Raw genomic sequence first — 112,683 nt, 5'->3', positions numbered from 1 at the left:
GCGGTCGCGGATCGGCTTGACGGTGAAGAAGATCGAGACGCCGGCAAACCAGGCAACGAGTGCAGATGCCATGCCGATGCCGTAGCTGAACTGGATCAGCGCCGGCGTGTCGTGATGCACCAGCGTCGAGAACAGCGACAGGAAGAAGAGCACTGGCTTTGGATTAAGGGCATTGGTGATGAAGCCCGTGCCGAGGCACTTGACCGCCGAAACGGCCTCGCGATCGGCTTCCGTGACTTCGATTTCCCTGACATTGAATCCGGGTTCGCGGAAGGATTTGATACCGAGGTAGACCAGATAGGCGACACCTGCCCATTTGATCATCGCAAACAGCATCAGCGACTTGGACACGACCAGACCGAGGCCGAAGATCGTGTAGCTGATGTGGAAGAGCAGCGAGAGGCCCATGCCGAGACCGGTCATCATCGCGGCGCGGCGGCCATGCACGATGCTCTGGCGAAGGATCACGGCAAAGTCGGCGCCCGGAACGACGATGAAGATAGAAAAGACGGCCATCAGGCCCAGGAATTCGAGAAGATATTGCATCGTTTCCCCTTTTGCGACCTACCGCCCACCGCTGACGTTGAGGATTGCACCCGTGACATAGGAGGCCGCAGGAGAAAGAAGATAGAGGACGGCATCGGCCACCTCCTCCGCCGTTCCCGGCCGCTGCATCGGAATGCTCGGCGCCATGTCGCGCGCACGGTCTGGCAGTCCGCCGGAGGCGTGAATATCGGTGTCGATAATTCCCGGGCGGACCGCATTTACCCGGATGCCATCCGCGGCGACTTCGCGGGCGAGCCCGATCGTGAAGGTATCGATCGCCGCCTTCGAAGCGGCGTAATCCACATATTGCGACGGTGATCCGATGATCGCCGCCATCGACGAGATGTTGACGATCGCTCCGCCCGTGCCACCATGCTTGCTCGACATGCGGCGAACGGCCTCCGCCGCGCAGAGAATGGAGCCGGTGACATTGACCCGCATCATCCGCTCGATCCGCTCGACGCTCATTTCGTCGACGCGCTGAGCCGCATCGATGATACCGGCATTGTTCACCAGCCCGTCAAGCCGCCCGAAATGGCGATCAACGGTTTCGAACATCGAGTTGATATCAGCGGCGTTGCCGACATCGCCTTTGACGGCAATCGCCTCGCCGCCATGCGCCGTGATAGCTTCAATGACGGCATCCGCGGCTGCCCTGTTCGAGACATAATTCACAGCAACCCGCCAGCCTTGTTTGGCAGCCAGCCTTGAGACGGCAGCACCGATGCCGCGGCTTGCGCCGGTCACGAGCAGAACAGGCGCATCGCTCATTTCGCGCATTCCTTGAACGTCAGGACATCCCAGGGCGCGACCGTTGCCTTGCCTTCGCCCCAAATCGAGGACTCGCGGATCGCCGGACCGAGACCAGGCAGCACGATCCTGTCAGCAGCGCCCGCCGCCTCCGCCTGAAGATTATCCACTTCGCCCGCGGCACCGACGCTGTAGACCGGCCCCTGCCATATCGTGCAGGCATCGAGATCCGCACCCGTCACATCGCCATCCGGGCAGTTGAACATGACGATGCCGATTGCGCGATCAGGCTCCTCCGACGGCATTACATAGCCGTCCAGAACGATCGAGGTCTTCAAGACATTGATCTTGAACTGATTGCTTGCCGCAGCGGCTTCGGAACCAAGCGGCGAAAAGCGGAGTTCATAAGCGCCGTCGCGATCGGCATAGACGGCATCCGACTGCTTGCACTCGGCCGAAAGCGCAGCTCCCGTCATCGCGCACAGGAAAAGTGGCGCCGCCAAGACAGCCGCCCATTTCAGCCTAACGATTAGAAGCGGACTGCCGTCCGCTGCCGGAACTCCACGCGCCATAAGGCACTCCTTGCCGCGAAAAACAGGGCCGCTCGCGCGGCCCCATCATTCTCTTAGAGATCGAGAACCAGACGCTCCGGATCTTCCAGGCTTTCCTTGACGCGGACGAGGAAGGTCACGGCTTCCTTACCGTCGACGATGCGGTGATCGTAGGAGAGTGCCAGATACATCATCGGACGGATGACGATCTGGCCGCCGACGACGACCGGACGCTCCTGGATCTTGTGCATGCCGAGAATGCCCGACTGCGGCGCATTGAGGATCGGCGAGGACATCAGCGAGCCATAGACGCCACCATTGGTGATCGTGAAGGTGCCGCCCTGCATATCGGCCATCGAGAGCGTGCCGTCGCGCGCGGCCTTGGCAAGACGGCCAAGGTCTTTCTCGATCTCGGCAATCGACATCTGGTCGGCATCGCGGATGATCGGAACGACCAGGCCCTTGTCTGTGCCGACAGCCATGCCGATGTGGCAGTAGTTCTTGTAGATGATGTCGGTGCCATCGATCTCGGCGTTGACGGCCGGCAGTTCCTTCAGGGCATGCGTCACAGCCTTGGTGAAGAAGCCCATGAAGCCGAGCTTCACGCCATGCTTCTTTTCGAAGACGTCTTTGTACTTGGCGCGCAGGTCCATGACTGCCTTCATGTCCACCTCGTTGTACGTGGTGAGCATGGCTGCGGTGTTCTGCGCATCCTTGAGGCGCTTGGCAATCGTCTGGCGCAGGCGCGTCATCTTCACGCGCTCCTCGCGGCCGGCGTCCTCGACCGTCGATGGGCCACGGACTGCAGCGGGAGCGGCAGGCGCAGCAGCCGGGGCGGAAAGGCCCTTGGCGACGGCAGCGATCACATCGCCCTTCAGCACCTGGCCGCGCTTGCCACTGCCTTCGACCTGATCGGCGGAGAGATTGCTCTCAGCGAGCATCTTGGCGGCAGCCGGCGCCGCCGGCATGGTGGAAGCCGGGGCCGGGGCGGAAGCAACCGGTGCCGCAGCGGCAGCCGCCGGAGCAGCAGGCGTTGCCTGGGCTGGAGCAGCGATAGCCGGCTCGGCAGCCTTTGCGGGGGCTGCAGCCGGGGCTGCAGCGCCTGCGGCGATCTGGCCGAGCAGAGCGCCGAGGCCCACGGTTTCGCCGGCCTGGGCAACGATTTCGGACAGCGTGCCGGAGGTCGGTGCCGGTACTTCGATGGTCACCTTGTCGGTTTCAAGCTCGAGAATCGGCTCATCGGCCTTGATGGCGTCGCCAACCTTCTTGAACCAGGTGCCGACGGTTGCCTCGCTGACGGATTCACCGAGAGTTGGAACGCGGATTTCTGTGGCCATTGTTCAAATCCTGATTTGCTTGTTTTCGTTTATTCGTTTCCGGCAGCAGACGGCCGGAGAATGATCGAGGGCATTGGCAAAATTTCGAAGTGGAAACCGAAACTGGAGCGGACGATCGGATCTGCATCGGCGAGCGCCTTCGCGGCCTCCCGATCCTCGACTGAGACGACCGCCATACCCCAGGCGCCTTCGCCCTCGAAGACGGGGCCGACAGCAATTGCCGATCCCGCTTCTGCGTTATGGCGCCAATATTCGGCATGCCGTTCCATCGCAGCCATTTCCTCCCCGGTCGCGTCGTTCGGAAAGCGGGAACGAGGCGGCACAAGTCTCAAGAAGAAATATGCCATCGCCCCAACTCCTCAGCCGCCCAGCGCATCCTCAAGGAATGCAGCGAGCTGCGACAGATGCTTGGACATCAGGCCCGTTGCCGGCGAAGCGGCAGCCGGACGTCCGGTGTAGCGGACGCGCTGATACTTTGCATCGATATGGGCAAGAACCCATTCGAGGTACGGATCGATGAACGACCATGCCCCCATGTTCTTCGGCTCTTCCTGGCACCAGACCATTTCCGCATTGCGGAAGCGGGAGAGCTCGTTGATGAGCGCCTTGGCCGGGAATGGGTAGAGCTGTTCGACGCGCAGCAGGTAGACATCGTCGATACCGCGCTTTTCGCGCTCCTCCAGCAGATCATAATAAACCTTGCCGGAGCACATGACGACGCGGCGGATCTTGTTGTCTTTCTGCAGCTTGATCGGTCCGTCCTTGATGACCTCTGCATCATCCCACAGAAGGCGGTGGAAAGAGGATTCGCCGGCCATCTCTGCGAGGCTCGAAACCGCCCGCTTGTGGCGCAGCAACGACTTCGGGGTCATCAGGATCAGCGGCTTGCGAAAGTCGCGCTTCAACTGACGGCGCAGGATATGGAAGTAGTTCGCCGGGGTCGTGACGTTGGCAACCTGCATGTTGTCTTCCGCACAAAGCTGCAGGAAGCGTTCCAGGCGGGCCGAAGAGTGTTCCGGACCCTGACCTTCGTAACCATGCGGCAGCAGGCAGACGAGACCCGACATGCGCAGCCACTTGCGTTCGCCCGACGAAACGAACTGGTCGAAGACGACCTGCGCACCGTTTGCAAAGTCGCCGAACTGCGCTTCCCAGAGCGTGAGCGCGTTCGGGCGCGCCAGCGAATAGCCGTATTCGAAGCCGAGAACGGCCTCTTCGGAGAGCATCGAGTTGATGACCTCGTAGCGGGCCTGCGTGGGCGACAGGTTGGCGAGCGGGATATAACGCGCTTCGGTCTCCTGATCGTAAAGGACCGAATGGCGCTGCGAGAAAGTGCCGCGTTCGCAATCCTGACCCGAAAGGCGGATCTTATGGCCTTCGAGGCAAAGTGCGCCAAAAGCGAGCGCCTCGCCCATTGCCCAGTCGATGCCTTCGCCCGTCTGGATCATGTTGGCCCGGTTTTCCATGAAGCGCTGGATCGTGCGGTGCGCGTTGAAGCCGGCCGGCACTTCCGAGAGCTTGCGGCCGATCTCCTTCAATTGTTTCATCGGGACGGCGGTCTTGCCACGGCGCTGCTCATCGGCGTTGTCGGCCGTGCGCAGACCAGACCATTCGCCGTCCAGCCAGTCGGCCTTGTTCGGCTTGTAGGACTGCCCGGCCTCGAACTCCTGTTCGAGATGAGCGCGCCAGTCGGCCTTCATCTTCTCGACTTCGCCTTCGGTCAGCAAGCCCTGCGCAACAAGACGCTCGGCGTAAAGCTGGAACACCGTCTTGTGGCCGCGGATAACCTTGTACATCTTCGGCTGGGTGAAGGACGGTTCGTCGCCTTCGTTGTGGCCGTAGCGGCGGTAGCAGAACATGTCGATCACGACCGGCTTGTGGAACTTCATGCGGAACTCGGTCGCGATTTTCGCGGCGTAGACCACAGCTTCCGGATCGTCGCCATTGACGTGGAAGATCGGCGCCTCGATCATCTTCGCAACGTCGGACGGATAGGGCGACGAACGGGAGAAGGCCGGGTTCGTCGTAAAGCCGATCTGGTTGTTGATGATGACATGCATCGTGCCGGCGACACGGTGGCCGCGAAGACCCGAAAGGCCGAGAATTTCAGCGATGACGCCCTGGCCCGCGAAAGCCGCATCGCCGTGGATCAGTAGCGGCAGAATCTTGGCGCGCTCGGAGAGCGGAATGACATCGCCTTCCCAGACGGTAGCACTCATGTCCTGCTTGGCGCGCGCCTTGCCCATGACGACGGGGTCGACAATTTCAAGGTGCGACGGGTTTGCCGTCAGTGAAACGTGAACCTTGTTGCCGTCGAATTCGCGGTCGGAAGATGCACCGAGATGGTACTTCACGTCGCCTGAACCTTCGACTTCGTCGGGCGCATAGGAACCACCCTTGAACTCATGGAAGATGGCGCGATGCGGCTTTCCCATGACTTGGCTAAGCACGTTCAAGCGGCCGCGATGCGCCATGCCGAACACGGCTTCCTTCAAGCCGAGGTGGCCGCCGCGCTTCAGGATCTGCTCAAGTGCGGGGATCAGTGATTCACCGCCATCGAGGCCGAAGCGCTTGGTGCCCTTGAACTTGACGTCGAGGAACTGCTCATAACCTTCCGCTTCGACGAGCTTGGCAAGGATCGCCTTCTTGCCTTCCGGCGTGAATGCAACGCCCTTGTCCGGCCCTTCGATGCGTTCCTGAACCCAGGCCTTCTCTTCCGGATTGGACATGTGCATGAACTCGACGCCGAGGGTCGAGCAATAGGTTCGCTCGAGGATCTCGATCATCTGCGGGATGGTCGCGTATTCGAGACCGAGCACGTTGTCGATGAAGATCTTGCGATCGTAGTCGGCCGGGCTGAAGCCGTAAGCTTCCGGCGACAGTTCCTTGTAGTCCTCGACCGGTGCTGCGATGCCAAGCGGATCGAGCTTGGCATGCAGATGGCCGCGCATGCGATAAGCGCGGATCATCATGATGGCACGCACGGAATCGCGCGTCGCCTGGAGGATGTCAGCGCCGTCGGTCGGCTGGCCGGCAGCTTCGGCCTTTGCCTTCACCTTGGTTTCGATGACCTTCTCGACCGTGCCCCAATCACCGTCGAGCGCAGATACAAGATCGCCGCCGGCCTGAATCGGCCAATTCTTCTTGCGCCAAGAAGCGCCCTTGGCCGCCTTCTTCACATCCTTCGGATCGTCTTCCAGCGCCTTGAAGAAAGTCCGCCACTGATCGTCGACCGATGACGGATCCTCTTCGTAGCGCGCATAGAGCTGCTCGATATAGGCAGCATTGGCGCCATCCAGAAACGAGGTGATCTGAAACTGCTCGTTGGCTTCTTGCCGTGCCATGGTTTTACGCGGACGCTTTCCGCCCGCCTCCTGACTTTTGATGAATTTGCCGGCTCTACCCGGCTGCCGCATTCGAATTTGCCGCCTGTCCGCGGCACACCTGCTGTCGAAAACCTGGGGCCGGGCGGAAGCGCAGGTGCCTTCTTCCGCCCGGTTATATAAGTTGGCTTAGCCCTTGAGGACTTCAACCAGCGTCTTGCCGAGACGAGCCGGAGACGGCGACACCGTAATACCGGCCGCTTCCATAGCTGCGATCTTGTCTTCCGCACCGCCCTTGCCGCCGGAAATCACTGCGCCGGCATGACCCATGGTGCGGCCGGGAGGTGCCGTACGCCCGGCGATGAAGCCGACCATCGGCTTCTTGCGTCCACGCTTGGCTTCGTCCTTGAGGAACTGAGCCGCGTCTTCTTCAGCCGATCCGCCGATTTCGCCGATCATGATGATCGACTTGGTTTCGTCGTCGGCAAGGAACATCTCGAGTACGTCGATGAACTCGGTGCCCTTGACGGGGTCGCCGCCGATGCCGACTGCCGTCGTTTGGCCGAGACCTTCATTCGAGGTCTGAAAGACGGCTTCATAGGTCAGCGTGCCGGAGCGCGAGAGAACGCCGACCGAACCCTTTTTGAAGATGGAGCCCGGCATGATGCCGATCTTGCATTCCTCAGGCGTCAGGACACCCGGGCAGTTCGGACCGATCAGGCGCGACTTCGACTTGTCGAGCTTGGACTTGACCTTGATCATGTCCTCGACCGGAATGCCTTCCGTGATGCAGATGATGAGCGAAATTTCCGCCTCGATAGCCTCGATGATCGCCTCGGCGGCGCCGGCCGGCGGCACATAGATCACCGATGCGTCGGCACCGGTCCTTTCCTTGCCCTCGGCGACGGACGCGAAGATCGGCAGATGCGCTTCGCTTTCGAGCGACCCCCAGGTCTCGCCACCCTTTTTCGGATGGATGCCGCCGACCATCTTGGTGCCGTAATAGGCAAGCGCCTGCTCGGTGTGGAAAGTGCCGGTCTTGCCGGTCAGCCCCTGGACCAGGACCTTGGTGTCTTTGTTGACGAGAATGGACATGCCTTAGTTCCCTTTCACAGCAGCGACGATCTTCTTCGCCGCGTCGTCAAGATCGTCGGCAGGGATCACGTTCAGCCCGCTCTCTCGTATGATTTTCTTGCCGAGTTCTACATTGGTGCCTTCGAGACGGACGACGAGCGGCACCTGGAGGCCTACTTCCTTCACCGCCGCGATCACGCCTTCGGCGATGACGTCGCAGCGCATGATGCCGCCGAAGATATTGACCAGGATGCCCTTTACGGCCGGATCGGCGGTGATGATCTTGAAAGCCGCGGTGACCTTTTCCTTCGAAGCACCGCCGCCGACATCGAGGAAGTTCGCAGGCTCGGCGCCGTAGAGCTTGATGATGTCCATGGTCGCCATGGCAAGGCCCGCACCATTGACCATGCAGCCGATATTGCCGTCGAGGGCAACGTAGGCAAGGTCGTATTTGGAAGCTTCGATTTCCTTCTCGTCTTCTTCCGTTTTGTCGCGCAGAGCGACGATGTCTTCGTGACGGAAGAGCGCATTGCCGTCGAAGGATACCTTGGCGTCGAGGACGCGCAGGCGACCGTTCTTCATGACGATCAGCGGATTGACTTCGAGCAGGCTCATGTCCTTTTCGACGAAAGCCTTGTAGAGGATCGGGAACAGCGTGTCGCCATCCTTGCGAGCTTCGCCTTGGAGATTGAGCGCATCCGCAAGCTTCTTGCTGTCTTCAGCCGTCACGCCCTTTGCGGGGTCGATAGCGACGGTGATGATCTTCTCGGGCGTGTCGTGGGCAACGGTCTCAATGTCCATGCCGCCTTCCGTCGAAACGACGAAGGCAACCTGACCGACGGAGCGATCGACGAGAATTGAGAGATAGAGTTCGCGGTCGATATCGGCACCGTCTTCGATGTAGAGGCGGTTGACCTGCTTGCCGGCCGGGCCGGTCTGCTTGGTGACCAGCGTATTGCCGAGCATTTCCTTGGCATTGGCGACGACTTCGTCGATCGACTTCGCAAGGCGAACGCCACCTTTGGCTTCCGGCGAGAGTTCCTTGAATTTACCCTTGCCGCGGCCGCCAGCGTGGATCTGGCTTTTCACGACGTAGAGCGGACCCGGCAATTCTCTTGCCGCAGCCTCGGCTTCGTCGGCCTTGAAGATGGCCACACCTTCAGCGACCGGTGCGCCATAGCTCTTCAAAAGAGCCTTGGCCTGATATTCATGAATGTTCATGGGTTTATTCCTGTTTTGATTACTTCAGCGCGGGCGCGATGTTGATGCAGGCTTCGCACAGGCCGGCGACAGCGCCGACGGACTTGTCGAAGGCTTCCTTCTCGGCCTTGTTGAGGTCGATCTCGATGACGCGCTCGACGCCGCCGGCACCGATAACGGTCGGAACGCCGACATACATGTCCTTGACGCCGTACTGGCCAGAGAGATGCGCCGCGCAGGGCAGAACGCGCTTCTTGTCCTTGAGGTAGGCCTCGGCCATCTCGATTGCCGAGGCTGCCGGAGCGTAGTAGGCCGAACCGGTCTTCAGGAGGCCGACGATTTCGGCACCGCCGTCACGGGTGCGCTGGATGATTTCCTCGAGCCGTTCCTTGGTGACCCAACCCATGGTGATGAGATCGGTGAGCGGAATGCCGGCAACGGTGGAGTAACGAGCAAGCGGCACCATCGTGTCGCCGTGGCCGCCGAGAACGAAAGCAGTGACGTCCTGAACGGAAACGTTGAATTCCTTGGCGAGGAAGAGGCGAAAGCGCGAGCTATCGAGAACGCCCGCCATGCCGACGACCTTGTTGGCCGGAAGGCCGGAAAACTTCTGCAGCGCCCAAACCATGGCGTCGAGCGGATTGGTGATGCAGATGACGAAAGCGTTCGGGGCATATTTCTTGATGCCGGCGCCGACCTGCTCCATGACCTTGAGGTTGATGCCGAGAAGATCGTCGCGGCTCATGCCCGGCTTGCGCGGAACGCCGGCGGTGACGATACAGACGTCTGCGCCTTCGATCGCGGAATAGTCGCTGGCACCCGTCAGATTGGCATCGAAGCCTTCGACCGGGGACGACTGGGCGATATCCAGGCCCTTGCCCTGTGGAATGCCGTCGGCAATGTCGAAGAGGACGATGTCGCCGAGCTCTTTCAGGCCGGCGAGATGCGCCAGCGTGCCACCAATCATGCCAGAACCGATAAGTGCGATCTTGTTACGCGCCATTTCGCTGTTTCCTTTGCGATCAAAATCAGTCGGGCGGCGCGTCCAGGGCGTCGTCCAATGACGCAATCGCATAGCCCTAAAGCCAAAAAATGGCAACGTGTTATTTTTGGATCAGCAATTTCAATCGTTTAGATACAAAATAACTTACGTAAACGTAAGATATTTTGTTGCGAAACTGTTACTCGGCGGCATGCTTTTTATGGTGCATCGCGAGATATTCTGCGCTGCGCATCTCAAAAAGGCGCGATGCGGTCCGATCGAATTCAAAGCCTTCCGTCCCGCGCCGTTCGATCAGCAAATCTTCCGGCATTGCCGCAGCCGACGCATGAAGCCGAACGCCGTGGTCGTAGAGCGTGTCGACAAGAATGATGAAACGCTTCGCCTGGTTCCGCTTGTCCGGGCCGAGCATCGGGACGCGATCGACAAAGATCGTATCGAAACGTTTGGCGATTGCGAGAAAATCCGCAGCACCGAGCGGCTTCTCGCAAAGATCGGCAAAGGAAAAGCGCGCCATACGATCGACGGCGAGCGGCACATGGATCGACCGACCTTTCATCGGAATATCGAAAGGCTGCGCCTTGCGTCCATCCAGCGCCTGCGCCCAGGACGCATCCATGGCCATATCCGTCCGCTCGTCGATCGGCGTCAGATAGACCGGCTGGCTGTTCAGCTTCTCCATCCGGTAATCCGTCGGGGAGTCGAGAGTCACGACCTCGACATTCTTCTTGAGGAGACCGATGAAAGGCAGGAAGAGACCGCGATTGAGGCCGTCCTTGTAGAGATTGTCGGGCGCGACATTCGAGGTCGCGATGAGCACGCAGCCACGCGCAAAAAGCTCTGAGAACAGCCGCGAGAGGATCATCGCATCAGCGATGTCCGTCACCGTAAACTCATCGAAGCAGAGAAGTTCGGCCTCCTGGTAAAGTGCGGCCGCCACGGGTGGCACGGGATCGGCCTGCTTTGTCTCGCCGTTCTTCAGCTTGAGCCGGTGCGCGGCGATGCGGTTGTGGACATCGGCCATGAATTCGTGGAAGTGCGCGCGGCGTTTCTTCGAACAGGGCGCCATGCGGTAGAAGATATCCATCAGCATCGTCTTGCCGCGCCCGACGCTGCCGTGAATATAGAGTCCCTTGATGCCTTCGCTCGCCTTTTTCTTCGAAGCGAAGAGCCAGCCGAGCGAGCTGGATTTAGCAGCCGGGCGGCGGCGCTTCAGTTCAAAAAGCACCCGATCGAGGCTTTTTGCCACATCCATCTGTGCGGAATCGATCTGGAGAGAGCCGGAGGCCGTCAGCGATTTCAAGTGCTCGCTGACGCTTAAAGTGTAGTCGGGGATAGGCTGCATGAGGAGGAGTCCGCCTACGCGTCGTCGGCGGGGTGGCCGCCGGTTGTCTTACCGGCTGAGGGTGATCGGTTGGCCGGTGCTCGTCTGGCCACTGAAGCTGTTGTCGGCTGTCTTATAGACGCTGCCGATCTGGTTGCCGCTGCGATCCTTGAGAAGAACCTGCTTGCCGGAGACTTCCCAGGAGCCCATCGCCGTCAGCTCGCCGACGCAGCCGCGCGTGCCGCCGCGTGAGCCGCTGCCGAGATTGGTGAGCGTCAGGAACATGTCGCACCTGCCGTTGACGCGCCAGCTGCCGACCATGGATTCCTTGGAGACGTCAAGTGCATTGGACGCCACGGCACCCGGCTGGCCCGGAACCGCAGGCGCCGCCGTCGGAGCGGCGGGGAACTGCGAGGCGCCTGCCGGTGGCGGAAGCTGTCCGCCCTGGACGGAAGGAACAGGCTGCGCGGTTAGCGGTGCCGGCGAGCTGTAACTCGCATTGTCATATGCCGTGCGCTGGCAGCCCGCCAATGACAGAACAACCGCCACACCCGTCATCGCATATCGCAACTGCATCATCATGCTCCCGATTGTCCGCTCTTGCAGCACAGAATTGGTCATCAGACTGATTTTCGAATTAGCGTATTTCACTTTGGTTAATCAAGTCGGCACAGCCATAAATTGCTCGCGACAATGCTTATGCCAGAAATGGAGCAATTCAACTTGCCTGTCGGAGAACTTCCTGCAGATAGAATTTGTCAGCAAGGTGATGATCTGCACAAATCCTTTGCCGGATTCAGACCGATGCGTGCAAAAATTCGGAAGAACCCGGCGCAGTCTGGTCAGCGCCGGGCATTTGGCGAGCATCGGCTGTCAGACCCGGCGTTCCACCATCATCTTCTTGATCTCGGCAATGGCCTTTGCCGGATTGAGACCCTTAGGGCAGGTCTGCGCGCAGTTCATGATCGTGTGGCAGCGGTAAAGCCGGAACGGATCTTCGAGGTCGTCAAGGCGCTCGCCGGTCGCCTCGTCTCTGGAGTCGATCAGCCAGCGATAGGCCTGCAGCAGGACGGCCGGGCCGAGATAGCGGTCGCCGTTCCACCAGTAGCTCGGACAGGAGGTCGAGCAGCAGGCGCAAAGAATGCACTCGTAAAGGCCGTCGAGCTTCTGGCGATCCTCGTGGCTCTGCTTCCATTCCTTGGCAGGTGCTGGAGATACGGTCTTCAGCCAGGGTTCGATCGAGCGGTGCTGCGCATAGAAATTCGTCAGGTCCGGAACGAGATCCTTCACCACCGGCAAATGCGGCAGCGGATAGATCTTAACCGTACCCTTGATGTCATCCATGCCCTTGGTGCAGGCCAGCGTGTTCGTGCCGTCGATATTCATCGCGCAGGAACCGCAGATGCCTTCGCGACAGGAACGGCGCAGCGTCAACGTCGGATCGATGTTGTTCTTGATGTAGAGCAGGCCGTCGAGAACCATCGGGCCACAGTCGTCGACATCGATATAGAAGGTGTCGATCGACGGGTTCTGGTCATCATCCGGGCTCCAGCGGTAGACGCGAAATTCACGGGTGTTCTTCGCACCCGCCGGCTTCGGCCAGACCTTGCCTTCGCGCATCTGAGAGTTCTTGGGGAGAGCGAGTTCAACCATGATAAAATCCTAGTTTGCCGACAGGAGTTCCGTTTTCACGCAACCCCTACAACCACCGAAAGCAGCGTTGCCGGCTGCGAGCGAGGAACGAGCACGCTGCGCGCCATTCCCTGTCTTCCACACACCGACCTCGTTGCTGACCGCGGCAGCCAAGCCGCCGGGAGCACGCAAATTGTAGCGCTCCGCCGCCATGACGGGCGAGACGGCCCGCACCGCGGCAACAATCGAAGCTAATCCGAGGTACTTTCCCATCGTCAATACACACGAGCCTTCGGCGCGATCTTCTTGGGATCGATGCCTTCTGAGATGAGCTCGGTGTGAACCGGACGGTAGTCGAGCTTGACCTCGCCGGCATTGCTGACCCAGGCAAGCGTGTGCTTGCGCCAGTTGACGTCGTCGCGGCCGGCGTATGCGCCTTCGGTGTAATCCTCGCGGGCATGCGAACCACGGCTTTCCTTGCGCGCCTCGGCGCCGTAGATCGTTGTGATCGCATTCGCCATCAGGTTTTGCAGCTCGAGCGTCTCGACGAGATCGGAATTCCAGATCATCGAACGGTCGGTGACCTTGATGTCCGACATTTCCTGCCAGATCGCGGAAATGCGCTTGCAGCCGGATTCCAGCGACTCCTGGGTGCGGAACACGGCGGCGTCTTCCTGCATGGCGCGTTGCATCTTCTCGCGCAGATGCGCCGTCGGCGTTGCGCCATTGGCGTGGCGAAGACCATCGAAGCGATCCATGATCTTGTCACAGGCAGCGATGTTCAGATGCGGGGTCGGCGCAGCGCGGTCAATGACCTCGCTGGCACGGATTGCCGCAGCACGGCCGAAAACGACGAGGTCGATCAGTGAATTCGAGCCGAGGCGGTTCGCGCCATGCACCGAAGCACAGCCCGCTTCGCCGACGGCCATCAACCCTGGGATAACGCGTTCCGGATTGGCGCTGTCGGCGTTGAGCACCTCACCCCAATAGTTCGTCGGAATGCCGCCCATGTTGTAATGGACGGTCGGCAGCACCGGGATCGGCTCGCGCGTCACATCGACGCCAGCAAAAATCTTCGCGCTCTCGGAAATGCCCGGCAGGCGTTCATGCAAAACGGCCGGGTCGAGATGGTCTAGATGCAGGAAAATATGATCCTTGTTCTTGCCGACGCCGCGGCCTTCGCGGATTTCCAACGTCATGCAGCGCGAAACGACGTCGCGCGAGGCAAGATCCTTGGCCGACGGCGCGTAGCGTTCCATGAAGCGCTCACCCTCGGAGTTGACGAGATAGCCGCCCTCCCCGCGCGCACCTTCGGTAATCAGACAGCCGGAGCCGTAGATACCGGTGGGATGGAACTGCACAAACTCCATGTCCTGCAGCGGAAGCCCTGCGCGCGCCACCATGCCGCCGCCGTCACCAGTGCAGGTATGGGCGGAGGTCGCGGAGAAATAGGCGCGGCCGTAGCCGCCGGTCGCCAGCACCACCATTTTGGCGGCGAAGCGATGGATCGAGCCGTCATCGAGGCACCAGGCAACAACGCCGGTACAACGGCTGCCGTCTTCCGACATGATGAGGTCGAGCGCGAAATATTCGACGAAGAACTCGGCGTTGTAGCGCAGCGACTGGCCGTAAAGCGTGTGCAGGATGGCGTGGCCGGTGCGGTCGGCAACCGCGCAGGTGCGCTGCACCGGCGGGCCTTCGCCGTAGTTCTGCATATGGCCGCCGAATGGGCGCTGATAGATCTTGCCTTCCTCATTACGCGAGAAGGGCACGCCGTAGTGCTCGAGCTCATAGACCGCCTTCGGCGCTTCCATGGCGAGATACTGCATGGCATCGACGTCGCCCAGCCAGTCGGACCCCTTGACCGTGTCGTAGAGGTGCCATTGCCAGCTGTCCGGCGTCATGTTCTGCAGCGAGGCGGCGATGCCGCCCTGGGCTGCGACCGTATGCGAGCGGGTCGGGAATACTTTGGTGATGCAGGCCGTACGGAAACCCTGTTCGGCCATGCCGAGCGTTGCGCGAAGACCGGCGCCGCCGGCGCCGACGACGATCACATCATAGGAGTGATCGACATATTTGTAGGCTTTCCCATTCTGAGCGGGTGAAGTCGGTGCCATGATACGGTTATCCTACGAAAGCGATTTTCAGAATGGCAAAGAGACAGAGCCCTGCGACCGCGATCGCGAAAAACGTGTTCAGCATCAGCAAGACGAGTTTGCCGATTTCGCTATGCACGTAGTCCTCGATGATGGCCTGCATGCCAAGACGCATATGAATGATGCCGGAAATCACCATCAGTCCCATGATGACTGCCACGAAGGGGTTCGACAACGCATGGACGACATCCGCATAAGGGGCGCCGGCATAAACGATCATGAAGATGACGAAGAAGACGATGAGCGGGAGGTTGGCGACAGCCGTCAGGCGCTGACGCCAGAAGTGTTCAGTGCCTTCCTTGGCCGAGCCAAGGCCGCGAACTTTACCCAGAGGGGTACGCATATCCATGTGAGCGACCTCAGAAGCGAATGATAAAGCCGATCACCCAAACCAGCACGGTAAGACAGAGCGATCCGATGATGTTGGCGATGGCGAGCTTGGTGGAGAATTCCTTCTCGAAACCATGGCCGAGGTCCCACAGCAGGTGGCGCAGGCCGCCGAGCATGTGATGAAGCAGTGCCCAGGTGTAACCAAGCAGCACGACCTTGCCGATGATGCTGCCGAGCACCCAATTCACCCAGTCGTAATAAGCCTGACCGGTCGCAGCCGCGATCAGCCACCAGGCGATCAGCAGCGTGCCGAAATAAAGAGCAGCCCCTGTGATACGATGGACGATCGACATGACCATGGTCGGAATTAGTTTATAAACTTGCAAATGCGGCGACAGAGGCCGGTTATTTGTCACATTCGCCATCAGAACCTCGCGGCGTCTTGCGCTCCCGGATTTCGGAGCATTTCGAGGCAACCACAGGAATGACAAATTTGTCTGTGTGCATTGCATCACCGGCGACGTTTAATCACCGAAGCCCCCGACGACAAGCACAATTGCTGTCTGTTTTTAATTTAATCGATTCGCGTTACCGGGAAGTTGCCGGAAATCGAAACTGGGTTTTGCGGATCAAATTTTATGCTGATTTTTCATCGCTCAAGTGGACACATAGGTAGTTTTGACGCAAGCTGGCGTTAACGATTTGTTAACGATCGGATTTCCGGAGGTTGCGTCTGATGTTCCAGCGTATGTCGAAAGTCTTTCCGCTGGTGTTGTGTGCCCTGATTGCGCTTCCTGCCACGGCGGGCGAGCGTGCTGGGCATCATCGTGGCGTGACTCATTGGGCAAACAACGCCAAGTGGGTAAACAACGCCAAGTGGGCAAACACCATCAAACCCTGGTTCGGCGGTCATCATCGCCCTCATGGCCACGGCCATAGCCGTTATGTTCGCCTCAAGGATTTCTCCCCGTCATCGAACGGCTACCGCATCCGCAGCGCTATCGCCGGATCGCCACGGCCTCTCCCCTATGATTACAATGGCACCTACGCTGGCTCCTATGCTTACCAAACGGAAGGCGGCACCTATTTCGGGGCGAACGGTTATGCACTTTACGGTGCGCCGCAGGTCGATCCGCTCGCACCCAGGTCCAAAGTGATCGACGTTGCCGTGCAGGCCGATCCTTGCAGCTACGAGGCCGGCGTCTGCGTCATCAGGCCTTGAACCGCCAGACTGTCGTCTTTTTGTTCTCGCTGTCTTCGAGCGCCCGCGTTACCGGCACTTCGTAGATGGCGCAAAACTCCAGCCGCTCCTTGGGCAAATAGGCCCGTCCCGGATCGCCGACCAGAACCTCCTTGCCTTCGCTGGCCAGCCGGTCGAACCACGGAACGAGGGCGTCCGCAAAGACGCGGTCATAGAACACGTCGCCCGCCAGGACGATATCGGCATGGACGGGCTTGCCGACGAAATCGGCGCCGCTGAAATCGACCGAGACCCCATTGGCAGCAGCATTAAGCCGCACGGCCGTTTCAGCCCATGGATCGATATCAGCCGCCTTTACCGCCACCGCACCCGCCATCTTCGCCGCGATCGCGACGATCCCCGAACCTGTTGCGAAGTCGAAAACGCGCTTAGTCCGCACCTTCTCCGGATGATCGAGAATATATCGCGCAAGTCCCTGTCCACCCGCCCAGGCAAAGGCCCAGAACGGCGGCGGCAGGCCGATCTCCGCCAGTTCCTCCTCCGTCTTAAGCCAAAGCTCATGCGCTTCGTTCGCCAGGTGCAACCGGATTTCCGGCACGTGCGGCGGCGTGATCAGTTTCGTATTGGCGCGGATGAAGATTTCCGGGTCGGTCTTCAATGCGGTCAGCGCGGCAGATTGTCGAGGCCACCCATGCGGCAGACTTCGAGCCACTCGTCATCTGTCACCGGCTGGACCGAAAGGCGCATCGAGGTCACAAGCGCCATCTTCGAAAGTTTCTCATTCGCCTTGACATCCTTCAGCGTCACGGGCTTGGGCATATCGCACACAGCGCGGATATCGACGCAATCCCAGCGATCGTCACCCTTCGCCGTCGAATCGGGATGCGACAACGTGCAGACCTCGACGATGCCGACGATCTCCAGGCCGTCATTCGAGTGGTAGAAGAAGCCTTTGTCGCCGATCTGCATGGCGCGCATGTTGTTGCGAGCGAGATAATTGCGGACGCCCGTCCACTCCGTACCTTTTTCGCCTGCGGCCTTCTGCTGCTCCCAGGACCAGGAGGAAGGTTCGGATTTATAGAGCCAATGGGCCATCCTTATGCCTCCGGATTGTTGAAGACCCAGTTGAAGGGCTTGATCTCGACACTCTCGAAAAGTCCTGCCTTCGCATAGGGATCGGCATCGGCGAATGCCTTGGCTGCTTCCGCCGTATCGGCCTTTACCATGACCAAGCTGCCGCAGGGCTTGCCTTCACCGTCGAGGAACGGTCCGGCCATGGTGAGCGCGCCTTCGGCATTCAGCTTGTTCAGATATTCCAAATGCGCCGCGCGCGTTTCCATGCGTGTGTTGAGGTGCCCCGGCTTGTCCTTGCAGAGAAGGGCAAATAGCATGTCTGTCTCCTATTCGGTCGTAATCGGACGTGTCATCAATTGGTCGATTGCCTCGGTGATGCTGAGTTTACCTTCGATGATCGCCGAGACGGCGTCCGTGATCGGCATCCCGATGCCGAGCTCTTCCGCCAGCCGCGAGGCGACGGCCGCCGCAAAGGCACCTTCCACCAATTCGCCTTGCAAAGGATCGGCCTTTTCGCCGCGGCCAAGCGCAATGCCGAAGCGCAAGTTGCGCGACTGATGGCTCGTCGCCGTCAGGACAAGATCGCCCAGCCCGGAAAGCCCGCGCACCGTATCTGCCTGCCCGCCCTTGGCAACGACGAGGCGCGACATTTCCGCCAGCCCGCGCGCGATCAGCGCTGCGCGCGCAGAATCGCCGATGCCGCAGCCTTCGACGATACCACAGGCGATCGCCAATACATTCTTCAGCGCACCACCAAGCTGCACGCCGATACGGTCGGACGACGGATAGAGCCGGAAGGTCCTGCCCGAAATCGCCTGCGCCAGCCGCTCGGCAACAGCCACGTCCGATGCCGCAATTACCATAGCGGTCGGCAGTCCTTTGGCGATGTCGGATGCAAAACCCGGCCCCGAAAGCACCGCGACGCGATGCTGCGGCAATTCGCGCTCCAGCATGTCTGTCAACAAATTGCCGGTCGCCCGCTCGATGCCCTTGGCACAGGTTACGACGATCGCGTCCCTGGCGAGGTAAGGGCCATACTGCCGGGCCGCATCCGCCTGCGCCTGCGACGGCATGGCGAAAAGCACGACATCGGCATCGTCGATCGAATCGGCTTCTGCCGAGAATTCCAGTGCTTCCGGCAGCTCAATGCCGGGAAGAACCGCATCATGCAGCCGTTCGGCCTTCAGATCGGCCATCAGCGCAGGGTCGCGGCCGACGAGAGTGACCCGGCTGCGGCCGGTGAGCGCAATGACTGCGGCAAGCGCCGTTCCGAAAGCGCCCGCGCCAACGATGGCAATCCGTTCGCTCATGCCTTTGCTCCCCGCTTTCCGTAGCTGATCAGCGCTTCCGCATTCGAATCCAACGGCCAGCGCGAGCGCGGCTGCACATCGAGATCATCCGGCGCAACGCCTGTCGCCATGCGCTCGAGGCCAGCCCAGGCGATCATCACTGCATTGTCGGTGCACAATCTCAGCGGCGGCGCGATGAAGCGGAAGGCGTATTTATCACAGAGCGCCTGTAGCGTGGCGCGTACTTCGAGGTTGGCGGCGACGCCGCCCGCGACCACCAGGGCCGGCTGCTCGTTTAGATGCGGAAACTCCGCCGTGAAGCGCTGTAATCCACGGCCGATGCGATCCTTCAGAGTCCTCGAAATCGCCCTCTGAAATGAAGCGCAGATATCGGCGACATCTTGCTCCGTCAGCGGTGCGATATCCGTCGCGGTCTGCCGGACCGCCGTCTTCAAGCCCGAAAAGGAGAAATCGAGCCGCGCTTCACCGACGAGCGGCCGCGGGAAATCGAAGCGGTCCGGGTTACCCGTCTTCGCTACCTCCTCCACCTGGGGTCCGCCGGGATAAGGCAGCCCGAGCAGCTTCGCCGTCTTGTCGAAGGCCTCGCCAAGCGCATCGTCGATCGTCGTTCCCCAGCGTTCGTATTGGCCAATGCCGCGCACGAGGATGAGCTGCGTATGACCACCCGACACAAGCAGCATCAGGTAGGGAAAGGAAAGCCCGTCCGTTAGCCGCGCCGTCAGCGCATGGCCTTCGAGATGGTTTACGGCATAAAGCGGCTTGCCGGCGGCCTTGGCGATCGCCTTGCCGGTCATCAGGCCGACGAGCAACCCGCCGATCAATCCCGGTCCGGAGGTCGCAGCAATCGCATCGACTTCGCAGAGCGACACATTGGCGCGCTGCAACGCCTCGTCGATCAGCGTATCGAGTGCCTCGACATGGGCACGCGCGGCTATCTCTGGCACCACGCCACCATAGGCGCTATGCTCGTCCAATTGGCTCAAGACGACGTCGGAAAGCACCTTCGAACGCCCGTCCGCATCGCGTTCGACGACAGCCGCGGCAGTCTCGTCGCAGCTTGTTTCGATGCCGAGGATGCGTAGAAAGGGAGCCATGAAGCCTGTCGTTGATTGCGATGGGTGTAAAACCCGGTTACGAGAACTTCCGGTAACAACGGATCGAAGCGGATGCAAACAAAACCTTTCCGGATCGGAACACGGGGCAGCCCGCTGGCCCTTGCTCAGGCTCACGAAGCGCGCGATCGGCTGATGGCAGCGCACGGAATGCCGGAGGAAATGTTCGAGATCGTTGTGCTGACGACGAAAGGCGACCGCATTACCGACCGTCCGCTTGCCGAGATCGGCGGTAAGGGTCTTTTCACCCAGGAACTGGAAGAAAAGCTTGCAAGCGGCGACCTCGATTTCGCCGTCCATTCCGCCAAGGACATGCCGACGGTTTTGCCGGAAGGGCTTCATCTCTCCGCCTATCTGCCGCGCGAAGACATCCGCGATGCGGTAATCGGCCGCACGGCGCCAAAACTGATCGAGCTGCCGCATGGCGCAACGGTCGGGTCGGCATCGCTGCGCCGCCAGGCTCTGATCCGCCGCATGCGGCCGGATATCAAAGTGATAACCTTCCGGGGGGCTGTGGAAACCCGCCTGCGCAAGCTGGATGAAGGCCAGGTCGATGCGACGCTGTTGGCGCTCGCGGGCCTGAAGCGTCTTGGCAAGGTCGAGGTGATTACCGACATTCTCGATCCCGACACCTTCCCGCCGGCTCCCGCGCAAGGCGCGATCTGCATCGAAAGCCGTATTGGCGATCAGCGCACCGATGATCTGTTGGCCGCCATCAACGACCCGGCGACCCACGACGCCGTCTCGTGTGAGCGCGCTTTCCTTGCGGCGCTCGACGGCTCCTGCCGCACGCCGATCGGCGGATATGCGATTTGCGAAGGCGATCGGCTCAAATTCTCAGGCCTGATCATCACGCCGGATGGTCGCAACCAGCACTCGGTCACCATCGATGGCAATCGGCGCGATGCCGCAGCGCTCGGCACCCGCGCCGGACAAGACATCCGCGCCCGCGCCGGCAGCAGCTTCTTCGACGACTGGAGCTGACGCACGATGCGTGTGCTCGTCACCCGTCCGCTGCGTTCGGGGGAGCGAACCGCCAAAAGGTTACGCGGCATGGGGCATGAGCCGGTATTGCTGCCGCTCTCGCAGCCCATGCATGATGGCCAGACCGCTATGGATGCGTTGGCAAGGAGCCACGGCCCTATCGCCATTACAAGCGCGGAAGCTGTCCGTGCGCTGGCCTCGTCAGGAACAGACCTCAAGCCTTATCGCCGCCGGCCGGTGTTCGCCGTTGGCAAAGCGAGCGCAAACGAAGCCAAAGGGGTGGGATTTGCTTCGGTCTTAGCCTCGGCGGGCGACGGTGCGCAACTGGCGGAGCTGATCGCGCAGCAGACGCAGGAATCTGTCACCTATCTCGCCGGTTCGCCCCGCGCAGAGACGTTCGAGCGCAGCGCACAGGCGCTGGGACTGAAGGTCGATGTCGTCCAGTGTTATCGGATGCAGCCAAGAGAACCTGAGCCGGAGGCCCTGCGAGAAGCATTGATCCCGCCGCCGGGGGCCATTCTCCTTTACTCCCGCCAGACCGCAGCCCGTTTTTTCCGTCTCGTCGAGGCCCAATCGGAGCCCGGCTGGCTCAATCAGGCCCTCATCCTTTGCCTCAGCACATCCGTTGCCGCGGCAGTCCCGGCTTCACTTTGCAGAAATCTTCGCATCGCAGCATTGCCGGATGAGGGAAGCCTTCTGTCGCTTCTTTGAAGGCCTTACGCGCCCAAATTTGATCTAACCTCTTTCCATAACTGGCATCACTGACTAGTTTCGTTGCGATGCAGGAAAATGAGGTACGCATGGTATCGGGAAATCCGCCACGTCATTCGAAAAACGCCGACGAGCCGGTCACGATCGATCTGGAAGCGCAGAAAATTGCGGCAGCAGCCGATACCGTGAAGACATCCGAAGCAAGCGCCCCTGACGCCGGCGCTCCCGACGCAGACAAAGCGACAGCGGACCTAGAGGCATCCATCGATCCGGAAAAAGAACCATTGGCTGAGGAGACGGCCGGGCACGCCGCCATCTCGGGGGAGCCCAGTCAGCCGGAAATGGCAACGGACCCCGAGCCCGTCCGGCAAAAGCCGCGCGGCGGAACGACGTCGGGTCTGATTGCCGCCGGTATTTTCGGCGGCCTCGTTGCCCTGCTAGGTGCTGGCGTGATCCAATATGCCGGCTACCTTCCGACGTCTTCCCCACCCCAGACCGCGCTGGATGAAACCGCCAGGCTTTCGGCTGAAATCGACGGCCTCAAGCAATCCATCGCCAGCCTCGCCGCAGCGCCGAACACCAGCGACGATGCGCTCGACAAGCGTGTCTCAGCTCTCGAAACGGCGGCAAAGACGCCTGCCGCGACGGGGCAAGTAGACACCCCGCAAGTCGACGCGCTGAACCAGAAGGTCGCGGACATGGCCACTCAGCTAGAACAGTTGCGCACATCCCTTTCTCAAACCTCCGAAGAGCGGGCGTCGAGCGGCGCCGACATTATCAAGCGCCTGGAGGAAGCCGAAAAGAAGCTCAACGAACCACGCCAGGATGTTGCCGTTGCGCAGGCGATCGCCGCTGCGGCCCTCAAGGCAGCGATCGACCGCGGCGGACCTTTTATGGCCGAGCTCGATACTTTCGCCGGCGTTTCGCCAGACGACCCCGCCGTCGCCGACCTCCGTAATTTCGCCGAAACCGGCGTACCCTCGCGCGCCGAACTGATCCGCCAGGTTCCCGACGTCGCGACCGCCATCGTTCAATCCGTCAACCAAGCGGATCCGAACCAGAGCTGGTCGGACCGGCTGATGGCGAGTGCCAAGTCGCTCGTCACCGTGCGCCCTGTCGGCAACATCGAGGGCGAAAATGTCGAGGCCATTGCGGCGCGTATGGAAGACAAGGTGAAGAACGGCGACCTGCCGGGCGCTGCCAACGAATGGAACGACTTGCCCTCGAACGCAAAGCAGGCTTCCGCCGCCTTCAAACAATCATTGGAAGCCCGCATCCGCGTCGAGGAACTGGTGGGTGGTGCGCTCTCCAAGGCCATTTCCGGCGCCGGCAAGGAGGGTTGATCGATGATCCGTCTCGTCGTCTTCGTCGTCCTCGTCGTCGTTCTCGGCTACGGCTTCTCCTGGCTTGCCGATCGCCCCGGCGATCTCTCGCTGGTGTGGGAAGGCCAGCTTTATCAGGCAAAGCTCATCGTCGCGGCAAGCGGCCTTATCGCACTGATTGCCGTTGTCATGATCGCCTGGTGGCTTGTTCGCACGGTCTGGACGTCGCCCCATTCCGTGACGCGCTATTTTCGCGCCCGCAAGCGTGATCGCGGCTATCAGGCCCTCTCGACCGGCCTTATCGCCGCCGGCGCCGGCAATGCCCTGCTTGCCCGCAAGATGGCAGCCCGGTCCCGCGGCCTCATCCGCGCCGATCAGGAGCCGCTGATCAATCTGCTCGAAGCACAGGCGGCCTTGATCGAAGGCCGGCATGACGAAGCCCGTGCCAAGTTCGAAGCGATGGCCAACGATCCGGAAACGCGTGAACTCGGCCTTCGCGGGCTCTATCTCGAGGCCAAACGCCTCGGCGCCAACGAGGCCGCACGCCAATATGCCGAAAAGGCAGCCGACAACGCGCCCTATCTGCCCTGGGCAGCACAGGCGACGCTCGAATACCGCAGCCAGGCCGGCCGCTGGGACGACGCCATCCTGCTTCTTGAGCGACAGAAGGCCGCGCGTGTCGTCGAAAAGCAGGATGCCGAACGCTTGCGCGGTGTTCTGCTGACGGCTCGCGCCAGTGACAAGCTGGAAGGCGATCCGGCCGGTGCGCGCGACGACGCGATGCATGCGCTGAAGCTCATTGCCGATTTCGAACCGGCTGCGATCATTGCCGCCAAGGCGCTTTTCCGTGAGGACAAGCTGCGCAAGGCCGCCTCGATCCTCGAGCAGGCCTGGAAGGCAGCGCCACATCCCGAGATCGGCCGCACTTACGTGCTTGCCCGAAGCGGCGATTCCACCGTCGATCGCCTGAAGCGAGCCGAACGGCTGGAAGCCCTGCGCCCCAACAATGTCGAATCCCTGCTCGTGGTCGCACAGGCGGCTCTCGATGCGCAGGAGTTCGCCAAGGCCCGGGCCAAGGCCGAAGCGGCAGCGCGCATGCAGCCGCGTGAAGCGGCCTTCCTGCTGCTTGCTGATATCGAGGAAGCAGAGACCGGCGACCAAGGCCGTGTACGCCACTGGCTGGCGCAGGCGCTGAAGGCGCCGCGCGATCCGGCCTGGGTGGCCGACGGCTTCGTTTCCGACAAATGGCTTCCCGTCTCACCCGTCACCGGCCGTCTCGACGCCTTCGAATGGAAGGCGCCCTTCGGTCAGCTTGAGGGACCAATCGAGGACGGCTCCGCCGTGTTGATCGATGCCGCGCTGAAGACCTTGCCGCCGGTTCGCGAGACACGGTCAGAAAGCCCGGCCAACGATCACCGCATCATTGAACTGGAGCGCGCCGCAACGATTGCCGAGGCCGCTCGGCCGGCTCCTGCTTCTGCGCCGAAGCCTGTCCTGCCCGCGACGGCTTCCAAACAGCCAGAGCCGGTTACCGCACAGCCAGAGCCGAAACCCTTTTATGGAATGCCGGACGACCCTGGCGTTCGCAACATGAAGGCGGAACCGGAACCCAAGACACGACTCCGCCTTTTCTGAAATGGAACGAAATCCGCATGTTCGAACGTTTTCAGGCATTCTTCCAAAATCTCACTGCAAACAACCCCAAGAAGGGTTTTAGCCCTGACGATCCCCGCATTGCCGTTGCCGCTCTCTGCATGCAGGTGATGGAAGCGGATGGTAAGATCAAGGACAGCGAAAAGAAGCGGCTCCGCAAACTGCTCAAGGAGCAATACGGCCTTGACGGAAAGCAGCTGGAGGCAGTGATTGCGGCTGGCCAGGAAGCCGAGAGCAGCGCCGTCGACTATTACCGCTTCACCTCCGACCTGAAACGCCATCTCGATACCGAGCAGCGGCTGGAACTCATCGGCATTCTCTGGGACATCGTCTATGCCGACGGCGAACGCAGCGAGATGGAGGACCACGTCATTTGGCGGATCGCCGATCTCTTGGGCGTTTCCTCCCGCGAGCGAATCCAGAAGCGTCAGGAGGCAGCCGCACGCGTGACCGATACGGTGGTGGTTCAAGACGATGTCGATTGACCGCCCCATCAAACGTGACAAGCGCCCCATACTGATCATCCTGCACCAGGAACGCTCCAGCCCCGGCCGCGTCGGCCAGCTCCTGGCCGACAAGGGTTATAGCCTCGACATCCGCCGCCCGGTTCTGGGCGATAAGCTGCCCACTACGCTGGAGAACCATGCCGGATCGGTCGTCTTCGGCGGGCCGATGAGTGCAAACGATCCAGACGAATTCATAAAGAGCGAGATCAACTGGCTGGACATTCCACTCAAGGAAAACCGCCCGTTCCTCGGCATCTGCCTTGGAGCGCAGATGCTGGTGCGCCATCTTGGCGGCAAGGTGCAGTCGAATGCCGACGGCTCGACCGAAATCGGGTGGTATCCGCTCCGTCCGACCGAAAAGGGCCGGTTGCTGATGCACTGGCCTAAGATGGTCTACCATTTCCATCGCGAGGGCTTCGATCTGCCGCACGGCGCCCATTTGCTTGCGGAAGGCGATACCTATCCCAACCAGGCCTTTCGCTACAGCGGCAACGCCTGGGCGCTGCAATTCCACGCAGAGCTCACCCGCGTCATGATGCATCGCTGGGTCGTCCACGGCGCCCACCGCTTCATTCTGCCGAACGCGCAGCAGGGACGGGAACATCTGGAGGGCCGCATGCTCTTCGATGCGCCGCTCAAGGCGTGGTTGACCGAATTTCTCGATATCGTCTTTGAAGGCAAGACGGCAAAGGCCGTACCGGGCTCCATAGCTGCGCTGTCCGCATAGGCGCGCAGCAATCCACTTGAGACCAAGCGCTGCTGCTTCCCCATTGCGCTGCTCGTTATCTGCTGCGAAAAAGCCGGACGCATGTGCGGGCAGGGTTCGCCAAGCATGATTCGCCGCGGGTTTTCACGCGGCACTTGCCCGTTTAGCCGCCAATAGATACATGTCTGTCAGCAACGAACTGGAGACCACGATGATTGCCCTCTTTCAAACCATTGATTTGGCTTTGAATCTTTATACTTGGGTGCTGATTGCGAGTGCCATATTCTCCTGGCTTTACGCCTTCAACGTCATCAATTCCTCGAACCAGTTCGTCAATTCGGTCGGCATGTTCCTCTATAATGTCACCGAGCCGCTGCTGCGGCCGATTCGCCGGCTATTGCCGAATCTCGGCGGTATCGACATTTCGCCGATCATTCTGCTGCTGATTATCTTCTTCCTGCGCTCCCTGATGTGGAACACGATCTTCCCGCTGGTGGCGTGAACTCCGCTTGGAAGATATTCGATGATCATATACGCCTCGCCGTTCGGTTGACCCCGAATGGCGGGCGCGACGCGATCGATGGCATCGAGGCCGATGCTGAAGGCGAGTGCCACATTAAGATCCGTGTCGCAGCGATTCCTGAGAAGGGAAAAGCCAACAAGGCGCTGATCGCGCTTCTGTCCAAGGCGCTCGGCATTCCGAAATCCTCGATCCAATTGATGTCAGGCGATACATCGCGCAAAAAAGTCCTCCGGATCGATGGCGGTCCGGAGGACTTGATGGAAAGGCTCGAAAAGCTTCTGAACTTATAGCGGCTTATTTCGCCTTCTTGGCGCGCTCAACGGCTTCGAGGATCAGCTGACCGGCTTCCTTCGAATCGCCCCAGCCGAAAATCTTCACCCACTTGCCGGGTTCCAGATCCTTGTAGTGCTCGAAGAAGTGTTCGATCTGCTTCAAGGTAATCTCCGGAAGGTCGGTGTAGTCCCTCACCTTCTCGTAGCGCAGCGTAAGCGCCGGCGACGGGACGGCGATGATCTTCTCGTCCTTGCCCGAATTGTCTTCCATCTTCAGAACGCCGATCGGGCGGACATTGATGACGCAGCCCGGAACCAGCGGACGTGTGCTGGCGATTAGGACATCGATCGGATCGCCGTCTTCCGAAAGCGTGTGCGGCACGAAGCCGTAGTTGCCCGGATAGGTCATCGGCGTATAGAGGAAGCGGTCGACGACCAGCGTGCCGGCTTCCTTGTCCATTTCATACTTGATGGGGTGACCGCCGACCGGAACTTCAACGATGACGTTGACATCTTCCGGAGGATTCTTGCCGATGGAAATGGCGTCGATGCGCATACGAAAACTCCCACGAGGTGAATTGTTCGCAGCCAAATAGTCCGTTTCATCCCGCAACGCAACATTGCGTGTTTGGGATGTTCAAGATTCGTCTGCATTATCGAGGAGAGAGCGCCCATTTTCAGCAGCCGCTTCAAAGCGATGCAGCGCTGTTTCAAAAGACGGGGGCTTGGCTTTTCAGTTCCAGATGAAGCCAATCTTCTTCAGCTGCCTGTGGTCGAAGCTTTCCATGCCTTCGCAAAAGTCAATGCCGCCATGGCCGCGATAGAACTGGCTGGCATTCTCGTTCTCCTCCAGACACCAGACCACCAGTCCCTTGCAGCCGAGTGATTTCAGGAGCCGCCGAGCCTCGCCGAACAGCATGCGTCCAAGACCAATGCCCTGATACTCAGGACGAAGATAGAGCTCGTAGATCTCGCCTTCCTGCGGCAGCGCTCGGGCCCGATTGAGGCCAAGTGTGGCATAACCTGCGACCGTGCCGGCGACATCGAGAACGAGGAGGGTTGCCGGGCCGCGGGTCGCCTTGCGCCACCAGTTCTCGCCCCGGCGTTCAATCATCTGCGTCAAAGCGCGATGCGGAATGATCCCGGCATAAGTGTGCTGCCAGGCAAGGCGATGCACCTCGGAGATGGCTTGGGCATCATGCGGTTCTGCCCGCCGGACATCGATCGACAACGTCTTCATAACGCTTACTCTGGTCTTCCAGCAGGCAATTAACCATACGCGATGATGCGTTTCGGCCGTTTGCCCACAGACTTAACATGTGGACGATGAGCAAAATTTAACGCTTTTTTAACGATTGTCACAAGACGGAATCAGCGCGCCGCACAACAAAAAACCCCGGCGCCAGGCCGGGGTTTGAAATGTCAGCAATTAGAATCGCTTAGGCGTAGCGTGCCTTTTCGAAACGCTTACGCTCGTTCGGGTCGAGATACATCTTGCGCAGACGGATCGACTTCGGCGTCACTTCGACCAGTTCGTCATCCTGGATCCAGGACAGCGCGCGGTCGAGCGTCATGCGGATCGGCGGCGTGAGCTTGACGGCTTCGTCCTTGCCGGCGGCGCGTATGTTCGTCAGCTTCTTGCCCTTCAGCACGTTCACTTCGAGGTCGTTGTCTCTGCTGTGAATGCCGATGATCATGCCGGCATAGACCTTTTCGCCGGCGTCGATGATCATCGGACCGCGGTCTTCAAGATTGAAGAGAGCATAGGCCACAGCTTCACCGGAGTCGTTGGCAAGCAGCACGCCGTTGACGCGGCCGCCGATCTCACCCTTGTACGGCTGATAGTCGTGGAAAAGGCGGTTCATCACGGCCGTGCCGCGCGTATCGGTGAGCAGTTCTGACTGGTAGCCGATCAGGCCGCGGGTCGGTGCGAAGAAGACAAGACGGACGCGGTTGCCGCCCGAGGGACGCAGCTCGACCATTTCGGCCTTGCGCTCCGACATCTTCTGCACCACGACGCCCGAATGCTCTTCATCGACGTCGATGACGACTTCTTCGATCGGCTCGAGCATCTCGCCCGTTGCTTCGTCCTTGTGCATGACGACGCGCGGGCGCGAAACGGCCAGCTCGAAGCCTTCGCGGCGCATCGTCTCGATCAGAACCGCAAGCTGCAATTCGCCGCGGCCGGATACGAAGAACGAATCCTTTTCGGAGGATTCTTCGATCTTCAGCGCAACGTTGCCTTCAGCTTCCTTGAACAGACGGTCGCGGATGACGCGCGAGGTGACCTTGTCGCCTTCTGTGCCGGCATAGGGGCTGTCGTTGACGATGAAGGACATGGTGACCGTCGGCGGATCGATCGGCTGGGCCTGCAGCGGCTCGGTGATCGACGGGTCGCAGAAAGTATCGGCAACCGTGCCCTTCGAGAGGCCGGCGATCGCGATGATATCGCCTGCATGCGCCTCTTCGATCGGCTGACGCTCGATACCGCGGAAAGCGAGGATCTTGGAGATACGGCCGGTCTCGATCGTCTTGCCGTCGGCATGCAGAACCTTGACCGGCTGGTTCGGCTTGATCGAACCGGAATTGATGCGGCCGGTGATGATACGGCCGAGAAAGGGGTTGGCTTCGAGGATTGTGCCGATCATCGTGAACGGACCTTCGTGAACGGTCGGCTCCGGAACATGCTCGAGCACGAGGTCGAGAAGCGGTGCCAGACCCTGATCCTTCGGACCTTCCGGGTTGACGTTCATCCAGCCGTCACGGCCAGAACCGTAAAGGATCGGGAAGTCGAGCTGTTCGTCGGTCGCGTCGAGGTTTGCAAACAGGTCGAAAACTTCGTTGATCACTTCCTCGTGGCGGCCGTCCGGACGGTCGATCTTGTTGATCGCGACGATCGGACGAAGACCGACCTTCAGCGCCTTGCCGACAACGAACTTCGTCTGCGGCATCGGACCTTCCGAAGCGTCGACGAGCACGATCGCGCCGTCCACCATCGAGAGAATGCGCTCAACTTCGCCGCCGAAATCGGCGTGGCCCGGGGTGTCGACAATGTTGATGCGGACACCTTTCCATTCGACCGAGGTCGCCTTGGCGAGAATGGTGATGCCGCGCTCCTTTTCAAGGTCGTTGGAATCCATCACGCGTTCTGCAACGCGCTGGTTCTCACGAAACGAGCCGGACTGTTTCAGGAGCTCGTCCACCAAGGTCGTTTTGCCATGGTCAACGTGAGCGATAATCGCGATGTTGCGAAGTGCCATATGTTTCAAATCTCTGAGGCTGAGGCGCTACGTTCAAGGGAAAGCGCCAATTACGTTTGGCGCGCTCATACAGTGTTTTTCGCGTTTGCGAAAGGGGGGAGGGGCGATAGCGGCCATGTAGGCCTAGCTCACATGTTGAGGGTCGATGACCGTCCGCCAGAGTTCGGTATCGTTTCTGTCCATCAGCCGCACGGTCATCTGCTCGGTCTGCCCGTCGATTTCGACCAGTCCGAAGAACTGAAGGCCAGCAGACGGTGGAAGATTGGAGTCCGCACCGCCAGGTGCGGCCTTGATGAATCGCACGTCTGGGCCGAAGGTCATGTCGAGCTCCTGCGCTCCGTAGGTCCCGGAATGCAACGGCCCGGAGACGAATTCCCAGAATGGCAAGAACTCCGGGAATTTCGCTTTGGCCGGATTGTAATAATGCGCCGCAGTGTAGTGGACGTCAGCCGTCAGCCAGACGATGTTCGAAATCGCCGCGTCGCGGATGAAACGCAGCAGATCAGCAAATTCTAACTCTCGCCCGAGCGGCGCTCCATTGTCGCCGTTAGAGAAGGACTCGCTGCCTTGGCGCTTTCCATAATCATCCCAGATGACCAGTCCGACCGGCATATCGCAGGCAATCACCTTCCATGTTGCCGTCGAGCGCACCAGTTCGCGCTTCAGCCATGCTACCTGCCCTTCGCCAAGGATGCGGGACGTCGCCGACAGGACCGGATCCAGGCCATGGTCGTTCGGCCCCCGATAGGATCGCAGATCGACGAAGAAGATATCGAGCAGCGGACCATATGAGACTTTCCGGTAGACGCGCCCTGGTTCGGCGGCAATGTAGCGGATTGGCGTCATTTCATGGAAAGCGCGGCTTGCCCGAGTTGCCAGCGTCGAAACGGACTTTTCCTTGTAGCGTTCATTGCCGCGAAGGTCGGTCGAAGGCGACCAGTTGTTTAAAACCTCGTGGTCGTCCCATTGATAGATGACCGGACAGACTGCATTCAGTTCCTTCACATGTTCGTCGAGCAGATTGTATTTCCACTGTCCGCGAAACTGATCGAGCGTCTGCGCGATGTCGCGCTTCTCCTCGGTCACGATTCTGTTCTTCCAGAGTCCGCCGTCACGTAGCCGGATCTCGTCCGGCATTGGATTGTCGGCATAGATCGTATCGCCGGAATGGATCATGAAATCGGGCCGGTGATAGGCGATGGTTTGATAGGTGCGCATACCCTCGTCATCGATCCCCCATCCCTGCCCCGCCGTATCGCCTGACCATGCGAAGCGGATCGTCCGCCTGTTGGAAGGCGCGGTGCGGAACTGGCCGTGAATTCGTTGGGAGACGCTGTTGATGTCCTGCAGGTCGGCGGCCATAAACCTGTAGAAGATGTCATGGTCCGGCGGCAGATCCCGCAGCAGCAGCTTACCCGCAAGATCGGTCTCCGGTGTGACGTCGATCGGGGCCAACCTGACGGCATTTAAGAATTTGTCGCTGGTCGAATATTCGACGAAGAGCCGCGATGGCCGGTCGACACGCGTCCATATCATGCCCGAGGTTGCGTCTACATCACCGGATTGAACGCCTGACGTGAAGATGGGGCGGCTCGAAGATCCTCGCGCGTAATATGGCATCACGAGGCTAGCTGCCGCAAAGCCGCCGACTGCGCCGATCGAAGAAAGGAAGCGGCGGCGCGTCGTGTCCGTCAGTTTCATGCCATGGCTCATTCGGCTTGCTTCGAGAGCGGGATCGAATCTCTCGTAACAAGCCTAGAGCGGCCGTCATGTCAGTCTCTTGAAGATGACATGACGGTTTTCCGAAACTTCGGCGACAATTTTGTTAAGGACCGCCCTACGCGTCGCTGCCCGAAAGTTCTTCGAATGTGGCAAGGCCTTTCTTGACGAGCATTGCATCCGGGCTCGGCAACTTGCCGCGGAATCCCTTATAGGCGTCTTCCGGATCGATCGAGCCGCCGCTGGAATAGATGTTGTCCTTGAGCTTTTGCGCCATATCACTGTTGAAGGCGTCGCCGGTTTCCTCGAAAGCGGCGAAAGCATCTGCATCGAGCACTTCCGACCACATATAGGAATAGTAGCCTGCCGAATAGCCGCCTGAGAAGATGTGCTGGAAGTGCGGCGAGGCATGGCGCATCACGAGCGACTTCGGCATCCCGAGTTCGGCGAGCACCTGTTTTTGCACCATCATCGGGTCTTCCACCGCGTCGCGCGTGTGAAACTCCATATCGACAATCGCCGAGGAGGTGAACTCGACCGTGTTGAACCCGGCGTTGAAGGTGCGGGCCGCAAGCACCTTGTCGAGCAGTTCCTGCGGCATAGGTTCGCCGGTTTCGAAATGCACGGCATATTGCTTGAGAATTGCGGGAACTGTCAGCCAGTGCTCGTAAAGCTGGGATGGCAGCTCCACGAAGTCGCGCGAAACGGCGGTGCCCGACACAGTCGGATAGGTCACGTTCGAAAGCATGCCATGCAGCGCATGGCCGAATTCGTGGAACAGCGTGCGCGCATCGTCCAGCGAAAGCAGTGCCGGCCTGCCGTCCGCCGGTTTTGCGAAGTTGCACACGTTGTAGATGATCGGCAGTTCGCCCTGACGCCCATTCTTCATCGGGAGTTTATGCTGGGATTGGAACGCGCTCATCCAGGCGCCGGAACGCTTGGAACTGCGGGCAAAATAATCCCCCAGGAAAAGCGCAACCAGCTTATCTTCGCGATCGCGAATTTCGAAGACGCGCACATCGGGGTGATAGGCGGCAATCCCCTTCTTCTCGACGGCACGAATGCCGAAGAGTCGGCCGGCGACATCAAAGCAGGCATCGATGATTTTTTCGAGCTGCAGATAGGGCTTCAGTTCGGTTTCGGAAAAATTGTACCGCTGCGCCCTGATCTTTTCGGCATAGTAGCGCCAATCCCAGGGCATGACCTCATAGTTCTTGCCGTCCTCGGCGATCAGCCTTGCGATATCCGCCTCTTCGTCAAGCGCCCGTTTGACGGCCCGTGACCAGACGGCGCGCAGCAGATCATTTACGGCCGCTGGCGTCTTTGCCATCGTGTTGTCGAGCTTCAGTTCCGCAAAGTTGCCATATCCGAGAAGCTTCGCGACTTCGCCGCGAAGGGTCAGCGTCTCGCGGATGATGCCGCGATTATCCGTCTCGCCCTCGTTCTCGCCGCGTGCGACCCAGGCCTTGAAGGCCTGCTCGCGCAGATCGCGCCGTTCGGAAAAGGTCAGGAACGGTTCGATGATCGAGCGCGACAGCGTGACGGCAAACTTTCCCTCTTCGCCGCGCTCGCGCGCTGCCGCCGACATGGCGTCCTTCAGGAAATCCGGAAGGCCTGCGAGCTCCGGTCCTTCGCAGAGGATCAGCGACCACTTCTTTTCGTCGGCCAGCACGTTCTGTCCGAACTGCGTGCTCAAGCCTGCAAGCTTTTCGTTGATCGCCGCAAGCTTCTCCTGCTCGGCCTTCGCCAGTTTGGCGCCGGATTTTACGAAGCTCTTCCAGTGACGCTCCAGCACACGTGTCTGCTCAAGTGTCAGTCCGAGACTTTCCCTATCCTCCCAGAGCGTATCGATACGTGCAAAAAGCGCAGCGTTCATTCCGATCTTGGAATAGTGGCGCGACATTTTTGGCGATATATCGCGCTCCAGCGCCTGGATTGTATCGTTCGTGTGAGCCCCCGCCCGGTTCCAGAACAGTGCCGATACACGCGAAAGCTCATCGCCTGCAATCTCCAGCGCGACGATCGTATTGTCGAATGTGGGCACTTCCGCGTTTCCGGCGATCGCGTCGATCTCCACTTCATGAGATGCGAGAGCGGCATCGAAGGCAGCGGCGAAATCACCGTCGTTCAGCGCCTCGAAGCGAGGCAGGCCATGAAGCCCGTTCCAGTTGACAAGCGCCGGGTTGAACTCTTGTGTGGAAGGCATGCTGACGTCCTTTATGCAGAGGCTGGAAACGGCAATATAGGCAAGGCATCACGGCATTGGTATGCCGCTGGCGAAATTCGCTTTTTCTTGCCCTCGCAAGATTTGACGGGCAAGAATTGATACATAAAAATTAACCGATCGTTAACGATTGACGCGGCTCGCGCGCTGGCGCTAGTTTCAAGCTACTCTTTCCGTAAGGGGACATGCGCCATGGAAATTTTTTCTGTGCGGTCTTCTCAGAGTTTGCTTTTTAAAAACAGTCAGAACAACGCAAAAAGTTCGAAGACCGAAGATATTGGAATCGACGCCGGAGCGGCCGCTTCAGCGATATTCAAGGTCGAAGACAATCGTGTCGAAGGGCCGGATTTCGCTGCCATAAGCCCGAGCGAGCTCCGCAGCCATGCGCGCCAAAGCTACGACAACGGCGGGATCGACCAGGCCACGTTTGCGGCGATTTCCGAGCCGTTGCCGATGCATGCCATTGACGCGCAGGGCAACGTCATCGATCTGACCGGGATCACCGACGGCACGCTATTCAATTTCAGCGACTATTATGAGAACCAGCTGCAAATCGCCATGTCGATCGGCGATTCCGATAGCGTAAAGACGCTGAAATCGATCGTGAATTTCCTGGACGCGTAAGCCGTGGTCAGGCCTTGCGCCATCCAAGCAGCCCGGGCGTTGCGTGCCAGAGTGCTTGGGCTGCAAATCCCATGAAAAGCACGCCGGAGCAGCGCACGATCAGCCGCTCATGCGCGCGGTAGAAACGCCGCACGGCGCCTGCGCCTATAATGGCGACAAGAATGAGATCGGCAGTGACGAAGCCCAGGAAGGATACGCTGAGAAGCAGCGGCAAAGCCTCGAAATCGAGCGCACCGGCCGAACCGGCAACCAATGCCGTGAAGGTCGCAAGCGCCACCGGGTAGCCTTTCGGATTGGTCACGCCGAAAATCAGCCCGCGGCGAAAGGGCCGCTTGACCGTCACCAGTGCCTGCCCGTCGCCTTTCGGCTTCGCCGTTACCGCACTCCATCCGATCCAAGCGAGATAGAAACCGCACAGCAATCCGAGCAGATCGAAGACGAAGGTGCCTATCGTTCTCGCGCCGACGATCGCAACCAGCGCCAGCGCCGACCAGAGAATATCACCGACAAGATGCCCCATCATGAAGAAGGCGCCAGCCTTTCGCCCCTGTCCGGCGCCGATGCCGAGAAGCTGAAGGAACGCAGGGCCTGGAATAAGCACATAAAAGAGAGCCGCCAGAAAGGCGCCGACGAGCAGGGGTTGCGTCATGGGAGAGCTCCGAAGGATCAAATCTGCAGACTATGCTAACCCGGCAATCCGTCAAGCGTCGCAACAACCCATAAAGAAGGGCCTGCACGGCGTTGCCGGCAGGCCTCTTCTCAAGCGTATCGTGACACGCTCAACTCTTGAGGTTGCGCTTGGCGAGTGTGCGCAGGCGCAGTGCGTTCAGCTTGATGAAGCCCGCCGCGTCCTTCTGGTCGTAGGCACCCTGGTCGTCCTCGAAGGTGACCAGCTTGTCGGAATAGAGCGACTTCGGGCTCTCGCGACCGATGACCATGACATTGCCCTTGTAGAGCTTCAGCGTCACTTCGCCTTCGACATGATCCTGGCTCTTGTCGATCAGCGCCTGTAGCATTTCCCGCTCCGGCGAGAACCAGAAGCCATAGTAGATGAGCTCTGCGTAACGCGGCATCATCTCGTCCTTGAGGTGTGCTGCACCGCGGTCGAGCGTGATCGATTCGATCGCGCGATGCGCCGAAAGCAGGATCGTGCCGCCTGGCGTCTCATAGACGCCGCGCGACTTCATGCCGACGAAACGGTTTTCGACGAGGTCCAGACGGCCGATGCCGTTGTCACGGCCATAGCTGTTGAGCGTGGCGAGCAGTGTCGCCGGGCTCATGCGAACGCCGTTGATCGAAACCGCGTCCCCCTTCTCGAAACCGACCTTGATGACGGTTGCCTTGTCGGGCGCGGTTTCCGGAGAGATCGTGCGCATATGCACGTATTCGGGGGCTTCCTGCGCCGGATCCTCAAGAACCTTGCCCTCGGAGGACGAGTGCAGCAGGTTGGCGTCGACGGAGAACGGCGCTTCGCCCTTCTTGTCCTTGGCAACCGGGATCTGGTGCTGTTCGGCAAATGCCAGCAGCTCGGTGCGGCTCTTGAACGCCCAGTCGCGCCACGGCGCGATGATCTTGATATCCGGGTTCAGCGCGTAGGCGGAAAGCTCGAAGCGGACCTGGTCGTTGCCCTTGCCGGTCGCGCCATGGGCGATCGCGTCGGCTCCCGTCTTGCGGGCGATATCGATCAGGTGCTTGGAAATCAGCGGACGGGCGATCGACGTGCCGAGCAGATAGACGCCCTCATAGACAGCATTGGCGCGGAACATCGGGAAGACGAAGTCCTTTACGAACTCTTCGCGCACGTCCTCGACGTAGATTTCCTTGATGCCGAGCATCTCGGCCTTTTTGCGCGCCGGTTCGAGCTCTTCACCTTGCCCAAGGTCGGCCGTGAAAGTCACGACTTCGGCGCCGAGTTCGGTCTGCAGCCACTTCAGGATGATTGAGGTATCGAGACCGCCGGAATAGGCGAGCACGACTTTTTTCACGTCTTTCTTAGATGCCATGATGATGAGGTCCGTTGCATATGGGCGGCAAAGCCCGGTGTCGCGGGCACTTTTAGCGAGATTGTCGCGTGACGCAAGGGCAAGGATTTCCGGGCAGAGCACGCTTGATGTTTGACAGCGCAAAACGCGCACCCATATCTGGCTGCGTCCGAATAATGATTGAGGAGGCCGGTCCCGTGACGAATATCCAGGAGATTCTCAAGAAGCCCAATGTTGCGGTGATCACCGGCGGCGCATCCGGCATCGGCCTTGCGGCGGCAAAGCGCTTCGCCAAGGCGGGCATGAGCGTCGTCATCGCCGATCTCGGCGGCGACCGGCTGGCAACGGCTCGTGGCGAACTCGAAGCCATGGCCGGCCAGGAGCGTGTGATGGCAGTCGAGACGGACGTTTCCGACAAGTCTTCGCTGGAGGCGTTCGAACGAGCTGTCGTTCAACGCTTCGGGCGCGTCCATGTGCTGATGAACAACGCCGGCATCGGTCCGGAAACTTCGATTTTCAGCGCTGAGGCAGACTGGGACCGCGTCCTCGGCGTCAATCTCCTCGGTGTTATCAACGGCACGCGGGTCTTCGGAGCGAACATGCTGGCACATGGCGAGCCGGGGCTCATCATCAACACCGGCTCCAAGCAGGGCATCACGACGCCTCCGGGCAATCCTGCCTACAATGTGTCGAAAGCAGGCGTGAAGGTTTTCACCGAAGCCCTCGAGCACGAACTCCGCAATACCGAAGGCTCGAAGATGTCAGCCCATCTTCTGATCCCGGGCTTTGTCTTCACCGGCCTCACAAAGGGCGACCGTACCGAAAAACCCGCGGGCGCCTGGACACCGGAACAGACCGTCGATTTCATGATCGAAAGCCTGGAGCGCGGCGATTTCTATATCCTCTGCCCGGACAACGACGTCGCCCGCCCCCTTGACGAGCGCCGCATGGCCTGGGCGATCGGCGACATCATCGAAAACCGCCCGCCGCTTTCGCGCTGGCACAAGGATTATGCCGACAGGTTCAAGGCCTTCCTTGAAGAAAAGCGATAGGCGGATCATCAGGATTGATTGGTAATTTTCTGAAACTTGGATAAGAAAACACTAACTCTTATCAGCTTTCAGAAAGTGCCATGGATTTCCTGCCGAGCATTCCGACGCTTCTCGCCTTCGCCGCGGCCAGCCTGCTTCTTGCGGCCACGCCCGGACCGGACATGACGCTCTCGATCAGTCGCGCTCTGTCTCAGGGCAAGAAGCCGGCACTCTACGTCGTCTTGGGCACCAGCCTCGGCATCGTGGTTCATACCATGCTGGTTGCTTTCGGCATCTCGGCGCTGATCACCGCCTCGCCGACTGCCTTCCTGATCCTCAAAACCGGAGGTGCTGCCTATCTTCTTTGGCTGGCTCTTCAAGCGATCCGTTTCGGTTCGAAGCTTTCCGTCGAGCAGGTCAGCGAAGCCAAGGGAACGCCGCTTTCCAATATTTCCGTCGGCTTTTGGGTCAATCTTCTGAACCCCAAAGTCATCATTTTCTTCATGACCTTCCTGCCGCAATTCGTAAGCGCCGGCGATCCGGCGGTCACGCACAAGCTGCTCTTCCTCGGCTTTTTCTTCATCCTCATCGGCATGCCGGTGAACGCCCTTGTGGTTCTCGCTTCCGACTGGCTTGCGGGCTGGCTGCAGAAGAACAGGAAGATCCTGCGGGGGATGGACTACACTTTCGCGGGGGTCTTCTCGATCTTCGCTGTAAAGATATTTCTCACGCAGGCACGCTGATCGCGCCCGCCTCAGCCGATCAGCAGTGCATCATCGTCCAGTGTCTGTCCGCGCATCTTGCGGAACATCGCGATCAGGTCTTCGACTTGCAGATCCTTGCGACTGTCGCCGCTGACGTCCAGCACGATTTCGCCGCCATGCAGCATGACCGTGCGGTGTCCGTAGTCCAGCGCCTGGCGCATGGAGTGGGTCACCATCAGCGTGGTCAGCTTGCGCTCCGAGACGATCTTGTCCGTGAGGCCCATGACGAATTCCGCCATGCCTGGATCAAGTGCGGCCGTATGTTCGTCGAGCAGCAAGACTTCCGAGCCTGCCAGCGTCGCCATGACCAGGGAAACCGCCTGCCGCTGGCCTCCGGAAAGCAGATCCATGCGATCAGCCATACGATTGTCGAGACCGAGGTTCAGTTCGCTGATCCGGTCGCGGAAATGATCGCGGCGCTTGGGGCCGAGGGCCGCCACCAATCCGCGCCGCTCGCCGCGCCGAGCGGCAAGAGCAAGGTTCTCCTCAATCGAGAGGGAGCCGCAGCTTCCCGTCAGAGGATCCTGAAAGACGCGTGCGACAAGCCCCGCCCGCGCGGCGGTCTGCTTGCGCGTCACGTCGATATCGCCGATCAGCACCTTCCCCTCGCTTGCCAGAACGTCGCCGGCGAGAACGCCGAGCAGCGTCGATTTGCCCGCGCCGTTGGAGCCGATGACGGTCACGAAGGAGCCCTGCTCGATGGTCAGGCTGACGCCGTTTAGCGCCCGCTTCTCCAGCGGCGTGCCCTTCCCGAAAACGACCTTGATATCCTTGACGCTGATCATGATGGGGCTCCTCCGCGGCGAAGACGGGGAAGAATGAGCGCGATGGTCACGAGAACCGCCGTCACGAAATTGAGGTCCGAGGCTTGAAGGCCGATCATGTCGGTGGAAAGCGCCAGTTGAATGGCTATGCGGTAGATGATCGAGCCGAAGACACAGCCGATGAGCGCAATCAACAGCCCGCGGCGGCCCAGCAGCGTTTCACCAATGATCACGGCGGCAAGGCCGACCACGATGGTACCGACACCGGACGTCACATCGGCAAAACCGTTCGTCTGCGCAAAGAGCGCGCCGCCGAGCGCGACAAGAGCATTCGACATCGCCATGCCAAGGTAGATCTGCCTGCTGGTGTCGACGCCTTGCGCCCGCGCCATCCGCGCATTGGCACCTGTTGCCCGCATTGCAAGCCCGGCATCGCTTTCGAGGAAGCGCCAGACCACGATCAACGCGATGGCGACGAGGACGCCGACAAAGAGCGGCCGGACGTAGAAGTCGCGAAGGCCATGACCGAAGAACGGACTGATCATCGTATCGGCATTGATCAACGCGACATTGGGTTTGCCCATGACGCGGAGATTGACCGAAAAGAGCGCAATCATGGTGAGGATCGAGGCAAGCAGGTTGAGAATCCGAAAGCGCACGTTGAGGAGCGCCGTCACTACGCCCGCCGCAGCACCGGCGATCATCGCAACAGCCGCTGCCAGCCAAGGATTGACGCCGGCAATGATCAGGACCGCTGTCACCGCCGCGCCGAGGGGAAAGGAGCCATCCACTGTCAAATCGGGGAAATCGAGGACGCGGAAGGCGAGATAAACGCCAAGAGCAACGAAGGCGTAGACAAGCCCAAGCTCCACGGCACCCCAAAATGCGATCTGACTCAAGGCGGTCGACCCTCTTCGTTTTGCCCGTCAATCGTAAGGGCATGAATATCATCTGCCGCTCCCGTTTAGAAACAGGAGCGGCTGAGCGCAAGATCGATAATAGCGAAAGCTGGTCGTTATTCGATGACGCGATTGGCGCGTTTGAGAACGCTTTCCGGCAGCTTAACGCCCATCTTCTGAGCCGCGGCATTGTTGATGATGAGATCGCTGCCGGCGGCAACCTTGACCGGAATATCACCCGGATTTTCGCCCTTCAGGACACGAACCACGACATCGCCGGTCTGCTTTCCAACGTCGTAATAGTTGAAACCGAGCGCTGCGATCGAGCCGCGTGAGACGGAATCAGTATCCGCCGTAAAGAGCGGCAGCTTGCTTTCTTCGGCGACGGCTACAGCACCCTCCAACGCCGAGATGATCGTGTTGTCGGTCGGGACGTAGATTGCATCGGCACGGCCGACCAGCGCGCGCGCAGCACCCTGGACTTCCGCAGACTTCGTCGCTGCGGACTCAACAACGCTCATACCGGCCTTCTCCGCCTCAGCCTTCAGGACCGCAAGCAACGACACGGAATTGGCTTCCCCGGAGTTATAAAGGTAACCGATCGTCTTGGCGGCAGGCAGGATCTCCTTGATCAGCGCAACATGTTCGGCAACCGGCGACATATCGGAAAGGCCGGTGACGTTGCCGCCGGGCTTGTCCATATCCTTGACGAGCTGGGCGCCGAGCGGATCGGAAACGGCAGTGAAGACCACTGGAATGTCGCGGGTCGCGGAAACCACAGCCTGCGCCGACGGCGTGGAGATCGGCACGATGACGTTCGGATCCTCGCCTGCGAACTGGCGGGCGATCTGCGCTGCGGTGGCAGGATTTCCCTGTGCGGACTCAAAGAGGAACGTGAGATTCTCACCTTCCTTGTAGCCTGCCGCGGCAAGCGTATCCTGGACGCCCTTGCGCACGGCATCGAGCGCCGGGTGCTCGACGATGGCCGTCACAGCGACCGTGACGCCGTCAGCCTTGGCAGGCAAAGTAAGGGCAAGAACCGCCGCGACGGCGAGCGACATCAAACGCATGAGAGTCCTCCATCGGTAATGAGAGGCTTCTAGGAAACCCCGGCGCCGCAATCAATCGCAAAGAACTGCTGCAAGGATCAAACTTGCTGATCAGTCGTCCACGCCGTGATTGGCGATCATCATCGCCTCGAATGCCAGGCGTTCGGTCTTGCGCATGCGCTCGGATTCCGATTTCAGCTGGCCGCAAGCGGCGAGAATGTCACGGCCGCGTGGCGTACGGATTGGCGAGGCGTAACCTGCCGAATTGATGAAATCGGCAAACTTCTCGATCTGCGCCCAGTCAGAACACTGGTAGTTCGTGCCAGGCCAGGGGTTGAACGGGATCAGGTTGATCTTGGCAGGCACGCCTTTGAGGAGCTGGATCAGCCCCTTGGCATCTTCCAGGCTGTCGTTGACGTCCTTCAGCATCACATATTCGAAGGTGATGCGGCGTGCATTCGAAAGCCCTGGATAGGCCCGGCAAGCCTCGATCAGCTCCTTCAGCGGATACTTCTTGTTGATCGGCACGAGAATGTCCCGCAGATCGTCGCGCACGGCATGCAGCGAGATCGCCAGCATGACGCCGATCTCTTCTCCAGTGCGGAATATCTCGGGCACGACGCCGGATGTGGAAAGCGTGACGCGACGCTTCGACAGCGAAAGCCCGTCGCCATCCGTGGCGATCAGCAGTGCCTGCTTGACCGCATCGAAATTGTAGAGCGGCTCGCCCATTCCCATCATGACGATGTTGCTCACCTTGCGGCCTTCCGACGGCACCATTGCGCCGAGCGGAATATCGCGGTCCGGGAAATCGCCAAGCCGGTCGCGGGCAAGCAGGAGCTGCGAGAGGATTTCTTCCGCCGTCAGGTTGCGCACCAGCCGCTGCGTACCGGTATGACAGAAGGAACAGGTGAGCGAACAGCCGACCTGGCTGGAGATGCAGAGCGTGCCACGACCTTCTTCCGGGATATAGACGGTTTCAACTTCGACGGGACGGCCGGCGCCGCGCGGCGGAAAGCGCAGCAGCCACTTGCGGGTGCCGTCATTGGACACTTGCTCTTCGACAATCTCCGGGCGTGCAATGGTGAAATGCTGCTTCAGCATCTCTCGCATGTCCTTGGCGATATTCACCATCTGATCGAAATCGGAGATGCCGCGCACATAAATCCAGTTCCAGAGCTGGCTGACGCGCATCTTCACCTGTTTGTCGGCAACGCCTCTCTCGCGAAGAGCATTGCCCATTTCCTCGCGGCTCAGGCCTATCAGCGAGGGCTTCGGCGAAAGCTCTGTGCGCGGCTGCCCGGCAGGCTTGGTAATGGTCACGGCATCCATGACGGACATGGTCTCTTATCCCGAAATCAAACTGCGCTCATCCCGGTAAGCTTGAAGACTTGGCGGGCGGCATCGGCAGTTGGCAGAAAATTGAATGACGGAGCAGCAGCATATGCCGCGATCTTTCCGCAGTTGCGCGCGGCTTTATCATCATTTTCGCCGCGCGTCACTATAGATGGAAACGGCAAAGGCCGGCGCAAGGCCGGCCTTTGAACTTCAAGACAGAGCAAGGTGGCTTACTTGCAGGTTTCGATCTGCTTCAGCGAAGCGGAGATACCGGAGAGCGAGTAGCTGTAGGATGTGGCAGTGCCTCGGCGAGACGTCGCATTGACCGTCATCGACTTGCCGCCCTTCATGGCTGCCACAAGCGCGGGCTCCTGCGCCGCGTTCTCGACCCAGCCGGCTTTATCCTTGGTGAACATGACAAAGCTCTTGTTGTCGATGACGACTTCGATCTTCGAACCGTCCTTGACCGTGTAGCCCATCATCGCCTGCGGCTCGTAGGAGATGTTCTGGCCAGGACGCTGCGAGACGATGAAGAAGTTGTCGCCGTGGTCAATGCCAGCCGGCTTCTTTTCGGTCGGCACGGACAGCACATAGCAAACATTGCCGTTGCCCTGCTTGTAGGAATAGGCGCCCCAGGCCTGGAATTGCTGGATGCGCGTCGGCGCAGCAGCAGTCTGCTGTGCTCCTGCAGCTCCGGCCGTGATGAGAACGAGTGCGAGAGCGGATACGATACTTTTTACAAACATGGATTTCCTGCCGGTTCTTGCGATTCAGCGCCCTGTCGGAGCGAGCGGCGTCTTCGTCACGATCTGCTTTATTTTGACTTAATTCAGGTTACCAAAGCGTCAACGGAGCCTGCGAATTGTCTCCACGTGTGTCATTCCGGCCTGAGTGTCAACGTATAACGCGATTGCGCCCCGCGACGATATTGTGCCCTGATGGCATGATGCCATCCCTTCGAGGAGATTTAAGACATAAAGATTCAGGCAAGAGTTTGACCTTCCAAAATTCCGTTGCAGGGCCATTAAGACGTTGGAAATCCGTCAAAGAATTGCCTGAGCACAAGCCAAAACGGCCTAGATCGTTTTCATGCCTTCCGGCCGATCGGCAAGCGCGCGATCCGCCGCCTCGTAGTGCTTGGCTTTCATATGGCTGTTGACCATCGCGAAAGCCGCCGAAAGCACCGCAATATCGTCCGAAAAGCCGATCAGCATAAAGATGTCCGGGACCATGTCGAAAGGCAGGATGAAATAGGCAAGAGCCGCAAGCAGGATGCCACGTACGCGCGTCGGCGTTTCCGGATCGAGCGCGCAATAGAAGCCTGCGACAAGATCCCGTGAAAACGGAATCTGCCGCACCGCCCGCTTGAAGGTCGGCCAGAACTTTTTCCGCACAGCCTTCTCCCGCCGGCTCTGGGTATCTTCGTCCCCGGGCAGCAGGATTTCACCGAATTTGACCTCGTCCATTCCCGTTTTCCCTTTGGTGCATGCGAAGATATGGTGATGGCTTTAACAGATTCAATCAATCTGCCCTGCGGCCTTGTCCATCGCCTTGGCAAGCTTGAAGTCGAGTTCGGTCAATCCACCCGCATCATGGGTGTTCAGCTTCACCTCGACCCTGGAATAGACATTGAACCATTCCGGATGGTGGTTGAGCTTTTCTGCCACAAGCGCCGCCTTGGCCATGAAGCCGAAGGCTTCGACGAAGCTTTCGAATTTGAAGGTTTTCGAGATCGATGCCCAACCATCATCCAAAGACCAACCCGCCAATCCGGCAAGCTGGCTGTCGATCGCGCTCCGTTCCAGTTTCTCCTGTTTCATGTCATCGTGCTCCATCTCTTCAGTCAGGTCTCTTCGTGAAACGCGTCAGCATTCTCTTTGTTTGCATGGGCAATATCTGCCGCTCTCCGCTCGCCGAAGGCCTTTTCGCCCATATTGCAAGGGAGAGCGGTCTTGCCGATCGGTTCAAGATTGACTCAGCAGGGACCGGCGCCTGGCATCAAGGCAAACAGCCTGATAGACGCTCGATCGCAATCGCACGAGCCCACGGCATTGACATTACAGGGCAACGTGTCCGCCGTGTCCGCCTTGAGGATTTCGAAGAATTCGATCTTTTCCTCGCAATGGACCGCGCCAATATTGCCGAGCTACGCGCGATGGCGCCGGGCGCAGGCAACATAATGCTTTTCGGCGATGCCGCGCTTCAGACTGGCGAAGATATTCCGGACCCCTATTTTGGTGGCCCGGAAGGCTTCGAACTGATCTATACGAGGCTTTTGACCGGCTGCATTGCACTGGTGCTCGGCGCCGACCAGGCCTCGCTCAGCGGGAACACTTCTTCCGTCAGATAGGGCCCGCCGCCGACCGATTCGCGTGAAGAAAGCAGCACGAAGCGTGGAACGGTGAAGGATGACGTCTGGAAATTGCCTCGACTGGAAAGGTAGTGGACGACGTCATCGACGCGCGAGGACTTCATACGCGCCAGCGTCACATGCGGGGTAAATTTTCGGGGATCCGGCGGCAGGCCGATCCGCTGGCAGATGCGCTCGATTTCAGCCTGTAGCGCATACATTTCCGGCGAGGGCGAAACGCCTGCCCAGACGGAATGCGGCTTCTTCGAGCCGAAAGAGCCGATGCCGTCAAGGCGTATCTGAAATTCGGGCCGATCGATCCGGTCCAGGCGCTCAACGATTTCGTCAGCAGTGCGTCCATCGACATCGCCGATGAAGCGCAGCGTGATGTGGTAATTTTCCACATCGATCCATCTTGCACCGGGAAGACCACCGCGCAGCAATGAAAGGCTCATCGCCGCATTGCGCGGAATTTCGAGGGCGGTAAACAGTCTCGGCATGACGAGCACTCCCCGAATCTTTTGCAGGTGCTCACACGGAATCACGCATTCGAGACCCGCGCAAGCCCCTATTTCTTCACAGTAGAAATCGTCCCGATGAATTCCGTGACAGCCGGTTCCATCTTCTGAACCATGACATCGATGCCCTTCGCGTTCGGATGCATTCCATCGTCCAGCTTCAGACTGGTGTCCATCACGACGCCGTCAAGGAAAAAAGGGTAAAGGGGAACCTGATGTTTTTCCGCTAGTTTTTGGTAGATTGGATTGAAACGCGCGGCATAATCCCCACCCATGTTCGGCGGCGCCATCATGCCCACGAGCAGCACGGCGATGCCGCGACCCTTTAGCCGGGCAATCATCGTGTCCAAGTTCTTTTCGCTCTCTTCCGGGGCAATACCGCGCAACGCGTCGTTGGCGCCAAGCTCCAAGATGACGCCGTTGGTGCCATCGGGGACCGACCAATCGATTCGCGCCAGCCCACCGGTCGTCGTGTCCCCGGAAACGCCGGCATTGGCAATCGAAACATCGACGCCTTTGGCTTTCAAGGCCGCTTGCAGCTTCTCCGGAAAGCCGTCGCCGGGCGGCAATTGGTAGCCTGCCATCAGGCTGTCGCCGAAACCGACAAGGTTGATCGTCGCAGCATTGGCACTCGTCCCGAAAATCAACGAAGCGGCAATGACAGCGATGTGAAGCACGGCAACTTTAAATCTCATGCTGCTTTCCCTAGATTGGCAAAGTCTTTGCAATTCATATAGGGCGATTTTCTGTTGGCAAAAACCATCATCGAGCTCAAGCAGGCAGATTTGACGCTGGGCAACGCGGCAGCCTCCGTTCATGTCTTGAAGGGCATCGATCTTTCGGTCGCCGCCGGAGAGTCGGTCGGCATCGTCGGTCCGTCCGGCTCGGGAAAGTCCACGCTGCTGATGGTCCTCGCCGGCCTTGAGAGGCTCGATAGCGGCGAGATCAATATAAACGACACGCCGTTGCACGCTCTCAGCGAAGATCAGGTCGCCGATTTCCGTGGCCGCAATATCGGCATCGTCTTCCAGTCGTTCCATCTGATTGCCAATATGACGGCACTTGAAAACGTCGCAGTCCCGCTTGAACTCGCAAACGTGCCAAACCCCTTCGACATCGCCCGTCGCGAGTTGAAATCGGTCGGGCTTGGCGAGCGGCTGAGCCACTACCCGGGCCAGCTTTCGGGCGGCGAACAGCAGCGTGTCGCCATCGCGCGCGCTCTTGCGCCATCGCCAGCCCTGCTCATCGCCGACGAACCGACCGGTAATCTCGACACCGATACCGGCCGCCAGATCGCCGATCTGCTCTTTTCCAAGCAGGCCGAACGCGGCATGACACTGCTACTCGTCACGCATGACGTCGCGCTTGCCAATCGCTGCTCGCGGCAGATCAAAGTCCGCTCCGGCAAGATCGAAGGCGATAGCGCGGCGCGCCATTCCGAAGCGGCCATAGCATGAAGCTTGTCGCCCCGCGCACTGCGCTTGCCTTTAGCCTTGCCCTTCGCGAGCTCCGCGGCGGTTTCAGGGGCTTTTACATCTTCCTTGCCTGCATCGCACTCGGCACCGGCGCGATCGCCGCCGTCAATTCCATCTCGCAGTCGATTACCGACTCGATCGCCTCCCAGGGCCAGGAACTGCTCGCCGGTGACGTCCGCTTCGAGCTGAACAACCGTGAAGCAACCCAGCCGGAGATGAATTTCCTGCGGGGCCTCGGCCAGGTTTCCATCTCAGCCGGTCTTCGATCCATGGCACGAAAGCCAGACGGGTCGGATCAAGCGCTCGTTGAGGTCAAGTCGGTGGATGATACCTATCCGCTCTATGGCAAATTCGCGGCCGAACCGGATTACCCCCTTTCGGCTCTGCTTTCCGATCAGAACGGAACCTATGGCGCCGTTGCAGCACCTCTCCTGCTGGAGCGCCTCGGTCTTGCAGTCGGCGACGAGATACTGCTCGGCAATGCCACCCTCAGCATCACAGGTCAGGTGAAGACCGAGCCGGATGCGCTTTCAGAAGGTTTCGGATTTGCGCCGCGGCTGGTCGTCAGCCGCCAGGCCCTGGTTGCTTCCGGACTCATCCAGACCGGCAGCCTAGTCGAGCATGTCTACAAGGTTAAGCTCGATGCCCCCTCCGAGCGCGGGAGCGTGCGCGACCGCGCCACCCGGGAGTTCCCAGCGGCGGGCTGGTCGATCCGAACGAGCGACCGCGCGGCTCCGTCTCTCACCGAAAATATTACCCGCTTCTCGCAATTCCTCACGCTCGTCGGCCTCACCGCACTCATCGTCGGCGGTGTCGGCGTCGCCAACGCCGTAAGGGCGTTTCTGGATGCGAAGCGCACGACGATCGCGACGTTCAAATGCCTGGGGGCGCCTGCAGCCGTCGTCGTCCTCGTTTATCTCTTCCAGATTGCGATCATCGCATCGGCCGGCATCCTGTTCGGCCTCGTCATCGGCGCCTTGTCGCCAATGCAATTCCTGGCACAATTCCTGCCGGTTTCCACCGAACCGACGATCTATCCAGACGCGCTGCTGCTGGCTGCGCTCTTCGGCATCCTGACGACGCTCGCCTTCGCGATCATGCCGCTCGGCCATGCCCGGGAAGTGCCTGCAACTGCGCTCTTCCGCGAACAGGGTTTCGAGGCACGCCGCCTGCCCTCGTTGCCTTATATTTTGCTTGCCGCGCTCTTCATGGCTGGGCTTGCCGGTCTTGCGATCGTGACCGCCTATGACCGATACATCGCCGTCATCTTCGTCGGCGCGATTGTCTTTGCCTTCGTCATCTTGCGCGCCGTTGCAGCACTGATCGCCTGGCTCGCCAAGCGCAGCCCGCGTGTCAATTCACCAGCGCTCAGGCTTGCAATCGGTAATATCCATCGCCCTGGCGCACTGACGCCGTCCGTCGTCCTCTCGCTCGGCCTCGGCCTCGCGCTATTGGTCACCTTGACGCTCATCGACGGCAACCTGCGCCGGCAATTGACCGGCCGCATGGCAAACGGCGCACCGAATTTCTTCTTCGTGGACATTCAGAGCGCCGAGGTCGAAAACTTCCGCAACCTGATCAGCCGGCAGGCGCCGGAAGGCAAGCTGGTGGAAGTGCCGATGCTGCGCGGCCGCATTCTGGCGCTGAATGGCAAGGACGTGACCAAGATCCAGGTGCCGCCCGGCGGCCAATGGGTGCTGCGCGGCGACCGCGGCATCACCTATTCCGAGACGATGCCGGAAAACGCCTCGCTGACAGAGGGAAACTGGTGGCCCCAGGACTACAGCGGCGAACCGCTTGTCTCCTTCTCCTCGGAAGAAGCCAGGGAACTCGGCCTCAAAATCGGCGATACCGTCACCGTAAACGTGCTCGGCCGTAACCTGACGGCGAGGATCGCAAATCTGCGGAAGGTCGAGTGGGAATCGCTATCGATCAATTTCGTCATGGTCTTCTCGCCGAATACCTTCCGCGGCGCTCCGCATGCATGGCTGGCAACGCTTACCGATCCCTCGGCGACGCCAGCCATGGAAGCGGCTATCCTGAAATCCGTGACCAATACGTACCCGACGATCACCAGCGTCCGCGTCAAGGACGCAATCGATATTGTCAACACGCTCGTCGCGCAGCTCGCAACTGCAATCCGTGCTGCCGCCTCCGTTGCGCTCATCTCCTCCGTTCTGGTGCTTGCCGGCGCGCTTGCCGCCGGCAACCGGGCCCGAACGCACGACGCCGTCGTCCTGAAGACGCTTGGCGCGACGCGGGCGATGCTCATCCGCGCCTTCAGCTACGAATATCTGATCCTGGGGGTTGCAACAGCGGTCTTTGCATTGATCGCCGGCGGAGCTGCGGCCTGGTTCATCGTCAGCCGCATCATGCGGATGCCTTCGACCTTCCTGCCGGATGTCGCCGGCCTCACGCTGGTCACCGCCCTTGTCCTGACAGTCGGCATCGGGCTCACCGGCACCTGGCGCATTCTCGGCCAGAAAGCAGCACCCGTTTTGCGCGAACTATGAATCGGCGGCTGATAAAGTCCCTTCACCTTACGGCGATTTAACCCGATCGCGGGTTGCAAGGGCCTTGTTTGCAAAAGGCGAAAGGCTCATATTACCGGTAGGCATGCTGGAGCTCCGCAGCGGCGCCCGGGTCGTATAGCCCGACACCGTATTCCCATCGGAGCTTTTAAGAGGAAACTATGGCTGACCTTCGTAACTACCAAAGCCGCGCACAAACTGGCGAGATGATCGATCAGGGCCTGCGCTCCTATATGCTCAAGGTCTACAACCTGATGGCGCTGGGTCTGGCGATCACGGGTGTAGCGGCATTTCTGTCATTCCAGCTCGCTTTTGCCGATGGTCAATTGACCGCCTTCGGCCAGGCGATCTATGTGAGCCCGCTGAAGTGGGTCGTGATCTTCGCTCCGCTGGCTCTGGTGTTTTTCTTAAGCTTCCGGATCGGCCGCATGAGCGTTTCCGCAGCGCAGACGACCTTCTGGGTCTATGCCGCGCTGGTCGGATTGTCGCTCTCGTCGCTTTTGCTGATCTACACGGGCGAGAGCGTCGTTCAGACGTTCTTCATCACGGCAGCCTCCTTCGGCGCACTGTCGCTCTACGGCTACTCGACAAAACGTGACCTGTCGGCGATGGGCTCGTTCCTGATCATGGGCCTCTTCGGCCTGATCATCGCTTCGCTCGTCAACATTTTCCTGGCCTCCTCCGCGATGCAATTCGCGATCTCGGTGATCGGCGTCCTGATCTTCGCAGGCCTTACCGCCTACGATACGCAGCGAATCAAGGAAATGTACTTCGAAGCCGATGACGTTGCCGTCGCCGGCCGGAAGGCGATCATCGGCGCGCTGACGCTCTATCTCGACTTCATCAACCTCTTCATGTTCCTGTTGCAGTTCCTCGGCAACCGCAGGTAAGTGGACAGCATCACCGAAAAGGCGGCTCCGGCCGCCTTTTTTATTTGCACGTCAAGCGATGGAATGTTTTCTAAAGGCATTCTTCAATGACCGGCCGATCCCATGCCTTTCTCCCTTCGTGACGCCACTCCTTCCGACCTTTCCGCAATCGCGGAAATCTATCGCGAATCAGTCCTCAACGGCGTCGCGAGCTACGAGATCATCCCGCCTTCGGAATCCGAAATGGCCTCTCGCTTCTCCGCGAATACCAGTCTTGGGTATCCCTATATCGCGGCGGTTGACGAGAATGGAGCGCTGCTCGGCTATGCTTATGCTTCCGCCTTCCGCACCCGGCCTGCCTATCGCTGGATCGTGGAGGATTCTATCTATCTCGCGCCTGCAGCACGCGGCCTTGGCATTGGCCGGGCACTGCTAACAGCGCTGATTTCACGCTGCACCGAACTCGGCTTCCGCCAGATGGTAGCCATCGTCGGCGGCGCCCATCCGGCTTCGATCGCGCTTCATCGCGCATTGGGTTTCGAAGAGACCGGCCTGCTGAAGGGTACCGGCTACAAACACGGCCGCTGGCTGGACACGATGATCATGCAGCGTCCGCTCGGCGATGGCAAAGACAGCGATCCTAATCCGTCGGTCTATCCAGGTACGCTGTTTGAGGGCTGACGCCGTCACGTCTCGACGAGTTTGAGCACCTTGTTGAAGATCTTCAGCACCTGCTGCAGGTCATGGCCGCGCTTCAGGATCATGCCGTTTGCATTGATCACGCAATAAGCGCCCTGCTTGGCGGCGAGCCTCGGATCTTTCTCGATGCGGAAAAGCGGCATCTCGCCTGAACGTTTGAACACGGCGAAGACCGCCTTCTCCTTCAGATGGTCGATCGCGTAATCTTTCCACTCGCCTTCGCCAACCATCCTTCCGTAGATCCACAGAATCGCATCCAACTCGCGACGGTGAAAGGTCACCGGCGGCGGGTCCCGGCTTTGCTTGTATTCTTTTAAATCGACGACGACCGAGGAACTACTACTGGCGGAACGGGCGTCGCCATGCCGCAAATCCGGCTGATCTGTCATCAGTCTCCCAAGCCTCCACTTATGACAGGAGAACGACAGTTTGCCCGAGCCACATCAAATTGCAAGTGCAGCTACCATCACATTAAACATATGCTGTGCAATCTCCCAAGTGCCGCATTTCAGTCAAAACAGCGCCTCATTTCCGGAGGAAGTTCGCTCACCGATTTGGCGCCAGCGCGCCAAAGGGCCCGGCTGAGCGTATCGACCTTAACCCCAGCCCCGAATACGATCAGCCGGGCCGCCTCGTTCCATCCGCCTCGAAGCGGTAAACCGATCAGATATTCTTGCCTGCCATGACGATTGTTGCGCCGACAATCGCAGCCGGATCGCCGTCCGCTGTCGTCGCCTGAAGCAGGATGGCGCAACCCTCCAGTCCTGGCTTCTGCAGAACGCTTGCGGGCAGCGTCAGGCTCGCCGCCTTGCCATCCCACATGCCGACTGTCTCGACATCGCTGACGCTGTTAAGATAGGAAATCTTCTTGCCGCTATTTTCGCCCTTTTCGACGTCGATCGTCTTTTCCTTGTCGAAATAGACGAGCACGACATTGGCCTTACCCTCCCCAGCGCCGATCTTGATCTCGAGCTCGTCGCCGCGCAGCTGCGCGTTCACGGGCACGGTCAAGCCTTTGCCTTCCGTCGAAAACGCATCGATCTTGCCATAGATGGCAGAAAGGTCCGAGCCAGTCAGGTGATCGCGGCCGTTCACCACGACCTGCGGCGTGTAGACGTTGCTGCGGCCCATCATCCTCGCATAACCATATTGGCGCTCGGTGCTTTCCTTCGAACTGAGCGTGTCCGTCCACCCAAGGTAATTCCAGTAGTCCACATGATAGGCGAGTGCGATGACATCGCCCTGGCCAACCAGCTTCCGGAAGGCTGCATCGGCCGGAGGACAGGACGAACATCCCTGCGAGGTGAAAAGTTCAACGACGCCTTTCAGTTTGCCATCTTCGGCATGAAGCGGCGCTGTAAGCACCATACCGGCGACCAGCGAAATCAAAAAACGCGGCGACATTCCAACCTCTTTTCCAGAGACACGCAGCAGACCGAAAACCGCAGGCCCTGACTTACGCCCGTAGAGATAATCCTTCCGGCTGCAAACGGGAAGTCACGAAGGGGTGAGACGCCGCCCGTCGGCATCGCTGCTAGAACACATCGGCGTGAGATGGACCCCCCAAAGAAAAACCGCCGGAGATTGCTCTCCGGCGGCCATTATCTGGCATGTTTCTTAACAATCAGGCAGCGAGATCGCGCAGGACCGTCTGCAGGATACCGCCGTTGTTGAGGTAGATCACTTCGTCGAGCGTATCGACGCGCGACAGAAGGGGAACCTCCTTCACCGTGCCGTCGCTGTAGGTGATCTTGGCGATCTTCTTCTCGCGCGGCTTGATGTTTTCCAGGTCCTCGATGGTCACGGTCTCGTCACCCTTGAGGCCAAGGCTTTGCCAGGTCGTGCCATCTTCGAAGACGAAGGGGATGACACCCATGCCGACCAGGTTCGAGCGGTGGATACGCTCGAAGGACTGCGCGATAACGGCCTTGACGCCGAGCAGGTTGGTGCCTTTCGCTGCCCAGTCGCGCGACGAACCGTTGCCGTATTCGACACCGGCGAAGATGACGAGCGGAACGCCCTCTGCCTTGTACTTCATGGCGGCGTCGTAGATCGATTCCTCTTCCTTCGACGGATAGTGGATCGTGTAGCCGCCTTCCTTGCCGTTCGGGCCGAGCATGTGGTTGCGGATGCGGATGTTGGCGAAGGTGCCACGCATCATCACTTCATGGTTACCGCGGCGCGTGCCGTACTGGTTGAAGTCCGCGACCCCGACATTGTGCTCGAGCAGATAAGAACCGGCCGGCGAAGCAGCCTTGATCGAACCGGCCGGAGAAATGTGGTCGGTGGTGATCTTGTCGCCGAACAGGCCTAGGACGCGAGCACCCTTGATGTCCGAGATGCCGCTGCCCTTCTTGCCCATGCCGACGAAGTAAGGCGGGTTCTGGACGTAGGTCGAGCCATCGTCCCAGGCGTAGGTCTGGCCCGGGGGAACCTGGACGGCCTGCCAGTTTTCATCACCCTTGAAGACATCCGCATACTTCGTTTCGTAAAGTTCGCGGGTGACGTACTTGAGGATGAATTCCTGAACTTCCTTCGAGGTCGGCCAGATGTCCTTGAGATAGACCGGCTTGCCGTTCTGGTCTTCGCCGATCGGCTCCTTGGTCAGGTCCTTCTGGACGGTGCCGGCGAGCGCATAGGCAACGACGAGCGGCGGCGATGCCAGATAGTTCGCCTGGACATCCGGCGAGATACGGCCTTCGAAGTTGCGGTTGCCCGAAAGCACGCCCGAAACGATGAGGCCCTTGTCGTTGATCGTCTTCGAGACCGGCGCCGGCAGCGGGCCGGAATTGCCGATGCAGGTCGTGCAGCCGAAGCCGACGAGGTTGAAGCCGAGCTTGTCTAGGTCGGCCTGCAGGCCGGACTTGGCAAGGTATTCGCCGACGACCTGCGATCCAGGCGCCAGCGAAGTCTTGACCCAGGGCTTGGTCTTCAGGCCCTTGGCAACGGCGTTGCGGGCGAGCAGGCCGGCAGCAATCAGAACCGACGGGTTGGAGGTATTGGTGCACGATGTGATGGCGGCAATGGCAACGTCGCCATGGCCGAGATCGAAGTCCGTGCCTTCGACCGCATAACGGTTCGAAAGCTGGCCGGGCTTCTTGTAGTCGGCGTCCATCGACGTGGCGAAACCGGACGCGATGTCTTCGAGCGCGATGCGGCCCTCAGGACGCTTCGGACCTGCCATCGACGGCACGACGTCGCCGAGGTCGAGTTCCAGCGTGTCGGTGAAGACGAGGTCGGAACCATCGCCTTCGCGCCACATGCCTTGCGCCTTCGAATAGGCTTCAACGAGCGCGATCCGGTCATGCGTGCGGCCGGACATGGTGAGGTAGTTGACGGTTTCGCCGTCGACCGGGAAGAAGCCACAGGTCGCGCCGTATTCCGGACCCATGTTGCCGATGGTCGCACGGTCGGCAAGCGGCATGTTGTCCATGCCGGGGCCGAAGAACTCGACGAACTTCGAAACGACGCCTTTCTTGCGCAGCATCTGCACGACGGTCAGAACGAGGTCCGTCGCCGTGACGCCTTCCTTGAGCTTGCCGGTGAGCTTGAAGCCGATGACTTCCGGCAGGAGCATGGAGACCGGCTGGCCGAGCATGGCGGCTTCTGCTTCGATACCGCCGACGCCCCAGCCCAGAACGCCGAGGCCGTTGATCATCGTCGTGTGCGAGTCGGTACCGACGCAGGTGTCCGGATAGGCGATCGTCTCACCGTCCTCATCCTTCGTCCACACCGTCTGGCCGAGATATTCGAGATTGACCTGGTGACAGATGCCGGTGCCGGGAGGAACGACGCGGAAATTCTTGAATGCCTGCTGGCCCCACTTCAGGAAGCGGTAGCGCTCGCCGTTGCGCTGGTATTCAAGTTCGACGTTCTTGGCGAAGGCCTGCGGCGTGCCGAATTCATCGACGATGACGGAATGGTCGATGACGAGGTCGACGGGCACGAGGGGGTTGATCTTTTCAGGATCGCCGCCGAGCGAGACCATTGCGTCGCGCATCGCCGCAAGGTCGACCACCGCCGGAACGCCAGTGAAGTCCTGCATCAGCACGCGCGCCGGGCGATAGGCGATTTCGTTTTCGACGGAGCCCTTGTTGTTCAGCCATTCGGCGACCGCGAGGATGTGCTCCTTGGTGACCGACTGGCCGTCTTCGAAGCGCAGCAGGTTCTCGAGCAGAACCTTCATCGAATAGGGAAGCTTCGACACGCCCTTAAGACCATTCGCTTCAGCCTTCGGTAGGCTGTAATAGACGTAGTCCTTTCCGCTCACGGAAAGCGTGGAGCGACAATTGAAGCTGTCAAGAGATTTAGACACGAGAGACCCCGTTTCTGATAGCCAACACAGTCGTGCGGACGCCTATGCACTAATGCACATCAGGATGCGGGTACGGCCATTTCCGCTGTCCGCACGTGGAGAGGTTTCTCCAAGTTCGGCGCAAGGATGAAATTCACGCCGGCCGCTGGCGTGGTTGCGGGTCTTATAGATAATTTCTAAGAAAGGTGCCAGAGAGGGCTCGGCCCATTTGGGACATTTTTTGCGTCGCGGTGACTAAAAACTTATTGAACGGAAAACCTATGCATCTCGACGCCTCCAATCTCGCTGCCAGGCGGGGCGAAGACCTGATTTTCGCAGACGTATCCTTTCGCCTCGACGCAGGCGAAGCGCTGGTTTTGACTGGGAAAAACGGATCGGGAAAGTCGACTTTGCTGCGCGTCGTGGCCGGTCTTTTGAGGCCCGAAAGGGGCACAGTTGAATTCACTGATTCGCGTGGTCAAACGGACCGGAATACGCGCGAGGTCAGCCACTATCTCGGCCACCGCAACGCGATGAAAAGCGAGCTAACCGTTTCCGAAAATCTGGCCTTCTGGCAAAACTTTCTCGGCGACGTCCTCGGCGCCTCGGAACTGTCGATCGAAGACGCCGCCGAGGCTGTCGGACTTTCGGACATTACGCATCTTCCCTTCGGTTATCTCTCCGCCGGCCAGCAACGCCGCTTTGCCTTCGCCAAGCTGCTCGTTGCCTACCGCCCGGTCTGGATTCTCGACGAACCGACCGCAGCACTCGATGCCAGCGCCGACCGCTTGTTTGCCGATCTCATCGACGACCACCGAAGGAAGGGCGGCATTGTTGTCGCCGCGACCCATCAGCCGCTCGGGCTTCAGAGTGCCCGGGAACTGAAGATGACGGGGTTTGCGGGTGTGGATCGAGGAGTTTGGGGTTGATGAAGCTTGTGGCTTGCGGATCGGATCTTTGTCGGCAGCAAACAGCGCCGCACGTTAGCCACGTCCTCCTGTGGGGAGGGTTTGGGGAGGGGTCCTTAGCCGTCCGCGAAGAAGGACACCTCACATGACCGCCCTCTTCTTCCGCGATCTGAAGCTCTCCATCCGCGCCGGCGGCGGCGCTCTGATCGGCGTGCTGTTTTTCCTCACCGTCGTCGCTGTCATCCCGTTCGGCGTCGGGCCGGACCTGAACCTGCTTTCCAGGATCGGCCCCGCCATCGTCTGGATTGGCGCGCTGCTTGCGGCTTTGCTGGGTCTTGACCGGCTTTTCCAAGCCGAACGCGACGACGGTTCGCTGGACTTGATGCTGATGCAGGAAACGCCGCTCGTGCTGACGGTTCTTGTCAAATGCTCCGCGCATTGGACGGCGACGAGCCTGCCATTGGTGATTGCCTCCCCGTTCCTCGGTCTCTTCATGAACATGGACGAGGTCGCCATCGGCGCGACGATGCTGACGCTCTTGGCCGGCTCGCCCGCCATCACCTTCATCGGCGCCGTCGGCGCGGCTGTCGCCGTCGCCCTTCCGCGCGGCGGGCTGCTGGTCTCGATCCTTGTTCTGCCATTGACCATTCCGGTGCTGATCTTCGGCGTCAGCGCCACCTATGCGGCAGTGGAAGATCCGGCACCTTTCCTGCCGCCCTTCCTCATTCTGATCGCATTGACGATGTTCTTTGCCGTCATCGGTCCGGCAGCCGCAGCACTTGCGCTGCGAAACACGTCGGATTGATTGGCTCTTTGATCACGATCAATTGCGGGAGCACCGCGTTCAAGGTAAAGAACCGTTCATGAACGAAACAAGCCTTGCCATCAGCAAAATCAGCGATCTCGCCAATCCGACGCGGTTTCTGGCGCTGGCGCAGCGCACCATCCCGTGGATGGCGGCGGCAACGGCGCTCTGTCTCATCATCGGATTGTACCTCAGCTTCTCGACGAAAGGCGACTACCAGCAGGGCGAAACCGTCCGCATCATGTATCTCCATGTGCCTTCGGCCTGGCTTTCGATGATGTGCTACACCGTGATGAGCATTTCGGCGATCGGCACGCTCGTCTGGCGCCATCCGCTGGCCGATGTCTCCGCCAAGGCCGCAGCACCACTCGGCGCCTCCTTCACGCTCCTTGCATTGGTCACCGGTTCGCTCTGGGGCAAGCCCATGTGGGGCACCTGGTGGGTCTGGGACGCACGGCTGACGTCCGTCTTCATCCTCTTCCTGATGTATCTCGGCCTGATTGCGCTGAACCGCGCCATCGATGATCCGTCAAGGGCCGCGCGTGTCACCGCGGTTCTGATCCTCGTCGGATTCGTCAATATCCCGATCATCAAGTTCTCGGTCGACTGGTGGAATACGTTGCATCAGCCTGCGAGCGTCATGCGCCTCGCCGGCCCGGCGATCGACCCCGAGTTCCTGCGCCCGCTTTTCGTGATGGCAATCGGCTTCACGCTGCTCTTCTTCACGCTGCACATCACGGCGATGCGCAACGAAATCTGGCGGCGCCGCGTCGCCGCCCAGCGCCGTCTTGCCGCGCGCATGGCAAGCCGTGAGGATTGATGATGACGCACGCCTTTTATGTTTACAGTTCCTATGGGTTCGCCGCTTTCGTCACCATCGCCGTGACGCTGTGGATCTGGGTGGACGGGCGCGCGCGGCAGAAGGAACTGGCGGCCCTGGAAGCTTCCGGTATCCGCCGCCGTTCGGTGCGTTTGAAGGATAGCGAATGAGCGCGCCCCAAGCAGATCGGCCAAAACCACGCGGCTTTGCCCGTTACGCGCTGGCATTGATCCCGCTTGTCGTTTTCGGCGGCATTGCCGCGACGGCAGCAAAGATGCTTTACGATCAGGATTTCCACGGCAAGAACATTTCCGAGATCCCCTCAGCGCTGATCGGCACCAAAGCTCCGGAATTAAACCTGCCATCGCTCGAAGGGTCCAATCTGCCGCCGCTGACGGATAGCGCGATCAAGGGCAAGCTGACGCTGGTCAATGTCTTTGCCTCCTGGTGCCTTCCTTGCCGGGAGGAGCATCCAATCCTGACGGAACTGGCAAAGGACAACCGGCTGAACATCGTCGCGATCAACTACAAGGACAAGAACGACAGCGCGCTGCGTTTCCTTGGCGAGCTCGGAAACCCCTATGCCGCAATCGGCGTCGATCCGAATGGCAAAGCGGCGATCGACTGGGGTGTCTATGGCATTCCGGAGAGTTACCTGGTCGCCGCCGACGGCACGATCCTCTATAAACGCGTCGGCCCCTTCGATGACGTCAGCCTCAAGGAAGGCCTCTATCCTGCAATGGAAAAGGCGCTCGGGAAACCGGTTTCCTAAACCGCACTCTGCCAGGCCTTGACCGCCTCGACCGGCCAGATCAGCATCAGCACGTTGAGCGTCAGGTTGTCACGGATCATGTAACCCGTGAAAATCTCGAAGAAGATCGCGATGGCGACTGTGAGCGCGATCGGAGCGCGGGCAGCGAAGAAGAAGCCGGCGACCATGAAGACGGTGTCCATGGCCGAGTTCAGGATACTATCGCCGTAATAATCGAGGGAGATCGTTGCCGCACGGTAGCGGTCGATGATGATCGGCGAGTTCTCGAGCAGTTCCCAGCCGGATTCGACGACGAGCGCCAGAAGCAGGCGGACGGCGATCGGTCTGTTACGCAGTACGAGATGCGCCAGCCCATAGAACAGGAAGCCGTGAATGATGTGGGACGGCGTGTACCAGTCCGAAAGATGCTGGGAATTGCCGCTCGAGTTGACGACGCCTTCCCACAGCTTGACATAGCCGCAGGCGCAGATCGGCGTGCGGCCCATTAGGTACTCGGCAGCGATCTGGACGATCAAAACCGAAAGGCAGGCTGCGAACCAGAAATTCTGACGTCTCGCTCTTTCCGCCGCACTGAATGCCGTCACTTCTCGGTCTCTCCTGCAGGCGTTATCGAATGCTTCAGGATGAGCGGCATCTGCGCCATCGTAAAGATGATGGTGATCGGCATCGTCCCCCAGACCTTGAAGGTCACCCAGAAGTCATCGGAAAAATTGCGCCAGACGACTTCGTTTAGAACGGCAAGGAACAGGAAGAAAACGCCCCAACGGACCGTCAGCTTGCGCCAGCCTTCAGCATCGAGCTGAAAGGCCGCGTTGAAAACGTAGCCGAGCAGCGACCTGCCAAAGGCAAGCCCGCCCAGCAGCGCGACACCGAACAGCGTATTGACAATCGTCGGCTTCATTTTGATGAATGTTTCGTTCTGCAGGTAGATCGACAGCGAACCGAAGATCAAAACGACGACGCCCGACACGAAGGGCATGATCGGCAGATGGCCAAGGACGAGCTTGGAAACGACGAGCGAGACGATCGTCGCCGCCATGAAAAGCCCCGTCGCCACGAAGAGCGGCCCACCGAGTTCGGACAATGCAGGGAATCTCTCGACCAGCCAGGCGCCGCGCAGATTGGAGAAGAAGAAGATCAGCAGCGGCCCGAGTTCCAGCGCCAGCTTCAGCATCGGATGGTGCCGGTCGGCGGCGCTGGGAGTAATATCGCTTTCAGTGGTCATAGATTCGTCAAACCTGTCGTTCGCGCGGCTTGCGCGCTGTTCCGGCTTATCTGTGGCATCATTGCCCAAGACCGGCAATGGCTTGAGCGAAATCCTCGGCCTCGAAGGGCTCCAGATCGTCTACACCTTCGCCGACGCCGATGAAATAGACCGGTAGTTTGTGCTTGGCGGAGATCGCAACGAGGATGCCGCCCCTTGCCGTACCGTCGAGCTTGGTCATGATCAGGCCGTTGACGCCCGCAACATTGCGGAAGATTTCGACCTGATTGAGAGCGTTCTGGCCGGTGGTCGCATCCAGCGTCTGCAGCACCGTATGCGGCGCGTCGGGATCGAGCTTGCCGAGCACGCGGACGATCTTTTCAAGCTCCGCCATCAGCTCCGCCTTGTTTTGCAAACGGCCGGCGGTATCGATGATCAGCACGTCGCACTTTTTCGCCTTCGCCTGCTCGAAGGCGTCGTAGGCGAGACCTGCGGCATCCGCACCAAGCTTGGTGCCGATGAATTCGGACTTCGTGCGATCGGCCCAGATCTTCAACTGCTCGATCGCCGCGGCGCGGAACGTATCGCCAGCCGCCACCATGACCTTCAATCCGGCACCCGAAAGCTTCGACGCCAGCTTGCCGATCGTCGTCGTCTTGCCGGTGCCGTTGACGCCGACGACGAGAATGACATGCGGCTTGTGGGTGAGATCGAGCTGCAAAGGCTTTGCGACCGGCTTCAACACTTTGGCAATTTCCGACGCCATGATGCGGCTGACATCCTCGCCGGTCACATCCTTGCCATAGCGCTCGGAAGCAAGCGTATCGGTGACACGCATGGCGGTCTCGACGCCGAGGTCGGCTTGTATCAGCAGGTCTTCGAGATCCTGAAGCGTGTCGTCGTCCAGCTTGCGCTTGGTGAAGAGCGCGGAAATCTGGCCCGTGAGTTGCGACGACGTACGCGCGAGACCGGCGCGCAGACGCTGGAACCAACTGAGTTTCGGCGCAGGAGCAATCGGCTCCGGTTCGGTGATTTTCGGAGTGGTTGCAAAGCCCCTGGGAAGGACAGGTTCGGTCCTTGAAGCATGCTCGCCATCCGCTTCAGGGCCAGGAGCATCCCCCTCCACCCTGCCGGGCATCTCGCCCACAACGGGCATCTCCCCCACAAGGAGGGAGACTGGCTGAACCGGAGCGCTTTGCCCTCCCTCAGCCGTCCCGGAAATCTCTTCTGGAAGAATATCCGTGACGTCATCATGAGAAGCATCGGAAAGGGGCGGCTCGTCCGCCAACTGAACTCCCCCCTCGTGGGGGAGATGTTCCGAGGGGACTGAGGGGGGTGTCTCCGCCAAGGGCGCTTCTTGCGCTGACGTCTCTGGCTCGGCTTCAGCCTCGGCCTCCAGCAACGAGAGTGGTATCACTCCAAGATCGCCGATCTGGTAGGAGGCCGGAAGGATCGCCGGTTCTTCGGCGTCTTCGGAAGGCTCTAAAGCGTCCGCAGCCGGGCCACCTGCGGTATCCATCTCCTCCGGCAAAACGGGCTCACTTGCGAGCGGCAAGTGTTCCTCGCGCGAATGCGGCTCCAGTTCGGCTTCGAGAACTTTTGTCTCCGAAGCCTCTGGCGCCTGCTCTTCCGCCGGCTTTTCCTTGCCGAAGGTGAAGACCTTTTTGATGAAACTGAGCGCCATGGGAATTCCGTGAAATCAGGCCGCGTCGGCGGCTGTCAATTGCATGTCGAGATGTTTGCCATTATGGCCGGTGATGGATGCCTCGACGAACGAACGCGGCCGAAGACCGGGGGCTGCGACAAGCGTGAAGTTTTCGGTATGTGCAAGCCCGTTGTTTTCCACCAGCAGCCATTGCCGCGTTCCGACCATCTGATCCAGATGGGACTGATGAAGCTGATGTCCAGTAGCACGAAGCCGTACCGCACGATCCTTGACGATCGGCCGGTCGAACTGCGGCATGCGGGCTGCCGGCGTGCCTGGACGAGGGCTGTAAGGGAAGACGTGCAGATACGCGATCTTGGCTTCTTCCGCCAGGCTGACGGCATTTTCGAACATCTCTTCGGTCTCGGTCGGGAAACCGGCGATCATGTCCGCGCCGAAGCACATCTCTGGACGCAGACGGCGAACCTGATCGACGAAGGCCAGCGCATCGGCGCGTGAATGCCGCCGCTTCATGCGCTTCAGGATCATGTCGTCGCCATGTTGCAGCGAAAGATGCAGGTGCGGCATGAAACGCGGCTCATCGGCGACCAGATCGAACAGATGCTTGTCCACCTCGATGCTATCGATCGATGACAGCCGCAGTCGGCGGATGTCAGGTACCTGCTTCAGAAGCGTCTTGGCAAGCAGCCCGAGCGTCGGTTCGCCGGGCAGGTCGGCGCCGTAACTGGTGGCATCGACACCTGTCAGCACGATCTCTCTGTAGCCGCTTTCAATGAGGTTGCGCGCCTGATCGACCACGGCACCCATGGGCACGGAGCGGGAATTGCCGCGGCCATAGGGGATGATGCAGAAGGTACAGCGATGGTCGCAGCCGTTCTGCACCTGGATGAAGGCGCGCACATGCCCGTCGATGTGCTTCACCATCTGCGGCGCCGTCTGGCGCACACTCATGATGTCGTTGACGCGCAGCTTCTCTTCCGCGGCCACTCCGAAATCGGGCAGGGCGCGATATGAATCGGTGATCAGCTTCTCCTCGTTGCCGAGAACGGCGTCGACCTCGGCCATTTCTGCGAAGGTCTGCTTTTCGGTCTGGGCTGCGCAGCCCGTCACGATGATCCGGGCATGCGGATTTTCGCGTCGTGCGCGGCGGATGGCCTGCCGCGCCTGGCGCACGGCCTCGCCTGTGACCGCGCAAGTGTTCACCAAAATGGCGTTGTTGAGCCCGGCCTTTTCCGCCTCCGCCCGCATCACTTCGGATTCGTAGGTGTTGAGACGGCAGCCGAAGGTAATGACCTCAACGCCGCTCACCGCGCCTCGGCCCCCTGCGCCTGATCGCGCACCCACGAACCGGTGGAGGGGTCCACCGTACCGGACCATTCCCATTCGGCAGGGCCGGTCATGATCACGTGGTCGTCGCGGTCGCGCCATTCGATCGACAATATGCCGGGCGGCTTGGCGCTGGCGACATGAATCTCGACCCTGCGGCCCGTGCGGCCCGTGCGGGCAGCGCAAACCGCTGTTGCGCAGGCAGCCGAACCGCAGGCAAGCGTCAAACCCGCACCGCGCTCCCATGTCCGTGTCGTGATCGATGCCGGCGAGGTAATTTGCGCCAGCGTGATATTGGCGCGCTCGGGAAACATCGGATGATTCTCAAGCAACGGTCCAAAGCGCGCAAGATCAAAGGACATCACGTCCCTGTCGACCCAGAAGACGGCATGCGGGTTGCCCATCGACATGGTGGAGGGCGAATGCAGGACCGGGCTGTCGATCGGGCCGATTTGGAGTTCAATGCGGCTGGTATCGTGAAATTCTTCCGCAAGCGGGATCTTGTCCCAGTCGAAAACAGGCTTGCCCATGTCGACCGAGATCGTACCATCGTCATGCTCGACGGCATTGAGGATGCCTGCCACCGTCTGGAAAGTGAAAACCTTGTTGCCGGTTTCCGCGGCAAGAGCCTGCACCACGCAACGCGTGCCATTGCCGCAGGCTTGCGCCTTTGATCCATCGGAATTCAGGATATCGATCCAGGCATCGGTGCCTTGAGCCCTCGGGTCGTGGATCGCCATGATCTGGTCGAAGGCCGTATCCGGATGGGCATTGAGCGCAATTGCCGCAGCAGGCGTCACCTTGTCCGCGCGGCCGCGCATGTCGACGACCAGGATCTTGTTGCCAAGCCCGTTCATCTTCGCGAATTCGACCGTTGCGCTCATAGGATCATCCCGTGTCCATTTCGGCTGTATATGGCGGAAACGCGCGGGAATTACCAGTGGGTGCGGGCAATGACCAGCCAGCGACGCTTCGCTGCGTCGCCCTTCTTCGCCGGTAATCTCGTGGGGAGCCCGGCAAAGGCAGACGCCATACTGCCCAGGCAGAAATGTCTCATGAGGGGACAGCCGCCGCCTCATGCTCGAGAAACGTCGCAATGGCCTAGCACTTTTCAACGGTTGAAGGCATTCTTGACAATCGGATGCGTGTTCTTGGCAAAGGGAGGATAGCCGATGCGCTGCTTCACGGTACTTGGACCCTCGCAGACGGGAAAGTCGACACTCGTCGCAAAACTGGCTTCGCTCGAAGGGACACCGAGAAAGTCCGTCTCGCCATACGGATCGAGCCTGACGGAATTCGAATTCGGAAGCGAGGGATGGTGTGCGTTGGATACACCCGGTGCGAACGAGGCGCTGGCACTCGCCCAGGATTCATTGTTGGCAAGCGATGCTTGCATCCTCTGCGTATCGCCGGCGCCGGACGAGGCGGTGCTGGCAGCACCCTATCTTCGCGCCATCGAAGCTTCGGGAACACCCTGCATTCTTTTTGTGAACCGCATGGACGAGCCGCAGGGGCGCCTGCGCGATGTCATCGCCGCCCTGCAGGCCTATTCCAGCCATCCCCTCGTCCTGCGGCAGATACCGATCCGCGACGGAGATGTTGTGGTCGGCAGCTGCGACCTGATTTCGGAGCGCGCCTGGCGCTACCAGGAAGGTCAGCCATCGGCCCTCGTCGAACTTCCCGACAGTGCTGCAGCGCGCGAGCACGAGGCACGTTCCGAATTGCTGGAACAGCTTTCCGAGTACGATGACTGGCTTCTCGAGGAACTGATCGAGGACCGCGAACTACCAAGCGACGCACTCTTTGCCATCGCCTCGCGGATCCTGAAGGAAAACAAGGTCATTCCGGTGCTCTTCGGCGCAGCATCTCACAGCAATGGCATCAAGCGGCTGATGAAGACGCTGCGCCACGAAGCGCCGCCCGTTGAAGCCCTGAAGAGCCGGCTGGCTGCCACCGCCAGCCTGGATGAAACGGCGTTGGCTGCCGTGAGCTTCCACGCCTACCACCGGCCGAGCGTTGGAAAGACGATCCTCGTCCGTGCGCTTGCCGACGGACTGAAACAGGGCGCTGCGTTGGGCGGCGCAAGTCTCGGGTCGGTTCAGGAGGGAGGAAACGGCCGTTCCCTTGCCGGCAACTCCGCACGCGGCAGGATTTTCGCCGCAGTCAAGTCAGATCACTTGCCCGCACCCGCCTTGCTGACAGCGGCCGACGCGCTGGCACCGCCCGCTTGGACGGCACCGCCGACGCCAATGCTCGAACGCATCCTTGTTCCCGGCACCGAGCGCGACGAAACGAAGCTCTCGGCGACGCTTGCAAAGCTGGCCGAGACCGATCGCGGCCTGAAGGTGATGCAGGAGGAGGGAACAGGCGCGCAGCTGATCTGCGCGCAAGGACCGATGCACCTGCGCGATCTGCGCAAGACCCTGTCGGAGGTATTCCGCGTCGAAGTCACGGATCGATCGCCGAACCCGATCTATCGGGAAACGATCTCAAAGCCCTCGAACGTCCACTATCGTCACCGCAAGCAGACCGGTGGCGCAGGGCAGTTCGCAGACGTGCAGCTGAGTGTGCGTCCCAATGAACGGGGCCAGGGCTTCACCTTCGGCGAGACGGTCAAAGGCGGCACCGTTCCCCGGAACTACATTCCGGCGGTGGAGGCCGGCGCCCGTGAAGCCATGGAGAAAGGCCCGCTCGGCTTTCGGGTGATCGATGTCGACGTGAGGCTCACCGACGGTCAGTACCACTCCGTCGACAGCTCCGACTTCGCCTTCCGGGCAGCGGCACGGATGGGGGTGCGGCAGGCATTGTCAGAGGCAGCGGCCGTGCTGATGCAGCCGGTGGTCCGGGTCGAAATCCACATACCATCCATCTTCTCTGGCAGCATGGTGGCGATCGTCTCGGCACTCAAGGGCCAGGTGCTTGGCTTCGATCGCGATGAGAGCGCCAAAGGATGGGATGTCTTCCGGGCACTCGTTCCCGGTGCGGCGCTCGACGAACTGGCCCGGACGTTGCGCTCCGCTACGCAAGGAATCGGATACTTCTCCAAAGCCTTCGATCACTTCGAGGAGATTTACGGCAAAGAGGCCGATGCAATCATCAACGCACACGGTTCGGGATCGCACCCGAGTTAAAGCACGACGTGGCAAATCTTGCCGGCTGGGCACCTGCCGAGCCGGACCTCAAACCGCGCCGTATCCGCCTCCCGCCGGCGTTGTGACGATAAGCGCTCGCCGGCCGCAAACCTCGGCTGGTCGCGCCGTCGTGCCCATCTTGACGGCACCGATGCGTCCAAAGGAGGATAGGCGCGCCCCAAGGCCGAGCACATCGCGAATGCCCTGCACGGCTGGATCGCGATTGCTTCGGAATTTTCCAAAGAGCAGCTTATGGGCGGTCAAGGAGCCGTCCGGGCCACCCCGTCAAGGTGCTGCCGCGATCGATCCAGAAATCCCAATAGCCGCTCATGGCCGCCACCTTTTTTTCACACAATGAAATTCATGGAGGCGAAATTCATGGAGGCGAAGTTCATGGAGTCGGCACTTTTGCCAGTGTCACTTGAGATGACACAAGCGGCACGCCGAAGGCTTTGGAAGCCGGCAATGCCGTCATTTTTCCGCATTCTCTTGACTTTATCCGCACTTTCCTGTTTACCGCCGCTCATTCTGTGACGAGCTTCAAGACTCGAGCCGCCGACCGGGACCCGATAAGGTATAAAGAGATCCCGGAGGTCCACACCCGACAGCGCGATGCGCCCTCGGGTGCTTTTTGGCTTTGCGTCTTGTTTTCGTCAACGAAAAGCACGACGTTTCCGGGCATACCAATCCTGCCCGAAACGTATCAAGGAAGAGCCGATGTTTGAAAACCTCCAGGACCGTCTTGGATCCATTCTGAATGGACTGACAGGCCGTGGCGCGCTTTCGGAAGCCGATGTTTCCGCAGCGCTGCGCGAGGTTCGCCGTGCATTACTGGAAGCCGACGTTGCACTCGATGTCGTACGCTCCTTCACCGACCGCGTGCGCGAAAAGGCCGTCGGCGCAGAGATTTTGAAGTCGATCAAGCCCGGCCAGATGGTCGTAAAGATCGTTCATGACGAGCTGATCGAGATGCTGGGCGGCGAAGGCGCCGGTGTCGATCTGCACGCTGCCGCCCCCGTCGTGATCATGATGGTCGGCCTGCAGGGCTCCGGCAAGACGACGACGACGGCGAAGATCGCCCTCCGCCTGACGACGCGCGAGAAGAAGCGGGTGCTGATGGCATCGCTCGACACACGCCGTCCGGCAGCGCAGGAGCAGCTTCGCCAGCTCGGCGCCCAGACCAATGTCGACACGCTTCCGGTCATCGCCGGCCAGTCGCCGACGGATATCGCCGCGCGCGCCGTGCAGGCAGCCAAGCTCGGCGGCCATGACGTCGTCATCCTCGATACCGCCGGCCGTACGCATATCGATGAGCCCTTGATGGTCGAAATGGCCGACATCAAGAAGAAGTCGAACCCGCATGAAATCCTGCTGGTCGCGGACTCACTGACCGGTCAGGACGCCGTCAATCTGGCCCGCAATTTCGACGAGCGCGTCGGCATCACCGGCCTCGTGCTCACCCGCATGGACGGCGACGGCCGCGGCGGTGCGGCTCTGTCTATGCGCGCCGTCACCGGCAAGCCAATCAAGCTGATCGGCGTCGGCGAAAAGATGAGCGAGCTGGAAGAATTCCATCCCCGCCGCATCGCAGACCGTATTCTTGGCATGGGCGACATCATCTCGCTCGTCGAGCGCGCGGCGGAAAATATCGACGCCGAAAAGGCGGCCGCCATGGCCGCCAAGATGGCCAAGGGAAAATTCGACCTCAACGATCTCGCCGACCAGCTGCGCCAGATGCAGAAGATGGGCGGCATGGGCGGCATCATGAGCATGATGCCCGGCATGGCCGGTATGAAGGACAAGATGGCATCCGCCGGCCTGAATGACAGCCTCTTCGGCCGCCAGCTTGCGATCATCTCTTCGATGACGAAGGCTGAGCGCGCCAACCCGGACATCCTCAAGCATTCCCGCAAGAAGCGGATCGCCGCCGGCTCCGGCACCGATGCTGCCGACATCAACAAGTTGCTCAAGATGCACCGCCAGATGGCGGACATGATGAAGATGATGGGCGGCAAGGGCAAAGGCGGCATGATGAAGCAGCTGATGGGAGGTCTTGCCGGCAAGATGGGTCTTGGCGGGATGGGTGGGATGGGCGGAATGCCTGATCTTTCGAATATCGACCCCAAGCAGCTGGAGGCACTTCAGAAGCAGGCCGAGGCGTCGGGTCTTGGAAAGCCGGGTGGGGGCATGCCCGGTTTAGGTGGCGGTTTACCGGGCGGCTTGCCAGGTCTTGGCGGCGCAAAGCTTCCGGGTCTCGGCGGTGGTTTCCCGGGTCTGCCCGGATTGCCGAAGAAGAAGTGAAAGGATCGCCTGCCCCATGATTGATCCAGACGTCAAAGCCCAGCTTTCGAGCTACCGCCAGTCGATCGACAATATCGACGCTGCGCTCGTCCACATCCTGGCCGAACGCTTCCGCTGCACCAAAGAGGTGGGCGTTTTGAAGGCCAAGTACAAGTTGCCGCCGGCCGATCCGGCGCGCGAGGAATACCAGATCGCCCGTCTTCGGCAGCTTGCCGAAGATGCGCATCTGGATCCGGATTTCGCCGAGAAGTTCTTGAACTTCGTCATCACGGAAGTCATCCGGCATCATGAGCAGATCGCTGCGGATCACGCTGAACAAGGCGCCGCAGCAAAATGAACCAATACCGCCTCACGAAGCGGTCAAGAAAAGCCTAAGGAGTAAATGACATGGCACTGAAAATTCGTCTCGCCCGCGGTGGTTCCAAGAAGCGCCCGTATTATCACGTTGTTGTTGCCGACGCCCGTTCGCCGCGCGATGGCCGCTTCCTCGAAAAGCTCGGTTCCTGGAATCCGATGCTCGCCAAGGACGACGCAAAGCGCGTTGAACTGAACGCCGAGCGCGTCAAGCACTGGCTCGACAACGGCGCGCAGCCGACCGACCGCGTTCTGCGCTTCCTCGACGAAGCCGGCGTTGCAAAGCGCGAGGCCAAGAACAACCCGGAAAAGGCAAAGCCGGGCAAGAAGGCCCAGGAACGCACCGCCGAGAGGGCTCAGAAAGCTGCCGACGCAGCTGAAGCCGCTGCTTCCGCAGAATAATCCCGGGATCATATCCTGATTGACGGGCGGCATGTCGACATGCCGCCCGTTTTCATTTTCATTCCGGCAGACTTCGTTTATGAGAAGCCAGATTTCCGGCTTCACATGAAGGGCCCCATGACAAAGCTTGAAAACCCCGTACTGATGGCAACGATCGGCGGTGCGCAGGGCATCCGCGGCGAAGTGCGCGCCAAGGCCTATACGGCCGATCCGACGGCGCTCGGCGACTATGGTCATTTGCACAGCATGGACGGGCGGACCTTCGAGATCCTCGAAATCCGCGAGATGAAGAATGTCGTCGTCGTTCGCTTCCGTGGCATCAACGACCGCAATGCGGCCGAGGCGCTCAACGGCCTGGAGCTCTACATCGAACGCGGCAACCTGCCGGACGACGAACTGGAGGAAGACGAATTCTTCTATGCCGATCTCGAAGGGCTGGAGGCAGTGGACGATAAAGGCGTCAGCTACGGCACCATTACCGGCGTTTTCGACTTCGGCGCGGGCGACCTGCTGGAGCTCAAGGGGCCGGGCAAGCGCCCCGTGCTCATCCCCTTCTCCGAAGCATCGGTTCTCGAAATTGATCTCGAAGACGGCACAATCCTGATCGATCCGCTGGCGGCGGGACTTGTCGATGATCCGCAGGAAATCTCCAAGCTCGCCTCAGGCAAGCCGAAGAAAAAGAAGTGAGATTGCCATGGGTTTCCGGGCGACCGTCCTGACACTCTACCCGGAGATGTTTCCGGGGCATCTGAGCTATTCGCTCGCCGGCAAGGCGATGGAGCGCGGGCAATGGTCGCTGGATAGCATTCAGATCCGGGATTTTGCGACCGATAAACACCGCACCGTCGACGACACGCCGGCAGGCGGCGGCGCCGGCATGGTGCTGAAGCCGGACGTGTTGGCGCGTGCGATCGACAGCACTTGCGAAAACGATGCTCGTCCGCGGCTTTTGATGAGCCCGCGCGGCAAGCCGCTGACGCAGGAACGGGTGCGCGAGCTTGCCGCGGGCCAGGGCGTGATCATCGTCTGCGGCCGTTTCGAAGGTGTCGATCAGCGGGTGATCGATGCGCGGGAGCTTGAAGAAATTTCGATCGGCGATTACGTGCTTTCGGGCGGCGAGCCCGCCGCCTTGGTCGTTCTCGACACGATCGTGCGCATCCTGCCAGGCGTCATGGGCAATGATCTTTCCGGCCTGCATGAGAGTTTCGAAGGTGGGTTGCTGGAGCATCCGCACTACACCCGGCCGCAGGAATGGGAAGGCCGCGAAATTCCAGCGATCCTGACGTCGGGCAATCACGGCGCCATCGAAAAATGGCGACATGAGCAGGCGGTTACCTTGACAAAGGAAAGGCGGCCGGACCTTCTGAAGGACTGAAAGCCGGAAAATCCGCGCCTTGGCCTTACAAAAATGTCGTCCAAGGGATGACAAGGCCCAGGCTTTCGTGTAGTAGCGCACGCGGAAATGGGGCTAGCCCCGTCTGCCAGCAAACAAAGAATGGCGAATCCGCTCCCGCCCGCGAAGGGCAAAATCCCGAGGCAATCCCAAAGGATCACGTGTCGAGCGCTCTGGCTGTTTCAGAAGAACCAAAGGTTAAGACGATGAACATCATTCAGCAGCTCGAGGCCGAACAGGCCGCCAAGATCGAAGCCAAGCGCACGCTTCCGGAATTCTCCCCCGGCGACACGCTCCGCGTCAACGTCAAGGTTACGGAAGGCAACCGTACCCGCGTTCAGGCCTATGAAGGCGTCTGCATCGCCCGCTCCGGCGGCGGCCTGCAGGAAAACTTCACGGTCCGCAAGATTTCCTACGGCGAAGGCGTCGAGCGCGTATTCCCGATCTATTCTCCGATGATCGAAAGTGTCGAAGTCGTTCGCCGCGGTAAGGTCCGCCGTGCGAAGCTCTACTACCTGCGCGACCGTCGCGGCAAGTCCGCCCGTATCGTTGAGAACACCGGCACCCGCGCCCGCAAGCTCAACGACGCCGAGCGCGCTGCTGTTGCCGAGGAAAAGGCACGGATCGAAGCCGAAAAGGTTGCAGCAGCTCAGGCTCTCGCTGCCGAAAAGGCAGCTGCCGAAGCCGCAGAAGCGAAGGCAGCAGCTGAAGCTGCAGCCGCTGCAGAGCCTACGGCAGAATAAGCTCTGGGAACGCAAAATTTTTTGCATGAAAAGGCGGTCTTCGGGCCGCCTTTTCTGTTTTGGGCCTGCGGCATCGGGGCCGATGCTCTTGCCATCCGCTTCGCAACTATGACAATTTCGCCAAGCCACATTTCATTGGAGATTTCTGATGCCGTTCCGCCGCACCATTCTTGCAGGCCTCGCCGCTCTCGTTCTTTCGCCATTGGCGTCCCTTGGTGCCGATCTGCCGGATCTTGGCGGCAAGACGGTGGTCGTCGTTACCGAGAACGCCTATCCGCCGCTGCAATTCGTCGACCCCAAGTCCGGCAAGCAGATCGGCTGGGAATATGACGCGATGAACGAGATCGCCAAGCGGCTGAACTTCAAGGTCGAATATCAGAACACGAGCTGGGACGCGATGATCCAGGCCGTCTCCGACGATCAGTACAACATCGGCATGACCGGCATCACCATTAAGGACGACCGCAAGCAGAAAGTGGATTTCTCCGATCCTTATATGCGCTCGCAGCAATTCATGCTGGTCCGGGCCGATGAGAGCCGCTTCACGGACGCGAAGACCTTCGGTGAGTTCAAGGACGGCCTCGTAGGCGCGCAGCCGGGCACCTCGCCTTTCTATACGGCCGTCTATGAAATCCTTGACGGCAACGAGCAGAATCCGCGTATCAAGCTCTTCGAAACCTTCGGCGCGACGGTCCAGGCGCTCAAGGCCGGAGATGTCGATGTGGTACTGACGGACAGCGTTGCCGCGAAGGGGTACGTCGATGCCTCGAACGGCACGCTCAAGGTCATCGGCGGCGCGCTCGGCACCGAGGATTTCGGCTTCATCTTCCCGAAGGGCTCCGATCTCGTTACCCCCGTCAACGCCGCGATCGCCGCATTGAAAGCCGACGGCACGCTCGACGCACTGAACAAGAAGTGGTTCCTCGACTACAAGATGGGCGAATGATGCAGGTCAGCCGCTGATGGCCCTGCAGCCTTCTCCTGCCGGAAATCTCAAGGGCGACTATCCGTGGTGGCTGGTCGCCCTTGCTACGATCGGCGTCATCCTTGCGATCGTCATCGTCACCAACGGCGTCTATGCGCAGGTCTTCCGCACGGTCGTCAACGGCGTCTGGGTCACCGTCTTCGTGACGCTGGTCGCCTTTGCGCTGGCGACATTACTTGGCCTCGGCATCGCTCTTCTCGGACTTTCCGATAGCGTCGCGCTGCGCCAAGCATCCCGCTTCTATATCGAGATCATCCGCGGCATCCCAATGCTCGTGCTGCTCTTTTATGTGGCCTTTGTCGGCGCTCCGGGTATTGTCGCCGCCTTTAATTTCCTGATCACGCCATTTGTGAAAGCCGGATTGGCGGAACCGATCCTCGTGCGTGACCTTTCACTGATGTGGCGGGCGATCATCGCCTTGATGATCGGGTATTCCTCTTTTATTGCCGAGATTTTCCGCGCCGGCATCCAATCGGTCGACCATGGACAGATCGAAGCGGCAAAGGCGCTGGGCCTGTCGCGCTACCACCGCTTCCGGCTGGTTGTCTTTCCGCAGGCGATCCGCGTCATCTTTCCGCCGCTTTCGAACGACTTCGTCTCAATGGTGAAGGACAGTTCCCTCGTTTCCGTGCTCGGCGTTTCCGACATCACGCAGATGGGCAAGGTCTACGCCTCCGGCTCCTTCCGCTTCTTCGAGACCTATTCGATCGTCACCTATATCTATCTGATCCTGACGATCGGTTTGTCGCTCGCTCTGCGGCAGATCGAGCAGCGGATGCGCAAAGCTCACAGCCGGTAGCGCTCACATGATTCGAATTGCCGTTTCCGAGAAAAATCGCTATATGCAGGCCCATGGAAAGCAAGTTCAGGTGCATTGGCGCGCATATTTTCGTGCTGCAGGATCATTATCGCCTGCCGGCACGCTTCTTTGCGACCGTTTCCGGTGCGCTCAACAGCCGACTTCGTTGATCGAATGATGGCCGGCGGGCCTTGCCGCCTATTTCTTTTCCCATTGCATCCAAAAACGGACTGAAATGCCATGAGCGCACCGCGTACCCTTTACGACAAGATCTGGGACGACCACCTGGTCGACGAACAGGCAGACGGCACCTGTCTTCTCTACATCGACCGCCATCTGGTCCACGAAGTGACCTCTCCGCAGGCGTTCGAAGGCCTGCGCATGACCGGCCGCAAGGTTCGTGCTCCCGAAAAGACGCTTGCCGTCGTCGATCATAACGTTCCGACCTCGCCTGATCGCCATCTCGGCATCAAGAACGAGGAGAGCCGCATACAGGTCGAGCAGCTTGCCAAGAACGCTGCCGAGTTCAAAGTCGAATATTACTCCGAGAACGACAAGCGTCAGGGCATCGTGCACATCATCGGGCCGGAACAGGGCTTCACCCTTCCGGGCATGACGATCGTCTGCGGCGACAGCCATACGTCTACGCACGGCGCCTTCGGCTCGCTCGCCCACGGCATCGGCACGTCCGAGGTCGAGCACGTCCTGGCGACACAGACGCTGATCCAGAAGAAGGCTAAGAACATGCTGGTGCAGGTCGACGGAAAGCTTCCGGCCGGCGTCACCGCCAAGGACATCGTTCTCGCCATCATCGGCGAAATCGGCACGGCCGGCGGTACCGGCTACGTCATCGAATATGCCGGAGAAGCGATCCGTGCGCTGTCGATGGAAGGCCGCATGACGATCTGCAACATGTCGATCGAAGGCGGCGCCCGCGCCGGCCTGATTGCGCCTGACGATACGACCTTCGAGTACATAAAGGGCAAGCCGCGCGCGCCCAAGGGCGAGGCTCTGGAACAGGCGATTGCCTACTGGAAGACGCTGAAGTCCGACGAAGGCGCACGTTTCGACCGTGTCGTGAAGCTCAACGCCGCCGAACTGCCGCCCATCGTCTCCTGGGGCTCTTCGCCTGAGGACGTCGTCTCGGTTCAGGGCGTCGTTCCGAACCCGGACGAGATCCAGGACGAAACCAAGCGAGCCTCCAAGTGGCGCGCGCTTGACTACATGGGCTTGAGGCCAGGCACGCCGATCACCGAGATCAACATCGATCGGGTTTTCATCGGCTCCTGCACCAACGGCCGTATCGAAGACCTTCGAGCAGTTGCCAAGGTCGTCGAAGGCAGGACCGTTGCCTCGACCGTCAACGCGATGATCGTTCCCGGCTCCGGCCTCGTGAAGGAACAGGCGGAAGCCGAGGGCCTCGACAAGATCTTCAAGGCAGCCGGTTTCGACTGGCGTGAGCCGGGCTGCTCCATGTGTCTCGCCATGAACGACGACCGCCTGAAGCCGGGCGAGCGCTGCGCCTCGACGTCCAACCGCAACTTCGAAGGCCGTCAGGGCTTCAAGGGCCGCACGCACCTCGTTTCGCCGGCCATGGCTGCCGCTGCTGCAATCGCTGGCCATTTCGTCGATATCCGCGAGTGGAACTGACGGATATTGCCTCCCTCTCGGGCCGAGAGGGAGGCATGCCATCTTAAGAAGACAAGATGCGCATTCGATGAGACAATGGTCTCCTGCCCTTTTCAGGTGAGCGGAATGAATGCGTCAAAAAAGCCTTCGCGGAAGTCCCTTCGCCTTTTTCTTCTGCGCCACGCAAAATCCGCCTGGCCGGACGATGTCGCAGACCATGACCGCCCGCTTGCGAAGCGCGGGCGAAGGGCCGCGCCCTTGATCGGCGCCTATATGACGCGTGAAAAGCTTTTCCCGGATCTCGCTTTGGTGTCGACGGCGCGGCGGGCGCAGGAAACATGGAAGCGTGTAGCGAAAAAACTTTCCGCCTCGACTGTTGAACGCGATGTGCCGGATTTATACGAAGCCTCGGCATCGCGCATTGTCGGCCTCCTCGGCAAGATTGAGCCGTCGGTTCGAACGGTCATGCTTGTCGGACACAATCCCGGTTTTCAGGACCTCGCGAACAATCTCATCGGCAGCGGCGATCCGGAGGCTTGTAAACGCTTGAAGGAGAAATTCGCCACTGCCGGCATGGCGATCATCGCGTTCGAGGCGAATAGCTGGGCGGATATTTCGCCGGGAAGCGGACGTCTCGAGCGCTTCGTGACACCGCGTGAACTCACGTGAGCAAACGTCTCCTCCTCCCGCAATGATAAAGGAGGAGACGGAAGCTCTTGATCAGAACGTTGCCGTATAGGGCTCCGGTCCCATGCGGGCATTCCTGTCGTCGAGCTTGGCGATCGCTGCCATGTCCCCGGCATCGAGCTTGAAATCGAACACCTTGAAGTTCTCCTCAATGCGCGACGGCGTGACCGATTTGGGGATGACGACAAGACCGCTATCGATATGCCAGCGGATGATGACCTGCGCCGGTGTCTTACTGTGCTTCTTGGCGATTTCACCAATAACCGGGTTGGCGATGAATTTTCCCTGACCGAGCGGACTCCAGGATTCGGTAACGATATTCAGTTTCCGGTGCGCGTCCTGCGCCGCCTTCTGCTGAAAATCCGGGTGGAGTTCGATCTGGTTGATGACCGGAACCACGCCGGTATCGCCAATGATGTGATCCAGATGATCCGGATAGAAGTTGGAGACGCCAATCGAACGAGCGAGGCCTTCTTCCCTGATCTTGACGAAGGCCTTCCAGGTTTCGCGATAGAGGCCGCGGTGCGGCGACGGCCAGTGGATCAGGTAGAGATCGACATATTCGGTGCCAAGCTTCTTCAGGCTACCCTCGAGGGCGCGCAGGGTGCTGTCGTAGCCCTGGTCGGTGTTACGAAGCTTTGTCGTGATGAAAACGTCCTTGCGGTCGAGACCGGAGGAACGCACGCCCTCGCCGACACCCTCTTCGTTGTCGTAGCCCGAAGCCGTGTCGATATGGCGGTAGCCGGCTTCGAGGGCCTTGCGGACTGTCGGAGCCGCGACGTCCTGTGGCGTCTGCCATACGCCAAGGCCGACCTGGGGAATGGAATGTCCGTCATGGAAAGTGATGATGGGTTGATTGGCCACAATATATCTCCGGAAGTTTGAAGGATTGGAGGGGCATGAAATTGAATCCGCAAGCGGACTTCCCGGCATGCCATTCAGCCTGAGCGCCGGTCAAAACGGATATAGGAGACGGTCCGCAGATTATCACCCCTGATGCCTCAGAGAACGCGTACGACTGTCCCCTTGCGCATGTGCGGCAAAAGCCGGCGCATGTCGCGCGGATGGACGGCGACGCAACCGGCTGTCGGCTCATAGCCCGGCCTGATGAGATGGAAGAAGATGGCCGATCCCCGATTGCGGGCGCGGGATGTGATATTCCAATCCATGACGAGACATATGTCGTAGAGGCCGTCCTTGCGCTTCAACTCTTCATGGCTTGGACGGAAGGGCGCTCTGACGAGGCGATTGTAGTTCGGATCGCCGGGCTGGTCGCACCAGAGCATGTCCTGACGGATGCGGCGGAGCGAGAGCGGTGTTTCGAGGCGGCTCGGACGTTCGCCGCGGCAAAATCCGTAAAGCAGCTTCATTGAAGCAATCGGCGTTGCACCGTCGCCCTCGCGCTTCAAGATGGTGCGGCCGGAACGGCCGATTGCGGCGGGAAAGACGAAGGGACCGCATTGAACCAGTGCGCGGCTTTGCCTGCCGGGCGCGGGACGCACAATAATGGTGGATGATACCGTTCTTGCGCTTCGCCTTGTTTTCTCCATTTTTCTCACATGTTTTTGTTTTGCTTGGGACTTCGATTGAAATCACATCGGCCCTGGCCCGGCAACAGCACGTTTCCCGGTCTTTGCCAGCGATCGAAATATGGCGTAGGACTTGATGAGACGGAATCTGAGGAACAGAACCGCATGACCGCACGCACCATTCTACTGGTGGATGACGACAACGACCTTCGCGAAACCCTGACGGAGCAGCTTGCGCTCTATGATGAGTTCACGGTGCTCCAGGAGGCGACGGCCGGCAAGGGCATACAAGCTGCGCGCAGCACGCCCGTCGATCTGCTGATCATGGATGTCGGACTGCCGGATACGGACGGACGCGAAGCCGTGAAGCTACTGCGCAAGGGCGGCTTCAAGGCGCCGATCATCATGCTGACCGGACACGATACGGATTCAGATACGATCCTCGGCTTGGAAGCCGGCGCCAACGACTATGTCACCAAGCCGTTCCGCTTCTCGGTGCTTCTGGCGCGCATCCGCGTCCAGCTTCGGCAGCACGAACAGAGCGAGGACGCGACCTTCACAGTCGGGCCCTATCTCTTCAAGCCCAGCCAGAAGCTGTTGACCACCGAAAACGGCCAGAAGATTCGCCTGACGGAGAAGGAAGCGGCGATCATCCGCTATCTCTATCGCGCGGAACAGAAGGTAGTCACCCGGGACGTCCTTCTCGAAGAAGTGTGGGGCTACAATTCCGGCGTGACGACCCATACGCTCGAAACGCACGTCTACCGCCTGCGCCAGAAGATCGAGCGCGATCCCTCGAACGCCGAAATCCTGGTAACGGAAAACGGCGGCTACAAGATCGTACCGTAGGGCAAAGAGCCGCATGGCGCTGACAGACGATATCAACATGCTTTCGCAGCAGCCGCTCTTCAGTGGCATGTCGGCCGACCAGTTGCGGCTGATCGCCTTCGGCGCCGACCGGCGTTTGATTTCCACCGGGCAGATGCTTTTCCGAGAAGGATCACCGGCGGAAAGCGCTTATGTCGTCGCCAGCGGCGCGCTGGAGCTCAGCACGGCGGGCCCAGATGGCCATCCCAAGGTCGAGCAGATCGCGGGCCAGGGCACATTACTGTCCGAACTGGCTCTGGTAACGCTCGTGGAGCGCAAATTCACGGCCGTGGCGCGGGAGGATTCCAGCGTCATCCGCATCACGCGAGCGCTCTTTTACAGGCTGATCGAGGAATATCCGGATGCGGCCCGCATCATAGAAAGCCGCATTCGCGACAACATCGCGGAATTGGCGGCACGGGCGAGCGCACAGCTTCACCGCTTTTCGTAGATTTCAGAGGTTGAAATGCGCGGTCACCGGCACGTGATCGGACGGACGATCCCATCCGCGAGCCTCCTTCAGGATGTCGATGCGCTGGAGCAGCGGGCCGAGGTCCGATGACGACCAGATATGATCGAGGCGGCGGCCGCGATCGGCAACCTCCCAGTCCCTGGCGCGGTAACTCCACCAGGTATAGAGCTTCTCGTGGGACGGCACGTGCTGGCGCATGAGATCAAGCCAGGCTCCGCGCTTCATCGCCTCCAGCAGACCCTCGGTTTCGACCGGCGTATGGCTGACGATCTTCAGCATCTGCTTGTGCGACCAGACGTCATGCTCGAGCGGCGCAATGTTGAGATCGCCGACGAGGATCGCCGAGGTATTCGCTTCGCCGTTGGCCTTCAGCAGCTTCATTTCCTCGACGAAATCCAGCTTGTGGGCGAACTTCGGATTGATGGCCGGGTCCGGCTCGTCGCCGCCGGCGGGCACATAGAAATTATGCAGCCGGACGCGGCGCCCTCCGCGTTCGAAGATCGCCGAGATATGGCGCGCGTGGCCGACATTTCCGTAGTCCAGGCGATGATCCTCCTGGAGCGGGATGCGCGAGGCGATAGCGACGCCATGATAGCCCTTCTGGCCGTGCACGATGATGTGCTCGTAACCCATGGCGCGCAAAGGGGCCGCCGGAAAGAGCTCGTTCGGAACCTTGGTTTCCTGCAGGCAGAGAATATCCGGCCTATGCTTGAGGACGAACTGCTCGACGATCGGCATGCGCAGCCGCACCGAATTGATGTTCCAGGTGGTAATCGAGAAGCTCATGCCATTGCCTTTCAACGAGACTGAAAAGGCCTTAGAGCAAAGGCGCTGGGGATGGAACGTCCACAAGCAGAAACGCCCGGCTTTCACCGGGCGTTTTTCACAGAAAGTCATATGACATCAGTCACGGGAAGCGGCAGTGCCTGGAATGCTTTCGTACGGCACTCTGAAGACCTTCTGATCAAACTGAACGCCGGTCCTCACATTGAACACCATTACGGATGTGTCCTTGCCCTGATTATCGGTGATCGTCCACTGACGCAGATCGTAGGTCTTCGGATCGAACATCATCGTGATCGTCGAATTGCCGAAGATCGTCTTATTGCCAAGCGCGATCGTCGTCAGGTCCGATTCTTCCTTCACGCTCTTTACCGAACCGTCCGACAGGTTGATCCTGCGTGCAAGCAGCAGGCTGAGCGGCGTCTTGGAAAGCGGATAGAGGCTCCAGGTCTTCAGTTTCAGGTTACCGACCGCAACATTCCTGCCGTCGGAGATCACCCGGATCGGCGACGGATCGTCGTAGTTGAAGCGAAGCTTGCCGGGACGCTCGATGAAGAATTTGCCGCCCGTCTGCTCGCCGCGCGGGCCGAACTGCACGAATTCGCCCTGCATGGTGGCTACGTTGGAGAAGTGGTTGGCAATCGCCTGTGCCGTCGAAGAACCGCCGGCCGCTGCCTGCGCGAAGGCGTCGAAAGGCGCTGCAGCCGAAACAGCCGCCAGAGCCATGGCGCCGAGAAGGTGACGGCGGTTCAGCAGCAAGCCACTGGAATGGAAATCGGAGTTGGTCATCTAGGTCTCCTATGATGCGACCTGCATGCTGCCGAAAGGCGGCGTCTTCAAGGCGCAGAAGCATCGCTGCAGAAGGTAACGTTTCCGAGGCGATCAGGTTTCCGTGAAGTCATTGCCCCGGCATATTTTTTCAGCCTCTAGCGATCGAGGATATCGCCTTCGGTCGGAACCAGGATTTCGCGCTTGCCTGCGTGGTTCGCAGGTCCGATGACGCCTTCCTGCTCCATGCGCTCGATCAATGATGCGGCGCGGTTGTAACCGATGCCGAGACGGCGCTGGATGTAGGAGGTCGAGGCCTTGCCGTCGCGAAGCACGATGGCGACTGCCTGATCATAGGGATCGTCGGAATCCGCCAGATTGGACGTCCCGGCCGGACCGCCGTAATCATCGTCCTCGTCGTCATCAGCGGTGATCGCATCGAGATATTGCGGTGCGCCCTGGGTCTTCAGATAGGAAACGATCTCCTCGACTTCCATATCAGCCACGAAGGGACCATGCACGCGCTGGATGCGCCCGCCGCCAGCCATATAGAGCATATCGCCCATGCCGAGCAGTTGCTCGGCGCCCTGCTCGCCAAGGATTGTGCGGCTGTCGATCTTCGAGGTGACCTGGAAGGAAATGCGGGTCGGGAAATTCGCCTTGATCGTGCCGGTAATGACGTCGACGGACGGACGCTGGGTCGCCATGATGACGTGAATGCCGGCGGCGCGCGCCATCTGCGCCAGACGCTGGACGGCGCCTTCAATATCCTTGCCGGCGACCATCATGAGGTCAGCCATTTCGTCGATGATGACGACGATATAGGGCATCGGCTGCAGGTCGAATTCCTCGGTTTCGTACATCGCTTCGCCGGTGTGGCGGTCAAAGCCTGTCTGCACGGTTCGGGAGATGGCTTCGCCCTTGGCCAGCGCCTGCTCAACGCGCGCATTGAAGCCATCGATGTTGCGGACCCCGATCTTCGACATCTTCTTGTAGCGCTCTTCCATCTCGCGGACGGTCCATTTGAGCGCGACGACAGCCTTCTTCGGATCGGTGACTACCGGCGACAGCAGATGCGGAATGCCATCATAGACCGAGAGTTCGAGCATCTTCGGGTCGATCATGATCAAGCGGCACTGTTCCGGCGTCAGACGGTAGAGCAGCGAGAGGATCATGGTGTTGATGGCAACCGACTTACCGGAGCCTGTCGTACCGGCAACCAGCAGGTGGGGCATCTTCGCGAGATCGGCAATGACGGCTTCGCCGCCGATCGTCTTGCCGAGTGCCATGGCAAGCTTCGCCTTCGAACCTTCGAAATCACGCGATGCGATCAGTTCGCGCAGGTAAACAGTTTCACGCGTTGAGTTTGGCAATTCGATGCCGATCGCGTTGCGGCCAGGGACGACAGCGACACGGGCGGCGATCGCGCTCATGGAGCGGGCAATGTCGTCGGCAAGGCCGATAACGCGTGAGGACTTGATGCCCGGGGCCGGCTCGAGTTCGTAAAGTGTGACGACTGGGCCAGGGCGGACATGGATGATTTCACCCTTGACGCCGAAGTCTTCCAGGACGCCTTCGAGCATGCGGGCATTCTGTTCCAGCGCATCGGCGGAAAGCGATGAGTCACGGATGACATTCTTTGGTTCGGCGAGCAGATGAATCGAGGGAAGCTGGAAACCTTCCGGACGAATGAAGGAACCCTGCTGTTCGCGTTCGATGCGGGCACCGGGCTTCGGACGCGAGATCTGCGGCACGACGCGCGGCTCGGGCTTGCCGCCGGCGGCCTTTGCCGGCGCACGTATCATCCAGTCATCTTCGTCGTCATCCGGCAGAATATCGGCCGGACGCGGAGGCATGTCGCTATCGAATGGCACTTCGCCATCGTCGTCGTCGAGCGAAATCGAGGGTGCAGAGACGACCCGGCGCGGCGAACTGACGCGCGGTTCCATCGACGGCTCCAGGCGCTCGCTGCGGCCTGCCGGCGCCTTGGCGCGGACGGGCTCGTTCAGCGTACCGAATTCGTCGTCGTTGAAGTCGTAGGGCGATTCGAAATCGCTCTGGCGGCGCTTGCGTGGCGCCATGCCGAGGATGCGGCGCATCCGCGCTTGGCTCATATACCAGGCATGCGTCAGCGCTCCGAACGCAAGCCAGCCGCCGTCTTCGTCGTCCTCATCCTCGTCGGCATCACCAACAGAGCGGGCCTTGGAAGGTATGGCCACGAGTGCATCGCCCTCATCCTCTTCAGCTTCCGTGCGGCCGAGGATGCCGGCAGCAAAGAGCATCATCCAGGCGGTGGGCAGCACGAACACGCAGCCGACAGCCGTCGCGAACGCACCACTTGGGTAGGCGCCGACGAAGAGAGCCGGAAAACGAAGGATCATATCGCCGATGACGCCGCCGATGCCGTTCGGGATCGGCCATGTCAGCGGCGGCGGGAAGCAGCCGATCACGGCAGACGAAAGGATCGAGCCGAGAGCCCAGGCGCCGGCCCGTTGAGGAATGCGGCTCATGCGGCGGCCTGAAATCAATGCCAGGGCCCAGGCGACGACCGGCAACAGCGCCACGACGCTTGCAAGGCCGAAGAACTGCATCGCGAGGTCAGCAAATGCGGCACCGCCATATCCCAGGACATTTGCCGGCGCATTGCCGGTCGCGTAGGAATAGCTTGGATCTGTGACGTTCCATGTCGCGAGTGCCGCGACCGCGAGCGCCAATAGCAGGAAGATCGCAAAGCCCAGGAGAGCCTGCGCCTGCCGGAACACGAACCCTGAGAGGGAGAAACGGTCCGGCCGGCTATCGATCACCGGCGACGTGCTTCTTGCCATATACCCAACCCGTCCAATGCTGAGCGCGCGAATCGCCGAAGCGTCGCCACGCAATATGCGTCCGCCCCACCTAATCAAAGGAGGGTTAAAGCGATGTTAACCATGAGAGACTGGACAAGCCGGACCGCCAAATAAAAAGGCCCGAACCTAAGGTCCGGGCCAAGATGCAGCCTATATTTAATTCGATAGGCCGCGACGGGCTGTTCAGCGGCGCCCTTTGCCGGGCGCCGCTATCCCTGCGATCAGGAAGAGTGGTAGGCGGCTTCGCCATGGGTCGACAGGTCGAGACCTTCGCGTTCTGCCTCCGGGGTTACGCGCAGGCCGACGATGAGGTCGACGATCTTGTAGAGGATCGCAGAGCCGACGCCCGACCAGACGAGGGTCGTCAGGACGCCCTTTAGCTGAGCCCAGACCTGGGTTGCCGTACCGGCGTAGGATGCAGCAAAGTCCGGCGTCGAGTAGTCGACGATACCTGCGCCGCCGAGAGCCGGGTTGACGAGAATGCCGGTGCCGATGGCGCCGATGATGCCGCCAATGCAATGCACGCCGAAGACGTCAAGGCTGTCGTCGTAGTTGAACTTGTTCTTCACGACGTCGACGAAGAAGTAGCAGGCCGGCGAAACGATCAGGCCGAGAACGATCGAGCCCATCGGACCTGCAAAGCCTGCTGCCGGCGTAACGGCAACGAGACCGGCAACAGCACCCGAAGCGGCACCCAGCATGGAAGCCTTGCCGCGGGCGAAGGTTTCGACGATGCACCAGGAAACAGCGGCAGCAGCCGTTGCGACGAAGGTGTTGATCATCGCGAGCGAAGCATAGGAGTTGGCTTCGAGGTTGGAACCGGCGTTGAAGCCGAACCAGCCTACCCACAGAAGCGATGCGCCGACCATGGTGAGCGTCATCGAGTGCGGAGCCATGATTTCCTTCTTATAACCCGTGCGCTTGCCAAGCATGATGGCGCCGACAAGACCGGCAATACCGGCATTGATGTGAACGACCGTGCCGCCGGCGAAGTCGATTGCACCATAGGAGAAGATCAGGCCGGACGGCGAGCTGTAGGAGCTCGGACCACCCCAGAACCAGACCATGTGCGCCATCGGGAAGTAGATGAAGGTGACCCACAGGACAACGAACAGCATGACGGCGGAGAACTTGATGCGCTCGGCAAACGCACCGACGATGAGGCCGGGCGTGATGCAGGCAAACGTCATCTGGAACACGATGAAGGTGTATTCCGGAATGGCGACGCCCTTCGTGAAGGTCTCGGCGAGCGACGACGTGTTGACGCCAGCAAGGAAGGCCTTGGAGAAACCGCCGATGAAGCTGTTCAGCGAACCGCCGTCGGTGAAGGCCAGCGAGTAGCCGTAGGTGACCCAGATCAGGGACACAACAGCGGTGATCATGAAGACCTGCATCAGCACGGAGAGCATGTTCTTGGCGCGCACGAGGCCGCCATAGAAGAGAGCCAGGCCGGGAATGGTCATCAACAGCACGAGCGCCGAGGAGACGAGCATCCAGGTATTGTCACCCTTGTCCATGGTGAAGGCTGGAGCCGCGGCATCGGCAGCAGCCGGCGCGGTCTCCTGCGCAAAGGCGACGACCGGCGCTAAGAGCGCGGCAGACGCAGCCCCGAGCCGCGCAAATATGGAAGAAAACTTCGAAATTGACATTGGAATAAAGCTCCTTGCTCAGCCGTTCTTACAGCGCTTCGGTATCGGTTTCGCCCGTGCGGATACGGACGGCATGGTCGATCGAGTAGACGAAAATCTTGCCGTCGCCGATCTGGCCGGTCTTGGCCGACGACGCGATGGCTTCGACGGCCTTGTCGACGATTTCTGATGCGACTGCGATTTCGATCTTGAGCTTCGGCAGGAAGCTGACCGCATATTCCGTACCGCGATAGATTTCGGTATGTCCCTTCTGGCGTCCGTAGCCCTTCACTTCGGTCACGGTCAGGCCCTGGATGCCGATCGCGGTGAGGGCTTCGCGGACCTCATCGAGCTTGAACGGCTTGATAATGGCCATCACAATTTTCATCTGGTTTTCCCATCCTTCGTTATCCTCGGCGCGGAGCCGACTCTCCTTGCCGCTGACGTTCACGAACAGCGACTGGGGATCTACATTCAAAGGGCGTGCCAGTTTCGAGCAGATTATAAGTTATTGAAAAATAAAGAGTATAATGAACGATGCTATTTAAGAGGCAAATGACGTGGCAACAACCGCCCAAATAATGCCCAAATTTGCAAATTTGCACATTTTTTATTCATTTGCCTTTTTCCGAATCAAACCTTCCTGCGCGACTGACGCAATCAGAACACCCGATCGGGTAAAAAGGCTACCGCGCGTGAGACCGCGAGCACCAAAAGCCGATGGGCTATCTTGTGTGTAAAGCAGCCAATCCTCAAGTTTATCAGGCCGATGAAACCACATGGAATGGTCAAGGCTCGCAACCTGCAGGCTCTGGTCGAAGATCGACGTCCCGTGAGCGTAGAGCGAGGTATCGAGCAGCGTCATGTCGGAGAGATAGGCAAGCACGGCAGCTTGATAGAGCCGGTTGTCCGGGACCGGCCCTGTTGCGCGCACCCAGACGTCCTGGCGGGGGTCGAGCTTCTTGTCGGAAAAATAATGTGTCAAGGAGACCGGCCGGATTTCGATCGGCCGTTCGCGCTCCCAGTACTTGCGCACAGCCGCCGGCGCATGCGCGAGATACTGCTCCTTGAGCTGCTGTTCGCCGAGCAGTCTTTCCGGCATGGGGATATCAGGCATCACGATCTGATGATCGAACCCCGGTTCCTCGATCTGGAAGGAGCACGAGAGTGCAAAAATTGCCTTGCCGTGCTGGATTGCCACGACCCGGCGCGTGTTGAAGCTCGCTCCGTCACGGATGCGCTCCACCTGATAGACGATCGGCACGGACGGATCGCCCGGCCGCATGAAATAAGCATGCAGCGAGTGAACGAAGCGCTCTGTCTCAATTGTCCGCTGGGCAGCCATCAATGCCTGACCGATCACCTGTCCGCCAAAGACGCGCTGCCAGCCGACCTGCGGACTGCGGCCGCGAAAGATATCGACTTCGATCGGCTCAAGATCGAGCGTGGCGAGCAGCGTTTCCATGGCTGTGGGTTTGGCCGCGTCTTCCATCATTTGTTCAGCTCCCAACGGTAGGAAGTGGGGATGCGATGATCTATATAGATCATCATTGTAATCACAAGGCGCGGAGAGCGGGCGATGCAGGACATGCTGGTTGTTGGCGGAGGTTACGTCGGCCTTTCCGCGGCGGTCGCCGTCAAGCAGGCAGCCCCCCACCTCGATATTGCGGTCGTTGAAGCGGCGCCTGAGCATGTCTGGCAGAAGGATATGCGCGCCTCGGCCATCATCGCCGCGGCAACGAAGATGCTGGAAGTCTTCGGCATCTGGGGGGAAATCCAGCCTGAAGCCCAGCCGATCACCAAGATGATCGTGACCGATTCGAGGACCGCCGACCCGGTCCGCCCGGTTTTCCTCACCTTCGATGGTGAAGTTGAAGATGGCCGCCCTTTTGCACACATGATCCCGAACGCCGTCCTGGTCCGCGCGTTGCGCGGCGTCTGCGACCGGCTTGGCATCGAAATCCGGCATGGACTGAGCGCCACCGGCCTGAAGACGGAAGAAAACCGGATCTCCGTGACGTTGTCCGATGGCAGCGCACTGGAATCACGCTTGCTCGTCGCCTGCGATGGCGTGCGCTCGAAGCTCCGCGATCTGGCGGGCATAAAGACGGTCAGCTGGGACTACGGCCAGTCCGGCATCGTGGTGACCGTCGAGCACGAGCGGCCGCACAATGGCTGCGCCGAAGAGCATTTCCTGCCTTCCGGTCCGTTTGCGATCCTGCCGCTCACCAACAACCGGTCTTCCCTAGTCTGGACCGAGCGCGCCCACGATGCCGACCGGCTTGTCGCCGGCGACGACCTGATTTTCGAAGAGGAACTGGAGCGCCGTTTCGGCCACAAGCTCGGCGCGCTCAAGGTGATTGGCGAAAGGCGCGCCTTCCCGCTCGGCCTCACGCTCGCCCGGGCCTTCGTGGCGCCGCGCTTTGCACTTGCTGGCGATGCAGCCCACGGCATTCACCCGATTTCCGGCCAAGGCCTCAATCTCGGCTTCAAGGACGTGGCAGCATTGGCAGAAACCATCGTCGAGGCCGACCGGCTCGGGCTCGATATCGGCTCGATCAATATTCTCGAGCGCTACCAGACTTGGCGCCGCTTCGATACATTCCGTATGGGGGTGACGACCGACGTGCTGAACCGGCTGTTCTCCAATGACGTGATGCCGGTGCGCATTGCCCGCGACGTCGGCCTGGGCATCGTCGACAGGATCCCGGGCCTCAAGTCCTTCTTCATCGGACAGGCGGCCGGGATCGCGGCCAGGAACAATCCGCGGCTTTTGGCAGGCGAGACGATCTAATCGTCCAGCCGCCGCGCCTCTGACACCAGCATGATCGGGATGCCGTCACGGATCGGATAGGCTAGGCGCGCCTTTTCCGAGACGAGTTCGTTGTGCTCGCGGTCATAGCGGAGCGTGCCCTTGGTGAGCGGACAAACAAGGAGTTCAAGCAGTTTCGGGTCAATACGACTGAGTTTTTCGTCCATACCCGATGATTTACTGCAAAACCGTATCCGAGTCACCGAAGACACGCGCGAGCACGATTTCAGTGATTGCGATCAGGGTTTCTGCCCTGGTCTTGAGATCGGGAGCCTCCAGCAGCGCCTGCTTCTCTGCAGGGCCAAAGGGCGACATCATCGCAAGCGAATTCACGAGGGTCAGATTGCTGGCGCGCTCGACGCTTTCCCAGTCGGCCTCCAGCTTGTTCGCATCGAGATAGGCCCTGAAAGCGGAAAGCAAAGCGCCACGATCGACGGCATCTTCCTCATCGCGTGCGGAGAGATCGGAAATGAAGGGAGCGATGCGGAAGCTTCTGAACGGCTCATGCGTCATTTTCTCGCCAAGCAGGCGGAAACGGCAAACGCCCGTCAGTGAAACGATATAGCGCCCGTCGCCCGTCTCGGCGAACGAGGTGATCCGACCGATGCAGCCGACGGGAGCAAGATGAGGTTCGCCGCTTTTGTCGCCCGCCGTCGAATCATTGTCGCCAAGCGCCGGCTGGACCATGCCGATGAGCCGGTTGCCACCCAACGCGGCATCAAACATCGCGAGATAACGCGGCTCGAAAATATTCAGCGGAAGCTGTCCCGTGGGCAGGAGAAGAGCGCCGGTCAGAGGAAAGACGGCGATCGAATCTGGCAGATCGCCGGGCTTTAAATATCTTGCATTCCCGACTTGCATCAAAACTTGTCCCACAACCAAGCGGCAGGAGAAAAACGGTGCTCCCTGTCCTGCCTCTGAAATGTGGTGCCCTTGCCCAAAAACGCAAGGGCAAGGTTTTGAAAGTTACGAGAAGAGCATCGCCGAAAGCTTGCGCCGCGCCGACACCGTTGCCGGATCCTTGAAGCCCCAGACTTCGAAAAACTGCAGGAGTTGGCGGCGTGCGCCGTCGTCATCGAAGGTCCGGTCCTTGCGCATGATATGGAGCAGATGCTCGGCCGCCTCGTCGCGCTTTCCCTCGACGTTCAGGATCTTGGCGAGCTTCATGCGCGCATCGTGGTTATCCGGATCGACCGCAAGGTCGTTTTCCAGGGCGATTGGATCACCGAGCTTGCGGGCTTCGTCGATCTGATCGAGCTTCGTGATGACGGCCTGAATTCCGGCGTCCTTGGCAAGCTCGTCCGGCAAATCAGTCAGCGCTTCGCGAGCGCGCTGATGCTGGTTGGCGGCAATCATGCATTCGGCCATCCCGGCAAGCGCCTTGGCATTTTCCGGATCGGCTTGCATGACCGCGCCGTAGAGTTGCGCGGCACCATTCACGTCACCCGCGGCAAGAAGCCCCGCTGCCTCCTCGAGCACCCCTTCGATCTCCGCCGCCTGATCCGCACCAGCAGGGCCGGCGATGCGGTCGATGAACTGGCGAACCTGGCTTTCCGGCACGGCACCCATGAAACCATCGGCCGGGCGGCCGCCGACGAAAGCGATCACAGCCGGGATCGACTGGATGCCAAGCTGACCTGCGATCGACGGATGGTCGTCGATATTCATCTTCACGAGCTTCACGCGGCCTTGCGCTTCATTGACCACCTTTTCGAGCACTGGCGTCAATTGTTTGCACGGACCGCACCAAGGCGCCCAGAAATCAACGAGCACCGGCTGGTTGCGCGATTCCTCGATGACGTCCTTCGTGAAAGTGGCGGTTGTCGTATCCTTGATATGTCCGCCGCCTGCCGCCGGCTGCGGCGCCGAACCGAAGTTCGCCGTTGCCGACATCTGACTGCCGAAGGAATTGCTGTAAGAATTGTCGCTGCCGCTCATTGGTATCTCCCGCCATGCCGGTTGCCCGGCTTTTTCTAGCGCTAAAATCGTATGTCAGGACGTCACTTTCAAGACAAGCGGCTTATGGCCGGTCGCTTCCATGAAGCGAATGAGATCTGCGCTTGCAATCGACGTCGTCGCATCGTTGGACAACGGATGGCAATTGACGATGTCCTCCTTCATCAAATCAGCATCGAGCACGAAGGTCACATTGTTGTCCATGTCGTTGATGGCGCCAAAGGCGGTGACCGCGCCGGGGATCACGCCAAGATATTCCATCAGCTTTTCCGCCTTGCCGAACGAAACCTTGCTGGCGGCTCCGATCAGCCCATGCACGGTCTTGAGATCGACTACGGCATGTTCCTCGACCGTCAACAGGAAGAACTGATCCTTCTTATCTTTCACGAAAAGGTTTTTTGTATGCCCGCCGGGAATAGCATCGCGCAGCGACACCGATTCGGCCACGGTGAAGACTGGAGCATGCTCATGCGTGCTATGCGCGATGCCGAGCCCGTCGAGGAAGGCGAAAAGATCGTTTTTGTTTTTCGGCTTGGCTTCGGTCATCGGGCATCCGTGCGCAAAGAAGGAGATAAGGTGCCCTGATTAAGTCGGAGGAATGTGTTTTGCAATGTTCGGGATCGACGCTTATCCCTGAATTTGCGGCAGTTTGCGAATGAGCCTTTGAAGTCGTGGAATTTTTCTTGGCCTTTGCGTGATTTCCCTGTTGCATTTGAAAATCGATTGGGCCATATAGCGCCCGTCGCCGCAAGGTGGCAGCCCACGGTCCACCAACTACCCCGGACCGATGTGGATTGAGCGGGTGTAGCTCAGGGGTAGAGCACAACCTTGCCAAGGTTGGGGTCGAGGGTTCAAATCCCTTCGCCCGCTCCAAAAATTCCCGTGTCCGACCCGGATACATAGGTAACAAAACGTACCTAACACATGGGTGACAACCTCGTGCCGAACGGGTTGTCGATGGTTTGCAAGGTCCTCTGCTCCAGGTCGATATATCCCAGATCATAATGCATGAAGCTGACGAGCCAAATGCCGTCGTCGACTTTTGAGTCCCAGTTCCTGGCCGGCAACGACAATTGCCTATTCGCCTAGACAGAACCTCGGTGGCTGGTTCTGCAACTTCATCCATCGGAGGAGGTAGGGGGATGGGGTGTCACTTCTCGCCGGTGCGCCAGGTCCATTTCAAAGAAGGCAACACTTGTCATCGGGAACCTGACGTCGATTGATTGTGTGAAGATGATCGGCAACGCGCCAGCCGGCATCGTGGCTCGTCAGCGGTCTTGACTGATGTCGGCGCGACTTCATCATCGCTGTCGCACTGGGCCTTATTACGGACGTATCGTTTGTAAAGCGTCATACCAGGTACTCTCTCAGATGGATAACGCAGGATGGCCGCTCCATCGCGGGCAATAATCCTCTGAGCGGCGGCGCAGGTCGTCGAACCGGCATTCAACCGCTCGATTGCGAATGAAGGTTCGACCGCGAACATGAGCGCAAAGAGTATAAGGCTGGTCCTTTTCATCGGCTTAGCTTTCCTCTGTCGAATAGGATTTCGGCAAGGCACGGATACTTGCGCCCTCCGTGGTATATACATGGTCATGGAGATCTGGTGGCACGTAAGGTTTCGGGGCAATCACGCCATCGGGCCTTTGTCCCCCAGTATGGCCTAGGTCGTGTACTCGAAATGTGACAAGCGGTCAGTTGACGCGACCTTCAGGCATTGGCTCTGTCGTGGAAGGGGTAGTCGATCTCAATCAGGCCCCAAGCCATCGTTCGGAAGATTTCTCTTTTACCGGCAGTGCCGGGGGCGGCCGCACCTGGGCCAACATCGCAACGCTCATTCACACCGCAAAGATGAACGATGTCGATCCGCTGGCATGGCTGATACAGACCCTCGAGCGCATCGCAGCGGGTGGCCAGCGAGCGAAATCGAAGCCTCATGCCGTGGAATTTTGCAACGTAACGGCCTCGGTTCATCGCTTGCCATGCAAGGCGCCCGGCTTACACCACTATGAAATCGTAGCGGCCGAATTTTCCGTCGCTCGTCGCCCTGACATCGAGCAACAAGGCTGCGTTGAATATCCGGTCACGTTCATTGTCCGGCTCACCGGGAAAATAGAGCTGCGTCGTCAGCACGTTTCCGCCGGGCCGTTGGACTTTCAGGTGATAATGCCGGGTGCGGCCAGGATAGACCCCTGGCACGATCGTCTCAAACCACCATTTGCCTTCAGCATCGGTGAAATGATGTCCGCGGAGTTTGTATCCGCTGTTGTCATAGGCCCCAATCTCATTGGCATGCCATAACTCGATCAACGCTTTTGCCACGGGCTGGCAGTTCTCGGTCAGCACGTAACCGGCAAGCGTCATCCTTTCACCGCCTGGTGCATCGCTCGCGAAGTCCTGTTTTTCAGGGCTCTCCGGGGTGAAATACGGGCCTTCGGTCTGCGCTGGCGTCAGATTGTCGTCATCGCAAGTTGGTGTAGGCGAAAGCTGCGCAGCGGCGCCGGCTGCATGGCCGAGTCTCGGGAGCACAATCGGCGTGGCAATGAAGCCGATAAGGAAATGTCGCCGGGTCGGCATGCGCTATATCTCCCGAACTTGGAAACCAGATCCTTGCGGCTCCGTTGGGCAGAAGTGGGGCGGGACGCTAACAGAATTTGGGGATTCAATATGTTGCAAACGCAATACTATGTCTTCCGGTCATCGCGGCACAGTCGCTGCATTTCAGGCAAGTCCAATCCCCTTCAATCGAGTGCTATGCAATTCAACTTGCGGATTTTCGATGGCGCCGCAAAAGCGGCTTCCTGGCGCATTGCAGTGAATTTTCAAGTATCGGCACGCGTTGCGCAGACATTACCTTTATGCTTGCCCAGGTGGGGTTGCGGGTTCAATCCCTTCGCCGGATCAGCTTTTCATAATAATATCAAATCGTTATACTAATACACTATTTGGCGGTTTTGGTTTTTAGCCATTTCGCCCACGCCAGCGCCAAAACCACCGATCACAGCCATTTTGCCGCATTATCCGAAAAGAATTTGATTTGCGCGCAACGTATCGCCATGTTGAGCGTGGGCGGGCAACGGTTGGTTTGATGTATGCTGCAACGAATTGACGACACGGATGCCGCGCTGATCGACAGGCTGCAGAAATCGGCATTCGACTATTTTCTGAAATATTCCAATCCCGAAAATGGCCTGGTCGCGGATACGTCAGTGCCCGGAGTTCCTTGCAGCATCGCTGCCGTCGGCTTTGCGCTCTCCAGCTACACGGTCGCTGCCGAACGCGGATGGATGACGCGACAAGAAGCGGCAGGCAGGTCGGTCACGACGCTGCGTTTCTTTGCCAGGAGCCATCAGGGACGCGAACGCCACGCGACCGGCTATCGCGGCTTCTATTATCACTTCCTGCATATGGATACCGGCCACCGGGCCTGGAACAGCGAGCTCTCGACAATCGACACGACCTTGCTCGTCGCCGGCATGCTGACGGCTGCGGCATATTTCGATCAGACCGATGCGGTGGAGACGGAAATCCGCGAGCTTGCGAAATTCATCTATGAGCGCATTGACTGGCATTGGGCGCTGAACAAGGGGCAGACCGTCAGTATGGGCTGGAAGCCGGGCAGTGGCTTTCTGCGCTGGCGCTGGCAGGGATATGACGAAGCGATCCTGCTCTATACGCTGGCACTTGCTTCGCCGACCCATCCGATCCCGCCATCGAGTTACGATGCCTTCGTCTCAAGCTATTCCTGGATGCTCTTCGGCAAGCAGCCCTATCTCTATGCTGGACCGTTCTTCATTCACCTTTTCCCGCATGCCTGGATCGACTTCCGCGGGACCCAGGACAAAGAGATGGCCGCCCGCGACTGGGACTATTTCCGCAACACACAGGTTTCGATCGCCGTGCAGCGCGATTATGCCGAGCGCAACCCCGGACACTTCGTTGGCTACAATAAGGATGTCTGGGGACTTTCGGCCTCCGACGGCCCGCCGCCAACACGCAACATGCGTGGCGGCCGGCGTCCGAAGGTGCTGGGTTACGCCGCCCGCGGTGCACCGCTTGGCCCGGATGACGGGACAATTGCACCCTGGGCGGCGCTTGCAGCATTGCCGTTTGACCGGCAGGCGTCGCTTGATGGCCTAAAGGCGCTGCTCGCCACCTATCCTCATCTGCTCTGCGAAGGCCGCTTTCCAGGCGGCTTCAACCCGACGGTGAAGACTGCCCGGCCGGAAGGTTGGGTGGACGATCGATGCGTCGCGATCGACCAAGGATTGCTGGTGATGACGATCGAAAACGACCGGTCGGAGTTCATCTGGAACCTGATGCAGCAGTCGCCGGTCATCCGTCTCGGCCTTGAACGCGCCGGTTTTACGGGCGGCTGGCTGGAACAGGCGGAAACGGAAAGGGTTTCGCGAAAGACGGCTTAACGGCGGCCGAAGACATGCGCCTTGCCGGCGATATCAAGGCGAACACGATCGCCGGGTTCAGGCAAAGCCACGCTGGATGTCTTGATGAAGATCGGCGGCAGCGCCACGCCTTCCAGCGACACCGCCACGGTGCAGGTCGCGCCGCCGAACTCAACCTCGACGACTCGACCACCATAGGCAGGCTCGCTTTCATCGGCAACGACGCGAATCTGCTCCGGCCGCAGCATGATCTCGGCCTTGCCTTGATGGCTGCCTTCCACTGCAACGCGGCCGAGCGCGCAATCGGCAAAGCCATTGCGGATAATCGCCGGAAGCATCACCGCATCACCCAGGAAGAGTGCGGTCTCGCGGTCCTTCGGCCGCAGGTAGAGTGATTGCGGTGAACCCGCTTGGATCAGCTTGCCTTCCCTGAGCACCGCGACCTGATCGGCAAAAGAAAGAGCCTCTGCCTGATCATGGGTTACGAGAATCGTGGTGATATCCGCCGTCTGCAGCACGCGCGCGACAGCCTTGCGCATGTGTTCGCGAAGGCCGGTATCGAGCGCCGAGAAGGGCTCGTCGAGCAGCATGAGGCGCGGCTTGCGGCCGAGGGCTCTCGCCAGCGCCACACGCTGCTGCTGGCCGCCGGAAAGCTGGTGGGGACGGCGCGTCAGCATGTTGCGGTCGAGCTCGACCATATCCAGTAGTTCGACGATCCGCTTTTCGCGATCGGGAGCGCGCCGCTCGAAACCGAAGCCGATATTGTCGGCAACGCTCAGATGCGGGAAAAGCGCACCGTCTTGCGAAACGATGCCGATGCCGCGCTTGTGCGCGGGAAGGGCTGCCGAGCCATCCGCGAGCACTTCGCCGTTCAGGACGACCTTCCCTTCATCCGGCCGCTCGAAGCCGGCGACGATACGCAGCAACGTCGTTTTGCCGGAACCCGAGGGGCCGACGACGGCGGTGCGGCTGCCGGCGGCAACGTCCAGCGTCACCTTGTCCAGCGCTGTCACTGGGCCATAGCGCTTGCTGACAGACTGGATCGTAAGCAAGGTCATTGGCCGGCGGTCCGTTTCGATTGGGCATAGAGAAAAAGGGTCAGCGGCAGCGACAGCACTATCATCATCACCGCATAGGGAGCGGCCGACACATAGTCGATTTCGCTGGTCAGAGACCAGAATTTCGTAGCCAGTGTTTCAACACCGTTCGGCGACAACATCAGCGTTGCCGTCAGCTCGTTGGTGATGCCGAGCGCCGACAGCGCAATGCTTGCAGCAAAGCCCGGGGCAGCAAGGCGCATGGTAATCTGGCGCACGGCCTGCGATGGCGTGCGTCCCAGGCACATGGCAGCCCGTTCCAGCTCCACAGGTGCTTGTGCGATGCTGGCCCGAAGGCCGACCATCGCACGCGGCAGGAAGAGCAGGACATAGGCAACGATGAGGGTCGCAAAAGTCTGGTAGAGCGGCAGCGCCAGCCGCACGGTGATCGTCACCAATGCCAGCGCCACGACGACGCCCGGAAGCGAGCCGACATAATAATGACAGGCTTCGAGCAAGCGCTGGAATCGCCCTGGGGCGCGGACCGACAGCCAGGCCATGGGCGCGGCCGCGATCGTCGTCAGCACGCCGCCTGCGACCGCAAGGACGATCGTTTGAACGAACGCGTTTCCGACCGCATCCAGCCGCCAGATCTCGCCGCCGCCGAGATAGAGCCAGCGGCCGAGCGTCATGAGCGGGACGCCGAGCGTCAGCAGGGCAAGTGTGCCCGGCAGCAGAATGGCCGGCACGACCAACCAGCCGAGACGGCGGCGATCGGCGGGACGTGCGGAACCGGAGCCGACGCGGGCGTAGCGCTCGTTGCCGCGCAGCAGGATTTCGAGGCCAAGCAGGAAAAGGCAGCAGGCGACGAGCACACCGCCGAGCATATTGGCCGCAGGGCTGTTATAGGCCGACTGGAACTGATCGACGATCGCCGTCGAAAAGGTGTCGAAGCGGATCATCACGTAAAGCCCGTATTCCGACAGGAGATGCAGCCCGATCAAGAGCGAGCCTCCACAGATCGCAAGCCGCAACTGCGGCAGGATCGTGCGGAAGAAGACACGCCAGGGATCGAGGCCAAGTGACGCCGCCGCATCCTCGATCGCCGGATCGAGGCGGCGAAGAGCAGCAGCGACCGGCAGGTAGAGAAAAGGATAATAGGCGAGCACGGAAACGAAGACACCGCTCTGCAGGCCGCGCATGCCGGGAATAAGGCTCACCCAGGCGTAGCTGTGCACGAAGGCCGGAACGGCAAGCGGCGCAACGGCAAGCCAGGACCACAACCGCGGAAACGGAACATTGGTCCGCTCCGTCAGCCAGGCGAGCGTCACGGCAAGAGCAATCGACAGGGGAATGGTGAGCGCTTCGAGGAAGATCGTGTTGACGAGCAGCTCGCCCACACGTGGCCGGAAGACCAGCTCCTTGACCGTCTGCCAGCCGACATTGATGGTAATCCAACCGATGAAGCCGAGCGGCACGAGGCTCATAATTGCGACTAGCGTTGCAAATACGACGACGGAGGCGTGCGGCATGCGCCCGCGCAGCAAACCTGTTCCGCTGACTGGCGCTCCATTTTCGGGCGCGAGCCCGGAAACAAGCGATCTGTTGTCTTGCAGCAAGGCCGACGCCTTTGATACGCTGAAAAAGGAAGGCAACCGCCTCTTTTTGAAGCGGTTGCCGGATTGGGTCATGCCCTAAGGTTTTCTTGAGCCAAAAGCAATAGTTTTGACTCGATCCGACCTGCGGCAGAGAGGCTTAGATCAGGCCAGCGGCCGTCATCAGCTCGACGACTTTCTTGCTGTCAAGCTCGGAAGCTTCAACCTTCGGCGCATTGAGATCGGCAAGCGGGACGAGCTTGTCGTTCGACGCGCCGCTGACCGCGTATTCATAGGACGTGCCGTTCTTCAGGATGTCCTGACCGGCTTTGCCGGCGACGAACTTCAAGAACGCCTGGGCTTCCTTCATATGCTGCGTCGACTTCAGGATGCCGCCGCCCGACACGCTGACGAACGCGCCCGGATCCTGGTTCTTGAAGTAGTGCAGGCCGACATTCTCGCTGTTTTCGCCAGTCTTCGCCTGGTCGCCGAACCAATAGTAATGATAGATGACCGCGCCTTCGACTTCGCCGGCATTGACGGCCTTCATCGCAACACTGTTGCCCTTATAAGGCGTTGCGTTTTCCTTCATGGCCTTCAACCATTGCGCCGTTGCTTCTTCGCCCTTCAGCTGCAGCAGTGCACCGACGATTGCTTGGAAATCGGCACCGGCAGGCGATGCACCCCAACGGCCCTTCCAGGCCGGATCGGCGAGATCGAGCATCGACTTCGGCAGCTTGTCTTCGGTGAGCTTCGTCTTGTCATACACAAACACCGTCGAGCGGGCGGCGATGCCGGTCCACATGCCGTCGGTCGGACGGTACTGCGCCGGGACCAGATCAAGCGTTTCTTTGTCGACCGGGGCAAACAGGCCCGCGCCATCGACAAGCGCCATCGCCGGAGAGTTCTCGGTCAGGAACACGTCGGCCGGGGAAGCGTCGCCTTCCTGGATGATCTGGTTGGCGAACTGCATGTCGCTGCCTTGGCGCATCGTGACCTTGATGCCGGTCTCCTTGGTGAAGGCATCGATCCATTCGCGGCCGAGGCTTTCGTGCTGAGCGTTATAGACGACGATACCTTCGGATTCCTGCGCATTTGCGCTGGATGCCAGCGACGTCGCAGCAAGAAGCGAGGCGGCCAAAGCGAGCGCGGAAATGCGCGTAAGAGAAATTTTCATGATGCCCTCCATGGCGGTGTCACCCAAACTCCCCGGGTGATGCGCGCCCCGTATATTTTTCTTGATTTCGTTTTTCAAGTTTCGCCTTGCCGCCGGTCTTCACAAATACTTGAACCCATCCATCAACTTTAGAATAATTCTATATAGTAAGGATGGCGTCGATCACGTCATCCTCGACTTCGATGCCATGCTCCAGCGCGTATTTTCGCGCGTTCTGACCGCGGCGACCGGGCAGGCGGACACTGGGATCGGAGGAAATTTCAGCGGCAAGTTCGCCCAGACGCGACGCTGCAAAGCTTCCACCGCTGGCTTCGGGATTGATAACGATCAGCATCTGCCCAAGGCCGGGCGCTGCTCCTTTGTCATCGAACAAGGAAGTGGATTCGAAGGAAAAATTGGCACCCGCGAGCGGTGCTGCGAGAATCTCGACCATCATGGCAAGCGCAGCACCCTTGGCCTCGCCGGATGGCACCATGGTGCCCTCGAGAGCGGCAACCGCATCGGTTGTCGGCTGGCCGTCACGATCAAAGGCCCAATTGGCCGGGATCGATGCGCCCTTTTGCCGGGCGGCCATGATCTTGCCACGCGCAACGCGCGACAGCGCAAGGTCGATGACGATCGGATCATCTGCGGGAACGGGCGCCGCAAAGGCAATGGGATTGGTGCCGAAGACGGGCTTGCGTCCGCCCCAGGCTGCCATGGAAGCCGTCGCATTCGCAACCATCAGCGCCACGAGACCAGCTTCGGCAAAACGCTCGACGGTCAGCGCGAGCACACCTGCATGATGCGAACGGCGGATAGCGGCAAGCGCAATGCCCTGTTTGCGCGCCATCTCCGACAACAACGGTACGGCGAGATCGAAAGCCGGATAAGCATAACCGTGGCAGGCGTCGATCTGGATGACGGATGGAAAAGGCTGGAAGACGACGGGCTTGGCTATTCCGTCAACCTTTCCGGACTTTGCCTGGGCCGCATAGGCAACGACGCGGCGCAGCCCGTGGCCACCCTGTCCTGCGGCTTCTGCGGCGACCAGTGCACGCGCGACGGAGCGCGAATTTCCCTCCTCCACTCCGCTGCGCTTCAACGCGTCGATAACCAGTGCTTCGGCTGCGGCAAGTGTCAGATGCATGGAGAAAAACCTTGGGCAAAAAAGAAGGGACGATGACGGTGTTACGTCATCGTCCCTTCAGGTTCAACGCGGCATTCGATCACTCGACGTCGAACTTGACACCCTGAGCGAGCGGCAGCGTCTTGCCGTAATTGATCGTGTTCGTCGTGCGGCGCATGTAGGCCTTCCAGGCATCCGAGCCGGATTCGCGGCCGCCCCCGGTTTCCTTTTCGCCACCGAAAGCACCGCCGATTTCGGCACCCGACGGGCCGAGATTGACGTTGGCGATGCCGCAATCCGAGCCGCGGGCGGAAACAAAGGTTTCGGCTTCACGCATGTCATTGGTGAAGATCGAGGAGGATAGGCCCTGCGGCACGGCATTGTGCAGTTTCAGCACGTCGTCGAAATCCGTGTACTTCATGACATAGAGGATCGGTGCGAAGGTCTCGTGTTCGACAGGACCCGTCTGAGACGGCATCTCGACAAGCGCCGGACGCACATAGAAGGCTTCGGCAGCGCCGTTTTCGACGCGCTCGCCGCCCGTGACCTTGCCGCCGGCCGACTTTGCCTCGGATAGAGCCGACTGCATCTTCTCGAAGGCCGCTTTGTCGATCAGCGGACCGACAAGCGTCCCGTTTTCCAACGGATTGCCGATCGTGACCGATCCATAGGCTTTTTGCAGGCGAGGCACGAGTTTGTCGTAGATGCTCTCGTGCACGAAGAGACGGCGAAGCGTCGTGCAGCGCTGGCCGGCGGTTCCCATCGACGAAAAGGCAACGCCGCGCAGAGTGAGATCGAGATCGGCTGTCGGGCAGATGATGGCGGCATTGTTGCCGCCGAGTTCAAGGATCGCACGGGCAAAGCGCTGCGACAGCCGCGGACCGACGGCGCGGCCCATGGCCGTGGAGCCGGTGGCGGAAATCAGCGGCACCTTCGGGTGATCGACGAGGACCTCACCGACATCGCGGCCGCCAATCAGCAGCGTCGAAAGGTTCGCCGGTGCCTGCCCGCCTTCGGCGACGAAGCGCTTCAGCGCCTTTTCGAACAGCGCCTGTACGGCAAGTGCCGTCAGCGGCGTCTTTTCCGACGGCTTCCAGACGGTGGAATTGCCGCAGACGAGCGCCAGCGCCGCATTCCACGACCAGACCGCGACCGGGAAGTTGAAGGCCGAAATGATGCCGACCACGCCGAGCGGATGCCAGCTTTCCATCATGCGGTGCTCGGAGCGCTCCGTTGCAATCGTGAGGCCGTAGAGCTGGCGCGAAAGGCCGACCGCGAAATCGCAGATGTCGATCATTTCCTGGACTTCGCCGAGACCTTCGGACGTGATCTTGCCGACTTCGATCGAAACGAGGCGTCCGAGCGCCGGCTTTGCCGCGCGAAGCTCTTCGCCAAGCAAACGGACGAGTTCGCCGCGCTTCGGTGCAGGGACTGCGCGCCATTCGGCAAATGCCTTGTGCGCTTCGTCGATCGCCGTTTTGGCATCCGCGACGGAATGTTCCCTGAGGAGGCCGATTTCCTTGCCGGTGATCGGCGAAGCGACACGCAGCGAGCCGCCGGTATAGCGGGCCGCATCGACGCCGAGTTCGGAAAGCAGTTTCTTCGTCTCGGCTGCAAGATCGAGCGTAGCAATGGTCATTGTCGTGTTTCCAACCTTCTTGTTCTTGATTGCGAGCTTTTACTCAAAAGCGCGCGTCGGCGAAGTGAGCGACCTGGGCGCCGGCTTCGTACCACATTTCCTTGAGCGCGCGGAAACCGGGCTCCCGCAGGTCCGTAACCGGCAAGGGCAGGTCCGCCTCCGCGATCCGGCCCAATATATGGTGTGCCAGCGTACGGCCGAATACCGTGCCAGGCGCAATGCCCCGGCCGTTATAGCCGGAGAAGCCGACGGCATTCGGCGCGAACCTGTGAAAGCGTGGTAGCGCATTGTCGGTCATGCCGATCTTGCCATACCATTCGTATTCGAATTCTACGTCGCCGATCTGCGGAAAGAGCCTCTTCAGCGAGCGTTTCGCCCAGCTTTTGTGAACTGCAGCGCCGGTATTGCGCAACGCTCCGACACTGCCGAAAACGAGACGCCCGGCACGATCCATCCGGAATGAGGACAGTATCTCCTTCGTATCCCAACAGCCCTCGCGACCGGGCAGAATCGATTTGCGCAGATTATCGCTAAGTGGCGCCGTCGCGAAATTGAAATAGGGAAGATGCACTTGCTCGCAGCGGACCTGTTCCCATGGTCCGGTGCTATAGGCATCCGTCGCGACGATAATCCAGTCAGCGGTCACTTGGCCGCTCTTAGTCTTCACCGTCCATCGGCTACCGTCTCGTTCGGTTGCGATAACAGGGCTCGATGTATGGATCGAAACGCCCGCCTTGATAGCCGCATGCGCCAAACCTCGTGCATAAGCGAGCGGCTGCAGTGTTCCCGCACGCATATCGAGCAGCGATCCGGCATAGGCGCTGCTGCCAACGCGACGCGCGGTCTCGGCGGCATCAAGCAACCTCACTGGCGCCGCGCGCGCGGACCACTGCGCAGCACGTGTCTCGATTTCCTTCAACCCATCCGCTCCGACGGCGCAATGCAGCGTACCGTTCGTTTCGAGCTCGCAGGCGATGTCGTGCTTTTCGATCAACTCCATGACAAGGCGAGGCGCCTCGCCCAGCATACCGAGCAGGCGATCGCCATAGGTCTGCCCGAGAACGCGAGGCAGATCGTCCGGCATCACCCACATGCCGGCATTGATCAGCCCGACATTGCGGCCAGCGCCACCGAAACCGATCTCCTTGGCCTCCAACAGCACGACCTTCGAACCGGCTTCGGCAAGATGAAGGCCGGACGACAGCCCGGTGTAGCCGCCGCCGACAATCACCACATCGGCCGACAGCATGCCCTTTAGCGCCGATGTCTCCGGCGGCAGCGGTGCGGTCTTTTCCCAGAGCCCGTGGGAGCGGGAATCATTCAGCATCGGTCAATCCATTCCAAGCAAACGCGGCAGTACTCTAGCGCCGTCCACGGCATCGCGGAAGCAGCCTCAGTCAACGGTTTCAACTCCAGGCCGACGATCCCCAGCGTCTTCATCACAGCGTCGAGAAGCCGACTGGCGCTCGGCATAGAGCTTCATCTCGTCCTGCACGGTGCTCGGCATCAAAGAACTCCGGGTCATTCCGATTTTGGAGGATAGAACTCTTTACAAAGGCTCCAGCGCCATGAATATCGATGTTTTGGAAACAGATCATTCTTAGTTGGAATGAACCATGCTGCCTTCGCGACGTTTTCTGCCGTCGATTTCATTGCTCGCCGCCTTCGAGGCCGTCGCCCGAACCGGCAGCGTGACGTCAGCAGCCCGCGAACTCGATCTCACCCAGAGCGCCGTTAGCCGCCAGATCAAGGCGCTGGAAGAACAGCTTGGCGCTGAACTTTTTCATCGCGAACGCCAGACGGTGCGCCTCACGCTTGCGGGCGACAGCTACGCCCGCGAGATCCGCGAGGCACTTCGCCGAATTTCCAGCGCATCGCTGAACCTGCGCGCTAATCCGCATGGCGGAACGCTGAATCTCGCCATCCTGCCGACCTTCGGCACCCGCTGGCTGGCACCACGCCTCGGGCGGTTCCTAGGCCAGAACCCGGGCGTTACGATCAATCTCGTCACCCGGCTCTCCCCCTTCGATTTCCGGCTCGATTCCATCGACGCCGCTATTCACTTCGGCCATCCGCATTGGCCGGGAGCGGAATTGACGTTTCTGATGTCCGAAAAGACGGTTGCTGCCTGCAGCCCCGCCTTCCTGAGGCAGCACGGCATCACCGGGGCTGAAGACCTGCTGGATGTTCCCCTATTGCATCTGACGACCCGCCCCGATGCCTGGGAGCGGTGGTTTGCCGATAACGGCGTCGCCTTCCAAAACGTACACGGCATGTTGTTCGACCAGTTTGCGACGGCGGCCCAGGCAGCGATCACCGGCCTCGGCGTCGCGCTGCTGCCGACATTTCTCATTCAGGACGAGCTGAAGCGTGGTGATCTTGTCGCGGCGATCGGCCGGGAAATGGAAAGCAGCGAAAACTATTATCTCGCCTGTCCTCCCGAGCAGGCCGACTATGCGCCGCTTTCAGCCTTTCGCGGCTGGATCACCGCAGAAGCCAAAGCGGGATGACAGAACGGCTTGCATCGGAAGAGCGCTTTCGAGCATTATGCGCCCAATCAGAATTTTTCGCAGGAAACTCCCATGAAGCCCATTTTCGTCCAGCTCCAATGCGCGCCCGGCAAGACCTACGAGGTTGCCGACGCGATTTACCAGACCGAACGCGTCTCGGAGCTTTATTCGACGAGCGGCGATTACGACCTGCTTCTCAAGGTCTATATCGAGGAGGGTCAGGACATCGGCAAGTTCATCAACGACAACATCGCCAATATCCCCGGCATTGTCCGCTCGCTGACGACGCTGACCTTCAAGGCCTTCTGACAGATACGATTAACCTTCTTCGGCAACAATCGATCCGCCGGTCTCCCCGTAAACCGCGCTTTAACGCCATCCATTATCTGGTCAGAGCCAAGTTGCGGCCATGTGGCCGGTAGGTGAACGATGTCAGCAGTGGAAACAGAGACCGTCACATCGGTGCCGCAGGCAGATGCTGCACCACTGATCGTGCATGTCGTACGCCAGTTTCTGCCTAATCGCGGCGGGCTGGAAGATGTTGTCGCCAACCTTGCCTACCAGACGATCAAACACGGCTATCGCGTCCGCGTCATAACGCTCGATTCGCTCTTCACGTCGCGGGACAACAAACTGTCCACTCATGAGACGATCGACGGTATCGATGTCGTCCGCATCCCCTGGTCGGGCAGCCAGCGCTATCCGATCGCACCGCAAGTCTTTCGCCACCTGGGCGACGCCGCCGTCATTCACGTGCACGCGATCGACTTCTTCTTCGACGCATTGGCCCTGGGACGTCTCCTTCACGGCAAGCCGATGATCGTGACCACCCACGGCGGCTTCTTCCACACTCGAAAATACGCCACGATCAAGAAGCTTTGGTTCCAGACCCTGACACGCATGTCGGCAAGGGCGTACAAACGCATCGTCGGCTGCAGCGTCTCCGATCTGGAACAGTTTCGCAAAATCTCGCCAAGAACGAGCATCCTGATCGAGAACGGCGTGGACATCGGCAAATTCGCCGACAGCGCATCTCTAAAACCACAACGCCGCGTCACTACCATCGGTCGCTTTTCCGTCAACAAGCGGCTCGATCATCTGCTGGATGTCATGCTCATCCTGAAAGCACGCAACCCGGAATGGCATCTCGACATCGTCGGCTCTGAATCCGACCTCAAGGAAGCAGACCTACGGCGAGAAATCCAGGCACGCGCACTCGACAGTACCGTGACGCTCACTGTTTCGCCGGACAACGATTCGATCGCCCGCCTCATTGGCGGCGCGTCGCTTTTCGCTTCCGCCTCTGAATATGAAGGCTTCGGCCTCGTCGCCCTCGAAGCCATGAGTGCTGGCCTTCTGCCGGTACTCAACGGAAATGCAGCCTATTGCGGTCTGGCCGCAAAACACCCGTTGCTACGCCTTGCCGACTTTTCCGATCCGCAAGCCGCGGCTGATACTTTGGAGTCGGCTTACCTTGCTCTTTCAATCGATCCGGCGGGCATTCGCCTGGCGCTGATGCAGGAAGCCGGCCGGTATTCGTGGCAAACGGTGGCGGGGCGCTATTTCAGCGTCTACGACTCAATCCTAAGCGACTGATCAGCGCCGTTCCATCCCGGCCAAGCCTTGTACCCTTCGACGATCCCTTTGAGCCATGCTCGTTTGAATGCCGCTTCATCCGCATTAAAGCGCAACCGCGCAACAAGCCAGCCGATCGCCGGGCGTGCAATTCTGTAGGTCACGTACGGCAAAGAAAAATCGTGCTTGCGCAGCAGCGCACCGAAACCGCGACCATATTTTCGAGCGCGTTCGATCTGCTGGGTACCGATCACGTTCACAACCTGATCGTGATGGACGATGAGTTCCGGGAAGTACATGAGTTTTTGACCGGCACCGACGAAGCGCAGCAGGAGATCGGCCTCCTCTCCGCTTTGAAACGGCGACGCCGACCCAACGCCCAGATTCTCGTCGAAGCCGCCGATTGCCGAAAGCGCTTCACGACGAACGAAGATGCCGTTCGAATTGCCGCAGCTAAGATAAGTCCGGCGGGATATCTCTACGCTGCGATCACCCGTGGGGCTAACGGAAGGCTTGCCATCCGCATCAAGCGTTCGTCCCGTTACGATCGAAAGCGCGGGATTTTCTCGAAAGAGCCGCGCAGCGATTTCCAAGGTAACGGGCTGGTACCAGCAGTCGTCGTCGGGAAAGCACACATAGGTTCCCGATGCTTTCGCAATTCCGTTATTGCGCGCATGCGAAAGCCCGCGCCCGGAGCGTAGATGGTGAATGGGAAAGGAAGACGCGAAGCGTTCCACCAGATCGAATAGCCGGCCATCTTCATTCTGATCAACCAGAATGATTTCAAACGTCTTCAGCGTCTGCCTTGCCAATGATCCAAAGAGACGCTCGAGTTGATCGAAACGATCAACGGTACAGACGATGAGGCTGAACAATCGATACCCCTGAAGGCATAAGCCGGCAAATTGCGGTGATTTTCATAACGATCACAGGTGCGACGTTTAACTGGACTTTAAGCGACAAATATTAAGGTATCTGAAATAGACACTTCATTATGCGCTGTGGTCTCCGGGAAAAGGAAAAGCGGTAGTATTCATGGCGAAGAGCATAATGGCAAACTCGGCGCTCAATGCGGCAGCAGGCCTGACCCTGCTTGCAACGGGTTTTGCATGTTCGATCATCGCCGCGCGGCTGCTCGGCCCGGAAGCAAACGGGATTATCGCATTTTCCCTGTGGCTGGTAACGACCGGAGCGCTTGTCGCCGAACTAGGCACTGGCGTCATGCTTCTGCGCATCCTGCCGCAACTGCGGGCCCAGGGCAGATCCTATGAAGAACGCCGTAGCTTTGCCGCCTATCTCGTACGGCCAACGATCATTGCGTCGCTGATAGTGCTCGCCGTTTATTCCCTGGTCTATTTCGAAGCCGAGCAGCTTCATTGGGCCGTCGGCGCCCCGGCCGTGATTGTCATCACCGGCGTCCTCTTCCTTTTCCAGTCGATCGGGGCTTACACCAAGAACTATCTCATCGGGGAACAGAATCTCGCGCCTTATTTTCTGCTGACGATCGCAAGCTCCGTCGTACAGGTCGTCGTCGTGCTTGCAGGTGCGCTGCTATACGGCGTTAGCGGCGCCTTGGCCGGTTATGCAGCCGGTCAGTTCCTGATGTTCCTCTTTACGCTCAGGATTGCCTCGGCCCGCGCAAACTCGTGTGGTATCGGCGTGAATTATCTCGCGAGCTCTTCGTTCATTCTGTCCTTGGAATACGCAAATACATCGATCTTCCTAAATCGCATTGAGCTCTTCTTCCTGCAGAAGGATTGGGGCGTGGAGGCTGTCGGCTATTATGCCGTCGGTTTGTCGCTAGCCAATCTCGCACTGCAGCTTCCCGTCCAGCTGAGCGGTAGCCTTATTCCCTATTATTCGGAAAAAATTCATTCCAATCCCAACGGCAAACTCCCTGCGAGCATCTTTGAAGGGGTCGTTCGAAGCATTGCATACATCACGCTGCCGATGAGCGTCGGCCTTGCCGCTATCGCCAAGCCGCTCGTCGTTGCAATCTTCGGCCAGCCCTTCGCGCCGGCAGGCGGTACAGTCGCCATCTTGGCGCTGACGGCCATACCTTACGTCTTCACACAGATTTGCACGCAATATCTGTATTCCGTCGATCGAATTCGCGAACGCCTGATGATCGGAGGCATAGCCAGCCTTGTACTCGCTGTGGGCTGTTTTGCCGCCGTGCCCTGGTATGGCGGAGAAGGTGCTGCGGCAATCCGTTTTCTGGCATTTACGGTCATGTGCATATTGATGGTCGCGCGTATCGACCTCGACGGCTCGATCTACCAAATGTCGATCCCGATTGTCCGCATCGCCGCTGCCGCGGTCCTTTGCGGGGCGACAGCATTTGGAGCCGTTCATCTTGTTCCAGGAATTGGCGGTCTTGTTGTTGCGGTTATCGCAGCGGCAGGCGCCTATGGGATCGCCCTACGCCTGCTGAGCGCCATTCCGGCTGCTGATATTGCGGTGATGGAACAGATCGTCAATCGCCTGCCGAAGCTGGCGCATCCACTGGCATTTCATGCGCTGGCGCTGCTCACGCCGCGCAGAATATGACGAGGAATCGAAATGAGCACGGGGCTGGATACCAACAAAAGCAAGACAACGCAAAGAGCTGCCGCAGCAGCCGAGCCGGTGACTTTTGCTGGCACAATCGGCCTTTACGCACCTGCCAGTCAAGCCGCACGCAAATCCACGGCCGTTCTCTTTGTCAGCCCCTGGGGCTTCGAGGAAATGTGCACCCGCAAGTTCTTCCGTATCCTGGCAGAAGAACTTGCCGAAGCGGGTGTGGCAAGCCTGCGCTTCGATTACGCAGGAACCGGCGACGCGCTGGACGTAACGGACCATAGCCGCGGCCTGGCGGTCTGGCTCGAAACGGCGGAGCAGGCTGCAGCGCAGCTGAAATCGCTTTCCGGCTGTGACAACATCATACTTGTGAGCCAGAGTCTCGGCAGCACGATCGCTGTCGATCTGGCGCAAAGGCTCGGCGGTGTCGAGGGCATTGCATTGATGGCGCCTGCAATCTCCGGCCGGCTCTATCTGCGTGAACTCTCCGTATGGTCGAAGATGATCGACGACGGAATGGGCGTTGCCGAGAGCCAGCGCGAAACACAGGGCGTATGGATCGCCGGCCTTCGTATGTCGGACGAAATCGCAGCGGAAGTTCGCAAAATCAACCTCATGGAGCTTTCGAAGCTCGACGCAAGAAACTGCTTGGTGCTGACACGCCCCAACCGTTCGGCCGACGAAGATTTTGCCGCCCATGTCAAAGACCTGCATCCGGCCACGCGCGAAGCTGTCTATCGCGGCTATGACGAACTCGTCTTCAACCCGACGATCGCAACGATGCCGGTAGAGACCGGCAATCACATCGTCGAATGGGTGAAATCGATTTCCCGTTCTCAGATGGGGACATCAACGCGAAGGCAACGCCCGACCGTAGCACCGCTTACAACCGCCGAGTTCACCGAGACGCCGTTGCGATTTGGAAAAGCTGACGAACTCTATGGCATTCTTTGCGAGCCCACGGCTCCGCGCCGGGGTGCAACCGCAATCATCTTGACGACGGCTTACGACCGGCATGCGGGCTGGGGCCGCACATCCGTAAAAATGGCGCGCGCGCTTGCCCGCGACGGCATTCCCTCGCTGCGCTTCGACAATGCGAATGTCGCAGATAGCCCGCCCACACCCGGCGCGCCGGAGCAGGTGCTCTACTTCAAGGGACAGAACGACGAGATCGCAGCGGCCTTCGATCTTCTGGAGTCATCCAAGCTGCTGCCTGCCGTGCTTGTCGGTCGCTGCAGCGGCGGTTACCTCGCTTTCCAGGGCAGCCTCTGGGATGAACGCTCCAGCGGCTTGATTGCTGCCAATCCCTATGTCTTCCACTGGTCCGGTAAGCTCACGGTCGACGCATCGCTTCGCCATGTGCCGCGCTCGCTCGAAACATACCGCCTGAAGCTGCTGCAGTTCGAAACCCTAAAGCGGTTGTTGCGCGGTGAAATCGATGTCCCGCGGGCAATCAAAAATTTCATCACCTCTCTGGTGCGACGCGCGATCAGGCTAAGCCGTCCGATGCTGGATTTCCTGCCGTTCCGATCCGAGGAGCGGACCGCAATTCTCGATCTCTTCCAGTCCCTGAAAGCCCGCAAGGTTGACGTGTCGCTGATCTATACCGCCCATGATACCGGTCTTGAGCAGTTCAACGATCATTTTGGCAAGAATGGCTCATATCTGAAACGCTACGGCAACGTTCGGCTCAACATCATACCGGAAGCCGATCATAACCTTACACAGGCACATGCTCAGTCCTTCTATCTTCAGGAAGTCCGCTCCATTTCGCTGAAGATCGGGACGCGCCAGGCAACACCGCATGAGGACCGCAGCCACGCGGTCAGATCGCCAAAATACGCGAACCTCCCAACGTCCTGATTTCACCAGCGGGCGCCTCGCCCTTCGTCGCGCCCGCAAGCGCATGCAGTGTGACGCGTTTGACCGAACCTGGCGCCAGATGAAACCAATCGTCGGCTGCACGGTAATTCGGGACATCAACGTGTACGGACTGCGCAAGGCGATCGGCCTGCAGCTCAAGGGTCCAGTTCCCGCCATCTTCTACGGCCTTCACATCGATCGCGGCATCGTGAAACGCCTTCGACCGTCCGAGCGGGAAATGGAATGCTTCGGCAAGCAGGCCGCCATCGGCAGAGCGCAGCCGCGCGACGGTTACGTCATGGGCAGGCGGACCGAAACGGAATGCATAGGTCGTGTCGAAAAATGCACCGAAGAGCTCGGTCGCGGCGAGCTTTTCGGTGGATCTTGGCGCAAGTATCAGTACTTGGCTGCCGCCGACGGCTCTTTGCCTACCGTCTCGCAGGCAGACGACTTCAAGCTCAACCGGCAGGCTTTCGCCGGTTTCATTGATGACATGCACGTCAAGACCGTTCGTGCCCTCGTCCGTCAGCAGCACTTGAATCGGGCGGAAGGCGCGGCGCATGGCATACCAGACCGGTTTCGGCTCACCGGTGGAATCGACAACGCCCCAACCGGGACCAGGCAGAATATCCTGAAGCGTCCAGACAAGCGCACCGTTGCAGTTTGAACCCTTGCGCCGCCATTCCGCGAAGGTTTCCGTCAGAACCTCGCCTGTCACGGCGCGGGACAAATCGAGATAGCGCTCCGGATTTTCCCGGCGCAGCGCCGCTGGGTCGACGTCATAAAGTTCCTTCAGGTAGAAGTCGCGAACATCCTCGAAATCCCAGGAGGCGCCGCGATCCCGCGGAACGCGAGCTTTCCACAGCGGACTATGGACTGCCGGGACATCCAGATGCCGCTGCAATGTTTTTTGTTGCGGCGCATGGGCGAAGGCGAGGGTTTCTGCAGCAAACCGAACGTCGGCGCGGCGAGCATCCTCCAGCGGGCGCATATAGGCTCCAATGCCGTAATAATGCGTGACGCCGGCATTTGGCGAAAAAGGCATGGCCCCACCGCAAGGGGAGTTCGGCACATAGGGCACGTCGGGGCGCATACGCTCTGCAATCGCCGGAATGACGTCCTCCGTCAGCGGCCCGCGCCAGAATTCCTGCGGCAACCCAAGCATCGCCGCCTGTTGATAAATCTCGCTTCCTCCGCAAAGAACCGCGAGCGAAGGAGAAGCCTGAACTCCATGGATAAAACCCTCGACTTCGGCATGAACGTGGCCCGTGAAGGCCTTGTCGCTTCGCGGATAGTCGAAATTGGCGAACATGAAGTCCTGCCAGACAAGAATGCCGAGCTCATCGCAAAGCTCGAAGAACTCTGGCGTCTCATAAGCCATCGTGCCGCCGATGCGGATCATGTTCATACCGGCGCCGGCAGCAAGGCGCAGAAAGGGCTCGTAGTCCGCGCGGGCACCCGGCAGGCGAACGATATCGGCCGTCGTCCAGACAGCACCGCGGCAGAAGACGGGCTCGCCATTCACCCGAAGGCCGAACCCATCGCCATCGACGCCACGATCGATTTCGATCCGCCGGAAGCCGGTCTTTCCAAGCGAATATTCGGTGCCGTCCGAAACGAGCGTCAGTTCGTAAAGATGCGGAGTCCCGTGCGTATGCGGCCACCACGGCGTGACCTCCGGCAGCTTGAGGATCGCCGAATAATGATTTGCGCCGATCTTCTCGAAGCCTTGCTCCACCTCTCCGCAGCGAAGCAGCATCTCGGGATTTTCGGCATCCGCGTGCAATGAAACGCTGAGGCGGCCGATGCCATTTTCCAGGACAGCCCGGATCGAGACATTGTCGATCGACATCGCGCTGCGGCGAACAAGCGTAATCGGCCGCCACGGGCCGACAGCATGAATTTCCGGGCACCAGCCAGGCATGTGGCCAAGCAGCGTCGTACGAAAGTTCTTGAGCCCCTGGGGCCCGATCATCTGAGGACGCCAGCGGGCGCGGGCTCCGGGCTCGCTCAGACGGGGACCGAGCGCACGGAAACAAAGGACCAGATCATCGCCGCCCATAAGCGTGACCGGGATTTCATGCGCCGTGAACATGCTCTCGGAAGAGAGGATTTCCTGCCCATTCAGAAAGACATGGCAGAGCGTCGCAAGCCCTCCGAAACGGAGGATAACATCGCCAGGCTGGGCGTCGAAGAGCCGGCAGACGTACCAGGCATCTTTCGTATTCAGCGGCTCCGGATTTTCGCGATCGAAGAGACCGGCGCGCTCCAAAGCGTCGGCCACAGTTCCAGGAACAGGTGCGGCAATGAACCTCGAAGACGGCGGAATGTCATGCGGCGTCAAGCAAGCTCCCGGTTCCGTCAGAACCAGATTCCAGCCTTCGGAAAGCAGGGCCTCTTCCGCACCGACGCTCGCCAACCGCCCCCCCATGTTCAAGCCCCCGGTATCAAAGTCGATCGGAAATCGAAGTCATCATGGCATCCCATGCATCTGCCCCCGGATCAAGTGCCGCCTGCAATGGCTCGAACTTCCTGCGCGTGACGGCACGGGCAAGCTGAAACTGCACCGACTTCGCCACTTCGGAGATACGCCGGGCATTCTCTTCAGCTTGCGCGAACCTGCCCGGAGAAAGCCACGCGAGGTGATCTGCGGCCAACTCGAAATTTGCGCCGAACTGGCGCAAGGTGTTGAAGGCATATTTGTGGAAGAAGCCGAAAGGGCGCTCGGCGACAACTTCCACCTGCTGCGGAAATTGCTTGGCGAAGGCACGGATCGGGTTTTCGGCAGGCCGGCGCGAGAAATGGATTTTGAAAAGACGGTGCGCCACATCGCCGATATAGTTCTCGCCTGGAAACGCCTCCGGAAATTTTGCAAATTCCGTATAGGGCAAGAAGGGCGAATCCCCGTCCGTCAGATGCATCTGGAAGAGCCCGTCGAAGTCCTCGCCTTCAAGCTGGAAATAGCCGGCATTGTGAAAATACTCAACGCGCTTGGCAGCAACATCCAGCCGGTTGATGGCGACGGTCGTCTTGCCGTGTTCGGTACGATAGGCCGTACCGTGGGTATCCGGCATATAGAAGGAGTCCATTTCGATCAGGCAAAGACGGCTGCGGCTGATCTGCGTTTCGACGTGATGCTCGACGCGGTCGAAGATCGCGAGTTCGGTGACACGGATGCCGTAAAGCGCCTCGAGGTCTTCGAGCGGCACCTTGAAGAAGGTGAATTGATCGCCCTCGAAATCCTGCGTCAGGGTAAAGCCGAGCATCGCTTCAGGCGGCAGCCTGAGCGTGTTCAGCACTTCGATCCAGAGGTCGATATAGCAGTTGGTTTCCGGCCACATGCGCTCGTTGGAATGCAGCGCATGCTGGCGGTAGCCATCTGGACGGATGGCCGGGAAAACGGAGGACATCGAACCGCTCAGCCCCAGAGGGTCTTGCGCACATTCGCCGGCCATTCCGTCACGTCGAGCCCGTGATGATGGAACAGCGCAAGCGCGATGCGCTCGAGACCGAAGCCGACGCATGCAGTGTGCGCGACGCTGCCGTCCTCGAGGTTCAGGTCCCACTTCAGGCCGAAGGAGTCCTGATGATAGTTAAAGCTCATGCAGGCTGTCGGCTTGGCGGCCGACGTGATCGGGATCAGCAGCTCGAACTTCAGGTTCTGATCACGCTGGTTGTTGACCATCATCTTGCCGCCGCGGCCGAAAAATGGGTCGTTGGCGACGTCGATGACGACTTTTAGGCCGACCTGCTTCATCATCTCGACGCCGCGATCCATCCAGCGCTGACGGAAGTCGGTCACGTGGCTTTCGGTGCCCATGCAGACATATTCGCGCATGCGGAAGAGCTGCTGGCGGGCGGGATCCTTCGACGGTTCATGGCGAAAGCAATAGGACTGCAGGTCGAAGAGACCGCCCTTCGCAGGCAGATTGCCGCGCTTGGCGATTGTCGGATAAAGGGGATAGCAAGCGGCAGGCGTCAGCACGATATCCGTCGCTTGCTGGCCCTCCGTCCAGTCGTCGCCGACTTCCATGCACTGCAGCAGGTTCATGTGATCGAGTTCACTGCCACAGAAGCTGTGGACGGTACCCGCAAGCTGCGGGAAGCTTTTCATGTAGCCGCTCTTTTCGAAAAGCGCGCGGTTCATGCCCGGCGGAAAGCGCATGGCTTCTGCGCCATCCGCACCGCCGAATTTGTCGATTAGGCGCTCGAAGGCGGTGATCACGTCTTCGAACTGCCCGCTACGGCCATAAAGACCGTCGACGCCGGTATCGATCAGGAGACCGGATTCGAAGAGCCGGTCTAGAAACGAGGTCTGCATATCCATGACTGTCACCCCAGTAGGCTAGTGTCCTGCTTGTGGACGAGAAGCATGCTCGACGTGTTGCCGAGGATGCGGTCATTCGAGATCATGAGCTGAGCGGAATGAGCGTCGCGCAAATGCCGGCCAAGGCTGAAGGGCGTACCGTTCTTGTAGCCGACGATGCCGCAGATCAGCATGGCGTGGTTGACGATCTCCAGGATCGTTTCCGACGAAGCGATCTTCACGTTGTTCATGGCCACCGCAAAGCCCATCGAGGAAAGCTTGTCCGGATCGGACTTGGCATCTTCGTAAGCCTTGAGACCCGCCACGACGTTCGACTT

At 59.9% G+C, this 112,683-nt stretch carries 112 protein-coding genes, 1 tRNA gene and 3 pseudogenes (1 of these 116 only partly in view); 45 read left to right on the top strand and 71 right to left on the bottom strand.

The genetic code is table 11. The annotated features are described in order from the left end of the window. The 15 genes from A3C3_RS0125565 to sdhC all read right to left on the bottom strand — a co-directional run. Positions 1–546 carry the 5' portion of a LysE family translocator gene (locus tag A3C3_RS0125565; RefSeq protein WP_022717419.1) on the bottom strand. 93 nt of this gene lie to the left of the window's left edge, so only the first 546 of its 639 coding nucleotides appear in the window; its start codon is at positions 544–546; its stop codon lies beyond the left edge, outside the window. A gap of 18 nt (positions 547–564) precedes the next feature. Further along, complete coding sequence (locus A3C3_RS0125560) at positions 565–1,317, bottom strand: SDR family oxidoreductase (protein WP_028739986.1); 753 nt, start codon at positions 1,315–1,317, stop codon at positions 565–567. Then, on the bottom strand, positions 1,314–1,868 hold the full coding sequence (locus A3C3_RS0125555) for a hypothetical protein (protein ID WP_022717417.1): 555 nt from the start codon (positions 1,866–1,868) through the stop codon (positions 1,314–1,316). The genes A3C3_RS0125560 and A3C3_RS0125555 overlap by 4 nt, the downstream gene beginning before the upstream one ends. A 53-nt stretch (positions 1,869–1,921) precedes the next feature. After that, positions 1,922–3,184, bottom strand: coding sequence for a 2-oxoglutarate dehydrogenase complex dihydrolipoyllysine-residue succinyltransferase (gene odhB / locus A3C3_RS0125550; RefSeq protein WP_022717416.1), 1,263 nt, complete (start codon positions 3,182–3,184; stop codon positions 1,922–1,924). 29 nt (positions 3,185–3,213) lie between these two features. Then, positions 3,214–3,531, bottom strand: a complete 318-nt coding sequence (locus A3C3_RS0125545) for a YciI family protein (RefSeq protein ID WP_022717415.1) — start codon at positions 3,529–3,531, stop codon at positions 3,214–3,216. A gap of 12 nt (positions 3,532–3,543) precedes the next feature. Further along, positions 3,544–6,528: a 2-oxoglutarate dehydrogenase E1 component gene (locus A3C3_RS0125540; protein ID WP_028739984.1), complete on the bottom strand. Its 2,985-nt coding sequence runs from the start codon at positions 6,526–6,528 to the stop codon at positions 3,544–3,546. A 168-nt stretch (positions 6,529–6,696) separates the two neighbouring features. Next, positions 6,697–7,602, bottom strand: coding sequence for a succinate--CoA ligase subunit alpha (gene sucD / locus A3C3_RS0125535; RefSeq protein ID WP_022717413.1), 906 nt, complete (start codon positions 7,600–7,602; stop codon positions 6,697–6,699). A 3-nt stretch (positions 7,603–7,605) separates the two neighbouring features. Further along, positions 7,606–8,802 (bottom strand): ADP-forming succinate--CoA ligase subunit beta, encoded by a 1,197-nt coding sequence (gene sucC / locus A3C3_RS0125530; protein WP_022717412.1) that lies wholly within the window; start codon positions 8,800–8,802, stop codon positions 7,606–7,608. Between the two features lie 19 nt (positions 8,803–8,821). Continuing rightward, entirely contained in the window at positions 8,822–9,784 is a 963-nt protein-coding gene (mdh, locus tag A3C3_RS0125525) for a malate dehydrogenase (RefSeq protein ID WP_022717411.1), read from the bottom strand. A 178-nt stretch (positions 9,785–9,962) separates the two neighbouring features. After that, a complete protein-coding gene (zapE, locus tag A3C3_RS0125520; RefSeq protein ID WP_022717410.1) occupies positions 9,963–11,126 on the bottom strand; it encodes a cell division protein ZapE in 1,164 nt (387 codons plus the stop codon). A 48-nt stretch (positions 11,127–11,174) separates the two neighbouring features. After that, entirely contained in the window at positions 11,175–11,681 is a 507-nt protein-coding gene (locus A3C3_RS0125515) for a protease inhibitor Inh/omp19 family protein (protein ID WP_028739983.1), read from the bottom strand. A gap of 297 nt (positions 11,682–11,978) precedes the next feature. Beyond that, entirely contained in the window at positions 11,979–12,758 is a 780-nt protein-coding gene (locus A3C3_RS0125510; RefSeq protein ID WP_022717408.1) for a succinate dehydrogenase iron-sulfur subunit, read from the bottom strand. A 254-nt stretch (positions 12,759–13,012) separates the two neighbouring features. Further along, the gene (gene sdhA, locus A3C3_RS0125500; protein ID WP_022717406.1) at positions 13,013–14,854 is read right to left on the bottom strand and encodes a succinate dehydrogenase flavoprotein subunit; all 1,842 of its coding nucleotides are present in this window, start codon (positions 14,852–14,854) and stop codon (positions 13,013–13,015) included. Positions 14,855–14,861: 7 nt separating this feature from the next. Further along, a complete protein-coding gene (gene sdhD / locus A3C3_RS0125495; RefSeq protein WP_022717405.1) occupies positions 14,862–15,242 on the bottom strand; it encodes a succinate dehydrogenase, hydrophobic membrane anchor protein in 381 nt (126 codons plus the stop codon). Positions 15,243–15,252: 10 nt separating this feature from the next. Continuing rightward, complete coding sequence (gene sdhC, locus A3C3_RS0125490; RefSeq protein ID WP_022717404.1) at positions 15,253–15,648, bottom strand: succinate dehydrogenase, cytochrome b556 subunit; 396 nt, start codon at positions 15,646–15,648, stop codon at positions 15,253–15,255. A gap of 311 nt (positions 15,649–15,959) precedes the next feature. Between sdhC and A3C3_RS0125485 the strand changes: the two genes are divergently transcribed. Further along, the gene (locus A3C3_RS0125485; RefSeq protein WP_022717403.1) at positions 15,960–16,445 is read left to right on the top strand and encodes a hypothetical protein; all 486 of its coding nucleotides are present in this window, start codon (positions 15,960–15,962) and stop codon (positions 16,443–16,445) included. Here A3C3_RS0125485 and A3C3_RS0125480 read toward each other — a convergent pair. Genes A3C3_RS0125480 through tsaD form a run of 5 tightly spaced genes read right to left on the bottom strand, consistent with a single transcriptional unit; the run spans position 16,435 to position 19,902 of the window. Continuing rightward, positions 16,435–17,082, bottom strand: coding sequence for a class I SAM-dependent methyltransferase (locus A3C3_RS0125480; RefSeq protein WP_022717402.1), 648 nt, complete (start codon positions 17,080–17,082; stop codon positions 16,435–16,437). The two genes, A3C3_RS0125485 and A3C3_RS0125480, sit on opposite strands and share 11 nt — an antisense overlap. A gap of 5 nt (positions 17,083–17,087) precedes the next feature. Next, complete coding sequence (locus tag A3C3_RS0125475) at positions 17,088–17,519, bottom strand: EVE domain-containing protein (protein WP_022717401.1); 432 nt, start codon at positions 17,517–17,519, stop codon at positions 17,088–17,090. Positions 17,520–17,521: 2 nt separating this feature from the next. Further along, a complete protein-coding gene (locus A3C3_RS0125470; protein ID WP_022717400.1) occupies positions 17,522–17,815 on the bottom strand; it encodes a YciI-like protein in 294 nt (97 codons plus the stop codon). 9 nt (positions 17,816–17,824) lie between these two features. Beyond that, positions 17,825–18,808 carry an NAD(P)H-dependent glycerol-3-phosphate dehydrogenase gene (locus A3C3_RS0125465; RefSeq protein WP_022717399.1) on the bottom strand — a complete coding sequence of 328 codons (984 nt, stop codon included), beginning with the start codon at positions 18,806–18,808 and terminating at the stop codon, positions 17,825–17,827. After that, a complete protein-coding gene (gene tsaD, locus A3C3_RS0125460) occupies positions 18,805–19,902 on the bottom strand; it encodes a tRNA (adenosine(37)-N6)-threonylcarbamoyltransferase complex transferase subunit TsaD (RefSeq protein ID WP_022717398.1) in 1,098 nt (365 codons plus the stop codon). The genes A3C3_RS0125465 and tsaD overlap by 4 nt, the downstream gene beginning before the upstream one ends. Positions 19,903–19,974: 72 nt before the next feature. Here tsaD and hemC point away from each other — a divergent pair, with 72 nt between their 5' ends. The 8 genes from hemC to A3C3_RS0125420 all read left to right on the top strand — a co-directional run bounded on the left by hemC (position 19,975) and on the right by A3C3_RS0125420 (position 26,615). Next, on the top strand, positions 19,975–20,904 hold the full coding sequence (hemC, locus tag A3C3_RS0125455) for a hydroxymethylbilane synthase (protein ID WP_022717397.1): 930 nt from the start codon (positions 19,975–19,977) through the stop codon (positions 20,902–20,904). Positions 20,905–20,910: 6 nt separating this feature from the next. Next, on the top strand, positions 20,911–21,615 hold the full coding sequence (locus A3C3_RS0125450) for a uroporphyrinogen-III synthase (RefSeq protein WP_022717396.1): 705 nt from the start codon (positions 20,911–20,913) through the stop codon (positions 21,613–21,615). A gap of 68 nt (positions 21,616–21,683) precedes the next feature. Beyond that, positions 21,684–22,958 carry a COG4223 family protein gene (locus tag A3C3_RS0125445; RefSeq protein WP_028739982.1) on the top strand — a complete coding sequence of 425 codons (1,275 nt, stop codon included), beginning with the start codon at positions 21,684–21,686 and terminating at the stop codon, positions 22,956–22,958. A gap of 3 nt (positions 22,959–22,961) precedes the next feature. Then, a complete protein-coding gene (locus A3C3_RS0125440; protein ID WP_022717394.1) occupies positions 22,962–24,572 on the top strand; it encodes a heme biosynthesis protein HemY in 1,611 nt (536 codons plus the stop codon). Positions 24,573–24,589: 17 nt separating this feature from the next. After that, positions 24,590–25,075 (top strand): tellurite resistance TerB family protein, encoded by a 486-nt coding sequence (locus A3C3_RS0125435; protein WP_022717393.1) that lies wholly within the window; start codon positions 24,590–24,592, stop codon positions 25,073–25,075. After that, positions 25,065–25,823, top strand: a complete 759-nt coding sequence (locus A3C3_RS0125430; protein ID WP_022717392.1) for a glutamine amidotransferase — start codon at positions 25,065–25,067, stop codon at positions 25,821–25,823. The genes A3C3_RS0125435 and A3C3_RS0125430 overlap by 11 nt, the downstream gene beginning before the upstream one ends. 190 nt (positions 25,824–26,013) lie before the next feature. Then, entirely contained in the window at positions 26,014–26,304 is a 291-nt protein-coding gene (locus tag A3C3_RS0125425) for a YggT family protein (RefSeq protein ID WP_028739981.1), read from the top strand. Then, the gene (locus tag A3C3_RS0125420; RefSeq protein WP_022717390.1) at positions 26,301–26,615 is read left to right on the top strand and encodes a DUF167 domain-containing protein; all 315 of its coding nucleotides are present in this window, start codon (positions 26,301–26,303) and stop codon (positions 26,613–26,615) included. Before A3C3_RS0125425 ends, A3C3_RS0125420 begins: the two co-directional genes overlap by 4 nt. 4 nt (positions 26,616–26,619) lie before the next feature. On the opposite strand, the gene ppa is transcribed toward A3C3_RS0125420, so the two are convergent. The 5 genes from ppa to A3C3_RS0125395 all read right to left on the bottom strand — a co-directional run bounded on the left by ppa (position 26,620) and on the right by A3C3_RS0125395 (position 33,782). After that, positions 26,620–27,153 carry an inorganic diphosphatase gene (gene ppa, locus A3C3_RS0125415; RefSeq protein WP_022717389.1) on the bottom strand — a complete coding sequence of 178 codons (534 nt, stop codon included), beginning with the start codon at positions 27,151–27,153 and terminating at the stop codon, positions 26,620–26,622. A 177-nt stretch (positions 27,154–27,330) separates the two neighbouring features. Continuing rightward, a complete protein-coding gene (locus A3C3_RS0125410) occupies positions 27,331–27,837 on the bottom strand; it encodes a GNAT family N-acetyltransferase (RefSeq protein ID WP_022717388.1) in 507 nt (168 codons plus the stop codon). A gap of 199 nt (positions 27,838–28,036) precedes the next feature. Beyond that, positions 28,037–29,857, bottom strand: coding sequence for a translational GTPase TypA (gene typA / locus A3C3_RS0125405; RefSeq protein ID WP_022717387.1), 1,821 nt, complete (start codon positions 29,855–29,857; stop codon positions 28,037–28,039). Between the two features lie 123 nt (positions 29,858–29,980). Continuing rightward, entirely contained in the window at positions 29,981–31,558 is a 1,578-nt protein-coding gene (locus A3C3_RS0125400; protein ID WP_028739980.1) for an alkaline phosphatase D family protein, read from the bottom strand. Positions 31,559–31,694: 136 nt separating this feature from the next. Beyond that, on the bottom strand, positions 31,695–33,782 hold the full coding sequence (locus A3C3_RS0125395; RefSeq protein WP_022717385.1) for a M3 family metallopeptidase: 2,088 nt from the start codon (positions 33,780–33,782) through the stop codon (positions 31,695–31,697). A 210-nt stretch (positions 33,783–33,992) separates the two neighbouring features. Here A3C3_RS0125395 and A3C3_RS0125390 point away from each other — a divergent pair, with 210 nt between their 5' ends. Continuing rightward, entirely contained in the window at positions 33,993–34,424 is a 432-nt protein-coding gene (locus A3C3_RS0125390; RefSeq protein WP_022717384.1) for a hypothetical protein, read from the top strand. Between the two features lie 7 nt (positions 34,425–34,431). Here the strand turns inward: A3C3_RS0125390 and A3C3_RS0125385 are convergent, their stop codons facing one another. Next, a complete protein-coding gene (locus A3C3_RS0125385) occupies positions 34,432–35,073 on the bottom strand; it encodes a LysE family translocator (RefSeq protein ID WP_022717383.1) in 642 nt (213 codons plus the stop codon). Positions 35,074–35,203: 130 nt separating this feature from the next. Continuing rightward, entirely contained in the window at positions 35,204–36,427 is a 1,224-nt protein-coding gene (locus A3C3_RS0125380; RefSeq protein ID WP_028739979.1) for an argininosuccinate synthase, read from the bottom strand. A 176-nt stretch (positions 36,428–36,603) separates the two neighbouring features. Between A3C3_RS0125380 and A3C3_RS0125375 the strand changes: the two genes are divergently transcribed. After that, positions 36,604–37,458, top strand: a complete 855-nt coding sequence (locus A3C3_RS0125375) for an SDR family NAD(P)-dependent oxidoreductase (RefSeq protein WP_028739978.1) — start codon at positions 36,604–36,606, stop codon at positions 37,456–37,458. 80 nt (positions 37,459–37,538) lie between these two features. Beyond that, on the top strand, positions 37,539–38,180 hold the full coding sequence (locus tag A3C3_RS0125370; RefSeq protein ID WP_022717380.1) for a LysE family translocator: 642 nt from the start codon (positions 37,539–37,541) through the stop codon (positions 38,178–38,180). A gap of 11 nt (positions 38,181–38,191) precedes the next feature. Here the strand turns inward: A3C3_RS0125370 and A3C3_RS0125365 are convergent, their stop codons facing one another. The 7 genes from A3C3_RS0125365 to A3C3_RS0125330 all read right to left on the bottom strand — a co-directional run bounded on the left by A3C3_RS0125365 (position 38,192) and on the right by A3C3_RS0125330 (position 44,071). Further along, complete coding sequence (locus A3C3_RS0125365; RefSeq protein ID WP_022717379.1) at positions 38,192–38,986, bottom strand: ABC transporter ATP-binding protein; 795 nt, start codon at positions 38,984–38,986, stop codon at positions 38,192–38,194. Next, positions 38,983–39,864, bottom strand: coding sequence for an ABC transporter permease (locus tag A3C3_RS0125360; RefSeq protein WP_022717378.1), 882 nt, complete (start codon positions 39,862–39,864; stop codon positions 38,983–38,985). The genes A3C3_RS0125365 and A3C3_RS0125360 overlap by 4 nt, the downstream gene beginning before the upstream one ends. Positions 39,865–39,980: 116 nt before the next feature. Beyond that, positions 39,981–40,934, bottom strand: coding sequence for an ABC transporter substrate-binding protein (locus A3C3_RS0125355; protein ID WP_022717377.1), 954 nt, complete (start codon positions 40,932–40,934; stop codon positions 39,981–39,983). Positions 40,935–41,024: 90 nt separating this feature from the next. Next, complete coding sequence (gene rlmN, locus A3C3_RS0125350; protein ID WP_022717376.1) at positions 41,025–42,254, bottom strand: dual-specificity RNA methyltransferase RlmN; 1,230 nt, start codon at positions 42,252–42,254, stop codon at positions 41,025–41,027. 227 nt (positions 42,255–42,481) lie between these two features. Then, positions 42,482–42,997: an invasion associated locus B family protein gene (locus A3C3_RS0125345; RefSeq protein ID WP_022717375.1), complete on the bottom strand. Its 516-nt coding sequence runs from the start codon at positions 42,995–42,997 to the stop codon at positions 42,482–42,484. Positions 42,998–43,327: 330 nt separating this feature from the next. After that, positions 43,328–43,717, bottom strand: coding sequence for a YkvA family protein (locus A3C3_RS0125335; RefSeq protein WP_022717374.1), 390 nt, complete (start codon positions 43,715–43,717; stop codon positions 43,328–43,330). A 51-nt stretch (positions 43,718–43,768) separates the two neighbouring features. After that, positions 43,769–44,071, bottom strand: a complete 303-nt coding sequence (locus tag A3C3_RS0125330) for a 4a-hydroxytetrahydrobiopterin dehydratase (protein WP_028739977.1) — start codon at positions 44,069–44,071, stop codon at positions 43,769–43,771. Positions 44,072–44,106: 35 nt separating this feature from the next. Here A3C3_RS0125330 and A3C3_RS0125325 point away from each other — a divergent pair, with 35 nt between their 5' ends. Beyond that, a complete protein-coding gene (locus A3C3_RS0125325; protein WP_028739976.1) occupies positions 44,107–44,601 on the top strand; it encodes a low molecular weight protein-tyrosine-phosphatase in 495 nt (164 codons plus the stop codon). On the opposite strand, the gene thpR is transcribed toward A3C3_RS0125325, so the two are convergent. Both thpR and A3C3_RS0125315 read right to left on the bottom strand, forming a co-directional pair. Further along, positions 44,514–45,101, bottom strand: coding sequence for an RNA 2',3'-cyclic phosphodiesterase (gene thpR, locus A3C3_RS0125320; RefSeq protein WP_022717371.1), 588 nt, complete (start codon positions 45,099–45,101; stop codon positions 44,514–44,516). The genes A3C3_RS0125325 and thpR overlap by 88 nt on opposite strands. Positions 45,102–45,169: 68 nt before the next feature. Next, on the bottom strand, positions 45,170–45,814 hold the full coding sequence (locus A3C3_RS0125315; RefSeq protein WP_022717370.1) for an arylesterase: 645 nt from the start codon (positions 45,812–45,814) through the stop codon (positions 45,170–45,172). 54 nt (positions 45,815–45,868) lie between these two features. Between A3C3_RS0125315 and A3C3_RS0125310 the strand changes: the two genes are divergently transcribed. From A3C3_RS0125310 to A3C3_RS0125295, 4 genes are all read left to right on the top strand, one after another. Continuing rightward, positions 45,869–46,576 (top strand): ABC transporter ATP-binding protein, encoded by a 708-nt coding sequence (locus A3C3_RS0125310; RefSeq protein ID WP_022717369.1) that lies wholly within the window; start codon positions 45,869–45,871, stop codon positions 46,574–46,576. Continuing rightward, on the top strand, positions 46,573–49,107 hold the full coding sequence (locus A3C3_RS0125305; protein WP_022717368.1) for an ABC transporter permease: 2,535 nt from the start codon (positions 46,573–46,575) through the stop codon (positions 49,105–49,107). Before A3C3_RS0125310 ends, A3C3_RS0125305 begins: the two co-directional genes overlap by 4 nt. A gap of 179 nt (positions 49,108–49,286) precedes the next feature. Next, positions 49,287–50,015 (top strand): Bax inhibitor-1/YccA family protein, encoded by a 729-nt coding sequence (locus tag A3C3_RS0125300; protein ID WP_022717367.1) that lies wholly within the window; start codon positions 49,287–49,289, stop codon positions 50,013–50,015. Between the two features lie 102 nt (positions 50,016–50,117). Then, entirely contained in the window at positions 50,118–50,675 is a 558-nt protein-coding gene (locus A3C3_RS0125295; RefSeq protein ID WP_022717366.1) for a GNAT family N-acetyltransferase, read from the top strand. A 5-nt stretch (positions 50,676–50,680) separates the two neighbouring features. Here A3C3_RS0125295 and A3C3_RS0125290 read toward each other — a convergent pair whose 3' ends face one another. From A3C3_RS0125290 to acnA, 3 genes are all read right to left on the bottom strand, one after another. Continuing rightward, positions 50,681–51,082, bottom strand: a complete 402-nt coding sequence (locus tag A3C3_RS0125290; protein WP_022717365.1) for a DUF2794 domain-containing protein — start codon at positions 51,080–51,082, stop codon at positions 50,681–50,683. Between the two features lie 274 nt (positions 51,083–51,356). Beyond that, positions 51,357–52,097 (bottom strand): DUF1223 domain-containing protein, encoded by a 741-nt coding sequence (locus tag A3C3_RS0125285; protein WP_022717364.1) that lies wholly within the window; start codon positions 52,095–52,097, stop codon positions 51,357–51,359. A 220-nt stretch (positions 52,098–52,317) separates the two neighbouring features. After that, on the bottom strand, positions 52,318–55,008 hold the full coding sequence (gene acnA, locus A3C3_RS0125280; protein WP_022717363.1) for an aconitate hydratase AcnA: 2,691 nt from the start codon (positions 55,006–55,008) through the stop codon (positions 52,318–52,320). Positions 55,009–55,268: 260 nt separating this feature from the next. Between acnA and ccmA the strand changes: the two genes are divergently transcribed. The 5 genes from ccmA to A3C3_RS0125255 all read left to right on the top strand — a co-directional run bounded on the left by ccmA (position 55,269) and on the right by A3C3_RS0125255 (position 58,292). Continuing rightward, entirely contained in the window at positions 55,269–55,916 is a 648-nt protein-coding gene (ccmA, locus tag A3C3_RS0125275; protein WP_022717362.1) for a heme ABC exporter ATP-binding protein CcmA, read from the top strand. Between the two features lie 124 nt (positions 55,917–56,040). Continuing rightward, complete coding sequence (gene ccmB, locus A3C3_RS0125270; RefSeq protein WP_022717361.1) at positions 56,041–56,700, top strand: heme exporter protein CcmB; 660 nt, start codon at positions 56,041–56,043, stop codon at positions 56,698–56,700. 58 nt (positions 56,701–56,758) lie between these two features. Next, positions 56,759–57,520, top strand: coding sequence for a heme ABC transporter permease (locus A3C3_RS0125265; protein WP_022717360.1), 762 nt, complete (start codon positions 56,759–56,761; stop codon positions 57,518–57,520). A gap of 2 nt (positions 57,521–57,522) precedes the next feature. Then, positions 57,523–57,690 carry a heme exporter protein CcmD gene (gene ccmD / locus A3C3_RS0125260; protein WP_028739975.1) on the top strand — a complete coding sequence of 56 codons (168 nt, stop codon included), beginning with the start codon at positions 57,523–57,525 and terminating at the stop codon, positions 57,688–57,690. Next, positions 57,687–58,292 (top strand): DsbE family thiol:disulfide interchange protein, encoded by a 606-nt coding sequence (locus A3C3_RS0125255; RefSeq protein WP_022717358.1) that lies wholly within the window; start codon positions 57,687–57,689, stop codon positions 58,290–58,292. Before ccmD ends, A3C3_RS0125255 begins: the two co-directional genes overlap by 4 nt. Here the strand turns inward: A3C3_RS0125255 and A3C3_RS0125250 are convergent. Genes A3C3_RS0125250 through dapF form a run of 5 tightly spaced genes read right to left on the bottom strand, consistent with a single transcriptional unit; the run spans position 58,289 to position 63,372 of the window. Next, complete coding sequence (locus tag A3C3_RS0125250) at positions 58,289–58,876, bottom strand: DUF2585 domain-containing protein (protein ID WP_022717357.1); 588 nt, start codon at positions 58,874–58,876, stop codon at positions 58,289–58,291. The two genes, A3C3_RS0125255 and A3C3_RS0125250, sit on opposite strands and share 4 nt — an antisense overlap. After that, complete coding sequence (locus A3C3_RS0125245) at positions 58,873–59,517, bottom strand: septation protein A (RefSeq protein ID WP_028739974.1); 645 nt, start codon at positions 59,515–59,517, stop codon at positions 58,873–58,875. The genes A3C3_RS0125250 and A3C3_RS0125245 overlap by 4 nt, the downstream gene beginning before the upstream one ends. A gap of 58 nt (positions 59,518–59,575) precedes the next feature. After that, positions 59,576–61,180, bottom strand: coding sequence for a signal recognition particle-docking protein FtsY (ftsY, locus tag A3C3_RS0125240; protein ID WP_022717355.1), 1,605 nt, complete (start codon positions 61,178–61,180; stop codon positions 59,576–59,578). A gap of 15 nt (positions 61,181–61,195) precedes the next feature. Continuing rightward, positions 61,196–62,470: a tRNA (N(6)-L-threonylcarbamoyladenosine(37)-C(2))-methylthiotransferase MtaB gene (gene mtaB / locus A3C3_RS0125235; protein ID WP_022717354.1), complete on the bottom strand. Its 1,275-nt coding sequence runs from the start codon at positions 62,468–62,470 to the stop codon at positions 61,196–61,198. Continuing rightward, positions 62,467–63,372: a diaminopimelate epimerase gene (gene dapF, locus A3C3_RS0125230; RefSeq protein WP_022717353.1), complete on the bottom strand. Its 906-nt coding sequence runs from the start codon at positions 63,370–63,372 to the stop codon at positions 62,467–62,469. The genes mtaB and dapF overlap by 4 nt, the downstream gene beginning before the upstream one ends. A gap of 288 nt (positions 63,373–63,660) precedes the next feature. On the opposite strand from dapF, the gene A3C3_RS0125225 reads away from it, so the two are divergent. After that, the gene (locus tag A3C3_RS0125225; protein ID WP_022717352.1) at positions 63,661–65,619 is read left to right on the top strand and encodes an elongation factor G; all 1,959 of its coding nucleotides are present in this window, start codon (positions 63,661–63,663) and stop codon (positions 65,617–65,619) included. Positions 65,620–65,667: 48 nt separating this feature from the next. Here the strand turns inward: A3C3_RS0125225 and A3C3_RS0125220 are convergent, their stop codons facing one another. Both A3C3_RS0125220 and A3C3_RS45470 read right to left on the bottom strand, forming a co-directional pair. Continuing rightward, complete coding sequence (locus tag A3C3_RS0125220) at positions 65,668–65,883, bottom strand: hypothetical protein (protein WP_022717351.1); 216 nt, start codon at positions 65,881–65,883, stop codon at positions 65,668–65,670. Positions 65,884–65,966: 83 nt separating this feature from the next. After that, entirely contained in the window at positions 65,967–66,146 is a 180-nt protein-coding gene (locus A3C3_RS45470; RefSeq protein ID WP_156890794.1) for a hypothetical protein, read from the bottom strand. A 190-nt stretch (positions 66,147–66,336) separates the two neighbouring features. Here A3C3_RS45470 and ffh point away from each other — a divergent pair, with 190 nt between their 5' ends. From ffh to A3C3_RS0125160, 10 genes are all read left to right on the top strand, one after another. Beyond that, positions 66,337–67,920, top strand: a complete 1,584-nt coding sequence (gene ffh / locus A3C3_RS0125210) for a signal recognition particle protein (RefSeq protein ID WP_022717349.1) — start codon at positions 66,337–66,339, stop codon at positions 67,918–67,920. A 16-nt stretch (positions 67,921–67,936) separates the two neighbouring features. Continuing rightward, positions 67,937–68,257: a chorismate mutase gene (locus A3C3_RS0125205; protein ID WP_022717348.1), complete on the top strand. Its 321-nt coding sequence runs from the start codon at positions 67,937–67,939 to the stop codon at positions 68,255–68,257. 50 nt (positions 68,258–68,307) lie between these two features. Further along, positions 68,308–68,676: a 30S ribosomal protein S16 gene (gene rpsP / locus A3C3_RS0125200; protein WP_022717347.1), complete on the top strand. Its 369-nt coding sequence runs from the start codon at positions 68,308–68,310 to the stop codon at positions 68,674–68,676. Between the two features lie 117 nt (positions 68,677–68,793). Beyond that, positions 68,794–69,363, top strand: a complete 570-nt coding sequence (rimM, locus tag A3C3_RS0125195; protein ID WP_028739973.1) for a ribosome maturation factor RimM — start codon at positions 68,794–68,796, stop codon at positions 69,361–69,363. 7 nt (positions 69,364–69,370) lie between these two features. After that, positions 69,371–70,051 carry a tRNA (guanosine(37)-N1)-methyltransferase TrmD gene (gene trmD / locus A3C3_RS0125190; RefSeq protein ID WP_022717345.1) on the top strand — a complete coding sequence of 227 codons (681 nt, stop codon included), beginning with the start codon at positions 69,371–69,373 and terminating at the stop codon, positions 70,049–70,051. A 224-nt stretch (positions 70,052–70,275) separates the two neighbouring features. Next, entirely contained in the window at positions 70,276–70,812 is a 537-nt protein-coding gene (rplS, locus tag A3C3_RS0125185; RefSeq protein ID WP_028739972.1) for a 50S ribosomal protein L19, read from the top strand. A 148-nt stretch (positions 70,813–70,960) separates the two neighbouring features. Continuing rightward, positions 70,961–71,758: a transporter substrate-binding domain-containing protein gene (locus A3C3_RS0125180; protein WP_022717344.1), complete on the top strand. Its 798-nt coding sequence runs from the start codon at positions 70,961–70,963 to the stop codon at positions 71,756–71,758. A 16-nt stretch (positions 71,759–71,774) separates the two neighbouring features. Next, the gene (locus tag A3C3_RS0125175) at positions 71,775–72,596 is read left to right on the top strand and encodes an amino acid ABC transporter permease (RefSeq protein WP_022717343.1); all 822 of its coding nucleotides are present in this window, start codon (positions 71,775–71,777) and stop codon (positions 72,594–72,596) included. A gap of 240 nt (positions 72,597–72,836) precedes the next feature. Further along, positions 72,837–74,246, top strand: coding sequence for a 3-isopropylmalate dehydratase large subunit (gene leuC / locus A3C3_RS0125165; protein ID WP_022717341.1), 1,410 nt, complete (start codon positions 72,837–72,839; stop codon positions 74,244–74,246). A 105-nt stretch (positions 74,247–74,351) separates the two neighbouring features. Next, positions 74,352–74,894 (top strand): SixA phosphatase family protein, encoded by a 543-nt coding sequence (locus A3C3_RS0125160; protein WP_022717340.1) that lies wholly within the window; start codon positions 74,352–74,354, stop codon positions 74,892–74,894. Positions 74,895–74,945: 51 nt separating this feature from the next. Here the strand turns inward: A3C3_RS0125160 and A3C3_RS0125155 are convergent, their stop codons facing one another. Together A3C3_RS0125155 and A3C3_RS0125150 are read right to left on the bottom strand one after the other, a co-directional pair. Next, on the bottom strand, positions 74,946–75,776 hold the full coding sequence (locus tag A3C3_RS0125155) for an aldo/keto reductase (protein WP_022717339.1): 831 nt from the start codon (positions 75,774–75,776) through the stop codon (positions 74,946–74,948). 137 nt (positions 75,777–75,913) lie between these two features. After that, a complete protein-coding gene (locus tag A3C3_RS0125150; protein ID WP_051154520.1) occupies positions 75,914–76,462 on the bottom strand; it encodes a L,D-transpeptidase family protein in 549 nt (182 codons plus the stop codon). Positions 76,463–76,606: 144 nt separating this feature from the next. Here A3C3_RS0125150 and A3C3_RS0125145 point away from each other — a divergent pair, with 144 nt between their 5' ends. Next, a complete protein-coding gene (locus A3C3_RS0125145) occupies positions 76,607–77,290 on the top strand; it encodes a response regulator transcription factor (protein WP_022717337.1) in 684 nt (227 codons plus the stop codon). Between the two features lie 13 nt (positions 77,291–77,303). After that, positions 77,304–77,759 carry a cyclic nucleotide-binding domain-containing protein gene (locus A3C3_RS0125140; protein WP_022717336.1) on the top strand — a complete coding sequence of 152 codons (456 nt, stop codon included), beginning with the start codon at positions 77,304–77,306 and terminating at the stop codon, positions 77,757–77,759. A gap of 3 nt (positions 77,760–77,762) precedes the next feature. On the opposite strand, the gene A3C3_RS0125135 is transcribed toward A3C3_RS0125140, so the two are convergent. The 6 genes from A3C3_RS0125135 to tesB form a co-directional block, all read right to left on the bottom strand. Further along, entirely contained in the window at positions 77,763–78,566 is an 804-nt protein-coding gene (locus A3C3_RS0125135; protein WP_022717335.1) for an exodeoxyribonuclease III, read from the bottom strand. A 117-nt stretch (positions 78,567–78,683) separates the two neighbouring features. Beyond that, positions 78,684–79,352, bottom strand: a complete 669-nt coding sequence (locus A3C3_RS0125130) for an outer membrane lipoprotein carrier protein LolA (protein ID WP_022717334.1) — start codon at positions 79,350–79,352, stop codon at positions 78,684–78,686. A 137-nt stretch (positions 79,353–79,489) separates the two neighbouring features. Then, positions 79,490–82,156 (bottom strand): FtsK/SpoIIIE family DNA translocase, encoded by a 2,667-nt coding sequence (locus A3C3_RS0125125; RefSeq protein ID WP_022717333.1) that lies wholly within the window; start codon positions 82,154–82,156, stop codon positions 79,490–79,492. A gap of 242 nt (positions 82,157–82,398) precedes the next feature. Next, positions 82,399–83,826 carry an ammonium transporter gene (locus A3C3_RS0125120; RefSeq protein ID WP_022717332.1) on the bottom strand — a complete coding sequence of 476 codons (1,428 nt, stop codon included), beginning with the start codon at positions 83,824–83,826 and terminating at the stop codon, positions 82,399–82,401. Positions 83,827–83,854: 28 nt separating this feature from the next. Then, positions 83,855–84,193 (bottom strand): P-II family nitrogen regulator, encoded by a 339-nt coding sequence (locus tag A3C3_RS0125115; protein ID WP_027511789.1) that lies wholly within the window; start codon positions 84,191–84,193, stop codon positions 83,855–83,857. Between the two features lie 222 nt (positions 84,194–84,415). Beyond that, a complete protein-coding gene (gene tesB, locus A3C3_RS0125110; protein ID WP_022717330.1) occupies positions 84,416–85,300 on the bottom strand; it encodes an acyl-CoA thioesterase II in 885 nt (294 codons plus the stop codon). Between the two features lie 84 nt (positions 85,301–85,384). On the opposite strand from tesB, the gene A3C3_RS0125105 reads away from it, so the two are divergent. Further along, positions 85,385–86,599, top strand: a complete 1,215-nt coding sequence (locus A3C3_RS0125105; protein ID WP_022717329.1) for a ubiquinone biosynthesis hydroxylase — start codon at positions 85,385–85,387, stop codon at positions 86,597–86,599. Here A3C3_RS0125105 and A3C3_RS0125100 read toward each other — a convergent pair. The 4 genes from A3C3_RS0125100 to A3C3_RS0125085 all read right to left on the bottom strand — a co-directional run bounded on the left by A3C3_RS0125100 (position 86,596) and on the right by A3C3_RS0125085 (position 89,119). Further along, positions 86,596–86,784 carry a Trm112 family protein gene (locus A3C3_RS0125100; protein ID WP_022717328.1) on the bottom strand — a complete coding sequence of 63 codons (189 nt, stop codon included), beginning with the start codon at positions 86,782–86,784 and terminating at the stop codon, positions 86,596–86,598. The two genes, A3C3_RS0125105 and A3C3_RS0125100, sit on opposite strands and share 4 nt — an antisense overlap. Before the next feature lie 10 nt (positions 86,785–86,794). After that, positions 86,795–87,478, bottom strand: coding sequence for an LON peptidase substrate-binding domain-containing protein (locus A3C3_RS0125095; RefSeq protein ID WP_022717327.1), 684 nt, complete (start codon positions 87,476–87,478; stop codon positions 86,795–86,797). A 105-nt stretch (positions 87,479–87,583) separates the two neighbouring features. Continuing rightward, positions 87,584–88,555, bottom strand: coding sequence for a thioredoxin (gene trxA, locus A3C3_RS0125090; protein WP_022717326.1), 972 nt, complete (start codon positions 88,553–88,555; stop codon positions 87,584–87,586). 54 nt (positions 88,556–88,609) lie between these two features. Next, positions 88,610–89,119, bottom strand: a complete 510-nt coding sequence (locus A3C3_RS0125085; protein ID WP_028739970.1) for a prolyl-tRNA synthetase associated domain-containing protein — start codon at positions 89,117–89,119, stop codon at positions 88,610–88,612. Positions 89,120–89,371: 252 nt separating this feature from the next. Between A3C3_RS0125085 and A3C3_RS0125080 the strand changes: the two genes are divergently transcribed. Next, positions 89,372–89,446, top strand: a tRNA-Gly gene (locus A3C3_RS0125080). A gap of 44 nt (positions 89,447–89,490) precedes the next feature. Here the strand turns inward: A3C3_RS0125080 and A3C3_RS48640 are convergent. Further along, positions 89,491–89,644, bottom strand: a pseudogene (locus A3C3_RS48640) (transposase); the annotation flags it as partial. A gap of 676 nt (positions 89,645–90,320) precedes the next feature. Between A3C3_RS48640 and A3C3_RS43970 the strand changes: the two are divergent. Further along, positions 90,321–90,533: pseudogene (locus A3C3_RS43970) on the top strand (transposase domain-containing protein); the annotation flags it as partial. 38 nt (positions 90,534–90,571) lie between these two features. Here A3C3_RS43970 and A3C3_RS0125065 read toward each other — a convergent pair. Continuing rightward, positions 90,572–91,150: a dioxygenase family protein gene (locus A3C3_RS0125065; protein WP_022717324.1), complete on the bottom strand. Its 579-nt coding sequence runs from the start codon at positions 91,148–91,150 to the stop codon at positions 90,572–90,574. 515 nt (positions 91,151–91,665) lie between these two features. Between A3C3_RS0125065 and A3C3_RS0125060 the strand changes: the two genes are divergently transcribed. Next, entirely contained in the window at positions 91,666–92,997 is a 1,332-nt protein-coding gene (locus A3C3_RS0125060; RefSeq protein ID WP_022717323.1) for a glucoamylase family protein, read from the top strand. Here the strand turns inward: A3C3_RS0125060 and A3C3_RS0125055 are convergent. Both A3C3_RS0125055 and A3C3_RS0125050 read right to left on the bottom strand, forming a co-directional pair. Then, complete coding sequence (locus tag A3C3_RS0125055; RefSeq protein WP_022717322.1) at positions 92,994–94,034, bottom strand: ABC transporter ATP-binding protein; 1,041 nt, start codon at positions 94,032–94,034, stop codon at positions 92,994–92,996. The genes A3C3_RS0125060 and A3C3_RS0125055 overlap by 4 nt on opposite strands. After that, positions 94,031–95,545 (bottom strand): ABC transporter permease, encoded by a 1,515-nt coding sequence (locus A3C3_RS0125050; protein WP_022717321.1) that lies wholly within the window; start codon positions 95,543–95,545, stop codon positions 94,031–94,033. Before A3C3_RS0125050 ends, A3C3_RS0125055 begins: the two co-directional genes overlap by 4 nt. Between A3C3_RS0125050 and A3C3_RS47280 the strand changes: the two genes are divergently transcribed. Further along, positions 95,544–95,711 carry a hypothetical protein gene (locus A3C3_RS47280; protein WP_022717320.1) on the top strand — a complete coding sequence of 56 codons (168 nt, stop codon included), beginning with the start codon at positions 95,544–95,546 and terminating at the stop codon, positions 95,709–95,711. The genes A3C3_RS0125050 and A3C3_RS47280 overlap by 2 nt on opposite strands. 57 nt (positions 95,712–95,768) lie before the next feature. Here A3C3_RS47280 and A3C3_RS0125045 read toward each other — a convergent pair whose 3' ends face one another. From A3C3_RS0125045 to A3C3_RS0125030, 4 genes are all read right to left on the bottom strand, one after another. Next, positions 95,769–96,785, bottom strand: a complete 1,017-nt coding sequence (locus tag A3C3_RS0125045) for an iron ABC transporter substrate-binding protein (protein WP_022717319.1) — start codon at positions 96,783–96,785, stop codon at positions 95,769–95,771. Positions 96,786–96,924: 139 nt separating this feature from the next. After that, positions 96,925–97,914, bottom strand: coding sequence for an Ldh family oxidoreductase (locus tag A3C3_RS0125040; protein ID WP_022717318.1), 990 nt, complete (start codon positions 97,912–97,914; stop codon positions 96,925–96,927). A gap of 79 nt (positions 97,915–97,993) precedes the next feature. Then, positions 97,994–99,532: an L-piperidine-6-carboxylate dehydrogenase gene (amaB, locus tag A3C3_RS0125035; RefSeq protein ID WP_022717317.1), complete on the bottom strand. Its 1,539-nt coding sequence runs from the start codon at positions 99,530–99,532 to the stop codon at positions 97,994–97,996. 43 nt (positions 99,533–99,575) lie between these two features. Beyond that, on the bottom strand, positions 99,576–100,859 hold the full coding sequence (locus tag A3C3_RS0125030) for an NAD(P)/FAD-dependent oxidoreductase (RefSeq protein ID WP_022717316.1): 1,284 nt from the start codon (positions 100,857–100,859) through the stop codon (positions 99,576–99,578). Positions 100,860–101,148: 289 nt separating this feature from the next. Here A3C3_RS0125030 and A3C3_RS0125020 point away from each other — a divergent pair, with 289 nt between their 5' ends. From A3C3_RS0125020 to A3C3_RS0125010, 3 genes are all read left to right on the top strand, one after another. Further along, positions 101,149–102,042 carry a LysR family transcriptional regulator gene (locus A3C3_RS0125020; protein WP_022717314.1) on the top strand — a complete coding sequence of 298 codons (894 nt, stop codon included), beginning with the start codon at positions 101,149–101,151 and terminating at the stop codon, positions 102,040–102,042. A 72-nt stretch (positions 102,043–102,114) separates the two neighbouring features. Then, on the top strand, positions 102,115–102,351 hold the full coding sequence (locus tag A3C3_RS0125015) for an Lrp/AsnC ligand binding domain-containing protein (RefSeq protein WP_016556708.1): 237 nt from the start codon (positions 102,115–102,117) through the stop codon (positions 102,349–102,351). A gap of 120 nt (positions 102,352–102,471) precedes the next feature. Continuing rightward, a complete protein-coding gene (locus tag A3C3_RS0125010; protein ID WP_022717312.1) occupies positions 102,472–103,638 on the top strand; it encodes a glycosyltransferase family 4 protein in 1,167 nt (388 codons plus the stop codon). Here A3C3_RS0125010 and A3C3_RS39230 read toward each other — a convergent pair. Further along, positions 103,614–104,492, bottom strand: a complete 879-nt coding sequence (locus tag A3C3_RS39230; RefSeq protein WP_022717311.1) for a glycosyltransferase family 2 protein — start codon at positions 104,490–104,492, stop codon at positions 103,614–103,616. The genes A3C3_RS0125010 and A3C3_RS39230 overlap by 25 nt on opposite strands. 160 nt (positions 104,493–104,652) lie before the next feature. On the opposite strand from A3C3_RS39230, the gene A3C3_RS0125000 reads away from it, so the two are divergent. Together A3C3_RS0125000 and A3C3_RS39225 are read left to right on the top strand one after the other, a co-directional pair. Further along, positions 104,653–106,167, top strand: a complete 1,515-nt coding sequence (locus tag A3C3_RS0125000; RefSeq protein WP_028739968.1) for a lipopolysaccharide biosynthesis protein — start codon at positions 104,653–104,655, stop codon at positions 106,165–106,167. Between the two features lie 12 nt (positions 106,168–106,179). Further along, on the top strand, positions 106,180–108,039 hold the full coding sequence (locus A3C3_RS39225; protein WP_084797021.1) for a serine aminopeptidase domain-containing protein: 1,860 nt from the start codon (positions 106,180–106,182) through the stop codon (positions 108,037–108,039). On the opposite strand, the gene A3C3_RS0124990 is transcribed toward A3C3_RS39225, so the two are convergent. From A3C3_RS0124990 to A3C3_RS39220, 4 genes and pseudogenes are all read right to left on the bottom strand, one after another. After that, entirely contained in the window at positions 108,002–110,470 is a 2,469-nt protein-coding gene (locus tag A3C3_RS0124990; protein ID WP_022717310.1) for a beta-mannosidase, read from the bottom strand. The genes A3C3_RS39225 and A3C3_RS0124990 overlap by 38 nt on opposite strands. A 16-nt stretch (positions 110,471–110,486) precedes the next feature. Then, entirely contained in the window at positions 110,487–111,467 is a 981-nt protein-coding gene (locus A3C3_RS0124985; protein WP_028739967.1) for a DUF1839 family protein, read from the bottom strand. After that, positions 111,458–112,366, bottom strand: coding sequence for an amino acid--[acyl-carrier-protein] ligase (locus tag A3C3_RS0124980; protein ID WP_022717308.1), 909 nt, complete (start codon positions 112,364–112,366; stop codon positions 111,458–111,460). Before A3C3_RS0124980 ends, A3C3_RS0124985 begins: the two co-directional genes overlap by 10 nt. A 5-nt stretch (positions 112,367–112,371) precedes the next feature. Next, positions 112,372–112,683 (bottom strand): annotated as a pseudogene (locus tag A3C3_RS39220) (acyl-CoA dehydrogenase family protein); the annotation flags it as partial.

The organism is Rhizobium mongolense USDA 1844 (assembly GCF_000419765.1).
Classification (GTDB): Bacteria; Pseudomonadota; Alphaproteobacteria; order Rhizobiales; family Rhizobiaceae; genus Rhizobium; species Rhizobium mongolense.
The sequence above is the reverse complement of the archived record's forward strand: the minus strand, read 5'-3'. Positions and strand labels throughout refer to the sequence as shown.

Coding starts and splice junctions, on each gene's coding strand:
- A3C3_RS0125560 (WP_028739986.1), bottom strand. CDS start 1,317: ATGAGCGATGCGCCTGTTCTGCTCGTGACCGGCGCAAGCCGCGGCATC.
- A3C3_RS0125555 (WP_022717417.1), bottom strand. CDS start 1,868: ATGGCGCGTGGAGTTCCGGCAGCGGACGGCAGTCCGCTTCTAATCGTT.
- odhB (WP_022717416.1), bottom strand. CDS start 3,184: ATGGCCACAGAAATCCGCGTTCCAACTCTCGGTGAATCCGTCAGCGAG.
- A3C3_RS0125545 (WP_022717415.1), bottom strand. CDS start 3,531: ATGGCATATTTCTTCTTGAGACTTGTGCCGCCTCGTTCCCGCTTTCCG.
- A3C3_RS0125540 (WP_028739984.1), bottom strand. CDS start 6,528: ATGGCACGGCAAGAAGCCAACGAGCAGTTTCAGATCACCTCGTTTCTG.
- sucD (WP_022717413.1), bottom strand. CDS start 7,602: ATGTCCATTCTCGTCAACAAAGACACCAAGGTCCTGGTCCAGGGGCTG.
- sucC (WP_022717412.1), bottom strand. CDS start 8,802: ATGAACATTCATGAATATCAGGCCAAGGCTCTTTTGAAGAGCTATGGC.
- mdh (WP_022717411.1), bottom strand. CDS start 9,784: ATGGCGCGTAACAAGATCGCACTTATCGGTTCTGGCATGATTGGTGGC.
- zapE (WP_022717410.1), bottom strand. CDS start 11,126: ATGCAGCCTATCCCCGACTACACTTTAAGCGTCAGCGAGCACTTGAAA.
- A3C3_RS0125515 (WP_028739983.1), bottom strand. CDS start 11,681: ATGCAGTTGCGATATGCGATGACGGGTGTGGCGGTTGTTCTGTCATTG.
- A3C3_RS0125510 (WP_022717408.1), bottom strand. CDS start 12,758: ATGGTTGAACTCGCTCTCCCCAAGAACTCTCAGATGCGCGAAGGCAAG.
- sdhA (WP_022717406.1), bottom strand. CDS start 14,854: ATGGCACCGACTTCACCCGCTCAGAATGGGAAAGCCTACAAATATGTC.
- sdhD (WP_022717405.1), bottom strand. CDS start 15,242: ATGGATATGCGTACCCCTCTGGGTAAAGTTCGCGGCCTTGGCTCGGCC.
- sdhC (WP_022717404.1), bottom strand. CDS start 15,648: ATGGCGAATGTGACAAATAACCGGCCTCTGTCGCCGCATTTGCAAGTT.
- A3C3_RS0125485 (WP_022717403.1), top strand. CDS start 15,960: ATGTTCCAGCGTATGTCGAAAGTCTTTCCGCTGGTGTTGTGTGCCCTG.
- A3C3_RS0125475 (WP_022717401.1), bottom strand. CDS start 17,519: ATGGCCCATTGGCTCTATAAATCCGAACCTTCCTCCTGGTCCTGGGAG.
- A3C3_RS0125470 (WP_022717400.1), bottom strand. CDS start 17,815: ATGCTATTTGCCCTTCTCTGCAAGGACAAGCCGGGGCACCTCAACACA.
- A3C3_RS0125465 (WP_022717399.1), bottom strand. CDS start 18,808: ATGAGCGAACGGATTGCCATCGTTGGCGCGGGCGCTTTCGGAACGGCG.
- tsaD (WP_022717398.1), bottom strand. CDS start 19,902: ATGGCTCCCTTTCTACGCATCCTCGGCATCGAAACAAGCTGCGACGAG.
- hemC (WP_022717397.1), top strand. CDS start 19,975: ATGCAAACAAAACCTTTCCGGATCGGAACACGGGGCAGCCCGCTGGCC.
- A3C3_RS0125450 (WP_022717396.1), top strand. CDS start 20,911: ATGCGTGTGCTCGTCACCCGTCCGCTGCGTTCGGGGGAGCGAACCGCC.
- A3C3_RS0125445 (WP_028739982.1), top strand. CDS start 21,684: ATGCAGGAAAATGAGGTACGCATGGTATCGGGAAATCCGCCACGTCAT.
- A3C3_RS0125440 (WP_022717394.1), top strand. CDS start 22,962: ATGATCCGTCTCGTCGTCTTCGTCGTCCTCGTCGTCGTTCTCGGCTAC.
- A3C3_RS0125435 (WP_022717393.1), top strand. CDS start 24,590: ATGTTCGAACGTTTTCAGGCATTCTTCCAAAATCTCACTGCAAACAAC.
- A3C3_RS0125430 (WP_022717392.1), top strand. CDS start 25,065: ATGTCGATTGACCGCCCCATCAAACGTGACAAGCGCCCCATACTGATC.
- A3C3_RS0125425 (WP_028739981.1), top strand. CDS start 26,014: ATGATTGCCCTCTTTCAAACCATTGATTTGGCTTTGAATCTTTATACT.
- ppa (WP_022717389.1), bottom strand. CDS start 27,153: ATGCGCATCGACGCCATTTCCATCGGCAAGAATCCTCCGGAAGATGTC.
- A3C3_RS0125410 (WP_022717388.1), bottom strand. CDS start 27,837: ATGAAGACGTTGTCGATCGATGTCCGGCGGGCAGAACCGCATGATGCC.
- typA (WP_022717387.1), bottom strand. CDS start 29,857: ATGGCACTTCGCAACATCGCGATTATCGCTCACGTTGACCATGGCAAA.
- A3C3_RS0125400 (WP_028739980.1), bottom strand. CDS start 31,558: ATGAAACTGACGGACACGACGCGCCGCCGCTTCCTTTCTTCGATCGGC.
- A3C3_RS0125395 (WP_022717385.1), bottom strand. CDS start 33,782: ATGCCTTCCACACAAGAGTTCAACCCGGCGCTTGTCAACTGGAACGGG.
- A3C3_RS0125390 (WP_022717384.1), top strand. CDS start 33,993: ATGGAAATTTTTTCTGTGCGGTCTTCTCAGAGTTTGCTTTTTAAAAAC.
- A3C3_RS0125385 (WP_022717383.1), bottom strand. CDS start 35,073: ATGACGCAACCCCTGCTCGTCGGCGCCTTTCTGGCGGCTCTCTTTTAT.
- A3C3_RS0125380 (WP_028739979.1), bottom strand. CDS start 36,427: ATGGCATCTAAGAAAGACGTGAAAAAAGTCGTGCTCGCCTATTCCGGC.
- A3C3_RS0125370 (WP_022717380.1), top strand. CDS start 37,539: ATGGATTTCCTGCCGAGCATTCCGACGCTTCTCGCCTTCGCCGCGGCC.
- A3C3_RS0125365 (WP_022717379.1), bottom strand. CDS start 38,986: ATGATCAGCGTCAAGGATATCAAGGTCGTTTTCGGGAAGGGCACGCCG.
- A3C3_RS0125355 (WP_022717377.1), bottom strand. CDS start 40,934: ATGCGTTTGATGTCGCTCGCCGTCGCGGCGGTTCTTGCCCTTACTTTG.
- rlmN (WP_022717376.1), bottom strand. CDS start 42,254: ATGTCCGTCATGGATGCCGTGACCATTACCAAGCCTGCCGGGCAGCCG.
- A3C3_RS0125345 (WP_022717375.1), bottom strand. CDS start 42,997: ATGTTTGTAAAAAGTATCGTATCCGCTCTCGCACTCGTTCTCATCACG.
- A3C3_RS0125335 (WP_022717374.1), bottom strand. CDS start 43,717: ATGGACGAGGTCAAATTCGGTGAAATCCTGCTGCCCGGGGACGAAGAT.
- A3C3_RS0125330 (WP_028739977.1), bottom strand. CDS start 44,071: ATGAAACAGGAGAAACTGGAACGGAGCGCGATCGACAGCCAGCTTGCC.
- thpR (WP_022717371.1), bottom strand. CDS start 45,101: ATGCCGAGACTGTTTACCGCCCTCGAAATTCCGCGCAATGCGGCGATG.
- A3C3_RS0125315 (WP_022717370.1), bottom strand. CDS start 45,814: ATGAGATTTAAAGTTGCCGTGCTTCACATCGCTGTCATTGCCGCTTCG.
- A3C3_RS0125305 (WP_022717368.1), top strand. CDS start 46,573: ATGAAGCTTGTCGCCCCGCGCACTGCGCTTGCCTTTAGCCTTGCCCTT.
- A3C3_RS0125300 (WP_022717367.1), top strand. CDS start 49,287: ATGGCTGACCTTCGTAACTACCAAAGCCGCGCACAAACTGGCGAGATG.
- A3C3_RS0125295 (WP_022717366.1), top strand. CDS start 50,118: ATGCCTTTCTCCCTTCGTGACGCCACTCCTTCCGACCTTTCCGCAATC.
- A3C3_RS0125290 (WP_022717365.1), bottom strand. CDS start 51,082: ATGACAGATCAGCCGGATTTGCGGCATGGCGACGCCCGTTCCGCCAGT.
- A3C3_RS0125285 (WP_022717364.1), bottom strand. CDS start 52,097: ATGTCGCCGCGTTTTTTGATTTCGCTGGTCGCCGGTATGGTGCTTACA.
- ccmA (WP_022717362.1), top strand. CDS start 55,269: ATGCATCTCGACGCCTCCAATCTCGCTGCCAGGCGGGGCGAAGACCTG.
- ccmB (WP_022717361.1), top strand. CDS start 56,041: ATGACCGCCCTCTTCTTCCGCGATCTGAAGCTCTCCATCCGCGCCGGC.
- A3C3_RS0125265 (WP_022717360.1), top strand. CDS start 56,759: ATGAACGAAACAAGCCTTGCCATCAGCAAAATCAGCGATCTCGCCAAT.
- ccmD (WP_028739975.1), top strand. CDS start 57,523: ATGACGCACGCCTTTTATGTTTACAGTTCCTATGGGTTCGCCGCTTTC.
- A3C3_RS0125255 (WP_022717358.1), top strand. CDS start 57,687: ATGAGCGCGCCCCAAGCAGATCGGCCAAAACCACGCGGCTTTGCCCGT.
- A3C3_RS0125245 (WP_028739974.1), bottom strand. CDS start 59,517: ATGACCACTGAAAGCGATATTACTCCCAGCGCCGCCGACCGGCACCAT.
- ftsY (WP_022717355.1), bottom strand. CDS start 61,180: ATGGCGCTCAGTTTCATCAAAAAGGTCTTCACCTTCGGCAAGGAAAAG.
- dapF (WP_022717353.1), bottom strand. CDS start 63,372: ATGAGCGCAACGGTCGAATTCGCGAAGATGAACGGGCTTGGCAACAAG.
- A3C3_RS0125225 (WP_022717352.1), top strand. CDS start 63,661: ATGCGCTGCTTCACGGTACTTGGACCCTCGCAGACGGGAAAGTCGACA.
- A3C3_RS45470 (WP_156890794.1), bottom strand. CDS start 66,146: ATGAGCGGCGGTAAACAGGAAAGTGCGGATAAAGTCAAGAGAATGCGG.
- ffh (WP_022717349.1), top strand. CDS start 66,337: ATGTTTGAAAACCTCCAGGACCGTCTTGGATCCATTCTGAATGGACTG.
- A3C3_RS0125205 (WP_022717348.1), top strand. CDS start 67,937: ATGATTGATCCAGACGTCAAAGCCCAGCTTTCGAGCTACCGCCAGTCG.
- rpsP (WP_022717347.1), top strand. CDS start 68,308: ATGGCACTGAAAATTCGTCTCGCCCGCGGTGGTTCCAAGAAGCGCCCG.
- rimM (WP_028739973.1), top strand. CDS start 68,794: ATGACAAAGCTTGAAAACCCCGTACTGATGGCAACGATCGGCGGTGCG.
- trmD (WP_022717345.1), top strand. CDS start 69,371: ATGGGTTTCCGGGCGACCGTCCTGACACTCTACCCGGAGATGTTTCCG.
- rplS (WP_028739972.1), top strand. CDS start 70,276: ATGAACATCATTCAGCAGCTCGAGGCCGAACAGGCCGCCAAGATCGAA.
- A3C3_RS0125180 (WP_022717344.1), top strand. CDS start 70,961: ATGCCGTTCCGCCGCACCATTCTTGCAGGCCTCGCCGCTCTCGTTCTT.
- A3C3_RS0125175 (WP_022717343.1), top strand. CDS start 71,775: ATGGCCCTGCAGCCTTCTCCTGCCGGAAATCTCAAGGGCGACTATCCG.
- leuC (WP_022717341.1), top strand. CDS start 72,837: ATGAGCGCACCGCGTACCCTTTACGACAAGATCTGGGACGACCACCTG.
- A3C3_RS0125160 (WP_022717340.1), top strand. CDS start 74,352: ATGAATGCGTCAAAAAAGCCTTCGCGGAAGTCCCTTCGCCTTTTTCTT.
- A3C3_RS0125150 (WP_051154520.1), bottom strand. CDS start 76,462: ATGGAGAAAACAAGGCGAAGCGCAAGAACGGTATCATCCACCATTATT.
- A3C3_RS0125145 (WP_022717337.1), top strand. CDS start 76,607: ATGACCGCACGCACCATTCTACTGGTGGATGACGACAACGACCTTCGC.
- A3C3_RS0125140 (WP_022717336.1), top strand. CDS start 77,304: ATGGCGCTGACAGACGATATCAACATGCTTTCGCAGCAGCCGCTCTTC.
- A3C3_RS0125135 (WP_022717335.1), bottom strand. CDS start 78,566: ATGAGCTTCTCGATTACCACCTGGAACATCAATTCGGTGCGGCTGCGC.
- A3C3_RS0125130 (WP_022717334.1), bottom strand. CDS start 79,352: ATGACCAACTCCGATTTCCATTCCAGTGGCTTGCTGCTGAACCGCCGT.
- A3C3_RS0125125 (WP_022717333.1), bottom strand. CDS start 82,156: ATGGCAAGAAGCACGTCGCCGGTGATCGATAGCCGGCCGGACCGTTTC.
- A3C3_RS0125120 (WP_022717332.1), bottom strand. CDS start 83,826: ATGTCAATTTCGAAGTTTTCTTCCATATTTGCGCGGCTCGGGGCTGCG.
- A3C3_RS0125115 (WP_027511789.1), bottom strand. CDS start 84,193: ATGAAAATTGTGATGGCCATTATCAAGCCGTTCAAGCTCGATGAGGTC.
- tesB (WP_022717330.1), bottom strand. CDS start 85,300: ATGATGGAAGACGCGGCCAAACCCACAGCCATGGAAACGCTGCTCGCC.
- A3C3_RS0125105 (WP_022717329.1), top strand. CDS start 85,385: ATGCAGGACATGCTGGTTGTTGGCGGAGGTTACGTCGGCCTTTCCGCG.
- A3C3_RS0125100 (WP_022717328.1), bottom strand. CDS start 86,784: ATGGACGAAAAACTCAGTCGTATTGACCCGAAACTGCTTGAACTCCTT.
- A3C3_RS0125095 (WP_022717327.1), bottom strand. CDS start 87,478: ATGCAAGTCGGGAATGCAAGATATTTAAAGCCCGGCGATCTGCCAGAT.
- trxA (WP_022717326.1), bottom strand. CDS start 88,555: ATGAGCGGCAGCGACAATTCTTACAGCAATTCCTTCGGCAGTCAGATG.
- A3C3_RS0125085 (WP_028739970.1), bottom strand. CDS start 89,119: ATGACCGAAGCCAAGCCGAAAAACAAAAACGATCTTTTCGCCTTCCTC.
- A3C3_RS0125065 (WP_022717324.1), bottom strand. CDS start 91,150: ATGCCGACCCGGCGACATTTCCTTATCGGCTTCATTGCCACGCCGATT.
- A3C3_RS0125060 (WP_022717323.1), top strand. CDS start 91,666: ATGCTGCAACGAATTGACGACACGGATGCCGCGCTGATCGACAGGCTG.
- A3C3_RS0125055 (WP_022717322.1), bottom strand. CDS start 94,034: ATGACCTTGCTTACGATCCAGTCTGTCAGCAAGCGCTATGGCCCAGTG.
- A3C3_RS47280 (WP_022717320.1), top strand. CDS start 95,544: ATGCGCCCGCGCAGCAAACCTGTTCCGCTGACTGGCGCTCCATTTTCG.
- A3C3_RS0125050 (WP_022717321.1), bottom strand. CDS start 95,545: ATGCCGCACGCCTCCGTCGTCGTATTTGCAACGCTAGTCGCAATTATG.
- A3C3_RS0125045 (WP_022717319.1), bottom strand. CDS start 96,785: ATGAAAATTTCTCTTACGCGCATTTCCGCGCTCGCTTTGGCCGCCTCG.
- A3C3_RS0125040 (WP_022717318.1), bottom strand. CDS start 97,914: ATGCATCTGACACTTGCCGCAGCCGAAGCACTGGTTATCGACGCGTTG.
- amaB (WP_022717317.1), bottom strand. CDS start 99,532: ATGACCATTGCTACGCTCGATCTTGCAGCCGAGACGAAGAAACTGCTT.
- A3C3_RS0125030 (WP_022717316.1), bottom strand. CDS start 100,859: ATGCTGAATGATTCCCGCTCCCACGGGCTCTGGGAAAAGACCGCACCG.
- A3C3_RS0125020 (WP_022717314.1), top strand. CDS start 101,149: ATGCTGCCTTCGCGACGTTTTCTGCCGTCGATTTCATTGCTCGCCGCC.
- A3C3_RS0125015 (WP_016556708.1), top strand. CDS start 102,115: ATGAAGCCCATTTTCGTCCAGCTCCAATGCGCGCCCGGCAAGACCTAC.
- A3C3_RS0125010 (WP_022717312.1), top strand. CDS start 102,472: ATGTCAGCAGTGGAAACAGAGACCGTCACATCGGTGCCGCAGGCAGAT.
- A3C3_RS0125000 (WP_028739968.1), top strand. CDS start 104,653: ATGGCGAAGAGCATAATGGCAAACTCGGCGCTCAATGCGGCAGCAGGC.
- A3C3_RS39225 (WP_084797021.1), top strand. CDS start 106,180: ATGAGCACGGGGCTGGATACCAACAAAAGCAAGACAACGCAAAGAGCT.
- A3C3_RS0124990 (WP_022717310.1), bottom strand. CDS start 110,470: ATGGGGGGGCGGTTGGCGAGCGTCGGTGCGGAAGAGGCCCTGCTTTCC.
- A3C3_RS0124980 (WP_022717308.1), bottom strand. CDS start 112,366: ATGGATATGCAGACCTCGTTTCTAGACCGGCTCTTCGAATCCGGTCTC.